Origin of the sequence: Ornithinimicrobium jinqii (assembly GCF_045032595.1) — a bacterium.
GTDB lineage: Bacteria > Actinomycetota > Actinomycetes > Actinomycetales > Dermatophilaceae > Ornithinicoccus.
Map to the genome: position 1 here is coordinate 111961 of NZ_JBJFZS010000021.1, position 81837 is coordinate 193797.

General features: G+C 72.2%; 76 protein-coding genes and 1 pseudogene (1 of these 77 only partly in view). 51 read left to right on the forward strand and 26 right to left on the reverse strand.

Annotated elements, in window-relative coordinates:
* Positions 1–42: the 5' end (the start) of a hypothetical protein gene (locus tag ACI3ET_RS10310; protein WP_405032952.1), read on the reverse strand. It extends 2145 nt beyond the left edge of the window; the window shows 42 of its 2187 coding nt (coding positions 1–42); its start codon is at positions 40–42; the stop codon falls past the left edge of the window.
* A gap of 15 nt (positions 43–57) precedes the next feature.
* Between ACI3ET_RS10310 and ACI3ET_RS10315 the strand changes: the two genes are divergently transcribed.
* From ACI3ET_RS10315 to pstB, 8 genes are all read left to right on the forward strand, one after another.
* Positions 58–261, forward strand: a complete 204-nt coding sequence (locus ACI3ET_RS10315; RefSeq protein ID WP_405032953.1) for a hypothetical protein — start codon at positions 58–60, stop codon at positions 259–261.
* A 26-nt stretch (positions 262–287) separates the two neighbouring features.
* Positions 288–473 carry a hypothetical protein gene (locus ACI3ET_RS10320; protein WP_405032954.1) on the forward strand — a complete coding sequence of 62 codons (186 nt, stop codon included), beginning with the start codon at positions 288–290 and terminating at the stop codon, positions 471–473.
* Positions 474–535: 62 nt separating this feature from the next.
* Entirely contained in the window at positions 536–859 is a 324-nt protein-coding gene (locus tag ACI3ET_RS10325) for a ribonuclease E inhibitor RraB (protein WP_405032955.1), read from the forward strand.
* A gap of 31 nt (positions 860–890) precedes the next feature.
* The gene (locus ACI3ET_RS10330; RefSeq protein WP_405032956.1) at positions 891–2396 is read left to right on the forward strand and encodes a CYTH and CHAD domain-containing protein; all 1506 of its coding nucleotides are present in this window, start codon (positions 891–893) and stop codon (positions 2394–2396) included.
* 156 nt (positions 2397–2552) lie between these two features.
* Positions 2553–3563, forward strand: coding sequence for a PstS family phosphate ABC transporter substrate-binding protein (locus tag ACI3ET_RS10335; protein ID WP_405032957.1), 1011 nt, complete (start codon positions 2553–2555; stop codon positions 3561–3563).
* Positions 3564–3606: 43 nt separating this feature from the next.
* Positions 3607–4587 (forward strand): phosphate ABC transporter permease subunit PstC, encoded by a 981-nt coding sequence (gene pstC / locus ACI3ET_RS10340; RefSeq protein WP_405032958.1) that lies wholly within the window; start codon positions 3607–3609, stop codon positions 4585–4587.
* Complete coding sequence (gene pstA, locus ACI3ET_RS10345) at positions 4584–5507, forward strand: phosphate ABC transporter permease PstA (protein ID WP_405032959.1); 924 nt, start codon at positions 4584–4586, stop codon at positions 5505–5507. The genes pstC and pstA overlap by 4 nt, the downstream gene beginning before the upstream one ends.
* Before the next feature lie 127 nt (positions 5508–5634).
* Complete coding sequence (gene pstB, locus ACI3ET_RS10350; RefSeq protein WP_405033029.1) at positions 5635–6405, forward strand: phosphate ABC transporter ATP-binding protein PstB; 771 nt, start codon at positions 5635–5637, stop codon at positions 6403–6405.
* Positions 6406–6415: 10 nt separating this feature from the next.
* Here the strand turns inward: pstB and ACI3ET_RS10355 are convergent, their stop codons facing one another.
* Positions 6416–6937 carry an O-acetyl-ADP-ribose deacetylase gene (locus ACI3ET_RS10355; RefSeq protein ID WP_405032960.1) on the reverse strand — a complete coding sequence of 174 codons (522 nt, stop codon included), beginning with the start codon at positions 6935–6937 and terminating at the stop codon, positions 6416–6418.
* A 122-nt stretch (positions 6938–7059) separates the two neighbouring features.
* Between ACI3ET_RS10355 and zupT the strand changes: the two genes are divergently transcribed.
* The 6 genes from zupT to ACI3ET_RS10385 all read left to right on the forward strand — a co-directional run bounded on the left by zupT (position 7060) and on the right by ACI3ET_RS10385 (position 14893).
* Positions 7060–7872 carry a zinc transporter ZupT gene (zupT, locus tag ACI3ET_RS10360; RefSeq protein WP_405032961.1) on the forward strand — a complete coding sequence of 271 codons (813 nt, stop codon included), beginning with the start codon at positions 7060–7062 and terminating at the stop codon, positions 7870–7872.
* Positions 7873–7969: 97 nt separating this feature from the next.
* Complete coding sequence (locus tag ACI3ET_RS10365; protein ID WP_405032962.1) at positions 7970–10549, forward strand: ATP-dependent Clp protease ATP-binding subunit; 2580 nt, start codon at positions 7970–7972, stop codon at positions 10547–10549.
* A gap of 74 nt (positions 10550–10623) precedes the next feature.
* On the forward strand, positions 10624–11346 hold the full coding sequence (locus ACI3ET_RS10370; protein WP_405032963.1) for an LppX_LprAFG lipoprotein: 723 nt from the start codon (positions 10624–10626) through the stop codon (positions 11344–11346).
* 1 nt (position 11347) lies between these two features.
* Positions 11348–13114 carry an MFS transporter gene (locus ACI3ET_RS10375; RefSeq protein ID WP_405032964.1) on the forward strand — a complete coding sequence of 589 codons (1767 nt, stop codon included), beginning with the start codon at positions 11348–11350 and terminating at the stop codon, positions 13112–13114.
* A complete protein-coding gene (locus ACI3ET_RS10380) occupies positions 13086–13667 on the forward strand; it encodes an HhH-GPD-type base excision DNA repair protein (protein WP_405032965.1) in 582 nt (193 codons plus the stop codon). Before ACI3ET_RS10375 ends, ACI3ET_RS10380 begins: the two co-directional genes overlap by 29 nt.
* Entirely contained in the window at positions 13664–14893 is a 1230-nt protein-coding gene (locus ACI3ET_RS10385) for an MFS transporter (protein WP_405032966.1), read from the forward strand. The genes ACI3ET_RS10380 and ACI3ET_RS10385 overlap by 4 nt, the downstream gene beginning before the upstream one ends.
* Before the next feature lie 77 nt (positions 14894–14970).
* Here the strand turns inward: ACI3ET_RS10385 and ACI3ET_RS10390 are convergent, their stop codons facing one another.
* From ACI3ET_RS10390 to ACI3ET_RS10400, 3 genes are all read right to left on the reverse strand, one after another.
* A complete protein-coding gene (locus ACI3ET_RS10390; protein WP_405032967.1) occupies positions 14971–15174 on the reverse strand; it encodes a cold-shock protein in 204 nt (67 codons plus the stop codon).
* A 200-nt stretch (positions 15175–15374) separates the two neighbouring features.
* The gene (locus ACI3ET_RS10395; RefSeq protein WP_405032968.1) at positions 15375–16172 is read right to left on the reverse strand and encodes an exodeoxyribonuclease III; all 798 of its coding nucleotides are present in this window, start codon (positions 16170–16172) and stop codon (positions 15375–15377) included.
* A 9-nt stretch (positions 16173–16181) separates the two neighbouring features.
* Positions 16182–16598, reverse strand: a complete 417-nt coding sequence (locus ACI3ET_RS10400) for an SRPBCC family protein (RefSeq protein WP_405032969.1) — start codon at positions 16596–16598, stop codon at positions 16182–16184.
* Positions 16599–16661: 63 nt separating this feature from the next.
* On the opposite strand from ACI3ET_RS10400, the gene ACI3ET_RS10405 reads away from it, so the two are divergent.
* Both ACI3ET_RS10405 and pyrE read left to right on the forward strand, forming a co-directional pair.
* Positions 16662–17462: an SDR family NAD(P)-dependent oxidoreductase gene (locus ACI3ET_RS10405; protein WP_405032970.1), complete on the forward strand. Its 801-nt coding sequence runs from the start codon at positions 16662–16664 to the stop codon at positions 17460–17462.
* Between the two features lie 10 nt (positions 17463–17472).
* A complete protein-coding gene (gene pyrE, locus ACI3ET_RS10410; protein WP_405032971.1) occupies positions 17473–18018 on the forward strand; it encodes an orotate phosphoribosyltransferase in 546 nt (181 codons plus the stop codon).
* Between the two features lie 33 nt (positions 18019–18051).
* Here pyrE and ACI3ET_RS10415 read toward each other — a convergent pair whose 3' ends face one another.
* Both ACI3ET_RS10415 and ACI3ET_RS10420 read right to left on the reverse strand, forming a co-directional pair.
* Positions 18052–19443, reverse strand: coding sequence for a C40 family peptidase (locus ACI3ET_RS10415; RefSeq protein ID WP_405032972.1), 1392 nt, complete (start codon positions 19441–19443; stop codon positions 18052–18054).
* Between the two features lie 352 nt (positions 19444–19795).
* The gene (locus ACI3ET_RS10420; protein ID WP_405032973.1) at positions 19796–21205 is read right to left on the reverse strand and encodes a sunset domain-containing protein; all 1410 of its coding nucleotides are present in this window, start codon (positions 21203–21205) and stop codon (positions 19796–19798) included.
* Positions 21206–21398: 193 nt separating this feature from the next.
* Here ACI3ET_RS10420 and ACI3ET_RS10425 point away from each other — a divergent pair, with 193 nt between their 5' ends.
* From ACI3ET_RS10425 to ACI3ET_RS10435, 3 genes are read left to right on the forward strand one after another with little or no spacing between them, the layout of a single operon-like run.
* Complete coding sequence (locus ACI3ET_RS10425) at positions 21399–21995, forward strand: DedA family protein (RefSeq protein ID WP_405033031.1); 597 nt, start codon at positions 21399–21401, stop codon at positions 21993–21995.
* A complete protein-coding gene (locus ACI3ET_RS10430; RefSeq protein WP_405032974.1) occupies positions 21992–22621 on the forward strand; it encodes a TrmH family RNA methyltransferase in 630 nt (209 codons plus the stop codon). The genes ACI3ET_RS10425 and ACI3ET_RS10430 overlap by 4 nt, the downstream gene beginning before the upstream one ends.
* A gap of 13 nt (positions 22622–22634) precedes the next feature.
* Positions 22635–23441 carry a transglutaminase-like domain-containing protein gene (locus ACI3ET_RS10435; RefSeq protein ID WP_405032975.1) on the forward strand — a complete coding sequence of 269 codons (807 nt, stop codon included), beginning with the start codon at positions 22635–22637 and terminating at the stop codon, positions 23439–23441.
* Positions 23442–23458: 17 nt separating this feature from the next.
* Here ACI3ET_RS10435 and ACI3ET_RS10440 read toward each other — a convergent pair whose 3' ends face one another.
* The 3 genes from ACI3ET_RS10440 to ACI3ET_RS10450 are packed head-to-tail and all read right to left on the reverse strand — an operon-like array spanning position 23459 to position 26861.
* Positions 23459–24298, reverse strand: a complete 840-nt coding sequence (locus ACI3ET_RS10440; protein WP_405032977.1) for a transglutaminase family protein — start codon at positions 24296–24298, stop codon at positions 23459–23461.
* Positions 24298–25224, reverse strand: coding sequence for an alpha-E domain-containing protein (locus tag ACI3ET_RS10445; protein WP_405032978.1), 927 nt, complete (start codon positions 25222–25224; stop codon positions 24298–24300). The genes ACI3ET_RS10440 and ACI3ET_RS10445 overlap by 1 nt, the downstream gene beginning before the upstream one ends.
* Positions 25218–26861 (reverse strand): circularly permuted type 2 ATP-grasp protein, encoded by a 1644-nt coding sequence (locus ACI3ET_RS10450; protein ID WP_405032979.1) that lies wholly within the window; start codon positions 26859–26861, stop codon positions 25218–25220. Before ACI3ET_RS10450 ends, ACI3ET_RS10445 begins: the two co-directional genes overlap by 7 nt.
* 101 nt (positions 26862–26962) lie before the next feature.
* On the opposite strand from ACI3ET_RS10450, the gene fbaA reads away from it, so the two are divergent.
* From fbaA to ACI3ET_RS10470, 4 genes are all read left to right on the forward strand, one after another.
* Entirely contained in the window at positions 26963–27991 is a 1029-nt protein-coding gene (fbaA, locus tag ACI3ET_RS10455; protein WP_405032980.1) for a class II fructose-bisphosphate aldolase, read from the forward strand.
* The gene (locus ACI3ET_RS10460; RefSeq protein ID WP_405032981.1) at positions 27988–28395 is read left to right on the forward strand and encodes a DUF3151 domain-containing protein; all 408 of its coding nucleotides are present in this window, start codon (positions 27988–27990) and stop codon (positions 28393–28395) included. The genes fbaA and ACI3ET_RS10460 overlap by 4 nt, the downstream gene beginning before the upstream one ends.
* 190 nt (positions 28396–28585) lie before the next feature.
* Entirely contained in the window at positions 28586–29584 is a 999-nt protein-coding gene (locus ACI3ET_RS10465) for a hypothetical protein (RefSeq protein WP_405032982.1), read from the forward strand.
* A gap of 41 nt (positions 29585–29625) precedes the next feature.
* Positions 29626–30918 carry an adenylosuccinate synthase gene (locus ACI3ET_RS10470; protein ID WP_405032983.1) on the forward strand — a complete coding sequence of 431 codons (1293 nt, stop codon included), beginning with the start codon at positions 29626–29628 and terminating at the stop codon, positions 30916–30918.
* Between the two features lie 27 nt (positions 30919–30945).
* On the opposite strand, the gene ACI3ET_RS10475 is transcribed toward ACI3ET_RS10470, so the two are convergent.
* Positions 30946–31566, reverse strand: coding sequence for a YdeI/OmpD-associated family protein (locus ACI3ET_RS10475; RefSeq protein ID WP_405032984.1), 621 nt, complete (start codon positions 31564–31566; stop codon positions 30946–30948).
* Positions 31567–31606: 40 nt separating this feature from the next.
* Positions 31607–32119 carry a pyridoxamine 5'-phosphate oxidase family protein gene (locus tag ACI3ET_RS10480; protein WP_405032985.1) on the reverse strand — a complete coding sequence of 171 codons (513 nt, stop codon included), beginning with the start codon at positions 32117–32119 and terminating at the stop codon, positions 31607–31609.
* Between the two features lie 97 nt (positions 32120–32216).
* Here ACI3ET_RS10480 and ACI3ET_RS10485 point away from each other — a divergent pair.
* The 3 genes and pseudogenes from ACI3ET_RS10485 to ACI3ET_RS10495 all read left to right on the forward strand — a co-directional run bounded on the left by ACI3ET_RS10485 (position 32217) and on the right by ACI3ET_RS10495 (position 33434).
* A pseudogene (locus ACI3ET_RS10485) lies at positions 32217–32565 on the forward strand (helix-turn-helix domain-containing protein).
* A gap of 10 nt (positions 32566–32575) precedes the next feature.
* Positions 32576–32983 (forward strand): VOC family protein, encoded by a 408-nt coding sequence (locus ACI3ET_RS10490; protein WP_405032986.1) that lies wholly within the window; start codon positions 32576–32578, stop codon positions 32981–32983.
* A 22-nt stretch (positions 32984–33005) separates the two neighbouring features.
* The gene (locus ACI3ET_RS10495) at positions 33006–33434 is read left to right on the forward strand and encodes an iron chaperone (protein ID WP_405032987.1); all 429 of its coding nucleotides are present in this window, start codon (positions 33006–33008) and stop codon (positions 33432–33434) included.
* Here ACI3ET_RS10495 and ACI3ET_RS10500 read toward each other — a convergent pair.
* On the reverse strand, positions 33409–34767 hold the full coding sequence (locus ACI3ET_RS10500; RefSeq protein WP_405032988.1) for a wax ester/triacylglycerol synthase domain-containing protein: 1359 nt from the start codon (positions 34765–34767) through the stop codon (positions 33409–33411). The genes ACI3ET_RS10495 and ACI3ET_RS10500 overlap by 26 nt on opposite strands.
* Positions 34768–34838: 71 nt before the next feature.
* Between ACI3ET_RS10500 and ACI3ET_RS10505 the strand changes: the two genes are divergently transcribed.
* Together ACI3ET_RS10505 and ACI3ET_RS10510 are read left to right on the forward strand one after the other, a co-directional pair.
* Entirely contained in the window at positions 34839–35972 is a 1134-nt protein-coding gene (locus tag ACI3ET_RS10505; protein ID WP_405032989.1) for a phage tail sheath family protein, read from the forward strand.
* Entirely contained in the window at positions 35969–37072 is a 1104-nt protein-coding gene (locus ACI3ET_RS10510) for a DNA glycosylase AlkZ-like family protein (RefSeq protein WP_405032990.1), read from the forward strand. Before ACI3ET_RS10505 ends, ACI3ET_RS10510 begins: the two co-directional genes overlap by 4 nt.
* Before the next feature lie 168 nt (positions 37073–37240).
* On the opposite strand, the gene purL is transcribed toward ACI3ET_RS10510, so the two are convergent.
* Together purL and purD are read right to left on the reverse strand one after the other, a co-directional pair.
* The gene (purL, locus tag ACI3ET_RS10515; protein ID WP_405032991.1) at positions 37241–41170 is read right to left on the reverse strand and encodes a phosphoribosylformylglycinamidine synthase; all 3930 of its coding nucleotides are present in this window, start codon (positions 41168–41170) and stop codon (positions 37241–37243) included.
* 65 nt (positions 41171–41235) lie between these two features.
* Complete coding sequence (gene purD / locus ACI3ET_RS10520) at positions 41236–43467, reverse strand: phosphoribosylamine--glycine ligase (RefSeq protein WP_405032992.1); 2232 nt, start codon at positions 43465–43467, stop codon at positions 41236–41238.
* A 264-nt stretch (positions 43468–43731) separates the two neighbouring features.
* On the opposite strand from purD, the gene ACI3ET_RS10525 reads away from it, so the two are divergent.
* The 6 genes from ACI3ET_RS10525 to ACI3ET_RS10550 all read left to right on the forward strand — a co-directional run bounded on the left by ACI3ET_RS10525 (position 43732) and on the right by ACI3ET_RS10550 (position 51627).
* Complete coding sequence (locus tag ACI3ET_RS10525; protein ID WP_405032993.1) at positions 43732–44760, forward strand: helix-turn-helix transcriptional regulator; 1029 nt, start codon at positions 43732–43734, stop codon at positions 44758–44760.
* Positions 44761–44863: 103 nt separating this feature from the next.
* On the forward strand, positions 44864–47098 hold the full coding sequence (locus ACI3ET_RS10530) for a HelD family protein (protein ID WP_405032994.1): 2235 nt from the start codon (positions 44864–44866) through the stop codon (positions 47096–47098).
* A gap of 40 nt (positions 47099–47138) precedes the next feature.
* Positions 47139–49541, forward strand: coding sequence for a DNA polymerase III subunit gamma and tau (locus ACI3ET_RS10535; protein WP_405032995.1), 2403 nt, complete (start codon positions 47139–47141; stop codon positions 49539–49541).
* A gap of 10 nt (positions 49542–49551) precedes the next feature.
* Complete coding sequence (locus ACI3ET_RS10540) at positions 49552–50226, forward strand: lysophospholipid acyltransferase family protein (protein ID WP_405032996.1); 675 nt, start codon at positions 49552–49554, stop codon at positions 50224–50226.
* Between the two features lie 113 nt (positions 50227–50339).
* Entirely contained in the window at positions 50340–50993 is a 654-nt protein-coding gene (recR, locus tag ACI3ET_RS10545; RefSeq protein ID WP_405032997.1) for a recombination mediator RecR, read from the forward strand.
* Between the two features lie 37 nt (positions 50994–51030).
* Positions 51031–51627: a DUF5063 domain-containing protein gene (locus ACI3ET_RS10550; RefSeq protein ID WP_405032998.1), complete on the forward strand. Its 597-nt coding sequence runs from the start codon at positions 51031–51033 to the stop codon at positions 51625–51627.
* A 277-nt stretch (positions 51628–51904) separates the two neighbouring features.
* Here ACI3ET_RS10550 and ACI3ET_RS10555 read toward each other — a convergent pair whose 3' ends face one another.
* The 7 genes from ACI3ET_RS10555 to ACI3ET_RS10585 form a co-directional block, all read right to left on the reverse strand.
* A complete protein-coding gene (locus tag ACI3ET_RS10555; RefSeq protein WP_405032999.1) occupies positions 51905–52255 on the reverse strand; it encodes a cation:proton antiporter in 351 nt (116 codons plus the stop codon).
* Positions 52255–52515 carry a monovalent cation/H+ antiporter complex subunit F gene (locus ACI3ET_RS10560; RefSeq protein ID WP_405033000.1) on the reverse strand — a complete coding sequence of 87 codons (261 nt, stop codon included), beginning with the start codon at positions 52513–52515 and terminating at the stop codon, positions 52255–52257. The genes ACI3ET_RS10555 and ACI3ET_RS10560 overlap by 1 nt, the downstream gene beginning before the upstream one ends.
* Positions 52512–52874, reverse strand: coding sequence for a Na+/H+ antiporter subunit E (locus tag ACI3ET_RS10565; RefSeq protein ID WP_405033001.1), 363 nt, complete (start codon positions 52872–52874; stop codon positions 52512–52514). Before ACI3ET_RS10565 ends, ACI3ET_RS10560 begins: the two co-directional genes overlap by 4 nt.
* On the reverse strand, positions 52871–54385 hold the full coding sequence (locus ACI3ET_RS10570; RefSeq protein WP_405033002.1) for a proton-conducting transporter transmembrane domain-containing protein: 1515 nt from the start codon (positions 54383–54385) through the stop codon (positions 52871–52873). Before ACI3ET_RS10570 ends, ACI3ET_RS10565 begins: the two co-directional genes overlap by 4 nt.
* Positions 54382–54714, reverse strand: a complete 333-nt coding sequence (locus ACI3ET_RS10575) for a cation:proton antiporter subunit C (RefSeq protein ID WP_405033003.1) — start codon at positions 54712–54714, stop codon at positions 54382–54384. The genes ACI3ET_RS10570 and ACI3ET_RS10575 overlap by 4 nt, the downstream gene beginning before the upstream one ends.
* Complete coding sequence (locus ACI3ET_RS10580; protein ID WP_405033004.1) at positions 54711–57779, reverse strand: DUF4040 family protein; 3069 nt, start codon at positions 57777–57779, stop codon at positions 54711–54713. Before ACI3ET_RS10580 ends, ACI3ET_RS10575 begins: the two co-directional genes overlap by 4 nt.
* A gap of 155 nt (positions 57780–57934) precedes the next feature.
* Positions 57935–58561, reverse strand: coding sequence for a superoxide dismutase (locus ACI3ET_RS10585; RefSeq protein ID WP_405033005.1), 627 nt, complete (start codon positions 58559–58561; stop codon positions 57935–57937).
* Positions 58562–58695: 134 nt separating this feature from the next.
* On the opposite strand from ACI3ET_RS10585, the gene ACI3ET_RS10590 reads away from it, so the two are divergent.
* Genes ACI3ET_RS10590 through ACI3ET_RS10605 form a run of 4 tightly spaced genes read left to right on the forward strand, consistent with a single transcriptional unit; the run spans position 58696 to position 62046 of the window.
* Positions 58696–59877, forward strand: coding sequence for a zinc-dependent alcohol dehydrogenase (locus ACI3ET_RS10590; RefSeq protein WP_405033006.1), 1182 nt, complete (start codon positions 58696–58698; stop codon positions 59875–59877).
* Positions 59874–60542, forward strand: a complete 669-nt coding sequence (locus ACI3ET_RS10595; RefSeq protein ID WP_405033007.1) for a hypothetical protein — start codon at positions 59874–59876, stop codon at positions 60540–60542. Before ACI3ET_RS10590 ends, ACI3ET_RS10595 begins: the two co-directional genes overlap by 4 nt.
* Positions 60539–61075, forward strand: coding sequence for a pyridoxamine 5'-phosphate oxidase family protein (locus ACI3ET_RS10600; protein WP_405033008.1), 537 nt, complete (start codon positions 60539–60541; stop codon positions 61073–61075). Before ACI3ET_RS10595 ends, ACI3ET_RS10600 begins: the two co-directional genes overlap by 4 nt.
* Positions 61076–61134: 59 nt before the next feature.
* Positions 61135–62046, forward strand: coding sequence for an aminoglycoside phosphotransferase family protein (locus tag ACI3ET_RS10605; protein ID WP_405033009.1), 912 nt, complete (start codon positions 61135–61137; stop codon positions 62044–62046).
* Between the two features lie 47 nt (positions 62047–62093).
* Here ACI3ET_RS10605 and ACI3ET_RS10610 read toward each other — a convergent pair whose 3' ends face one another.
* Complete coding sequence (locus tag ACI3ET_RS10610) at positions 62094–63455, reverse strand: cryptochrome/photolyase family protein (protein WP_405033010.1); 1362 nt, start codon at positions 63453–63455, stop codon at positions 62094–62096.
* A gap of 157 nt (positions 63456–63612) precedes the next feature.
* Between ACI3ET_RS10610 and heR the strand changes: the two genes are divergently transcribed.
* The 3 genes from heR to glsA are packed head-to-tail and all read left to right on the forward strand — an operon-like array spanning position 63613 to position 66317.
* Entirely contained in the window at positions 63613–64386 is a 774-nt protein-coding gene (gene heR, locus ACI3ET_RS10615; protein ID WP_405033011.1) for a heliorhodopsin HeR, read from the forward strand.
* A gap of 30 nt (positions 64387–64416) precedes the next feature.
* Positions 64417–65262, forward strand: a complete 846-nt coding sequence (locus ACI3ET_RS10620) for a TspO/MBR family protein (protein ID WP_405033012.1) — start codon at positions 64417–64419, stop codon at positions 65260–65262.
* A 38-nt stretch (positions 65263–65300) separates the two neighbouring features.
* Entirely contained in the window at positions 65301–66317 is a 1017-nt protein-coding gene (gene glsA / locus ACI3ET_RS10625) for a glutaminase A (RefSeq protein WP_405033013.1), read from the forward strand.
* A 281-nt stretch (positions 66318–66598) separates the two neighbouring features.
* On the opposite strand, the gene ACI3ET_RS10630 is transcribed toward glsA, so the two are convergent.
* Entirely contained in the window at positions 66599–68041 is a 1443-nt protein-coding gene (locus tag ACI3ET_RS10630) for a threonine/serine exporter family protein (protein WP_405033014.1), read from the reverse strand.
* Between the two features lie 207 nt (positions 68042–68248).
* Here ACI3ET_RS10630 and ACI3ET_RS10635 point away from each other — a divergent pair, with 207 nt between their 5' ends.
* The gene (locus ACI3ET_RS10635; RefSeq protein ID WP_405033015.1) at positions 68249–69370 is read left to right on the forward strand and encodes a baeRF11 domain-containing protein; all 1122 of its coding nucleotides are present in this window, start codon (positions 68249–68251) and stop codon (positions 69368–69370) included.
* 618 nt (positions 69371–69988) lie between these two features.
* Here ACI3ET_RS10635 and ACI3ET_RS10640 read toward each other — a convergent pair.
* Together ACI3ET_RS10640 and ACI3ET_RS10645 are read right to left on the reverse strand one after the other, a co-directional pair.
* Positions 69989–70849: an ABC-2 transporter permease gene (locus ACI3ET_RS10640; RefSeq protein ID WP_405033016.1), complete on the reverse strand. Its 861-nt coding sequence runs from the start codon at positions 70847–70849 to the stop codon at positions 69989–69991.
* A complete protein-coding gene (locus ACI3ET_RS10645; RefSeq protein WP_405033017.1) occupies positions 70849–71772 on the reverse strand; it encodes an ABC transporter ATP-binding protein in 924 nt (307 codons plus the stop codon). The genes ACI3ET_RS10640 and ACI3ET_RS10645 overlap by 1 nt, the downstream gene beginning before the upstream one ends.
* 152 nt (positions 71773–71924) lie before the next feature.
* On the opposite strand from ACI3ET_RS10645, the gene ACI3ET_RS10650 reads away from it, so the two are divergent.
* From ACI3ET_RS10650 to ACI3ET_RS10690, 9 genes are all read left to right on the forward strand, one after another.
* Positions 71925–73100: a sensor histidine kinase gene (locus tag ACI3ET_RS10650; protein ID WP_405033018.1), complete on the forward strand. Its 1176-nt coding sequence runs from the start codon at positions 71925–71927 to the stop codon at positions 73098–73100.
* Positions 73101–73103: 3 nt separating this feature from the next.
* Entirely contained in the window at positions 73104–73781 is a 678-nt protein-coding gene (locus ACI3ET_RS10655; RefSeq protein ID WP_405033019.1) for a response regulator, read from the forward strand.
* Positions 73782–74079: 298 nt separating this feature from the next.
* Entirely contained in the window at positions 74080–76761 is a 2682-nt protein-coding gene (locus ACI3ET_RS10660; RefSeq protein WP_405033020.1) for an MMPL family transporter, read from the forward strand.
* On the forward strand, positions 76758–77354 hold the full coding sequence (locus tag ACI3ET_RS10665; protein WP_405033021.1) for a TetR/AcrR family transcriptional regulator: 597 nt from the start codon (positions 76758–76760) through the stop codon (positions 77352–77354). Before ACI3ET_RS10660 ends, ACI3ET_RS10665 begins: the two co-directional genes overlap by 4 nt.
* A 331-nt stretch (positions 77355–77685) precedes the next feature.
* Positions 77686–78285, forward strand: a complete 600-nt coding sequence (locus tag ACI3ET_RS10670; protein WP_405033022.1) for a DUF6448 family protein — start codon at positions 77686–77688, stop codon at positions 78283–78285.
* 11 nt (positions 78286–78296) lie between these two features.
* Positions 78297–78818, forward strand: a complete 522-nt coding sequence (gene lepB, locus ACI3ET_RS10675) for a signal peptidase I (RefSeq protein WP_405033023.1) — start codon at positions 78297–78299, stop codon at positions 78816–78818.
* A 328-nt stretch (positions 78819–79146) separates the two neighbouring features.
* Complete coding sequence (locus ACI3ET_RS10680; RefSeq protein WP_405033024.1) at positions 79147–79308, forward strand: SHOCT domain-containing protein; 162 nt, start codon at positions 79147–79149, stop codon at positions 79306–79308.
* Positions 79305–80771: a multicopper oxidase family protein gene (locus tag ACI3ET_RS10685; RefSeq protein ID WP_405033025.1), complete on the forward strand. Its 1467-nt coding sequence runs from the start codon at positions 79305–79307 to the stop codon at positions 80769–80771. The genes ACI3ET_RS10680 and ACI3ET_RS10685 overlap by 4 nt, the downstream gene beginning before the upstream one ends.
* 112 nt (positions 80772–80883) lie before the next feature.
* Entirely contained in the window at positions 80884–81492 is a 609-nt protein-coding gene (locus ACI3ET_RS10690; RefSeq protein ID WP_405033026.1) for a DUF1648 domain-containing protein, read from the forward strand.
* Positions 81493–81837: the final 345 nt, after the last annotated feature.

The following is an 81837-nucleotide window of genomic DNA, read 5'->3' on the forward strand; positions in this document are numbered from 1 at the left end:
CCGGCACTCCCGGAGCAGGCTGGCCTCCTCCTCGTCCGACACCAGACCGCCGCCCTCATGACCGCCCTGCTGACGGGCGCGCTCGTCCTGACCGCCTGCGGCGACAGGGATGCCTCCGCGCCGGCGGCCCCCTCGCCGCCCGCAGGCGTGACCGAGTCTGCGGTCCCGAAGGTCAACGAGCCGGCCGACCCCGACCCCGCGCAGGCCCCCCCGTCCCTTCCGGCGTCGCCGGTGGACCGGTTCACCCGGCACGTCGAGTGACCGAGACATGAGAGGAGGAACCACCCATGTACCAGCACCTGGACCTGCTGGCTGCGCAGAGCATGGCGCACGAGCGTGAGCGCGAGCTCCAGAAGGACCTGCGGCAGCGTCAGGCCGAGGCACTGCGCCCCCCGCCTGCCGCCGTTGCGTGGCACGACTGGCTGCACGACGCGCTCGCCCGCCTGCACGTCGGGCACGCACCTTCGCACTGAGCGGTCGCCGACGGGCCGTGAGCGTGAGCTCGCGGCCCGCCGCCGCGCCATATCCTGGCCGTGTGACCACCGCATCCCCCCACCCCGGCAGCGAGCACCTCCTCGTCCTTCCCGACCGTGACGCTGCCGAGCGGATCGCCGAGGACCTGCGCGACGAAGGGTTCGAGCAGGTCCGGGTGGTGCGCGAGGCGGCTGCGACCGAGGACGACGACGAGGCGCACGAGTGGGCGGTCCACGTCCTGGACACCCGCCTGCCGGACTCCTCCGGCGGAGGAGCGTACGAGGGGCTGCGGGAGCGGTTCACGGAGCTGGTGGCCGAGCACGACGGCTGGTACGACGAGCCGGGTGACCCGCGACCCCCCGCGCCCCGACCCCCCTCACCCTGACCGTCCGGCCGCCGAGGGCCACAATGGCGGTATGAGGCAGCTGGAGACCGAGCGCAAGTTCGAGATCGAGCAGGGGGCGCCCCTCCCCGGCCTCGCCGGGCTCGTGCAGGTGGGGGAGGCGCGCGAGCACCGGATGCGGGCGGCCTACGTCGACACCCCCGACCTGCTCCTCGTCCGGCACCGGATGACCCTGCGCCACCGGGAGGGTGGCGGCGACGAGGGCTGGCACCTCAAGCTCCCGCACGACGGCAGCACGCGCCTCGAGATCCACGCGCCGCTGGGCGAGGGCCCCGGCCGGCTCCGCGTCCCCGAGGGGCACCGTGCCGAGGTGGCCAGGGCGCTCGGCGACGCGTGGCCGACCGGGGCTGCGGCCGCGCTGCTCCCCGCAGCGGTGCTCTCGACGCACCGGGTCGAGGTCGACCTGCTCGACGACGGCGGCGTGGTCGTCGCCCAGCTGTGCGACGACACCGTGACAGCGCTCCCCGCGGGGCAGACCTGGCGGGAGCTCGAGGTCGAGCTGGTGGGCGGCGACGAGGACCTGCTCGACGCGATCACGGCGAGGCTCGAGGACCAGGGGATCCAGGTGTCGGACTCGCCCTCCAAGCTCTCCCGTGCGCTCGGGGACCGCCCGGACCGGGCCGCGCGCGGCGAGGGACCCACGCCCCAGGACCCGGCCGCCGACGTCCTCCACGCCTACCTGGCCGCCCAGCTCGCCACGATCCTGGGGCGGGAGGACGACGTGCGGAACGACGTCCCGGACGCCGTGCACAAGGTCCGGGTGGCGACCCGACGCCTGCGTAGCGCCCTCCGGACCTTCCGCAGGGTGCTCCGACGGGAGACGACCGACCCCCTGCGCGACGAGCTGCGCTGGCTGGGGGAGATGCTCGGTGGTCCCCGCGACGCCGAGGTGATGAGGGAGCGCATCCTCGCAGGCCTGGACGGACTTCCGGAGCGCGACGTCCGCGGCCCGGTCCGCGAGCGGGTCGCCACCGAGCTCGACCGACGTCACGACGAGGCCCACCGCGCCCTCGTGGCAGCCCTCGACTCGGACCGCCACCTCGAGCTGACCGACCGGCTGGTCGAGCTGCTGGCCGAGCCACCCTGGCGGGCGAGGGCGCGCAAGAAGGCGCGACGGGTCATGCCGGCGCTCGTCGCCGAGGCGAGCGCCCTCACCGACCGCGAGTGGGCCGCCGCCCAGACCGAGGAGGACGCCGAGCAGCGTCTGCACCTTCAGCACGAGACCCGCAAGAGGGCCAAGGCGGTGCGCTACGCCTGGGAGGCGCTGGCACCGGCCTTCGGCGACGACGCGGTGGCGGCGGCCGCCCGCTGGGAGCAGGTCACCGAGTCGCTCGGCGGGGTGCAGGACTCCGTGGTGGCGATCGGCTGGCTCCGCGAGCTGGCCGACCTCGCCCGGGCTGCCGGGGAGGAGACGTTCACCTACGGGGTGCTGGTCGGGCGGGCCGAGGAGCAGCGGGTCGGGCTGGTGTCGACGGCCGAGAGTGCCTTCTCCGAGGCCGGGGGGCTCACGACCAGGTGAACGGCAGATGACCGGAAGGGGAGTTCCGTACCCGCAACGGTCACCCGGCGGCCAGATCGCCGCCACCATCCGTTCATGACGGGGCCCTTTCATGGACGTGCTGGTACCGCCAGCGGCGGAGGTGACCCTCCGCGACCCGGTACGAAAGGAAACCCCGTGTCCCTTCGGCACAAGAACCTGGCCCACGCCTCCGCCGTGGCCGCCGCTGTCCTGGCGCTCACCGCGTGTGGCAACGGCGAGGACAGCGCGACCGACGAGACCACCCCCGCCGCCGGCACCGAGGAGGCCTCGGGCGACTCGGCGGGCGGTGCCCTGTCCGGCGACATCGCCATCGACGGCTCCTCCACCGTGACGCCCCTGACCGAGCCCGCGGCCGAGCTGTTCATGGCCGAGAACCCCGACGTGCGGATCGCGGTCGGCACCTCCGGCACCGGTGGCGGCTTCGAGAAGTTCTGCGCCGGCGAGACCGACATCTCGATGGCCTCCCGCGAGATCAAGGACGAGGAGATCGCCGCCTGCGAGGAGGCCGGCATCACCTACGAGGAGCTCGGCGTCGCCAACGACGGGCTCGCCGTCGTGGTGAACCCCGCGAACGACTGGGCGACCTGCCTGACCGTCGACGAGCTCAACGCGGCCTGGAAGGACGGCTCGACCGTCCAGTCCTGGTCCGACATCAACCCCGAGTTCCCGGACGAGGCCATCGAGCTCTACGGCCCCGGCACCGACTCCGGCACGTTCGACTACTTCACCGAGGCCATCAACGGTGAGGAGGGCAACATCCGCCAGGACTACAACGACATCGGCGAGGACGACAACGCCGCGATCACGGGTGTCTCCGGCGGCACGGGCGCGATAGCCTTCATCCCGCTGTCGTACGTCACCGAGGCGGGCGACCAGGTCAAGGCCATCGAGGTCGAGAACGAGGCCGGCGAGTGCGTCGCGCCCTCCGAGGAGACCGTGCAGTCGGGCGACTACAACCCGCTGGGCCGCGAGCTGTTCATCTACCCCAAGGGTGAGTCCATCTCGGGCAAGCCCGAGGTGAAGGCCTTCGCCGAGTTCTACGTGAACAACTCCGAGGCCATCGCCGAGGCCGCCGGCTTCATCCCCCTCACCGCGGAGCAGAAGCAGGAGGCGCTCGACCAGATCGCCTCGCTCGGCGGTCGCTGACGATCCAGATCCATCCCTGCACCAGGACCGAGGAGGTCGCGCGATGAGCATCGTCGCCCGAGCGCAGGATCCGCGCACCCAGGATCCCCGCGACGCCGTGTCGCTCAGCGCCAGCTCCAGCCGGCGCGGCGAGAAGGCCATCGTCGGGTGGCTCTTCCTCTGCGCAGCCTTCTCGGTCCTGGTCACGGTGGGGATCGTGCTGTCCCTGGTTCCCCCGACCATCGAGTTCTTCAACCGGGTCCTGCCCTCCGACTTCTTCTCCACCGACTTCTGGGCGCCCACCAACTCCGGCAACCCGGGCTTCGGCGTCCTGCGCCTGATCGTCGGCACGCTCAACGTGACCATCTGGGCGCTGCTCATCGCGATCCCTGCCGGTCTGGGCGCCGCGATCTACCTGAGCGAGTACTCCGGCACCCGGATGCGCAGGATCCTCAAGCCGGTGCTGGAGGTCCTGGAGGGCGTGCCCACCGTGGCCTACGGCTTCTTCGCCCTGACCTTCGTGACCCCGCTGCTGCGGGAGTGGTGGCCCACGTTCCTGCCCGGCAAGCTGGGGGAGCCCCCGGGCATCTTCTCGGCCGCCTCGGCCGGGGTCGTGATGGGTGTGATGATCATCCCGACGGTGGCCTCCATCTCCCAGGACGCGATGTCCGCGGTTCCCTCAGCCCTGCGCCAGGCTGCCTACGGCCTGGGCAGCACGAGGATGCAGACCGCCACCAGGGTCATCGTGCCGGCCGCCCTGTCGGGCATCGTCGCCAGCTTCGTGCTCGGCATCTCGCGCGCGATCGGCGAGACGATGATCGTGCTGCTGGCCGCCGGGGCTGCGGCCAACCTGACGCTGTGGCCCAACGACTCGGTGCTGACGATGACCACCTTCATCGCGCGCACCTCCACCGGAGACATCGGGACCGGCACGACGACCTACTACACCATCTTCGCGGTCGGCTCGGTCCTGTTCGCCATCACGTTCGTGATGAACATGATCAGCATCGCCCTGGTCCGCCGCTTCCGGGAGACGTACGAATGAACAGCGCAACCCGCACCGGCGTCGCCGCGGCGCGTCGTACGACCGAGCTCAACCTCGACGCGGCTGCGCGGGGAGGAAAGTGGAAGGAGGGCGTGTTCCACGCCCTGCTGATCCTCTGTCTCGTCATCGCGATCGTCACCCTGCTCGCCGTCATCATCCAGGCCGGCCTGCGCGGGCTGCCCCGCCTGGACACCAACCTCATCACGCAGATGCCCTCGACGCTGGACCGCCAGACCTCGGGCATGCAGTCCGCGATCTTCGGGACCATCTACGTCATGGTCGGCCTCATCGTCACCGTGGTGCCGATCGGCGTCTCGGCGGCGATCTTCATGGAGGAGTTCGCCGACCACACCAAGTGGTGGGTGCGCTTCATCGATCTCAACATCCAGAACCTCGCCGCCGTGCCCTCGATCGTCTTCGGCATCCTGGGCCTGGCGTTCATCGTGCGCGGACCACTGAACCTGGGCACCGTCGCCTACGCGGGCTCCCTGACCCTGGCGCTGCTGGTGCTGCCGACGGTCATCCTCGCCTCCCGCGAGGCCATCCGGGCCGTGCCGAGCACCCTGCGGCAGGGGTCGATGGGCCTGGGCGCCACCAAGTGGCAGACGATCTGGCACCAGGTGATGCCGTCCGCCGTGCCCGGCATCATCACCGGCACCATCCTCGCGCTGTCCCGGGCGATCGGCGAGACCGCACCCCTCCTGCTGGTCGGCGCGACCGTGTTCGTCACCTACAACCCGGACGGATTCTTCACCGGTGCCTACACCGTGCTGCCCGTCCAGATCTTCCAGTGGGCGGTCCGTCCCCAGGAGGAGTTCCGCATCCTGGCCGCCGCCGGTATCATCTTGCTGCTCGGCGTGCTGCTGGCGATGAACTCCGTCGCCATCTGGATCCGCAACAGGTACACCCGTGAGTCGTAGCGCCTCGGCCGCCCCGCCTGCTGCCCCGCCCCCCACCCAGGAGTTCATCGTGAGCGACCACCACGCCGAGATGCGGCGCACGACGGCCATCCCGCGGCACGAGATCCCGGACAGCCCGATCCCCGTGATGCAGACCGCCGGACTCAACGTCTTCTACGGCGACTTCCACGCCGTCCACGACGTCGACCTCGCCTTCGGCAAGCACGAGATCACCGCGCTCATCGGCCCCTCCGGCTGCGGCAAGTCGACCGTGCTCCGCTGCCTGAACCGGATGAACGACCTCGTGCCCAGCGCCCGCGTCGAGGGCAAGGTGCTCTACCACGACCAGGACGTCTACGGACCCAAGGTCGACCCCATCGAGGTCCGCCGCCACATCGGCATGGTGTTCCAGAAGGCCAACCCGTTCCCGAAGTCGATCTACGACAACATCGCCTACGGTCCCCGGGTCACCGGCATGAAGGTCGACAGCATGGACGACCACGTCGAGCAGTGCCTGCGCAAGGCAGCGCTGTGGGACGAGGTCAAGGACAAGCTCAAGGACTCCGGGTACAGCCTCTCCGGCGGCCAGCAGCAGCGGCTGTGCATCGCCAGGGCCATCGCCACCGAGCCCGACGTCATCCTCATGGACGAGCCGTGCTCGGCCCTGGACCCCATCGCGACCGCCGCTATCGAGGAGCTCATGCTCAACCTGCGGGAGGACTACACGATCATCATCGTGACGCACAACATGCAGCAGGCCGCCCGCGTCTCGGACCGCACCGCCTTCTTCACCGCCAGGCCGGACGAGACGACCGGCAACCGCACCGGTCTGCTCGTCGAGTACGGCAAGACCTCGCAGATCTTCGAGAACCCCTCCGACCAGCGCACCGAGGACTACATCACCGGTCGCTTCGGCTGAGGTCGCCCGGTCAGGACGCTTCGATGACCCGGTGGAACTCCGCCAGGACGTCGGCCCCGAACAGGACGAACCGTACCTCCTCGATGCCCGGGACCGCGGGGCCGTGCGCCCGGACGGTGGTCACCGCGACGTGGGCGACCTGCGCCGCGTCCCACCCGTAGACCCCTGCGCTGATCGCCGGGAAGGCGACCGTGCGCGCCCCCAGGGCGTGCGCCACGTCCAGGCTGCGCGAGAAGCACGAGGCCAGCAGGGCCGGGTCGGTCTGGCCCGCGTGCCGGTTGGGCCCGACGGTGTGGACGACCCAGCGCGCCGGGAGTGCGCCTGCGCCGGTCGCCACGGCCTCCCCGACCGGCAGCCCGCCGGGCCAGTCGTCGGCACGCACGCGCCGGCACTGCGCCAGGAGCTCCGGTCCGGCGGCCCGGTGGATCGCCCCGTCGACCCCGCCCCCGCCCAGCAGGCTGGGGTTCGCGGCGTTGACGATCGCGTCGACGCGCTCGGTCGTGATGTCGCCCAGGTGGCAGCTGATCTGCATACCCCCAGGGTGGCACCTCACCCGGCGCGGGGAGGCGGACCCACGACCCGGGCGAGGACCGACCTGCGGCACAATCGCCGCAGCGCCTGCGACGGGTCGGCGCAGCGACGAGGAGGTATGCCGTGACGCTCGCCTTCGTCGTCGCGCTGCTCGCCGGGCTGTCGACGGTCGTCGGGGGGTGGCTCGGCACCCGCTCCGGGCTGCTGCGGCGTGACGTGCTCGCCGCCTCGCTGGCCTTCGCCGCCGGTCTCATGATCGCGATCTCCGTGATCGAGATCGCGCCCGCCGCGCTGCGCGCCATGGGAGACGTCCTCGGTCAGGACGCCGCACGGGCGTGGGTGGGCGGCGCGCTCCTCCTCGGGGCGTTGACGGTGCTCGCCATCGACAAGGTCATCCCGCACGACCTGAACCCGGCCGAGATCGAGGGCGGCGAGCAGCTGGAGCGGATCAGCATGGGGGAGAAGGACGCCCAGCTGCTGCGCAGCGGGGTCCTGCTGGCCGCGGTGGTCGCCCTGCACAACCTTCCGGAGGGTCTGGCGACGTTCGTGGCCACCCTCGAGCAGCCGAAGGGCGGGATCACCCTGGCCGTCGCCATCGCCATCCACAACGTGCCCGAGGGAGTGGCGGTCGCGGCTCCCATCTACGCGGCGACGCGCAGCCGCACGCACGCCATGGTCTGGGCCACGGTGTCGGGTCTGGCCGAGCCGTTCGGGGCCGTCGTCGGCTACCTGGTGCTGCGGGCGCTGCTGCCGGAGGAGTGGCTGGTGCTCTCGCTGGCGCTGGTCGCGGGGATGATGCTCGCCGTCAGCTTCATGGAGCTCCTGCCTGCAGCCCGGCGCTACCAGACGCACTACTCCCAGTCCCTCGTCGGCTTCTTCCTGGGGGCGGTGGTCATGGTGCTGAGCCTGCAGCTGCTCTCCGCGCCGATCGTCTGACCCGCAGGGGCTGGGACAGAGTTGAGCGGAATACACTCAACTTTGCACCGGTTGTCACCCACAGACCCAGTCCCGCACGAGTGTGAGGTAGGAAGCCATGGACCTGTCCCTGACCACCAAGGCCCAGGAGGCCCTGTCCACCGCCGTGCGCGACGCCGCCGCGGCCGGGCACGCCCAGGTCGAGCCCGCCCACCTGCTCCGGGCCCTGGCCCAGCAGGGAGAGACCACCACCGCCCCGCTGCTGGAGTCCACCGGCTCGTCCGCCGCCCTGGCGGCCCAGGCCGCGGACGACGTCCTGCGCAGACTTCCTACCGCGTCCGGCACGACGATGGGCAACCCCGGTCTGTCCCGCGCGATGCACGGGGTGGTCAAGGACGCGCAGGAGGCGATGTCCGGGATGGGCGACGACTTCGTCTCCACCGACCACCTCCTGCTGGGGATCGCGCGCACGGGCCAGTTCGCGGTGCTGGACGCGGCTGCGGTGCAGGAACGCATCCCGACCCTTCGCGGTGGCAAGAAGGTCGACTCCGCCGACCCCGAGGCGACCTTCGACGCCCTCGCCAAGTACGGCACCGACCTGACCGCGATGGCCCGCGAGGGCAAGCTGGACCCCGTCATCGGCCGCGACGCGGAGATCCGCCGCGTGGTGCAGGTGCTCTCCCGTCGCACGAAGAACAACCCTGTCCTGATCGGGGAGCCGGGCGTCGGCAAGACGGCCGTCGTCGAGGGCCTGGCCCAGCGCATCGTCGCCGGCGACGTGCCCGAGTCGCTGCGCAACAAGATGCTCATCTCCCTCGACCTCAGCGCGATGGTCGCCGGGGCGAAGTACCGGGGCGAGTTCGAGGAGCGGCTCAAGGCCGTCCTCGGCGAGATCAGGGCCAGCGAGGGTCGCGTCGTCACCTTTCTCGACGAGCTGCACACGGTCGTCGGCGCCGGGGCCTCCGGCGACTCCTCCATGGACGCCGGCAACATGCTCAAGCCGCTCCTGGCCCGTGGTGAGCTGCGGATGGTCGGGGCCACGACGCTCGACGAGTACCGCGAGAACATCGAGAAGGACCCTGCCCTGGAGCGACGCTTCCAACAGGTGTTCGTCGGTGAGCCCAGCGTCGAGGACACGATCGCGATCCTGCGCGGGCTCAAGGAGCGGTACGAGGCGCACCACAAGGTCGCCATCTCCGACTCCGCCCTGGTCGCCGCCGCCTCGCTCAGCGACCGCTACATCTCCGGCCGGCAGCTGCCCGACAAGGCGATCGACCTCGTCGACGAGTCCGCGAGCCGGCTGCGGATGGAGATCGACTCCTCGCCCGTGGAGATCGACGAGCTCCAGCGCCAGGTGGACCGCCTCACGATGGAGGAGATGCACCTGCAGAAGGCGGCCGAGGAGAACGACGACGCCGGCTCGGTCGAGCGGCTGCACCGCCTGCGCGCCGACCTGGCCGACAAGAGGGAGCAGCTGGCTGCCCTGAACGGCCGGTGGGAGGCGGAGAAGTCGGGCCTCAACCGCGTCGGTGAGCTCAAGGCCCGGCTCGACGAGCTGCGCACCCAGAGCGACCGGCTGCAGCGCGAGGGCGACTACGCCGCCGCCTCCCGCCTGCTCTACGGCGACATCCCCGCCGCCGAGGCCGAGCTGGTCGCCGCGCAGGAGGAGGAGGCCCGGGGGTCCGCCTCCACCGAGCCCCCGATGGTCAAGGACGAGGTGGGGGCGGACGACATCGCCGACGTCATCTCGGCGTGGACCGGCATCCCCGCCGGTCGTCTGCTGGAGGGGGAGTCCGAGAAGCTGCTCCGGATGGAGGACGTGATCGGTCGCCGGCTCATCGGGCAGCGCGGTGCGGTCCGTGCCGTCTCCGACGCGGTCCGACGCGCCCGCGCCGGCATCTCCGACCCCGACCGGCCGACCGGGTCCTTCCTCTTCCTCGGTCCCACCGGAGTCGGCAAGACCGAGCTGGCCAAGGCGCTGGCCGACTTCCTCTTCGACGACGAGCGGGCGATGGTCCGGATCGACATGTCGGAGTACTCCGAGCGTCACGCGGTGGCACGGCTCGTCGGTTCCCCGCCCGGCTACATCGGCTACGAGGAGGGCGGCCAGCTGACCGAGGCGGTGCGCCGTCGGCCCTACTCGGTCGTGCTGCTGGACGAGGTGGAGAAGGCGCACCCCGAGACCTTCGACATCCTTCTCCAGGTTCTCGACGACGGCCGCCTGACCGACGGCCAGGGCCGCACGGTGGACTTCCGCAACGTGATCCTGGTGATGACCTCGAACCTGGGCAGCCACTTCCTCGTCGACCCGGCCACGGACGCCGGCACCAAGCGCGAGCAGGTCATGGCCGCCGTCCGGGCGTCGTTCAAGCCGGAGTTCCTCAACCGCCTCGACGAGGTGGTCGTCTTCGACGCGCTGAGCCGCGAGGAGCTGGCCACCATCGTGGGCCTGCAGGTGGAGCAGCTGTCCAAGCGTCTGGCGGACCGGCGGATCACTCTGGCCGTCACCGACGAGGCCGCGGCGTGGCTGGCCCAGCGCGGCTACGACCCGGCCTACGGGGCGCGCCCTCTGCGCCGTCTCGTGCAGACCGAGATCGGCGACCGGCTCGCCCGGCTGCTGCTCGCCGGCGAGCTCCGCGACGGGGAGCAGGTCACCGTGGACGTCGGGCCGGACGGAGAGTCGCTCGACCTTCGGTGAGCGCCGACGTCTCGTCCACCGTGCCCGGGTGGGTCGTCCCGTGCCGCCGCGCGCCCGCGCTGCATACTGGCCCCATGACCCGCACGCACCGGTCCCTGCTCGCGCTGGCGGGCCTCACCCTCGTGCTCGGCGCGTGCAGCGGCGACGAGCCGGAGGACGAGGCGCCCACCACCATCACCCCCCCGCCCCCGACGGCCGAGGACCGCCTGGAGCAGGCGCACGACGTCCTCGCCGAGGCCGGGTCGGTCCACCTCAGCCTGGTCGGCGCGGACCTGCCCGAGGACGAGAACAGCTACATCATCAGCGCCGAGGGCGACGGGACGATGGTGCCGCCCGCCTTCACCGGGACGATCACCGCGCGGCTTTCCGGCATCCAGGCCGACGTGCCCACGGTCGCCCTCGACGACGAGCTGTGGGTCAAGCTGCCCTACGTGCCGGCGCACGTGCGGACCGACCCGGCCGACCTGGGCGTCCCCGACCCGGCGGCGCTCCTCGACCCCGAGACCGGCCTGGTGGGGCTGCTGCAGGAGATCCAGACGCCGGAGTTCGGCGAGCGGGCACGGGTGGGTGCCGAGGCCGTGCAGGAGGTCGTCGGCACGCTGCCCGGGCAGGTCGTCACCGACCTGCTGTACGCCGGTGACGCCAGCTCCGACTTCGACGTCGTCTTCGGGCTCGTCGAGGACACCTGGCAGGTGCGCACCGTGGAGATCACCGGCCTCTTCTACCCGCCCGCGACCTCGACCTACACCGTCACCATGGACGCCTACGGCGAGCCGGTCACGGTGACGAAGCCCTGAGGTGACCGGCAGGCCCCGGTCGCTGCTGACCGTCGCCGCCCTGGCCGTCGCGCTGGCCGCGGCCGACACCTACGTCGTCGTGCTGGCGCTGACCGACATGATGGCCGGCGTCGGCGTCGGCATCGAGGCGCTGCAGCGGGGGACGCCGATCATCTCGGGGTTCCTGCTGGGGTACATCGCGGTCCTCCCGCTGATCGGCCGGCTGAGCGACCTCGTCGACCGGCGCCAGATCCTGCTGTGGTGCCTCGTGGTCTTCATCGTCGGGTCGGCGGTCACCGCCGCCGCGGTCGAGCTGCCGGTGATGGTCGGGGGGCGGTTCCTCCAGGGACTCGGGGGCGGGGGACTGGTCCCCGCGACCCTCGCGCTCGTCGCCGACCTCTGGCCCCCGGGACGGCGGGGTATGCCGCTCGGCGTCGTGGGCGCGGTCCAGGAGCTCGGCTCGGTACTGGGTCCCCTGCTCGGCGCCCTGGTCCTCGCCGTCGCGGGGTGGCGCGAGATCTTCTGGCTCAACGTCGCGCTCGGCGCGGTGTGCCTGCTGGGCATCGCCCTCCTGCGGCCGGTCCCGGAGCCGTCTCCCCCCGACCGGACGCAGGGGGAAGGGGCGTCCGTCTCCGACCGCCGGCGCGGCAGGACGCTCCTGGCGTCCCTCCTGGCGGCGCTCGCCGCCGTCGCCTGGACCCTCACCCTGTGGGCGCCCGAGGTGCTGACGACGTCCATCGAGCTGGGTGGGCCGTTCGTCCCCTTCGGCGTCGAGGAGGGCTCCACCTCGCGCGTGGCGACCCCGGTCGGGGCCGCCGCGGCGGCGACGACCCTGTTGCTCGCCGCCGTGACCGCCCGTCGCTGGCTCCCGCTCCTGCTGCGCGCCGACCTGCTCGGCGCGGTCTTCGTCGCGGTCGCCCTCGGCTCGTTGGTCCTCACCTTCTCCACCGCCGACCCCGAGGTCGAGGTGCTCGGTCCGTGGGGACTGTGGCTCCTGCCGCTCGGCGCCGCCAGCGTCGTCGCCTTCCTCGTGCGGCAGCGGACGGCCCGCCACCCGTTGGTCCCCCAGGGAGTCGTGCGGGGCCGCGTCTGGCCCGCCCTCCTCGTCAGCCTCCTCGTCGGCGCCGCCATCGTGGCCGTCGTCGTCGACGTCCCGCTGCTCTCCCGGCTCACCCAGGGGACCGACGAGACAGACGCCGCCCTCGTCCTCGTCCGCTTCCTGGTCGCGGTCCCGGTGGGGGCGGTGCTCGGCGGGTGGCTGCTGCGCCACGTCGGCCCCGCCGTCGTCGCCGCCCCCGGCCTGGCGCTGGCCGCCGTGGGCATCCTCGCGATGGCCCGCTGGGAGCGCTCCTCCCTCGACGACGTGACGACCACCACCCTCGCCCTGGCTGCTGCCGGGCTCGGCGTCGGCCTCGCCATCGCGCCCGTCAACGACGCCGCCCTCGCCGACGCCCGGGACGACGGCCACGGCACGGTCAGCTCCCTCGTCGTCGTCGCCCGGATGGTCGGGATGGTCGTGGGCCTGGCGCTCCTCACCTCCTGGGGGCTGCGACGCTTCCACCAGGAGGTCGGCGGCCTCGTCGACCCGACCGACACCGACGCCCTCCTCGCCGCGGCGGTCGTCCAGGTGCAGACCGTGCTGACCGGCGCCGGTGTGGCGGCGGCGCTCGCCGCGGTCGTGGCACTGGCCCTGGGTGTGCGCCGCGTGCACCACCCGGGCGCGCACGCCATACCCGCCGGGGTCGTGGCAGGATCGGCCCATGACCCAGACGCTGCACCTGGTCGGTGAGCCGGAGGCCGACCGCATCCTCAGCGAGGACCCGTTCGCGCTGCTCACCGGCATGCTGCTGGACCAGCAGATCCCGATGGAGGTCGCCTTCGACGGGCCCCGGAAGATCGTCGAGCGGCTCGGCAGCATCGACCCGGGCGTGATCGCCGCCACCGACCCCGAGGAGTTCGTCGCCCTCTGCGCGACCCCGCCCGCCGTCCACCGCTTCCCCCGCTCGATGGGTCAGCGGGTGCACGAGCTCGCAGCGGCGGTGGTGCGCGACCACGGCGGCGACACCGCGGCGATCTGGACGGCCGGCGAGCCCGACGGGCGCGAGATCCTGCGCCGGCTCAAGGCTCTGCCCGGCTACGGCGACCAGAAGGCACGGATCTTCCTGGCCCTGCTCGGCAAGCAGCGCGGGCTCGAGGCACCGGGGTGGCGAGAGGCCGCGGGCGACTACGGCAGGGACGGCGTCCACATGTCGATCGCCGACGTCACCGACGCCGACTCCCTCGGCGCGGTCCGTGCCTGGAAGAAGGAGAAGAAGGCCGCAGCCCGGGCCGCCAAGGAGTGACCGGACCACCCCCCGCCGCCGCCCCCACCGGCGGCGTCTGGTCCGTGCCCGGCATGGTGGCGCTGGCGGTCCTCGCGCTGACCGGCTTCTCCGGGTATGCCGTGCTCCTCCCCTCCGCGCCGCTGTGGGTGGTCGAGGGCGGGTCCGACCCCGGTGGGGCGGGGCTCGTCAACTTCGTCCTGCTCGGATCGACCGTCGCGACCCAGTTCGCCGTCCCGGCCCTGATCCGACGGGTCGGCTGGGCCGCGGCGCTCTCCCTCGGGCTGGTGCTGCTCGGCGCCCCCTCGCTGGCGTTCGGTCTGTCCTCCGACCTCGGCCCGGTCCTTGCCCTCTCCGCGGTGCGGGGGAGCGGCTTCGGGATCCTTACCGTGGCCGCCAGCGCGGCCGCCGTCCTGCTCGTGGAGCCGGGCCGGCGGGGTGCCGCCGTCGGTGCCTACTCCCTGGCCCTCTCGCTGCCCAACGTCGTGCTCATGCCGGTCGGGGGCTGGGTGGCGGCACAGTGGGGGTTCTGGCCCGTGTTCGTGATCGGCGCGCTTCCGCTGCTCGGGGTGCCCGCTGCACACGCCCTGGGACGCCACCTGCCGGACCGGGCGACCGCCGACCCGGTGCCCCACCCGGTCGCCGCCGCGACCACCGCCAGGACCGGCGTCGCGGGACAGGACCAGGCCGTTCCCGGCCTCCTCCGTGCCGTCCTGCCAGCGACCGTCGTCCTGCTCGCGGTCACGCTCGCCGGAGGGGCCGTCATCACCTTCGCCCCCCAGGTCGTGGACGCCGGCTGGCTCTCCGCTGCAGGCCTGCTGGCGCTCGGGCTGAGCTCGACGGTCGTGCGGTGGCGGGTCGGAGGCCTGGCCGACCGGGTCGGCCCCGCCCGGCTCGTCTGGCCGTTCGTGCTGGTCGCGACGGTCGGCGTGGGGTGGATCGCCTGGCTCGTGCGGGAGCCGCTCACCCCTGCTGCCGTCGTCCCGTGGGTGCTGGCCTGCGCCGTCACCGGCGTCGCCTACGGCGGGCTGCAGAACCTGACGATGCTGCGTGCCTTCGAGGCGGCGGGGCCGGGGCGGGTCGGCGCCGCCAGCGCGGTGTGGAACGCCGGCTTCGACGCGGGGACCGCCGTCGGGGCGCTGCTCGTCGGGTGGATCGCCACCGGCGCCGGCTTCGGCCCGGGGTTCGCGGTGGCCGCGGTGCTGTGCCTGCTCACGCTGCCCGTCGCCCTGCGCGACCGCCGCTGAACCGCCCCCGGACAGCAGGAAGCCCCTGCACCGTCCGGTGCAGGGGCCTCCTCCTCAGAGATCCTTGGGAGATCAGCTCAGAGAGGCTTGACCTTCTCCGCCTGCGGGCCCTTGGGACCCTGCGTGACGTCGAACTCAACCTTCTGGCCGTCGTGGAGCTCACGGTAGCCGGAGGTCTCGATCGCAGAGAAGTGAACGAAGACGTCAGCGCCCCCGCCGTCCTGCTCGATGAATCCGAAGCCCTTCTCGGAGTTGAACCACTTCACGGTGCCTGTTGCCACTGGTGTTGCCTTACTTCGTGATTGCTGACGGAGCACCACGGATGGGTGACTCCGGGCTACCGATCACCCCTACGAGGTGCAGGGACCATCCCGAACATGGGATCTGGGAGGTGCACTCAACGTGCGGTGATGTGTCGGCAGCCAAGAGAAACGCTAGCACGAGATGGCGATCTACTCACCATCGGCGCCCCCGGGGCCCCTCAGCCGGCGAGGTCCACGACCACCGGTGCGTGGTCCGAGGCGCCCTTGCCCTTGCGCTCCTCGCGGTCGATGAACGCTCCCTCGACGCGTGCCGCCAGGGCCGGGCTGCCAAGGCAGAAGTCGATCCGCATCCCGCGCCGCTTGGGGAAGGACAGCTGCGTGTAGTCCCAGTAGGTGTAGGTCCCCGGCCCCGGCGTGTGCGCCCTCGTCACGTCCGCGAAGCCCGCGTCGACGACCGCCTGGAAGGCGGCCCGCTCCGGCGGCGAGACGTGCGTGCGGCCGGCGAAGAAGGCGGTCGACCACACGTCCTCGTCCTGCGGTGCGATGTTCCAGTCGCCCATCAGCGCCACCTGCGCCTGCGGGTCCTCGGCCAGCCAGCCGGCGCCGGCCGCACGCAGCGCAGCGAGCCAGTCCAGCTTGTAGAGCAGGTGGGGGTCATCGAGCGTGCGTCCGTTGGGGACGTAGAGCGACCACACGCGCACGCCCCCGCACACGGCCGAGATCGCGCGCGCCTCGGCTATGGCGTCGTCGCCCGCGCCCCACGTCGGCATCCCCTCGAAGCCGACCTGCACGTCCTCGAGCCCGACGCGGGAGACGACCGCGACGCCGTTCCACTGGTCGTAGCCGACGTGTGCGACCTCGTACCCGGCCATCTCGAAGGGCAGCATCGGGAACTGCTCGTCCTTGCACTTGGTCTCCTGCAGGGCGAGCACGTCGACGTCGTGCCGCTCCAGGAAGGCCACGACGCGGTCGACGCGGGAACGGACGGAGTTGCAGTTCCAGGTGGCGATGCGCACGGGGCCACCCTAGGTGGCGGCACCGACGATGCGCGCCAGCGATCGGCGGTAGCCGCTGCGCACCAGCGGAGCGCCGAGCGCGGCGACACGGTCCGGGACCAGCGGTGCGCCGTACTCCTGCCGCCAGCGGACCACCGTCCCGGGGCCGTCGGGGACCACGTCGACCTCGATGCGCCCGGCGAGCACCCGGCCGACCTTGTCGACGACGGCGCGCCGCGGCGGCTCCCAGGAGCGCACGACCATGACGTCGTCGAACCCGAGAGGACCGACGGAGGTGCGGGCGACGAAGCGCTCGCCCGGTCCGACACGTCCGGCGACCCGGGTCAGCGGGACCGACGCCGTGTGCCGGTCGAGGTCCCACAGCCGGGCCCAGACGACGTCGGGCGGGTCGGGGACGTGCAGCTCGAGCTCGAAGCCGGCGGTCATGCGCGCCACCCTAGGTCGTGCGGCGGCCGGGCGCGTGTGGGCACGGGTGCCTACCCTGTCCTCATGGGTGTCGCCCTCGTCACAGGAGCCTCCGCCGGCCTCGGCCGCGAGTTCGCCGTGCAGCTCGCCGGCCGGGGGCACGACCTCGTGGTCGTCGCGCGGGACCGACCCAGGCTCGAGACCCTGGCGGACGAGCTGCGGGCGAGGTATGCCGTGCGCGTCGAGGTGCTCGTGGCGGACCTCGTCGACCGGGCCGACCTGGCCCGCGTCGCGGAGCGGCTGACCGACCGCGAACGGCCGGTCGACCTGCTGGTCAACAACGCCGGGTTCGGCTCACGCCGCGGCTTCGTCCGGAACGACCTGGCCGAGGAGGAGGCGGCGGTGGACCTCATGGTCCGGGCGCCGATGGTGCTCAGCCACGCGGCCGCGGGCGGCATGCGCGAGCGGGGGCGGGGGGCGGTCCTCAACGTGTCGTCGGTGGCCTCGTTCGCCGTGATGGGGCACTACTCCGCCGTGAAGTCCTACCTGACGGTCCTGTCCGAGGCGCTGGCGACCGAGCTGGCTCCCCACGGGGTGACGGTGACCGCCGTGTGCCCGGGCTTCACGCACACCGAGTTCCACCAGCGCGCGGAGATGGACATGACAGCGCTGCCCCGGGCGCTGTGGCTGGACGCGCCCCGCGTGGTCTCCGACGCGCTGGAGGCCGTGGCGCGGGGCCAGGTGGTCGTGGTGCCGTCCCTCGCCTACAAGGGCCTGGTGGCTCTCCTGCGGGTCGCCCCGCGGCGGGTCACCCGTCGTGTCGCCGGGTCGCTCGCCGGCCGTCGGCGCCCCGGCGACCGGGGACGGGCCCCGCGCGCTCACTAGGCTGGGCGCCATGGACCCCGCCCGCGACCGCCTGCTCGAGCTCGTCACCAGCCGTGCCGTCGTGCACGGCCCGGTGACCCTGTCCTCCGGCAAGGAGGCCGACTACTACGTCGACCTGCGCCGGATCACCCTCGACGGCGAGGCGGCCCCGCTCGTCGGCGAGGTCATGCTCGACCTGGTCGACGACCTGGACTTCGACGCGGTGGGCGGTCTGACGATGGGCGCCGACCCCGTCGCCACCGCCATGCTGCACGCAGCCCACCGTCGTGGTCGCCGGCTCGACGCGTTCGTGGTGCGCAAGGCCGAGAAGGCCCACGGGCTCCAGCAGCGCATCGAGGGTCCGACTGTGGCGGGGCGCCGCGTGCTGGTGGTGGAGGACACCTCGACCACCGGCGGCTCCCCGCTGACCGCCGTCGAGGCCTGCCGGGAGGCCGGGGCGGAGGTCGTCGCCGTGGCCGTCATCGCGGACCGCGGGAGCGGCGCGCAGGAGATGATCCAGGCCCAGGGCCTGGACTACCGCGCCGCCTACGGCATGCTCGACCTCGGTCTGGCCTGAGCCGGGGGTCGAGGTGCCCGACCCCCGGCCGGACTACATGCCCGGGACCCGCCCGTACCAGACGTCGTCGTCCCAGATCGGCCCGTAGACCACGTCCGTGTTGGGGTTCTGCGCCTCGTAGCTCATGCCCGGTCCTGCATAGAGGCCCACGTGGTAGTAGTTCTTGTAGAACACCAGGTCGCCGGGCTGGGGGTCCGTGACCGGGATGACGAAGGTCCGCTGGTCGCGCACCGTCCGGGGGATGTTGATCCCGTTCTGCTTGTAGGTCCACCAGGTGTAGGAGGAGCAGTCGAAGGCCTCCGGCGGCGTCCCGTAGAGCACGTAGGGGTAGCCGACGTACTGCGCGGCGGTCGCGATCAGGGCCTCGCGCAGCGGCGTGGGGGCCGGCGCCGGCGCCGGGGCGGGCGCGACCACGGGCGGGCTGGTGGTGAGCACGGTGGGCGACATGAACTCGCGGTCCGACATCTTCAGCCAACCGTTGGACGTCAGCGAGCCGCGGACCTCCGTGCCGCCGGTGCGCGTGCCCGAGATCGCGTACGACGTCGACGGTCCGCTCCGGACGTTGGCGACCGCAGCGCTGACGTAGCGCGTGACGCTCGCGGCCGGAGGTGCCGGGTCGGCGGGGGCCGGCGTCGAGGGGGCCGGGGCCTGCGAGGTCAGGATGGTGCCGCTGATGAAGCGACCGCTCCCCAGGTCGAGCCAGCCGTTGGTCCACGTGCCGCTCACCTCGGTGCCGCGGGTCATCGTGGCGACGACGCCGTAGCCCAGCCCCGGCCCGGAGCGGACGTTGCCGATCGCCACGTCGAGGTACTGGGTGACCGTCGAGCTTCCGCCGCCACCGGTGCTCGGCGCGGTGGAGGTCAGCACCGAGGGCGCCATGAACTGGCTGCTGGAGATCCTCAGCCATCCGTTGGACGTCAGGGTGCCGGCGACCTCCTGCCCCTGGGTGCGGGTGCCGGAGATGCTGTAGGAGGTCGACGGTCCGGAGCGGACGTTGGCCACGGGCACGCTGACCCAGCGGGTCACGGAGGTGGTGCCGGTCTCGCCGCCGCCCGGGTCGGTCGAGGTGAGGACCGAGGGGGCCATGAACTGCGTGTCGGAGATCTTGAGCCAGCCGTTCGAGGTCAGCACGCCGCTGACGCGGTCGCCGGTGGTCCTGCTCCCGACGACCCGGTAGGACGTGGACGGGCCGGAGCGGACGTTGGCGGGGACGCTGACCCAGCGCGTGACCGTCTGCTCGACCGTCGGGAGCGGGATCGTCGGGGCGGCCGGGGCAGGCGCGGTCGGTCGGAGCCCGAGCGGGGACCGAGGCAGCTGCGGAGTCGTCGGCGCGGCGTGCGCCGTGGGGGCAAGAACCATCACGGGCGCGGCGGCCGCGGTGACGGCGATGAGCGTGCGGGACAGACTACGAGCGCGAATCGGCATGGGGGACATCCATCAGAGGTCGGGGACAGGACCACTCACAGGGGCGAGCACCTGCAGTGAATCCGGCTTCCAGGGGGCGGTCAACCCCACCTGACCTGCGTGAGTGCGGTTTGTGCGGGAACCACAAGGATGTAGTTAGGTGATGTTGCTCACACGGCAGTTCTATTCCCGCAGGTCACCCTGATATCACACTGGTGTCATTCCCGGCTTCGCAAGATTCTCGCTGGTCACACCCGTTTCTCAGGTCCCGTCCGACTCTGGGCGGGTGGGGCGGGCACGGAGAGGAGTGACGCGTGGGACGTCAGAAGGGCCCCGCCGACGGTCTCGGCGGGGCCCTTCTGACGGGGTGCGCTCAGCGTCGGCGACGGTCCCAGTGCGCGAACCCGGCCGCGCGTGCCGACTCCTCGCTGTCGAACCACACCTCGGCACGCACGCCGTCGTAGCTGGGCGACTCGCTGGTGTGGAAGAGCATCGAGCCAGCGTTGCCCTTGATCTCCCACCCGGCGGGGCCGGTGCCGTCCTCGGCAGGCATGGCCGAGCCGGGGCCGTAGACAGACTCCGGGAACGGTTCCTGGGCACCGCCGTCGGCGGCCACCTCATCGTCGTGAGTGGTGTCGTCCACCACCGTCGCGTCGCCGTCGGCGGAGCGGTAGGTCGTCTCGCCCACGGGGTACTCGGTGGTGGGCTGGTCGTCGGTGCTCTCGAGGTAGTCGTCCGCCGTGAGCGGCTCCTGCTCGTCCAGCGCGTGCGGCTCCTGCTCCTCGACGGTGAGCGGCTCCTGCCGGGCACCCTCCCGCACCTGGTCGTCGCTCAGCGGGAGGACGTCTGCAGAGCTGGAGTCCGCAGCGACGTGCTCGGAGCCCGACTCGTCGTGCGGCGAGCTCGCGGCGGCCGCGACACCGGTGGCGCTGAGCGCACCGATCTGTGCGGCCTGGCGAGAGCGCTCGCGGTTGTCCTCGCTCTCCGTGACCGGCTCGCGACCGCCGTCGTCGAAGAGCTCCTCGTCGTCGGTGCCGGTCGTGGTGGCAGCCTCCTCCTCGCTGGTCGGCAGGTGGCTGTCGTCGGTGTCTGTGGCGGTGTGGTGGCTGTCGTCGGCGTAGGCGCCGGGCTCGCCACCCTCGTAGGCACCGGCGGCGGGCTGGTACGGCTCGGCGGACTCGTCGACGAACGGTTCGTCCGTCGTGCGGACCGGTTCGCCCGTCACCGGCGCGGTGGCCGACATCTCGGCGCCGGTGGGGTCGTAGGTCGTCCCGGCGTAGCCCGAGCCCTCAGTGGTGTCGTCGGCGTCCGTGCTCTCCGCGCCGACGTAGTCGTCCGTGGTCGGGCGGTAGCTCTCACCGGCGTAGGTGCCCGGCTCGCCACCCTCGTAGGCACTCGCATCGGGCTGGTAGGGGTCGGTCGGCTCCTCCACGACGGTCTCCTCGACGAGGGGCTCGTCCTCGGTGCGGGACGCGGCATGCCCGGCACCGGCGACACCTGCGGCTGCGCCGACCCCACCCGCCTGGGTGGCCCGGTCGTGCTCCTCGCCGCGACCGTCGTCGAAGGCCGTCTCTGCCTCCTGGTCGTAGACGCTGCGCTCGGTCTCGACGCGGGGGGCGTCGGCGGAGGTGTCCGAGGCGTCCCGGTCCAGCTGGCGACGGTCGACAGAGTCGACGCTCTCGTCCGTGCGGTCACCGCCGGGCTTGCGCAGGAGCATGAACACCGCCGCGCCGATCAGCAGCAGCAGCAGGATGATCATGATCCATCTCGTCGTGTCGTTCATGTGCCGTTCCTCCTCGTGACGGCCTTCCGGCCGCGTCCTTCAGGCACCCGCAGGGATTGCGGCGCAAGCCCACCGTAGTGCGATTCACCCGGTCGGGCTATGGGAGAATCGCCGCTCACCCGACGAGGAGACCCACGTGAGCAGCACCGCCCAGACCGACCTCACCGGCGTGGCCGGGTGGGCCGTCGACACGATGGAGCGGCTCGGAGGTCCGGGCGCAGGGCTGCTCATCGCGGCCGAGAACCTCTTCCCGCCGCTGCCCAGCGAGATCATCCTGCCGCTGGCAGGGTTCACGGCCAGCCAGGGCAGCTTCACCCTCGCCGGGGCGATCGGGTGGACGACGGCCGGCTCGGTGGTCGGCGCCCTCCTGCTCTACACCCTCGGCGCCGTCTTCGGACGGGCGCGCTTCCACGCCGTCTGGTCCCGCCTTCCCCTGGTCAACATGGAGGACCTGCACCGCACGGAGGCGTGGTTCGAGCGGCACGGTCGCAAGGCCATCTTCTTCGGCCGCATGATCCCCATCTTCCGCAGCCTCATCTCGATCCCGGCGGGCGTCGAGCGGATGCCGCTGCCGGTCTTCACCGGCCTCACCCTGGCCGGCAGCCTGATCTGGAACACGGTCTTCGTGGTCGCCGGCTACCAGCTCGGCGAGAACTGGCACGTCGTCGAGGAGTACGCCGGGGTCTTCCAGAAGATCGTTCTCGTCGTCGTGGCGGTCGCGGTCAGCTGGTGGGTGGTGAACCGTGTACGCACCCTGCGCCAGGGTCGGGCGCCGACCCCGGGACCGTGAGCGAGCGGCCCGCGGTCGGGGTGGGCCCCTGGCCCGGCCCCTGGCCGACCGGGGCGGACGGCCACCTGCCCGGCCACCTGGACCCCGAGCTGCTGCGCGAGGGCGACGCGCGCAACGTCGTCGACGCCTACCGCTACTGGCGTCACGAGGCGATCGTCGCCGACCTCGACACCCGTCGTCACGGCTTCCACGTCGCGGTCGAGAACTGGGGCCACGACTTCAACATCGGATCGGTCATCCGCACCGCCAACGCCTTCAACGCCGCCGCCTTCCACATCGTGGGCCGACGACGCTGGAACCGGCGCGGCGCGATGGTCACCGACCGCTACCAGCACGAGCACCACCACCCCGACGTGGCGCACCTGTCCGCGTGGGCGGCCGAGCGCGGTCTCCCCCTGATCGGGGTGGACAACGTGGCCGGTTCGGTCCCGCTCGAGGGGTATGCCGTGCCGCGCGAGTGCGTGCTCGTGCTCGGCCAGGAGGGCCCCGGGCTCTCGGACGCCGCGCTCGCCTCCTGCGAGGACGTGCTCGCGATCACCCAGCACGGCTCCACGCGCTCGGTCAACGCCGGGGCCGCGGCGGCCATCGTCATGTACCACTGGGCGTTGCAGCACACCGCAGGCTGAGACACTGGGGCCCATGCGTCGTCGTCTCACGTCCGTCCTGACCGCCACCGTCACCTCGCCCGTCGAGGCCACCCTGGGGGTCGCCGTCGCGGACCCGGTGACGCGCACCTCCGAGACCCTCACGGTCACCGTCGACGGCTCGCCCTTCGAGCCGCACGAGGTCCTGGACGAGGCCTCCGGCACCCGCTGGCACGTCCTGCGCGACGTGCCGGTCGGCGAGCTGCAGGTCGCCTACGACGCGCTCGTCGCGGACGGGGGGACCAGTTCCTCGGTGAGCGACCTCGACCGGATCCACTACGTCCGCCCCAGCAGGTACGTCGACCTGGACCGGCTCGAGTCGGTGGCCCGGGCCGAGGTCGGCGACGTGGTCGGCGAGGAGGACGTCCTGCGCGTGGCGTCGTGGGTGCACGGCCACCTGCGCTACGTCGTGGGCTCCTCGAGGGTCACCGACGGCGCCAGCGACACCTACCTCGCGCGGCGCGGCGTGTGCCGCGACTACGCCCACCTCACGATGGCCCTGCTGCGCGCCCGCGGCGTCCCCGCACGGCTCGTCGGCTGCTACGCCCCCGGGTTGACGCCGATGGACTTCCACGCCGTGGTGGAGGCCGCCGTCGACGACCGCTGGGTCGTCGTCGACGCCACCCGGCTGGCGCCCCGCCCCTCGCTCGTGCGGATCTCGACGGGGGCCGACGCCAGCGAGACCTCGTTCCTGACCACGCACACCGGTGGTCTGTCGTTCGGCTCGATCACGGTCACCGCCACGGTCGAGGGCCAGGAGCTGCCGGTCGACGACCACGAGCGGGCCGTGGTGATCGGCTGACCCCACCGGTCGGCGCCTCAGCGCAGGGGCGTGAGCTCGACCTCCACGAACATCGCGCTGCTCCTGGTGCCGGTGTAGATCCCGCGCAGCGGCGGCACGTCACCGTACTCGCGGCCCCGGCCCACCTCGATGTGCCGGGAGCCGGGCTGGATCGCGTTGGTCGGGTCCATCCCGACCCACTCGCCGTCCCACCAGCGGATCCAGGCGTGGGACTCGCCGGTGTAGGTCGTGCCGACCTCCGGCTCGCGGGCGGGCAGCAGGTAGCCGCTGACGTAGCAGGAGGGGATGCCCACCGAGCGCAGGCAGCCGATCGTGAGGTTGGACATGTCCTGGCAGACGCCGGAGCGGGTGGCCCAGGCCTCGGAGGCTCGCGTGTGCACCCCGGTGGCCCCGGAGACGTAGTTCATCTCCTCGTGGACGAGGTCCACCACGGCCCGGGCGCACTCGCTCGGGGTGGCGCTGCGGCCGGCGACCTCCGCCACCCGCTCGCGCAGGTCCTCGGGCGGCTCCACCGACGGTGACTGCAGCAGGTACTCGCTCAGGTCGTCGAAGATCTCCGCCGAGCGCAGCACGTCCCAGCCCAGCCCCTGGCCGGTGACGACCGGGCGCTGCACGTCCACGGTCGAGGACGCGGTCACCATCAGGCGCGGGTGCGGCTCGTGCACCTCGAACTGGGTCACGGTGGTGCCCCAGTAGTCGGTGTAGGTGTTGGTCCACGCGGCCGGCACGATGTCGACCTTGGTGTGCAGCACGTGCTGGTGCAGGGTGTGCCGCGGGGTCATCCGGGCCTCGTTGAAGGAGTGGCTCGCGGTCCCGGCGTACTCGTAGCCGGTGCGGTGCACGACGCGCAGCAGCATCAGCGCACCCCCGCCCGCCAGACGGACTGCCCGGACCCGTCGAAGTAGTGGGCGGACACGGCGTCGTTGACCGTGCTGCAGGTGGCCTGCAGCTGGCTCATCCGCTCCGGCAGGTTCTGCATCAGGTCCTCCAGGGCGCCGTACTCCAGCTGGGCCCGGGCCCGACCGAGCATCCGGTGCGCCTCGCCGGTGCGGGGCACCCGGCCGGAGGCCGTCTCCAGGGCGGTGAGCGCCTCCTCGGCCTGCTCCAGCGAGGAGAGCACCGAGCGTGGGAAGAGCCGGTTGAGGAGCAGGAACTCGGCGGCCTGCTGGTCGGTGGCCAGCCCGCGGTAGGTGCGCACGAAGGCGTGGTGAGCACCGCAGGCGCGCAGCGTCTGGGACCAGGCGGACGGAGAGTCGGCGTTGTAGGCCGCCGACTCGATGATCCGCGAGGTCATGTCGACGCGCTCCAGCGAGCGGCCCAGCATCAGGTAGTGCCAGCCCTCGTCGTGACTCATCGTCGAGTCGGCGATCCCGGCCACGACCTGGCAGCGCTCGCGGACGAGCTGGCACGAGCGGTGCGCGGGCAGGTGCTGCAACCGATTGCCGCGCATCATGTTCCAGGTCGTGTTGATGGCCTCCCACATCTCCTGGGAGACGGTCTCGCGCGAGCGCCGCGCACTCTCCCGGGCGCCCTGGAAGGCGGCGACCATCGAGGTCATCGAGCTCTCGTCCCAGCCGAGCAGCCGCAGCACCGTCTGGTGGTCGGGGCTGGCCTCGTGGTCGATGCCCATCACCCGCAGCAGCACCAGGCTGGTGGCCTCCTCGTCGAGGACGGGGTCCTCCAGCAGCAGGGTGAGGTGGACGTCGAGCAGGCGCGAGGTGCCCTCGGCCCGCTCCAGGTAGCGCCCGATCCAGAAGAGCGACTCAGCGATCCGGCTCAGCACGGCATACCTCCTCGGTCCTGGTCCTGGTCCTGGTCCTGCTCCTGCGGGTGTTCCCTGACCTGCTCCTGGGGGTGCTCCTTGACCTGCTGCTGCTGCTGCTCCTGCTCGGCGGGCTCGGCCTCCGAGCGCTTGAGCGCGACCTGGGGCGCGGTGCTCACCTGCACGCTGACCTGGCTGCGTGGCAGCACCCGTGTGCGGCGGCCGTCGCCGGAGAGCACCCAGGTGTCCTTCGAGCCGCCGCCCCGGCTGGAGTTGACGATCAGCTCCCCCTCCGCCAGCGCCACGCGCGTCAGGCCGCCGGGCAGGACCCACACCTTCTCGCCGTCGTTGATGGCGAACGGGCGCAGGTCCACGTGGCGGGGCCGCATACCGTCCTCGACCATCGTCGGCACCGTCGACAGCTGCACGACCGGCTGCGCCACCCAGCCGCGCGGTCCCGCCAGCACCCGCCGGCGCAGCTCGGCGAGCTCCTGCCGGGACGCCCGCGGCCCGATGACGATGCCCTTGCCACCGGAACCGTCGACGGGCTTGAGCACGAGCTCGTCCAGCCGGTCGAGGACCTCCTCGCGGTGCGCCGGGTCCTCCAGCCGCCAGGTGTCGACGTTGGGCAGGAGCGGCTCCTCGTCGAGGTAGTAGCGGATGAGGTCGGGGACGTAGCTGTACATCAGCTTGTCGTCGGCCACGCCGTTGCCGACCGCGTTGGCGATCGTCACGTTGCCGGCGCGGGCGGCGTTGAGGACGCCCGGGCAGCCGAGCACCGAGTCGTTGCGGAAGGCGACGGGGTCGAGGAAGTCGTCGTCCACGCGCCGGTAGATCACGTGCACCGGCTGCAGGCCGTGGGTGTCGCGCATCATCACCCGCCCACCCTGGGTGACGAGGTCGCGCCCCTCGACCAGCCGGCAGCCCATGAGCCGCGCGAGGAGGCTGTGCTCGAAGTACGCGGAGTTGTAGGGCCCGGGCGTGAGCACCACGACCTCGGGGTCCTGGACCCCGCTGGGCGCCGCGGCGCGGAGGGCGCGCAGCAACCGTGCCGGGTATGCCGCGACGGGGCGGATCCGGTGCGTCCCGACGACCTCGGGCAGGGTGGCGGTCATCGCACGGCGGTTGGTCAGCACGTAGGAGACACCGCTGGGGATGCGGACGTTGTCCTCGAGCACCCGGAAGGTGCCCTCCTCGTCGCGGATGAGGTCGATGCCCGAGACGTGCACCCGCACGCCGTTGACGGGCTGGATGCCGAAGGCGACGCGGTGGTAGTGCGCGCTGGTGGTCACGACGTGGCGGGGGAGGACCCGGTCGGTGACGATCTGCATGGCGCCGTAGACGTCGGCGAGGAACTCCTCCAGCGCGCGCACCCGCTGGGCGACCCCGGCCTCGACGTGCGACCAGGTGCCGGCGTCGATCACGCGCGGCACGATGTCCAGGGGGAAGGGCCGCTCCTCCCCGGCGTAGTCGAAGGTGACGCCCTGGTCGTGGTAGCTCTTGCTGACGTACTCGCCACGGTTCCGCACGTCGTCCAGCCCCAGCTCGTCGAACTGCTGGGCCACCTGCTCGTAGGCGGCCCGCACCTGCCCGTCGGTCCCGACCGTCTCGTCGAAGATCGCGGGCGACGTGGGGTAGTCCGTGAACGCGCCAGCCATGCGCACACCCTAGGGGGTGGGCCCACAGCGTCGGCCGACCCGCCTGTGGAAGAGTGGGAGCCACCGGTCCCGCCGACCTGGTTTCCTGCTAGGAGGACGTCATGCCCATCGCCACCCCCGAGGTCTACGCCGAGATGATCGACCGGGCCAAGGCAGGCAGCTTCGCCTACCCGGCCATCAACGTCAGCTCGAGCCAGACGCTCAACGCCGCCCTCAAGGGCTTCGCCGACGCCGGCAGCGACGGCATCATCCAGGTCTCCACCGGTGGGGCGGAGTACTTCTCCGGCCAGGGGGTCAAGGAGATGGTCACCGGCTCGCTGGCCTTCAGCGCCTTCGCCCACGAGGTCGCCAAGAAGTACGACGTCAACATCGCGCTGCACACCGACCACTGCCCCAAGGACAAGCTGGACGGCTTCGTGCGTCCGCTGCTGGCCGCCTCGATCGAGCGGGTGAGGCAGGGCGGGCTGCCCTACTTCCAGTCCCACATGTGGGACGGCTCCGCGGTGCCGCTGCAGGAGAACCTGCAGATCGCCGAGGAGCTCCTCGCCCTCTCCGCCCAGGCGCACACGATCCTCGAGGTCGAGATCGGCGTCGTCGGCGGCGAGGAGGACGGCGTCGCCAACGAGATCAACGACCAGCTCTACACCACGCCCGAGGACGCCGTCGCCACCGTCAGGGCGCTGGGCGCCGGCGAGCAGGGCCGCTACCTCGCGGCCCTGACCTTCGGCAACGTGCACGGCGTCTACAAGCCCGGCGGCGTCAAGCTGCGGCCCGAGATCCTGCGGACCGCGCAGGAGGCGGCGGCCACCGAGCTGGGGCTGGGCTCGGGCAGCCGCCCCTTCAACCTCGTCTTCCACGGCGGCTCCGGTTCCACCGAGCAGGAGATCTCCGACGCGGTGGACTACGGCGTCGTGAAGATGAACGTCGACACCGACACGCAGTACGCCTTCACCCGCCCGATCGCGGGGTACATGCTCGCCAACTACGACGGCGTGCTCAAGATCGACGGCGAGGTCGGCAACAAGAAGCTCTACGACCCCCGCGCGTGGGGCAAGGTGGGCGAGGCCGGCCTGAGCGCGCGCGTCGTCCGGGCCTGCGAGAACCTGCGCTCGGCCGGGACGCACGCGTGACCTCGGGTCCTGACCTGCTCGGGATCCCGCCCACGGAGCTGCCCGGGGACCCCGCCGCCGCGCAGCTCGCCGAGCAGGACCCGCGGACGGTCGCGGCGGTATACCCCGCCTCGAGCCTGGTCTGGGCGGTCCTGGCCGAGACGGCTCTGGAGGCCGGCGACGACGTCGCGGCCTACGCCTACGCGCGGACCGGCTACCACCGCGGGCTGGACGTGCTGCGACGCTCCGGCTGGCGAGGGCAGGGCCCGGTGCCGTGGGCGCACGAGCCGAACCGTGGGTTCCTGCGCGCCCTCGCGGCCCTGGCCAAGGCGGCGGGCCGGATCGGGGAGACCGAGGAGCAGGTGCGGTGCACCGAGTTCCTGCGGGCCTCCTCTGCGGAGGCTGCGCGCGAGCTGGGGTTGTGACCGGGCGCGAACCGGCGCAGGATGGTCGTGCAACGGTTGACGCCGGGGCGTCGTGACCGCCCCGGCGTCAACCGTGCCCCGCGGGTCGGACGGGGCGCGTCCCCTGACGTCCTCCGCCGACCACCTCATGAAACCAGAGGACTGGTCCAGCACTTGTCCTAAGACTGCCACTGGCCCTAACGTGCCATGAGTGATTTCTCCGCCGGGTGGTGGACCCGTTCTCCCGCCGGACGCCGAGCGCCTCTACCGGCACGCCCTCCGGGCGGCTCCCGCCGGGCTGACCGAGCACGCCGGCGAGCTGGGCTGGTCGGTTGTCGAGACCGAGCTCGCGCTGGCTGACCTCGAGCGGCTCCGCCTGGCCCGGCGTGGTCCGGACGGAACGGTGCGCGTCGACGACCCGCGGGCCAGTGTCGGTCGGCTGCTGGACGGCCAGGAGGCCGAGCTCGACGAGCGCCGGCGTCAGCTGCTCGCGCTGCGGGGGTCCCTGGAGAGCTTCGAGCTCGACTTCCGCCAGGGGCTGCAGCTGTCCGGGCCGCGGCTGCCGCCGTGGGAGGCTGTCGCCCCCAGCGAGGCCAGCGCAGCGGTCGACCACCTCCTGCGGACCTCGGACGGGCCGCTGCTGCAGGTGAGCCGACGGATCGAGACCGGTCCGGGGCACGAGGAGGGGGTGCGCCGCCAGTTCGAGGAGGTGACCGCCTCCGGGCGTGCCGTCCTCACCATCTTCCCCTCGTCGGTGCTGCCGGACCCGCTGTGGTTGCAGTTCGCCCAGCACCGGGCAGCGGCGGGAGAGCAGCAGCGGTATCTGCCCGACGGAGAGCTGCGGGTCGAGTTCGGGGTGTTCGGCAGCTCCGGGGTCCTGCTCGAGCACGACGACGACCGCGAACCGGGCTACCTGCTCATGCGACCGGCGTCGGTGATCAGGGCCTTCGTCACCCTCTTCGAGGAGCTGTGGAGGCGCGCCGAGCCCGTGCTCGCCCAGGGCCCCTCCGCACCCGCCCAGACCGTCAAGCTGCTGGAGCTGCTCGCACTGGGGTTCAAGGACGAGGCGATCGCCCGGCAGCTGGGGTTGAGCCTGCGCACCGTGCGCCGGCGGATCTCGGTCCTCATGGACGAGCACGGTGCCGACACCCGCTTCCAGCTCGGGCTCGCGGTCAGCAGGCGTGGCCTCCTGCGTGCGGACCGACGATAGAGTGGGCGCTCGTCCCACACCTGCAAGGAAAGGCCCTTGGCATGCCAGCGATCGTCCTGGTCGGAGCCCAGTGGGGTGACGAGGGCAAGGGCAAGGCCACCGACCTGCTCGGGAGCGGCGTCGACTACGTGGTGAAGTTCAACGGAGGCAACAACGCCGGCCACACGGTCGTCATCGGGTCCGAGAAGTACGCCCTCCACCTCCTGCCCAGCGGCATCCTCTCCCCGGGGTGCACCCCCGTCATCGCCAACGGCGTCGTCGTCGACCTGGGCGTGCTCATCGAGGAGATCGACGCGCTCGTCGCGCGCGGCGTGGACGTGAGCAAGCTCCTCGTCAGCGCCAACGCGCACGTCATACCCCCCTACAACCGGGTCCTCGACCGCGTGACCGAGCGCTTCCTGGGCAGCCGGAAGATCGGCACGACCGGCCGCGGCATCGGGCCCACCTACGCCGACAAGATGAACCGCGTCGGGATCCGCGTGCAGGACCTCTACGACGAGTCGATCCTGCGGCAGAAGGTGGAGGCCTCGCTGGCCACCAAGAACCAGCTGCTGGTCAAGATCTACAACCGTCGGGCCGTCGAGGTCGACGAGGTGATGGAGGAGCTCCTCCGGCATGCCGAGCGGATCCGCCCGATGGTCACCGACACGGCGCTGGAGCTCAACGAGGCGCTCGACCGCGGAGAGACGGTTCTCTTCGAGGCCGGCCAGGCCACGCTCCTGGACGTCGATCACGGCACCTATCCCTTCGTGACCTCCTCCAACGCCACCTCGGGCGGTGCCTGCACCGGCTCCGGGGTCGCGCCCACGCGTGTCGACCGGGTCATCGGCATCTTCAAGGCCTACACGACCCGGGTCGGCGAGGGCCCCTTCCCGACCGAGCTCCTCGACGAGCACGGCCAGTTCCTGCGCGACGCCGGCCACGAGTACGGCACCACCACCGGCCGTCCCCGCCGCTGCGGCTGGGCCGACGTGGTCATCGGCCGCTACGCCCAGCGGGTCAACGGGATCACCGACATGGTGATCACCAAGCTCGACGTGCTGACCGGCCTGGACGCCGTCCCGGTGTGCGTGGCCTACGACGTGCAGGGGACCCGGTTCGACGAGATGCCGGTCAACCAGTCGGACTTTCACCACGCCCGGCCGGTGTACGAGGAGCTGCCGGGCTGGACCGAGGACATCACCGGCTGCCGGAGCTTCGAGGAGCTGCCCGCCAACGCCCAGGCCTACGTCCGCCGGCTCGAGGAGCTCATGGGCACCCGCGTCTCGGTCATCGGGGTCGGCCCGGAGCGCGACCAGTCGATCATCCTGCACGACATGCTCGGCCGGGACTGACCGCGGTGCCGGAGGTGGACGCCCCGGTCAGCCCGCACCTCGACGTGCTCCGGCGGCTGCCGCGCGGGTGGCCCAGCGAGGCGTCGTCCCGTAGCGCTGCGGGGGGATGAGCCGGCCGGCGGCGCAGTCGTCGACCAGCTGCGCCAGTCGGGATGCGCGCGTCGCGTCCCGCTTGGCCGACGTCACCCAGCCCGCGGCCTGACGGCGGTAGGCGGGCGGCGCCGCCTGCCAGAAGGCGAGGGCGGCGGCGTTCTGCTCGAGACGGGAGAGCGCCTCCGGCGGGAGGGTGGGCTCCTGGCCCTCGTAGCTGTAGACCGCGGTCCTCTCCGGGGTCCGGGCCTCGAAGGCCGCGATGCCCGCGGGGTGCATCAGGCCTGCGGCGAGCAGGCGCTCGACGTGCGCGACGTTGACGGCGCTCCAGGTGCTGCCCCGCCTGCGGGGAGTCCAGCGCTGACGGCGGGAGTCCTCGTCGATGCGCTGGCTCACCGAGTCGATCCAGCCGAAGCGCAGGGCGACGGGCACCGCCTCCTCCCAGGTGAGTCCGCGGTCCACGACGTGCTTCCTGCGAAGACCCATCCACAGCTCGGTCTCGGACGCGTGGTGCTCCTCCAGCCAGGCCCGGAAGTCGTCGGGCCCGTCGAAGAACACCGCAGGACGATCGGCGCTGCCTCCCTCGGCCCAGCCCACGTCAGGGCCGCCCGAAGGTGAACCGGGTGCAGTCCGTCGGGAAGGCGAACCACGCCAGCACGAGCTGCGGGGTGACCACGCGGAGCCCGCCTCCGTCCTCTCCCGACCAGGAGTCCGGCCCAGGCAAGTATCCGGAGTCGGCGTACTTGCCGAACGCCTCTGCCAGCCGGGTCCCGAGGCGGTCGGGGTCGGCCCGGGTCGCCTGCGACTCACCCTCGACGATGACGACCTCGGTGCCGCTCTCGAGGGTGAGCGTGACGGCGGGGTTGCGCTCCACGTTGCGGGTGTGCCGGGTCGTCGGCGCGCCGTCGTAGAAGAACCGGCCCTCGAGCCACACTCCCCAGCGCGGCACGGAGTGCGGTCGACCATCGGGCCGGACGCTGCAGATCCAGAAGTGCAACGACTCCCGCAGTCGCGGCTCGACCTGCGCCCACTCCAGGAGTCCGTCGGTCGAGGCCGGCAGGCCGTAGCCCTCCGGGAAGGTGGGCCGGTCGGGGGCGGGTACGGCGTCCATGGACCGACGGTAGCCCGGGGCCCGTGACGGGGGAAGGGGACGAGAACTCCGCGGCGGGGGTGCTGGCAAGGACGCCGAGAGCGCGGGACGATGAGGTATGGAGAGTGCCAGGTCCGCGCAGCTGCGCGAGCTGACGCTGCTGCGGCGGGTGAGGGACCGGATCGACCGCGACTACGCCCAGCCGCTCGACGTCCCGGCGCTCGCGCGCTGCGCATCGAGCGCGCCATGATGCTGCTGCGCCACGGGGAGCTGAACGTCACCGAGGTCTGCTTCAGGGCCGGCTTCTCCTCCCTCGGCACGTTCAGCACCCGGTTCACCGAGCTGGTCGGCGTGCCGCCGCGCGTGTACCGGCGCGAGGCGGAGGCGCTCGGCATACCCCGTGCGTGACGCGGACCGTCACCCGACCGATCAGGAATCGAGAAGCGCCGCTGCCCACCGCGCCCTAGCGTGGGCGTCATGGACATCACCATCTCCTCGAGCTTCCTGCCGGCCGACGATCCCGAGGCGTCGTTGACCTTCTACCGCGACGCGCTCGGGTTCGAGGTCCGGGGCGACGTCGGGTCCGGGACCATGCGCTGGATCACGGTGGGTCCGCCCGGCCAGCCCGGCACCTCGATCGTGCTGCACCCCCCGGCGGTCGACCCGGGCATCACCGACGACGAGCGCGCCGTCATCGCCGAGATGATGGCGAAGGGCACCTACGCCGGCATCAACCTCGCCGCGGCAGACCTCGACGTGGCGTTCGAGCGCGTGCAGGCGAGCGGCGCCGACATCATGCAGGAGCCGATGGACCAGGACTGGGGTGCCCGGGACTTCGCGGTGCGCGACCCCGCCGGCAACTCGGTGCGCATCCAGCAGGCCTGAACACACGGGAGGACGAACAACCATGGGACAGAGCACGACGACGCTCTCCGCCGCGGAGAAGAAGGCGATCAAGGAGCGCGCGGCTGAGCTGAGGGCGAGCCAGAAGAAGGAGAAGCTGGAGCAGGCGGTCCTCGAGAAGATCGCCGAGATGCCCGAGGACGAGCAGAAGCTGGCCAGGCAGGTCCACGAGATCGTCACGGACGTCGCGCCCGACCTGACGGCCAAGACCTGGTACGGCATGCCCGCGTACGCCGACGCGAACGGCAAGATCGTCGTCTTCTTCCAGGCCGCCTCGAAGTTCGACGCACGCTACTCCACCATCGGGTTCGACGAGGCCGCGCACCTCGACGAGGGCTCGATGTGGCCGGTCTCGTGGGCGCTGACCACGCTCGGCGACACCGACGCGCAGATGGTCCGGGAGCTGGTCAGGAAGGCGGTCGGATCGGCCTGACGGTCTGGCCCCGATGGTCTGGCCCCGGCGGAGATGGAGACGCCACCCCTCCGAGCTCGTCCTGCAGGGTGCGTGCCGCGACGTCCGCGCGGAGCACGTCGGCGTCGACGTGGACCGTGCACGCCAGCCGTCCGGCGTAGGACAGGGCGCTGACCCCGAACCGGACGTTGCCCTGGAGGGGGACGACCGGCCAGGCCCGGCGCAGGGGCGCGCCGCCGAGGCTCAGCGGTTCGCGCGGCCCTCGCACGTTGGTCACGAACAGGGCGATGAAGCGCTGGCGTCTGGCCAGCCGTGCGAACAACCGGGAGCCCCACCGGGTGCGCGTGAGCTCGAGGGTGCCCTGGCTCCGCGCGCCCGCCTTGGCCGCGCTCGTGGTCGCGGCGACCGAGGCCAGACGTCGGCGGACGTCGGGCTCACCGGTCGGCAGACCGACCAGCATCACCCCGACCGCGTTGCCCGACCCCCGGCGGTCCGGGAGCGCGACCGGGACGCTGGCGGGCAGGACGGCGGGGACCGGGTGGCCGTCCACCCTCAGGGCGGCCTCCGCTGCTGCGGTCACTGCCGCGAGCAGCGCGTCGTTGACCGTCCCCCCGGCGGTGCGCGCGGCCCTCGCGAGGGGAGCGAGGTCCACCTCGACGAAGGCGACGCCCCGGTGTGCTCCGAGCGGACCGAGGAGCACCGTCGGGGGGACGGTGGCGCGGAACACGGCCACCACCCGCGTCAGCGAGGTGAGCAGTGAGGACAGGCGCCCGGGCCGGGTCGTCGGCGGGGTGGTCTCAGCGACCGCCGGGGTAGAGCGCTCGGACGGACCGGGGCCCCCGTCGCCGAAGAACGCCCGGAGGAGAGCAACGCCGGCCACGCCGTCAGCCACCGCGTGGTGGATCCGTAGCACCAGGCCCGGTCCCTCGGGCGAGGCGCCGGGCACCACCAGCAGCTCCCAGAGGGGTCGGTCCAGAGACAGGGGGACGGTCATGAGCAGGGAGCAGAGGTCCGCAAGACCAGCACCGCCGTCGACCGGCTCGACCGATCGCACGTGCCACCCCAGGTCGGGCCGGCACGGCTCCCAGACGAGGTGCCTGCCCGAGGTCCCCACGCGCTGGGAGAAGCGACGCAGCTCGCCGGAAGTCACCTGCGCCAGACGCTCCCCGACCACTCGTCGGAGGAGGTCGAGGTCCGGGCAGCCGTCCGTCGCCACCCAGCCCCCCGGACCCAGGAGCCCCGCCATCAAGAAGACGTTGACCTGGTCGCCGGCATCGATCTCGACGTTCGAGGCGTCGGCGGCGCTCAGCCGTTCGCCACCTTCCCGTCTCCACGGGAGGAGCGACGGACGCACCGACCGGCCACCTCGCACCCCCCCATTGTCCCCGTCCTGCACTAGGTTCGGCAGCAGGAGGGAGGCAGGCCGTGCCACTGATCGTCACTCCGGGGACCTACGTCCACGAGCTCGCGCAGCCGCCGTCGATCGCGGCGCAGCCCACCAGCACCGTGGCCTTCGTCGGCACAGCAGGGAAGGGGCTGCTGGACGAGCCGGTCGAGGTCGTCTCGTGGGCGGAGTTCGAGGGGATGTTCGGCGGACCCGTGGCCGGGTGCGGCCTGCCCTGCGCGGTTCGCGACTTCTTCGCCAACGGTGGGAGCCGCGCTGTGGTGGTCAGGGTCGACGGGATCGGCGTGCCGGACGTCCGGGCGCTGACCGGCACCCCCGGTGAGGGACTGCTGGCCCTCGAGCGCGGCCCCGTCGTCGGGTTCTTGGCGATCCCGCCCCCCGAGGGCGACGACCTGCCGCCCCCCGCCGCTGCCGAGGCCTACGCGTGGTGCGTGGAGCACCGGGTCGTGCTCCTGCTCGACGGTCCGACACGCTGGACGTCGGCAGCGACGGCTGCGAAGGCGGATCTGAGGGTGGACCTCGGGGTCACCGGGCCCAACGCGGCGCTGTACTGGCCGCGGCTGGTCCAGCCGGACCCGCTCGTGCACGGTCGCGCGCGGACGGGCTCGGTCGTGGGTGCCGTCGCGGGCGTCCTGGCCCGCACGGACGAGGCACGAGGTGTCTGGACGGTGGCGGCCGGTCCGGAAGCGACCCTCAGGGGCGTCGACGGGCTGGCGGTCACCCTGACGGACGCCGACCAGTCGCTGCTGACCCCGCGAGGCGTCAACTGCCTGCGCCACTTCCGTGGTGGGAGTCCCGTGGTGTGGGGAGGGCGCACCACGGCCGCAGATCCCGGGTGGCGCTACCTCCCGGTGCGCCGCCTCGTGCTGCACATCGAGGAGAGCCTGCTGCAGGGCACCCGGTGGGCGGTCTTCGAGCCGAACGTGGAGGCCACGTGGTCCCGGCTCCGGACGCTGTGCGAAGCCTTCCTGGGGGACCTGTGGCGGCGTGGCGCCTTCATCGGCGGGCGACCGTCCGAGGCCTTCTACGTCCGCTGCGGCCGCGACACGATGACCCGGGCCGACCTCGCTGCAGGTCGACTGGTCGTCATCGTGGGGGTGGCGCCCCTGCGGCCGGCCGAGTTCGTCGTGCTGCGTCTGGTGCTTCGCCCATGACGCTGAGGTGGCCGCAGGCTCTGGCGTGGCGGATGCGGCAGCAGCTGCTGGACCCCGTCGGCACGGAACCTGTGGCAGGCGTGGTGCGTCGGCTCGGCGCGGTGGTCGCGCAGAACGAGGTGCGGGCGGACCTTGCGGTCGGCATGAGGTCGCAGCTCGTCGCGCCAGGCTCGGTGGCTCGGGCGCTCGCCGCGGGAGACCTCGTCAAGGTCTACGCCTTCCGCGGTGCCACCCACCTGATGGTGCCCGAGGACGCCGGTGTCTACCTGGCCCTGCGAGCCGCGAGCCGCATGTGGGAGCTGCCGAGCTGGAGGAGCTACTACGAGCTGGAGCCCTCCGACTGGCCGGCCCTGCGGGAGGTGGTCAGGGAGGCGCTCGCGGACGGACCGCTGACGCGGCAGACGCTGGCGACCTCCGTCACCGCCCGGCCCAGGTTCGCGCACCTGGGTCCCGCGTTCGCGGGGGCCGCGGACACCCTGCTCAAGCCCCTGATGTGGCAGGGCGACATGAGCTTCGGCCCCCCGAAGGACGGGCACGCCACCTTCCAGCGTCTCGATCTCAACCCGCGCTGGGCCGGGATCCCCGAGCTGGAGGACGCCGGTCCCCGTGCCGTCACCGCCTACTTCTCCACCTACGGCCCGGCGACGCCCGAGCACGTGCACTACTGGCTCGGCGAAGGGCTGGGCGCGGGTCGCCGACGGATCGCGTCCTGGATCTCAGGGCTCGGGGACGCGCTGGCGCCCGTGGGCGTCGACGGCCACCCCTTGCACGTCCTGCGGGCGGATCTCCCTGACCTCCTGACGACGCCGGCCTCCCCGGTCGTCCGGCTCCTTCCCGGGCACGACCCGTGGGTGCTCGGCCCCGGCACGGCCGACCCGCACGTCGTTCCGGTGGGGCGGCGCGCGGTGGTCAGCCGCGGCGCCAACGTCCTGATCGCGTCGGGAGTGGTCTCCGGGACCTGGACCCTGAAGCCCGATCGTGTCGAGACGACCTGGTTCGCCGAGGCAGGACCACCTCCGGACGACGCACTGGATGCCGAGGTCGGGCGGCTGTCCACCATGCTCGGCCGGGACCTGCGCCCTGACGTCCGGACGGCCTAGACCCTCGCCTGCGCCCGGACGCGCGGACGGTCCGGCCCTGGCGCCCTCACTGCTGTCACGCGGTGGCCACGGGTGTGGCTTCCAGGAGCCCGCCCGGGTGGCCGCGTCGTGATAGCAGTGGTGGGTCCCGGAAGGCTGACCACCGACGCGCCTGCCTGCCTGACCGCTCTACCCGACCCACGCCCGCGCGTTGCGGAACATCCGCAGCCACGGGCTGACGTCCTCGACGGCCCCCGGTGTCCACGACATCTGGGCGTTGCGCTGCACGCGCTCCGGGTGCGGCATCATCGCGGTGAACCGTCCGTCAGGCGTGGTCACCGCGGTGAGCCCGCCCGGGGAGCCGTTCGGGTTGGTCGGGTATGCCGCGGCCGGGCGGCCCGCGTGGTCGACGTAGCGCATCGCGCTGAGCACCGCCGCCTCGTCCCCGCGGCCCGAGAAGTCGGCACGACCCTCGCCGTGGGCGACGGCGATGGGGATCCGTGAGCCGGCCATGCCGGTGAAGAAGATCGACGGGGAGTCGAGCACCTCGACCAGGCTGAGCCGGGCCTCGTACTGCTCGCTGCGGTTGCGGGCGAACCGCGGCCATGCCTCCGCGCCCGGGACGAGGTCGGCGAGGGCCGCGAACATCTGCGCGCCGTTGCAGATGCCGAGGGCGAAGGTGTCCTCCCGCTCGAAGAAGGACCGGAACGACCCGGTGAGCCGCCCGTCGTGGAGCACCGAGCGGGCCCAGCCCTCGCCGGCGCCGAGGGTGTCTCCGTAGGAGAACCCGCCGGCGGCCACGACGCCGACGACCCCGTCGAGGTCGAAGCGGCCCGACTGCAGGTCGGTCATGTGCACGTCGTAGGTCTCGAAGCCGGCCCGGCCGAAGGCGAAGGCCGTCTCGACGTGGGAGTTGACGCCCTGCTCGCGCAGGACGGCCACCACGGGACGGGCACCACGGGAGAGGTAGGGGGCGGTGACGTCCTCGGCGGGGTCGAACGTCGTGGTCAGGTGCAGCCCCGGGTCGTCGTCGGAGCCGACGAGCGCGTGCTCCTCGTCGGCGCACTCCGGGTTGTCGCGCAGCGCGGCGATCCGCCAGGACACCTCGTCCCAGGCCTGCGCCAGGTCGCGCACCGTCTCGTCGAGCGTCGCCCCGCCGGACCGCACCCGCACCCGGCGCTCGCTGGTCGACCGGCCGAGCCGGTGGGTGAGCCCGCCCAGACCGTGCCGGGCGAGGATCTCCTGGGCCCGCTCGACGCCGTCGTCGACGACCTCGAGCACGACGCCGAGCTCCTCGGCGAACAGGGCCGCCAGGTCGGCGTGCTGACGCTCGCCGCCGCCGCTCCCCGGCAGCTCTACGTCGAGCCCCACCCCACCGGCGAACGCCATCTCGCACAGGGTCGCCCACAGGCCCCCGTCCGAGCGGTCGTGGTAGGCCGTCACCAGGTCCGCCGACCGCAGCTCGGCCAGCGCCGCCGCCAGGGCGACCAGCCGTCCCGGCTCGTCGACGTCGGGGACCACCCCGCCGAACTCGCCGAGCACCTGCGCGACCATCGACCCGCCGAGACGGTCCCTGCCCGCCCCGAGGTCGACGAGAAGGAGCGGCGCGCCAGCCGTGAGCTGCGGGGTGAGCGTGCCGCGGACGTCGGCCAGCGACGCGAACGCCGACACGACCAGCGACACCGGGGAAGTGACCTGGTGGGCCTCCCCGCCCGCCCCGGTCCAGCGCGTGCGCATCGACAGCGAGTCCTTGCCCACGGGCACCGAGATGCCCAGAGCCGGGCACAGCCCCATCGCCACGGCCTGCACGGTGTCGTAGAGGGCCGCGTCCTCACCCGGCTCGCCGGCCGCCGCCATCCAGTTGCACGAGAGCTTGACCCCGGACAGCGTCACGGGCGCGGCCAGCAGGTTGGTGAGGGCCTCGCCGACCGCCATCCGGCCGGAGGCGGGGGGGTCCACGGCAGCGATCGGCATCCGCTCACCGGTGGCCATCGCCTCGCCGGCCAGCCCGACGTGATCCGACAGGGTCACCGCGACGTCCGCGACCGGCACCTGCCACGGGCCGACCATCTGGTCGCGGTGGCTGAGGCCACCCACGGTGCGGTCCCCGATGGTCACGAGGAACCGCTTGGACGCCACGGTGGGGTGGCGCAGGACCGCGTATGCGGTGTCGCGCACCGCGGTCGCGCCCAGGTCGGCGAGCGACAGCTCGGGCGCGGACCGCTCGAGCCGCTGCACGTCCCTGGTCATCTTCGGCGGCTTGCCGAGCAGCACGTCCATCGGCATGTCGATCGGGCGGTCCTCGCCACCCTCCCCGGCGGTGAGCACCAGCTGGCCGTCGTCGACGGCCACCCCCACGACGGCGTACGGACAGCGTTCCCGCCCGCAGAGCGCGGCGAAGTCCTCGAGGGACCCGGGAGCGATCGCCAGGACGTAGCGCTCCTGGCTCTCGTTGGACCAGATCTCCCTGGGCGAGAGGCCCGACTCCTCCAGCGGCACGGCCGACAGGTCGAACCGAGCGCCCAGGCCCGCGTCGTCCACGAGCTCGGGGAAGGCGTTGCTCAGCCCGCCCGCCCCCACGTCGTGGATCGCCAGCACCGGGTTGTCCTCCCCGAGGGCCCAGCAGTGGTTGATGACCTCCTGCGCGCGGCGCTGCATCTCGGGGTTGCCCCGCTGCACCGAGTCGAAGTCGAGCTCGGCCGCGTTGGCCCCGGAGGCCATGGAGCTGGCGGCGCCCCCACCCAGGCCGATCCGCATGCCCGGCCCGCCGATCTGCACGAGCAGCGTGCCCGGCCCGAACCGCACCTTCTCCGTCTGGGAGGCGCTGATCGACCCCAGGCCTCCGGCGCTCATGATCGGCTTGTGGTAGCCGCGGTGCACCCCGTCGACCGTCTGCTCGTAGACGCGGAAGAACCCGCCGAGCCCGGGGCGGCCGAACTCGTTGTTGAACGCGGCCGCCCCGATCGGGCCCTCGATCATGATCTCCAGGGGGCTCGCGAGGTGGGACGGCGCGTCACGCCCCTGCTCCTCCCACGGCTCGTCGGTGCCGGGCAGGTGCAGGTGCGAGACGGCGAAACCGGTGAGTCCGGCCTTCGGGGCGCTCCCGCGGCCGGTGGCGCCCTCGTCCCGGATCTCGCCGCCGGCACCGGTCGCAGCGCCCGGGAAGGGTGAGATCGCGGTCGGGTGGTTGTGGGTCTCGACCTTCATGAGGACGTGGACCTCGTCCTCCCGGGCGACGTAGCGGCTGGGACCGCCGTCCTCGGGCAGCCAGCGGGTGATCCGCCCACCCCGCATCACCGAGGCGTTGTCCTTGTAGGCGACGACCGTGCCCTTCCCGGCGACCGCCTCGGTGTGCCGGATCATCGCGAAGAGGCTGCGCTCCTGCGGCCGCCCGTCCAGGACGAACGCGGAGTTGAAGATCTTGTGCCGGCAGTGCTCGGAGTTGGCCTGGGCGAACATCGTCAGCTCGACGTCGGTCGGGTTGCGCCGCAGCGCGGTGAACGACTCGACGAGGTAGTCGATCTCGTCGGGCGCGAGCGCCAGCCCGAAGGCCCGGTCCGCCTCGACCAGCGCCTCACGGCCCCGCCCCAGGACGTCGACGTGCTCCATCGGTGGGGCCTCGCGCCCGGCGAACATCGCGGCGGCCTCCTCGCGCGCGCGAAGGACGGTCTCCGTCATCCGGTCGTGCAGCACCGCGGCGCAGGCGTCCCACTCCTCACCGGTCAGACCCCCGCCGGCCTCGAGCTCCAGGTGGTGCTCGACGACGCGCTCCACCCGGTGCACGGGCACCCCGCAGCTGTGCACGATGTCGGTGGCCTTGCTGGCCCAGGGCGAGACGGTGCCCAGGCGCGGCGCGACGACGACCACCGCCTCCTCGGTGTGCGAGCCCTGCTGGTCCGGGCCCGTCCACGGCTCGCCGTAGGTGAGGATCGCCCGCAGGGACTGCGTCGTCGCCTCGTCGAGGGCGACGTCCGAAGCCACCCAGTGGACGTATCGGGCGGACACGCCCGTGACGTGCTGCGACACCGCACGCAGCCGGCGCAGCAGCGCCGCCGCCCGGAAGTCGGAGAGGGCGGACCCGCCGAGGAAGGTGGACAGCACGTGCTGGGGCGAAGCCATGGGCGGGGTCTCCTCCAGGGAGCTGCGGGACGTGGCTCCCACGATACAAGCCGGGGTATGCCGTCTCAGCCGGCCCGGAAGGGCTGCCCCGTGAGCGACTCGTAGGCCTCGACGTAGCGCGAGCGGGTGAGGGCGACGACGTCGTCCGGGAGCGCGGGAGGCGGGGTGTCGGACCCCCTGTCCCAGCCGCTCGCCGGGGAGGTCAGCCAGTCCCGCAGCACCTGCTTGTCGTAGGAGACCTGCGGGCGGCCGGGCGCCCAGGCGTCCGCACGCCAGAAGCGCGAGGAGTCGGGGGTGAGCACCTCGTCGGCGAGCACCACGTCGACGCGGTCCGGATCAACTGCGGCCCAGTCGATGTCGTCGTCCGGCCCTAGCCCCAGCTGGGCCGGGTCAATGCCGAACTCGACCTTGGTGTCCGCGATGAGGATCCCCCGTTCTGCGGCGATCGCGTTGCCCCGCAGCAGGATCCGCACCGTCAGGTCGCGCAGGCGGTCAGCGAGGCGCGGTCCGACCAGCGCAACGACGCCCTCGAAGGGGAGGGGCTGGTCGTGCTCGCCGACGGGTGCCTTGGTGCTCGGGGTGAAGACCGGCTCGGCCAGCCGGGACCCGTCCACCAGGCCAGGAGGCAGGGTGAGGCCGGAGACGGTGCCGTCCGCGTGGTACTCGGCCAGACCCCCGCCGGTCAGGTAGGCCCGGGCCACGCACTCCACGGGCAGCATCCGCAGGCGTCGGACGTAGACCGCCCGCCCGGCCACCTCGGGGGGCACGGCGGTCGACACGACGTGGTGCGGCGCCAGGTCGGCGAGCTGGTCGAACCACCAGAGCGAGAGCTGGGTCAGGACCGCACCCTTGTCGGGGATCGGCGTGGACAGGATGTGGTCGTAGGCGCTCACCCGGTCCGAGGCCACGAGCAGCAGACGGCCCTCGTCCCGCGCCCCCGTCGTGGGGTCGAGGGGCGCGTAGAGCTCGCGGACCTTGCCGGAGTAGAGGAGCTCGTGGCCGGGGAGGGCGGGACCGGGGATGGCGACCTCGCCCTGCTCCGCCGCCTGCGCGATGTCGCCCCGGACGTGCGAGCCTGCGAGGTGTATGCGGTGCACGGCACCGTACGCGCGGGCCCGGGCCTGCGACAGGCCCTCGCCGAGGCTCACGACGGACAGGACCCGGCCACCTGCCGAGACCACAGCGCCGTCCCGCAGTGCGGTGCCCGCGTGCAGGACGTGCACGCCCTCGACCGTCGCGGCCTCGTCCAGCCCGGTAATCTCGTCGCCGGTGCGGGGGGCGGCGGGGTATCCCTGGGCGGCCACGACCACGGCGACGCTGCTCTCCGGTGACCAGTCCAGGGGTGGGAGCTCTGCCAGCCGTCCCTCCGCGGCGGCGAGCAGGATGCCGGCAAGGGGGGTGCGCAGCCGGGCGAGGACGGACTGCGTCTCGGGGTCGCCGAAGCGGGCGTTGAACTCGACCACGCGCGGGCCGGCCGACGTCAGGGCCAGCCCGACGTAGAGGACGCCCGTGAACGGTGTGCCCCGCCGGGCCATCTCCTCGACGGTCGGCAGGGCCACGGTGCCGACCACCTCCTGGACAAGGCCGGGGTGCTGCTCGTCGAGCCAGAGCAGGGGGGTGTAGGCACCCATCCCCCCGGTGTTGGGGCCGGAGTCGCCGTCGCCGACGCGCTTGAAGTCCTGGGCCGGTGCCAGCGGCACGACGGTCGCCCCGTCGGCCAGGCAGAACAGGGACACCTCCGGCCCGTCGAGGAAGTCCTCGACGACGACGCGACCGCCCGACCGGGCCAGGCAGGCGGCGGCGTGCTCCAGCGCGGCGTCCAGGTCGTCGGTGACGACGACCCCCTTGCCGGCCGCGAGCCCGTCCTCCTTGACGACGTAGGGGGCGCCGGTGGCCGCGAGGGCGGCCCGGACCTGCTCCTGCGTCGTGCAGACGTGGGCCGCGGCGGTCGGCACCCCGGCGGCGGCCATGACCTCCTTGGCGAAGGACTTGCTGCCCTCCAGCCGGGCGGCCGCGGCGGTCGGGCCGAAGCACGGGATCCCTGCAGCCGTCAGGGCGTCGACCACCCCCGCTACCAGCGGGCCCTCGGGGCCGACGACGACGAGGTCCACACCCTCCGTCCTGGCGACCCCGACCACGGCCGGGACGTCGGCCGGATCGCCCGCGACGCACCGGGCCACCTCGGCGATCCCCGGGTTGCCCGGCAGGGCCAGCAGCTCGCCGACCTCCGGGTCGAGGGACAGGGAACGGGCCAGGGCGTGCTCGCGCGCGCCGGAGCCGAGGAGGAGGACCTTCACGCCCGCCGAGCCTACCGGTGGCGCGGGCCGGAGAAAGGTGGGGACATGGGTGTGGCCCTCCTGGAAGGCAGGGGGGGTATCTCCCAGGAGGACCACACTGCAGGGCAGGGTCGATCAGGGCTGATGGGGGGCATGCCCTGACGACTCGCACAATCCCTGCGCCGACCGAAGCCGGTGATGTCAGGTTGACACATCTCAACCACCTTTGTCACGTCGAGACCTGACGGGATGGTGCCAGTGACGGAGATCCGTCATGATGGGCGGGTGACGACGCGACCGGCGACCCCCTTGCCCGCCACGCACCGTCGTGTGAGGGGCGAGGCCTACGAGGAGTTCATCAGGAGCGTCTATCTCCTGGCGATCGGACTCGGGGCGCCCACCCGGGCCGGCCTGCGTGTGGACCTCGACGACGAGGACGTCACCGACGCCATGTCCGAGCTGGTCGCGAGGGGGATGCTCCTGCCGACGGGAGACCCGGACGCCTGGGTCGTCGTGCCGCCGCGGGAGGCCATGACCCGGCACGCCGACCGTCTGGAGCAGCGCGTCTCGATGGAGCGTGCGACGGCGGTGGAGCTCGATGCGTCCTGGCGACGGGCTGCCGGACTGTCGGGATCACAGCTCAGCCCCGACCTCGACGTCCTCGGCGGGGTCGGCGAGATCGTGGACCGCATCCGCAGCCTGCACCGCACCGCGACCGCCCGGCTGTGGTGGGCCATGGACACCTCCGCCGCCACGGTAGAGATGCTGGGCCGGCTCGAGTGGGACGTCGACGAGCTCGCGGTGCGCCCCGGCGTGGACGTCCGGCTCGTCTTCGACACCTCGCTCCTGGAGCAGCCCGGGGCCCTGCGGCACCTCGAGCGCAGCGCCGCCCTCGGCCACGGGGTCCGGGTCGGCAGGGGGGTGCCGCTGGGGGTGCTCGTCAGCGACGACCGCGCCGTGCTGCTGGACCTCAGCGCCTTCGACCGGCAGGGCGACGGTTCCGTGGAGTCTCGTCGACTGAGCCAGGTCAGGGCCGGCGCCCGGCTCCTGGAGGAGATCTGGCAGCTGTCGACACCGTTCGCCCCGACGATGGAGGCGGCCCACCGGGCGCCCGGCGACCAGGCGCCGCTCGAGGCGCGCGACCACCGCATACTCGCTCTGCTCACCACCGGCCTGAGCGACCAGATCATCGCCCGCCAGACGGGGGTCTCGGTGCGCACCGTGGAGCGGCGGGTGCGCTATCTCATGGAGCACCTCGGCGCGGCCACCCGTTTCCAGGCGGGGGTGCAGGCGGCCCGGCGCGGATGGGTGTGAGGCCCGGGGCGGACGGGGGCGCGCGTCCGCGCAGGTAGAGTTGGTGCTTCGCCAGGGGAGAACGACCGGCACACGACCGTGCGGTTGCGTCAGGAGGGAACGAGTGAGCGCCACGACGAACGACGTCGTCGCCGCGGAGATCGCGGCCGAGCAGGCGCACGTCGACCGTGTCTACGCCGAGCTGGCCAAGGCCGCCGAGCGGGTCGAGCTGATCCACGCGGAGGGGATGCAGCGCGGACAGACCGACCGCAAGGGCACCGGCGACCCCCGCGAGGAGGAGATGGTCGGGCTCTACGAGCGGGACGCGCTGGTCTTCTCCGCCGGCCGCCGACGGGCCTCGCTGCAGAACCAGCACGAGGGGCTGGTCTTCGGACGCCTCGACCTCGACCACGGTGGGGGTGACCACACCGGCCGCGAGGTCCGCTACGTCGGTCGCCTCGGGGTGCGCGACGACGACTACGAGCCGCTGGTCATCGACTGGCGCGCGCCGGCGGCCGCCCCGTTCTACCGAGCGACCCCCGTCGACCCCCAGGGCGTGCTGCGCCGTCGCGTGCTGCGCTGCCGGGGCGAGGAGGTCGTGGGCGTCGAGGACGACCTCATGGTCGCCGAGGCGCCTGACGACGTGGTCGTGGTCGGCGACGGTGCGCTCATGGCCGCGCTGACCCGCAGCCGGGGCGAGCGGATGCGCGACATCGTCGCCACCATCCAGCAGCACCAGGACGAGGCGATCCGCGCCCCCGCCCGCGGCGTCACCGAGATCACCGGTGGGCCGGGCACCGGCAAGACCGTCGTCGCCCTGCACCGGGCCGCGTACCTGCTCTACTCCGACCGCCGCCGCTACGAGGGCGGAGGGGTGCTCGTGGTGGGACCCTCCGCCGCCTACACGGCATACATCGAGCGGGTCCTGCCCTCCCTCGGGGAGGACACGGTCATGCTGCGCTCCCTGGGCGACGTGGTCGCCGGGATGACGGCCACCCGCCTCGACCCGCCGGCGACCGCCGCGGTGAAGGGCTCGCTGCGGATCCGTCGCCTGCTGGCGCGGCTCTCGCGCGAGCCCGTCCCGGGCGCTCCCACACAGCTGCGCACCTTCGTCGCCGGCCACGCGCTGCGTCTGACCGAGCAGGACCTCGACCGTGCCCGTCATCAGGTGCTGCGGCACCACCACCGCAACACCTCCTACGACGCCGCGGTGCGCGCGCTCGCCGACGTGGCCTGGCAGCAGGTGCACGGCGGGGAGCGGCAGGACTTCCTGGAGCGGTTCACCGACTCCGGCGACGTCGAGGCGTTCGTGCGCCAGTGGTGGCGCCCGGTCGACCCGCGCGAGGTGCTGCTCTGGCTCGCCGACGAGGAGCTGGTCCGCCGGCTGGGGGCGTCCGAGCAGGACGCGCGCCTGCTGGCGGCGTCCTACCAGCTGGCGATCGAGACCGGCACCTGGACCGTCTCGGACGTGGCCATGATCGACGACCTGCACTCCCGGCTCGGAGCCGTCGTCGACCTGCCCGACGAGGAGCGCGGGTTCTACGAGATCGAGGAGCTCGACGACGCGACGCAGTACGGCGTCGCGGCGATCCGTCTCGGCCACGAGCCGGGGGCGTCCTCCTCCGCCACGGTCGACGAGGACGGCATGGTCCCGGCGATCGCGCCGTCGACCTCCCAGCGCATCTCGCAGGACCCCCGGACGCGCCTGCTCGCAGGGCGGCTGGGCACGGCGGAGGAGTACGCCCACGTGCTCGTCGACGAGGCCCAGGACCTCTCGCCGATGCAGTGGCGGATGCTCGGCCGGCGTGGACGGTGGGGTTCCTGGACCGTCGTCGGCGACCTCGCGCAGGCGTCGTGGTCGGACCTCGAGGAGGCCGCCCAGGCGCGCGAGGAGGCCTTCGGCAGCGCGGTGCGCCGCGGCTTCCACATGGACACCAACTACCGCAACGCCCGGGAGATCTTCGACCTGGCGGCGCGGATGATCCGCGAGCACGTGCCGGACGCCGACATCCCGGACGCCGTGCGCGAGACCGGGCACGAGCCGCTCGAGCTGACCGCGCCGGCCAGCTCCGTCGTGACGGCGGCGTCGGCGGCGGTGCAGGAGATGCTGGGCCAGGTGGACGGGCAGGTCGCGGTGATCACCCCGCAGGTATGGCGTGCTGCCGTGGAGCCGCTCGAGGCCCAGGACGAGCGGGTCGTGGTCGTGGACCCGCTCTCGGCCAAGGGGCTGGAGTGGGACGCGACGCTGGTCCTGGACCCGGACGCGATCGTCGCCGAGTCGCCGGGCGGGGTCCGGGTGCTCTACGTCGCCCTGACGCGGGCGGCCCACCGGATGGCCGTCCTGCGCCCTGTGGACTGACCGGGAAGGAGCGGGGGTCCGGGCGGCTAGGGTTCGGAAGGTGAGCACCGCCCTCTACCGTCGCTACCGGCCCGAGTCCTTCGCCGACGTCATCGGCCAGGAGCACGTCACCGAGCCGTTGATGCAGGCGCTCCGCTCGGGGCGGGTCAACCACGCCTATCTCTTCTCCGGCCCGCGCGGCTGCGGCAAGACCACCAGCGCACGGATCCTCGCCCGCTGCCTCAACTGCGAGGAGGGACCGACGCCGGAGCCGTGCGGAGTGTGCGAGTCCTGCGTGGCACTGGCCCGCGACGGGGCGGGGTCGATCGACGTCATCGAGATCGACGCCGCCAGCCACGGTGGCGTCGACGACGCCCGCGACCTGCGCGAGCGGGCCGCCTTCGGACCGGCGCAGTCCCGGTACAAGGTCTACATCATCGACGAGGCGCACATGGTGACGCCCAACGGCTTCAACGCCCTGCTGAAGGTCGTCGAGGAGCCGCCGCCGCACGTGAAGTTCATCTTCGCCACGACCGAGCCGGAGAAGGTGCTGGCCACCATCCGCTCGCGGACGCACCACTACCCCTTCCACCTCGTCCCCCCGCAGCGGCTCACGTCATACCTGGAGCAGTTGTGCGGGCAGGAGGGGGCGGCGCTGGAGCCAGGGGTGCTGTCGTTCGTCACCCGCGCCGGCGGAGGGTCCGTGCGTGACTCCCTGTCGGTGCTGGACCAGCTCATCTCCGGGGCGGGGGAGGAGGGGCTCACCTACGAGCGGACGGCGGCGCTGCTCGGCTTCACGGACGTGGAGCTCATCGACGCGGTCGTCGACGCCGTCGCCGCGGGTGACGCCGCGACGGTCTTCCAGCAGGTCGACAAGGTGATGGAGTCGGGGCACGACCCGCGCCGGTTCGTCGAGGACCTGCTCGAGCGCTACCGCGACCTCATCGTGCTGGCCGCGGTCGGCGAGCAGGCGGCGGCCGGTGGTCTCCTGCCCGGACTGCCCGAGGACCAGATCGACCGGATGCGCCACCAGGCCAAGGTGCAGGGCCCCGAGGCGCTCTCGCACGCGGCCGACGTCATCAACCGCGGCCTGTCGGAGATGAGCGGGGCGGTGTCCTTCCGGCTCATGCTCGAGCTGCTCGTCGCGCGGCTGCTGCTTCCCACCGCCACCGGCGAGGAGGGCTATGGCGCACGCCTGGACCGCATCGAGCGTCGCCTCGCCGCGGCGGACGTGGGTGGGGCCGCCGCTCCCGCTGCCCGGCGGGCAGAGGGGCAGCGGCCCGAGGTGCATCGTCCCGAGGTGCAGCGGCCTGCGTCGCCGCGCCCCGGCCCGGTGGAGCAGCGCGGGCCCGAGCAGAACGAGCCTGAGCAGAACGAGCCTGACGACGTAGAGGCGGACGTGTCCGAGGCGACGCAGCCCCGGCCTCCAGGCGCGCTGGACACGGCGGCGCTGCGGCGCCAGTGGCCGGACGTGCTCGAGCGCGTGCGCCTCATCAGCCGGCGCACGTGGAGCGGCCTGCAGATGGCCGTGCTGCTGGAGTACGACGGCCAGCGTGTCCTGCTCGGGATGCCCGACGAGGCGTGGGTGAAGCACTTCGTCGGGACCCAGCACCAGGAGGCGCTGAGGCAGGCGCTGATCGAGGCCATCGCCCTGGACACGCGCATCGAGGCGGTCGTGACCGGCCCACGGGGGCAGCGGGACGCCGAGCAGACGGCGGCGGTGCAGCGTGCTGCTCCGGAGCACGCGACGCCGCCCGATGCGGCCCAGGCACAGGCCCCGCCGCTCCAGCGAGAGCCGCAGCCGCAGCCGCAGCCAGAGCAGGAGCAGGCGCCGGAGCCTCCGGAGCACGAGCAGCCCCGGGAGGCGCAGCGCCGGCCCGCCCAGTCGCAGGTGCCTCAGCAGATCGGCGCAGACGTGGTTCCGCCCAGCGCCCCCCGGGTTCGGACGCGGGCCGGGCAGCAGGGTGGCGGGTCGCCGGCCTGGACGCCGGCTCCCTCCCCACCGGCAGCCGCACCCCCTACCCCTGCGTCGGCTCCCGGGCCACTCGCCGACGCGCCGGACTCGTCCGCCGGCGAGCCGTCCATGGCAGAGCAGCTGGGAGCCGCCCGCCCCACGGCGCCCGAGGACGGCCAGGACTGGGCCCGGCAGGCAGCGTCCAGCGCGGCCCCCGCCTGGGTCACCTCCGAGGCGCCGGCCGTGGCGCGACCGGTGCGCACGCGCGCGGGCGGCAGGCCCGGCGCGAGCGCACCGACCCCGGCTGCCGGCGGCCGGTCGTCCGGGTCGTCCGGGTCGTCCGGGTCGTCCGCGGCCGAGCCGTCCACGGAGGCCGCCCCGGTCAACTCGCCGGACGCGCCGAGGCCCGACGACGAGGACCTGGCGAGCTCGGGCTCGGTGGGGCAACCGGTCATCGAGAACGTGCTGGGTGGCCGGGTGATCGCGATCAACGACGACCCGGTGGGGTGAGAGGACAGCCATGATCTACGAGATGCTCCACCCGGTCGTGACCCCCGTCGCCACCGCCATCTTCCGGCCGGAGGTGGTCAGCCCTGGCAACGTCCCGCCCGACGGCCCGGTGATCCTGGCCAGCAACCACCTCTCACTCTCCGACAGCTTCGTCATCCCGCTGACCTCTCCGCGCCAGGTGGCCTTCCTGGCCAAGTCCGAGTACTTCACCGGCACCGGCGTGAAGGGCTGGCTGAGCCGGGAGTGGTTCACCGGCGTCGGCTCCATCCCGGTCAATCGGGACGACGTGCGCGCTGCCCAGCAGTCCCTCGACCTGGCCCTGGCGCACCTGCGGGGCGGCGGTGCCTTCGGCATCTATCCCGAGGGCACGCGCTCGCGTGACGGTCGCCTCTACCGCGGCCGCACCGGCGTCGCCTGGCTCGCCCTGCAGGCAGGGTGCCCGGTCGTGCCGGTCGCCCTCACCGGCACGGACAAACTCATGCCGGTCGGCGCCAGGCTGCCCAGGAGGGTCCCGGTCCGGGTGGAGTTCGGGACCCCCATCGAGGTGGCCGGACGCTTCGACGGCATCCCCCAGGGTCGGGCCCGTCGAGAGCTCACCGACGAGGTGATGGCCGCGATCCTGTCCATGTCGGGGCAGGAGTGGGCGGGGGAGTACAACCAGCGCACGCCCGAGCTCCCCGCCTGACCGAGGGCGCGCACCGCTTACCTGGCCACCGCCACCACGCCGGTCCGGGCGGGGACCGCCGCACCGCGCGTCCGGTCGGGGGTGGTCAGGGTGAGCGCCTAGAGTCGACCCTTGTGTACGAAGGCGTGGTCCAGGACCTGATCGACGAGCTGGGGCGGTTGCCCGGCGTCGGTCCCAAGGGCGCGCAGCGCATCGCCTTCCACCTGCTGACCGCCGACCCGGAGGAGATCACCCGGCTGGCCGACGTGCTGGTCCAGATCCGCGAGAGGGTCAGCTTCTGCGAGATCTGCGGCAACGTCGCCGAGGGTGAGCAGTGCCGGATCTGCCTCGACCCACGGCGCGACCCGGCACTGATCTGCGTCGTCGAGCAGTCCCAGGACGTCGCGGCGGTCGAGCGCACCCGAGAGTTCCGGGGGCGCTACCACGTGCTCGGCGGGGCCATCAACCCGATCGGGGGGGTCGGGCCTGAGGACCTCCGGGTGCGCGAGCTGCTCACCCGCCTCGCGGACGGCCAGGTCAGCGAGGTGATCCTGGCCACCGACCCCAACCTCGAGGGGGAGGCCACGGCGACCTACCTGGCACGGATGCTGATCACCTACGAGGGGGTCCGCGTGAGCCGGCTGGCGTCGGGCCTGCCGGTGGGTGGCGACCTGGAGTATGCCGACGAAGTGACCCTCGGGCGCGCCTTCGAGGGGCGGCGTGTGCTGTCGACGGGCATCCTGTCGGAGATGTCGCCGGGGAGGCCGCCGGGTGGCCCCCGGACGTGATCCTGCACCGCCGGGCCGGGCGCTCTAGGGTGGAGGCATGACCGAGGTCCAGGAGGACGGTTGGGGTCAGCTGGCCCACGAGATGCACGCCGAGGTGGTCGCCTACCTCGCGTCGCTGGAGGAGGTCGCCTCGGGGGAAGCCCCGGAGGCAGCGCTGCCGGTGCTGCTGCTCGCGGTCGGTCAGCTGTGCGCCGCCGGAGCCCGGCTGGGTGCCCTCGTCGACGTCGTGCCGGAGGAGCGCTTCGAGCCCGACAGCGGACCGGACACCGACCTGGAGCGCATCCGCGCCTCGCTGCACGCCCAGCTCGGGGGCCTGGACACCTATTGCGACCTCGAGGACCCCGTCCTCTCCGGAGAGGTCACCAGCGGCTCTCTGTCCGCCGACCTCGTCTCGGTCGCGGCCGACCTCTGCCACGCGCTCGACCACTACCGTGCAGACAACCTGACCGAGGCGATGTGGTGGTGGCAGTTCAGCTACCTGTCGTCGTGGGGGGAGCGGGCGGCCTCGGCGCTGCGGGTGCTGCAGGCGTTGCTCGCGCACGTGCGGCTCGATGCCGACGACGAGCAGGTCATGGAGGCCGAGATGGCGGCTCTGCACCAGGTGGACGAGGAGCCCGCACCCGTCCAGGCGTAGCACCCGCACACCCGGACACCCGGCGTCCGGACACCCGGCGTCCGTCTGGCGCCCACCGGGGTGGGGCGCCGAGAATGCCGGACACAGGTGTCGGGCCGCGGTCGCGACGTCTGGCGCGCCCTCCCACCGGCGACAGCTCGTGCATCCCGCACGCTGCGCGACGTGCGCCATAGCGCGACTCTTGCTGCAGCGTGCGACCGGCACGAGGGGGGTGCTGGTCCTGCTGGGTGGCGCCGCCGGCGCCGCACGTCGCCGACGTCCTGGTGTCCGCCTGGCCTCAGGACGCCGGCGGGTCCTCGGCCAGCTCGTTGGGGATGGTCGCGGGGTCGACGGGGGCGCCCGAGCGGTAGGCCGCCCGGCCGAGGTTGTTCGAGGCGACCGAGGACATGATGACGAACCCGAGCACCGCGATGACGACCTTGACCAGGTCCAGCCAGTCGAAGCCGTTGCTGCGCACGTCGTGGACGAAGGCGCCCATCACGATGAGCGGCAGTCCCAGGCCCGTGGCGGCCGACAGCACGTTGATCCTCGAGAGGCCGTCGCGCGCCTTGAGCATGGCTACGGCGCTGACGAGCACGAAGGCGGCGCCGGTCAGGCACAGCAGCCCGACGATCACGGTGACGACCATCAGCGCCTCCCCCGGGTCAGGATGCGCGACAGGGCCACGGTGGCCAGGATCCCGATCATGGAGGCGATCGCCGCGATGTCGAAGACGATCGAGGAGCTGACCGCCAGCGCGCCCATGACGATGATCCCGACCGCGCAGAAGTAGAGCAGGTCGCTGACGGCGGCGACCGAGGCGTCGTCGGTGGCGGTGTAGAGGCGGATGAGCCCCAGCACTGCGGAGACGACGAGGACGCCGACCGTGCCGACCACGACGACCGTCATGACGTGCTCCCCTTCCAGGCCCGGCCCCGGGTCATCCGCAGCACCCGGTCCTCCATGCCCCGCAGCGCGCCCCGGACCTCCTCGGGCTCGGAGGCGTAGATGGCGTGGACGTAGAGGGTCGGCGGCGTGCCCCCGGCGGCGCCGGCGATGCCGACGGTGATGGTCCCCGGCGTGATCGTGATCGAGGACGCCATCACGCTGATCTCCAGGTCGGTGCTGCAGCGCAACGGTAGCTCCAGGATCGCCGGGTCCATGTCGACCCCGGGCACGACGGCGTCGCGCGCCACGGCGAGGGCGCCCTTGACGATCTCGCCCGTGAGCCACAACCCGTAGTGCGCCATGCGCAGGGGATTCATCATCCGAGCACAGCCTCGACGTAGGGAGCGGTGTCGACGAGGCCCTGGGCCGCGCGCGTGGTGAGCTGCATCAGCTGGCCGGCTCCGAAGAACATCGCCAGCTGGACGGCGATGAGCGTGGCCCCGGGCGCCCACAGACGCAGGGGCACCACGACGTCGTCGGTGAGCGTGGCGAGCCGGGCACGACCGGCCTCCGGGCTGTCGGGGCGGTAGTCGTCCATCGGCTGCCCCCAGAACACACCGGTCCACAGCCGCTGCATGGCGACCAGGCTGAGGACCGCGGCGAGCAGGATGGTGGTCAGCAGCACCCACCCCTGCCAGCTCGCGGACCCGGCGGCCGCGCTCACGAGCGCCACCTTGCCGAAGAAGCCCGAGGAGATGGGGATGCCGACGAGGGACAGCAGCCCCAGGGCGGTCAGCACGGCCACGGCGGGGTCACGGTGGATGAGGCCGGAGAGCCGCTCGTAGCGGCCGCTGCCGTAGACCTGCTCGATCGCGCCCGCCAGCAGCAGCAGGGCTCCCATCGTGACGATGTGGTGGACCATGTAGAACAGGCCGGCGGCCAGCGAGGCGGTCGTGAGCAGGACCACGCCCACGAGGATGTGCCCCACCCCGGCCACCATCTGCCAGGCCAGCGCCCGCCGGACGATGTGCTCGCCGAACGTGCTCCAGGCGCCGACGGCGAGGGTCAGCGTGACCAGGACCACGAGCACCACCGCCCACGGGGCGGGTCCGTCGAAGAGGGTGGCGTAGACCCGGTACATCGCGTAGAGAGCGACCTTGGTGTGCAGGGCGGAGAAGAGGGCCATCATCCCGGCGGACGTCGCCGGGTAGGTCTGCGGGAGCCAGCCGTGCACGGGCACGATCGCCCCCTTGACCCCGAGCGCGATCATCACGACCGCCGCGGCCAGCGCGAGGCCGGGCTCGGAGGAGGCCCGGTCGGCCAGCACGGCGAGGTTGACCGAACCGGACACGGCATACACCAGCCCGACCCCGGTGAGCAGGATGGCGCTGGTGAGCAGGTTGACGACCACGAAGGTGCGACCGATCCCCAGCCGTCGCCAGGTGCCCGTCACCGCGATGAGCGCGTAGGAGGGCAGCAGCATGACCTCGACCATGACGAAGAGGTTGAACAGGTCGCCGGTGAGGAAGGCCCCGTTGACGCCGCCGTGCAGCATCAGCGCGAGGGCGGGGACGAAGCGGTAGTGGTCCTCCCTGGTGACGCAGAGGAACCACAGCGTCACCAGGGTCGCGAGCGAGGTGACGGCGAGCATGAGCGCCGAGAGGGTGTCGGACACGAACGGGATGGCCACCCCCGGCGCGAACGCCCCGACCTGGTGGGCCAGCACGGGCTCGGTCCGGTGGTGGAGCAGCAGGAGGACGGCCGTGACCAGCGTCGCGGCCGGCACCCCCAGCATGACCGTGCGCTGCACGAGGCGGTGCCGGACGATGACCAGCAGGCCCGCGGCGAGGAGCGGGACCGCGAGCAGCAACGGCAGGACGGCGGCGTTCACGTGGCCCGCTCCTCGCCGGTCGCCGGCATCCGCTTGGTGTCGTCGCTGTGCCCGATGACCGCCATCGCGAGCATGAGCACCGTCACCGCGAAGGCGATGACGATCGCGGTGAGCACGAAGGCGTGCGGCAGCGGGTCGGTCGCGAGCGACGGGTCGACGCGGTCGGGCAGCGGCTCCCCGCGCCAGGCGCTGACCCCGCCGAGCAGGAGCAGGAGGTTGGCCGCGTGGCTGAGCAGCGCAAGCCCGAAGATGATGCGCACCATGCCGCGCTGCAGCAGCAGGTAGACCCCGCCGGTGACGAGGACGGCGATGGAGAGGGGGATGATCACGGGTCGCTCCGATCACCGATGCTGCCCGGGGGGACCCCGTGGGTGAGGTATGTCGTGCGCCTCCCGACGCGTCCGCGGCCGCGCGGGTCGGGACCCTCCGGGACCCCGGCGGCCTCGGTCGAGGCCAGGGCCCGCTCCCGGGCCACCCGTTCGCGCTCCTCGAGCTCGCTGGGGGTCTCCCCGCGCGTGCTGTCCATCGGTCCGGTGAGCTCCCCCTCGACAGACTCGTCGGCCCGCTCGCGGGTCCGTTCCCGCCCACCGGTGGCGCCGAGCAGGTTGAACGCCTCCATGACCAGACCCAGGACGGCGGCGTAGACGCCGAGGTCGAAGAGGAGGGCCGAGGTGAGGTAGAGGCTGCCGACGTCACCGCTGATCGGGGCCAGGAACGAGCCCTCGGCGGCGACGCCCCACAGGCCCGTGAGCACCGCCAGGGAGATGCCGGCCCCGATGAGGATCATCGGCAGCCGCGCCGGGCCGACCGCCTGGTCGCGGGCCGAGGCCAGGTAGATGAGCGCGACCACCGTCGAGCCCACGAGGGCGGCGATGAACCCGCCGCCGGGAGAGTTGTGGCCGCGCCAGAAGAGGATCAACGAGATGATGACGAGCAGCGGGGCGGTGAGGCGGACGAGCAGCTGCATGGGCACGGCGTTGCCCCAGGCCGCGTTGATCGCCCGGTGCGCCGGGCTGCCGGGCGGGCGCAGGGCGATCTCGGGGTCGGGCACGAAGCTGCGGTCCTGCTCCGGTGGCGGGTCGAGGTAGCGGTCCCGCACCGTCGAGATGATCGCCACCATCGCAGCCCCCGCCATCCCCAGCACGGTGAGCTCGCCGAGGGTGTCCAGTGCCCGGAACTCGACGAGGATCGTGTTGACGACGTTGTAGCCGTGGGTGATCCCGGGTCCCTGCGTGAGGTAGTAGTCGGCGATCTCCGAGCGTTCCCGGCGCCCCGTCAGGGCGAAGGCGCCCAGGCCGGTGGCCGCGCCGGTCGTCACCGCGAGCGCGATGGCGGCCTTCTGGCCCCAGCGCGGCGAGCGGCCGAAGCGCAGCGGCAGCTTCTGCAGCACGAGCATGATCATGAGGATGGTGAGCGCCTCGACGAGCAGCTGGGTCAGCCCGACGTCGGGGCCGCCCAGAGCGAAGATCTGCACGGTGATGCCGATGCCCACCGCCGACAGGCTGACCGTGGCCGCCAGCCGGGACTGCGAGATGCACACGCCGAGCACGCCGAGGAGGATGACCACGAGCGCGACGGCGTCGGTCCACCGGTCCAGGTCGGGGTGCTGCTCAGCCAGCCGGCCGGTGAGGAGCAGCCCGGCCGAGCCCCCACCCAGGACCGATGCCAGGACGACGAGCACCGGTGCGACGTGCCGGGTGGGGCTGTCCGCGCGCACGAGGAGGGCGAGCTGCATACCGGCTCGGGCCACCGGGGCAATGAGCGCGGCGATGACCCCGGCTCCGTCGGTGCCGAAGGTCTCCCGCTCCAGCGCCGGCAGGAGCGTGCGGCGGCCCAGGACAACGAGGACTCCGAGCGTGAGGATGACCAGCGTCGCGACGAGCTCGGCGTTGACCCCGTGCCAGAGCGACAGGTGGGTCTCGGGCTCCACGTGCGGCAGCGCCGCGGCGACGGCCCGGTCGACCGGGGTGTCGAGGACGCCGATGGCGAACGCCAGGGGCACCCCGGCGAGGATCGGCAGCGCGGCGAAGATGCCGAGGGCCGGCGGAGTGGGGTGGAGCGGCTCGTCCTCGGCCCAGCGGTCGCCCCCGCGACCGTCGACGAAGCCGTGGTAGACGATCTTGGCGCAGTAGGCGAAGGTCAGGACGGAGGCCAGCGTCCCGCCGACCAGGGCCGCCCAGCCGGTCCAGGCGGGGCCCGGGGACTCGAGCAGACCGGTGAAGATGGCCTCCTTGGAGGCGAAGCCGAGCATCGGCGGGATCCCGGCCATCGAGGCGCACCCCAGCACCGTCGTCCAGAACGCCAGCGGCATGGCCCGGCGCAGCTCGGGCAGGCGGCGCACGTCCCGCGTGCCGGTGGCGTGGTCGATGACGCCGACCATCATGAACAGGCCGGACTTGAAGAGCGCGTGCGCGATGACGTGCAGGACGGCAGCGGCGAGGGCGTACTCCGTGCCGACACCGATGGCGGCCACGATGAGGCCCAGCTGGCTGACCGTGGAGTAGGCCATCAGCTTCTTGAGGTCGGTCTTCTGCAGCGCGAAGAAGCCGCCGAGGGCGCAGGTGAACAGCCCGACGACGATGAGCGTCGCGTTCCACACCGCCACGTCGTGGAAGAGCGGCGAGAAGCGCATCAGCAGGAAGATCCCGGCCTTGACGACCGCCGCCGCGTGCAGGTAGGCGCTGACCGGCGTGGCGGCCGCCATCGCGTCCGGCAGCCAGACGTGGAACGGGAACTGCGCCGACTTGGTGAAGGCCGACAGCAGCACGAGGACGGCCACGCCCGTCGTCAGGCCCGGGCGCTCGTCCCACACCGGGTGGGCGAGGGCCTCCTGCAGACCGGTGGTCCCGGTCGCCGCCACCATGATCCCGACGGCGGCGAGCAGCGTCAGCCCGCCGAGAAAGGTGATGAGCAGGGTGCGCATCGAGGCGGCCTCACCGGAGAATCCGGAGCGGGCGATCAGCAGGAAGCTGGCCAACGAGGTCAGCTCCCAGCACAGGAAGAGCAGGATGAGGTCGTCGGCCAGCACCAGGCCGACCATCGCCAGGGTGAAGACGGCCAGGTAGAGGTAGAACGTCAGGTGGCGCCCGGGCTTGAGGTACGCGGTGGAGTACGCGAGCACCACCGCGCCGATGACCAGCGCGATCATCGTGAAGACGACGCCGATCCCGTCGGCGCGCAGGGACAGCTCCACCCCCAGGTCCGGGACCCAGGGCCGGCTCCAGGTGACGACCTCGCCGGCCATGACGCTCCTGGCGGCCGGCCAGAACGCCGCCGCGCCCGCGAGGTAGAGGGCGGCCAACCCCCAGCCGGCGTGCCGGCCCAGCAGACGGGTGAGGGGGAAGCTCGCGAGCACGGACAGGGCGCACACCGCGAGGGTCAGGACCAGGGTCATGGCCGCCGCTCGCGGACGCTGCCCACCGTCGCTGAGGTTCGACGGCGACGGCGCATGGCGGGGAGTCTAGCAACCGGGACGGACCCACCCCGGGACGCCTCAGGGGCGCCGGACCGGGTGGTCCGACGCCCCTGAGCCCCGAGGGTGGCGGTGCCTCAGGCGGGCACGACGAGCCCGGAGGTCGCGGTGCGCGCGTTGGCGAGACGCTGCTGGACGTCGGCCCAGTTCACGACGTTCCACCACGCGGACACGTAGTCGGCCTTGACGTTCTTGTACTGCAGGTAGAAAGCGTGCTCCCACATGTCGAGCATCAGCAGCGGGGTCTGGCCGATCGGCACGTTGCCCTGCTGGTCCCACAGCTGGAAGACCAGCGGGGACTGGCTGATGGAGTCCCAGGACAGGACGGCCCAGCCGGAGCCCTGGATGGTGGTGCCGGCGGCCTCGAACTGGCCCTTGAAGCCGTCGAAGGAGCCGAAGTGCTGGTCGATCGCGGCCGCGAGCTCGCCGTCGGGGCGGTCCCCGCCGTCGGGGGACATGTTCTGCCAGAACACGGAGTGGTTGGTGTGGCCACCGAGGTTGAAGGCGAGGTTCTTCTCCAGCATCGGCACGGTGCCGAAGTCGCCGGACTCGCGGGCCGCGGCCAGCTTCTCCAGCGCCGTGTTGGCGCCGTCGACGTAGGCCTTGTGGTGCTTGGAGTGGTGCAGCTCCATGATCTCGGCGCTGATGTGGGGCTCGAGCGCGGCGTAGTCGTAGGCAAGGTCGGGCAGGCTGTACGTGCTCACGAATCTCTCCTGATCTGTGGGCGGACGGGTCCTGCTCGACTATAGACCGGGGGTCCTGGCCCCGCCCGGCGGGCGTGATGGGCCCGGGGACGCCTCGAGGTGCCGGAACGGCATACCCGCTCTAGCGTGGGCGCATGCGCGCACTCACCTGGCAGGGACTTCAGCAGGTCGAGGTCAAGGAGGTCCCGGACCCCCTGATCGAGAAGCCCACCGACGCGGTGGTCCGGGTCACGTCGACCGCGATCTGCGGCTCCGACCTGCACCTCTACAACGTGCTGGCGGCCTACCTCACGCCGGGGGACATCCTCGGCCACGAGTTCATGGGGATCGTCGAGCAGGTCGGCAGTGCGGTGGAGAACCTCCAGGTCGGCGACCGTGTCGTCGTCCCGTTCAACATCAGCTGCGGGCGGTGCTGGATGTGCGACCGCGGTCTCTTCGCCCAGTGCGAGACGACGCAGAACGTCGACCAGGGCAAGGGCGCCAGCCTGTTCGGCTACACGAGCCTCTACGGCTCCGTCCCGGGCGGCCAGGCCGAGCTGGTGCGCGTGCCGCACGCCGACTTCGGCCCGGTGAAGGTCGACGCGGGACTGTCGGACGAGCGGGTCCTCTACCTCTCCGACATCCTCCCCACGGCCTGGCAGGCCCTGGAGTATGCCGACGTGCCGGAGGGCGGGACCCTCGCCGTGCTCGGGCTGGGCCCGGTGGGGCAGCTCGCGGTGCGCTCCGCGCGGCACAGGGGCATCCGCGTGATCGGTGTCGACCGCGTCCCGGAGCGCAACGCGCTGGCCGGTCGGTTCGGCGCGGAGGTGGTGGACCTCTCCTCCGTCGAGGACGTCGGCGACGAGCTGCGCGAGATGACGGACGGGCGCGGGCCGGACAGCGTCATCGACGCGGTCGGGATGGAGGCGCACGGCAGCCCCGTGCTCGGTGCTGCGGTGGCCGCCGCCACGCGGCTGCCCAAGCCGATCGCCCGCAAGGCGATGGAGACCGCGGGGGTCGACCGGCTGGCCGCGTTGCACACGGCGATCGACGCGGTGCGGAGGGGCGGGACGATCTCGATCAGCGGCGTCTACGGCGGGATGGCAGACCCCATGCCGATGATGCAGCTCTTCGACAAGGGGGTCCAGGTGCGGATGGGGCAGTGCCACGTCAAGCGCTGGACCGAGGAGCTCTACGAGCTGGTCAGCGGCGCCGAGGACGTGCTCGACCTGGAGAACCTCGCGACCCACCGCGTGCCGCTGGAGCAGGCGCCCGAGATGTACCGGACCTTCAACGACAAGGAGGACGGCTGCGTCAAGGTCGTCCTCACGCCGTGAGCCTGGCTGCCGAGACGCTCGGACGGGCCGGCGGCGCGCTCATGGCGGCCGCCTTCCGGCTCGTGGCCCGCGTGCGTGGCACCCGCGCCCTGCACCCCGTCGGGGTGTGCGGTGCCGGCTCGTTCATGGTGACCCCCGGGCCGCCCAGTGGTGTCGTCCTGCTCGACGACCCCGGGCCGCACCCGTGCATGGTCCGGTGGTCGCGTGCCACGGGGAAGCGGGACGGGCGCGACATCGAGGGGCTGGCGGTGCGGATCGACGGCCCGGCCGCGGGGGACGTGCTCCTCGCGTCCACCGGGACCGGCGTCGTGGGACGGCACGTCCTGACGGTCCGCGACCTCCACCACCACGGGCCGATGACCACCCTGCTCCCGCTGAGCACCCAGCGGGGGCCCATCCTGCTGCGCCTGGACCCGGTGACGGTCGAGGCCGACCCGCCCACGGCATACCGGCTGCTCGTGGCCGCGCCCGGCCGGCGCTGGCACGAGCGCGGCCGGCTGGAGATCACCTGGACCGAAAGAGACTGCACGCGGCGGCACGACCCCGTCGGGCACCCGCCGGCCGGCACCTGGACGCACCCGCTCTGGGCGCGTCTGCGTGACCCCTCCTACACCGCGAGCCAGCAGGTCGCGGCCCACCCCATCGAACCCGAGGAGCAGGCGTGACCGAGCACCACGACAGCAGCCCCACCGACCCGGTGACCGTGAGCAACGACCCGAGGGAGGTGGCCAAGGTCCACGAGCTCATCTCGGGGATGGACATCGCCATGCTGACCACGGTCGACTCCAGCTCGGCGCACGGACGGCTGACCAGCCGACCGTTGTCGACGCAGCTGGCCGAGGAGGACGGCGACGTGCTCTTCCTCGTGCGTGGCTCGAGCGCCGTGGTGCGCGACGTGGAGGCGCACCCCCAGGTCAACGTCGCCTACGCGTCGATGAAGGCGTGGGTGTCGCTGGCCGGGACCGCGTCCGTCGTCCGGGACCGCGCGCTCGTGGAGCAGCTGTGGTCCGCCGGGGCGTCGGCGTTCATGGACGGTGGCCCGGAGAACCCCGACAACGTGGTGCTCAAGGTGAGCGGTGACACCGCGGAGTACTGGGGCGGGGGCTCCCTGGTCGGCACGGTGGTGGGCACCGTCAAGGCGATGACCGGGAAGGGTGAGGACGACGAGGGCGGTCCGACGGTGGTCGAGCTGCCGTAGGCGTCGGCGGATGGCCCCCGGGCGACAGACGAGCGCGTCCACGTCCTGGCGACCCTGAGGTGATCCCCGACGCCTTCCGCGCGACCCTCGCTGGTCGACCGCCGGACGCGGCTGGCGACACCGACGGCGACACCTGGCTGGGCCGGCTCCCGCACCTCCTCGACGAGCACCTCCGACGATGGGAGCTGCAACGGGACGGGCCTCCCTGGCACGGCGAGTGCGCGCTCGTCCTCCCGGTCCGCCGCGGACGCGAACCGGCTGCGCTCAAGCTCACCTGGCCCCACCCGGAGGCCCGCCACGAGCACCTGGCCCTGCGGCTCTGGGACGGGAAGGGCGCGGTGCGGCTCCTCGCCGCCGACCCCACGGCATACGCCCTGCTGCTGGAGCGGCTCGACGGCGACCGCGACCTGACCACCGTGCCGGTCCTCGAGGCGTGCGAGGTCATCGGCACCCTGTCCACCCGGCTCGACCGGCCGGCCACGCCGCAGCTGGACACGGTCGAGGGGAAGGCGGTCCGCTGGCGCGAGCAGCTTGCCCGGGCGACCCCGCTCGTCCCGCGCCGGCTCACCGAGCAGGCGCTCGCCACCCTGCCAGACCTGCTCGCGGAGGCTCCTCCTCTGCGGCTCGTCCACGAGGACCTGCACGACCTGAACGTCCTGGCGCCCCTCGACCCCGACCGCGGCGACTGGCTGGCGATCGACCCCAAGCCGGTCGCGGGGGAGTGGGCCTACGCCGTGGCTCCGATCGTGTGGAACCGCCCCGAGGCCCTGGCCCGGGCGCACAACCTGCGCGGCCACGCGCGCCTCCGGGCCGACGTCGTCACCGATGCCGCGGGCCTGGACCCCGACAGGGTGCGGGCGTGGACGTTCGTGCGGCTGGTGCTCAACGCCGTGCAGGCGGCAGCCCGTGCGCCGGTGTCCGACGACGTCCGCGCCAGGATGATCGCCCTGGCCAAGGCGTTCGCCGACTGACCGGCGAGGGTTCCGTCAGCCCCCGCAGCGTCGGCACCCTCAGCCCCTCAGCCCCTCGCCGCCCTGTACCTCGCCAAGGCGTCGCGCCGCTCCTCGGCGTGGTCGACGATCCTCCGCACGTAGCCCTTGTCGTACCCCTCCGGGTGGTCCCAGGGCTGGTGCGTGGCCTTGCCCGGCACGTGCGCCAGCTCCGGCACCCACCGGCGGACGTACTCGCCGCGCGGGTCGAACCGCTCGCCCTGCAGCACCGGGTTGAACACGCGGAAGTAGGGCGCGGCGTCCGTCCCGGTCCCGGCGACCCACTGCCACCCGTGGTTGTTCGAGGCCACGTCGCCGTCGACGAGACGCTCCAGGAACCACCGCGCGCCCACCGGCCACCACACGTGGAGGTCCTTGGTGAGAAAGCTGGCGGTGATCATCCGCACCCGGTTGTGCATCCACCCCGTCGACAGCAGCTGCCGCATGCCCGCGTCGACGATCGGGTAGCCCGTCTGCCCCTGCTTCCACGCCTCGATCGCGTCGTCGGGCTCGTCGTAGCGCAGTCCCGACAGCTCCTGGCGCAGGTCCGCCCAGGCGCTGCGCGGGTGGTGGTGCAGCACGTCGGCGTAGAACTCCCGCCATGCCAGCTCGCTGACGAACCGCTCCACGCTCCTCCCACCCTGCCCCGCCAGGTCGTCGAGCAGCGTGCGCGGGTGCACCGCACCGATCTTGAGGTAGGCGGACATGCGGCTGGTCGTGTCCTCCGCCGGTCGGTCACGTCCCCGGTCGTAGTCGGCCAGATCCTCCTCGAGGAACTCCTTCCACCTGGCCAGCGCCGCCCTCTCGCCCGCAGGGGGGAGGTCGGGGAGGTCGTCGGACCCGAGGGCCTCGTCGACGAGCCGGTCCGCGCCGGGTTCGCGGCCGAGAGCTGTCGCCCTCAACCCCACGGGGTATGCCGCAGGCTGGTGCCACCCGTGCGCACGCCAGGCCTTGGCGAAGGGGGTGAACACCTTGTACGGGTCCCCGGAGCCGTTGCGGACCACCCCGGGACCCACGGCATACGGGGTCCCGGTCTCCACCCAGTCGACCTCGCCGGGCAGAGCCCCCTGGACCTGCCCGTCACGGCGGGCCCCGAACGGCGTGGTCTCGCGGGTGACGTGGACGCCGGTGGCGGCGGTCTCACGGACGACGGCCGGCACCACCTCTGCCGGGTCCCCGACCCGCAGGGTCAGTCCTCCGTCGAGGTCCTCGTCGAGCGCGCGGAGGCTGCCCGCCAGCCAGGCCCGCCGGACGGGTCCCGCACCGGCCCACAGCGTCTGGTCGACGACGAACAGGACCGTCAGCTCGCCGGCGGCGGCGGCGCGCGCCGCGAGCAGGGCAGGGTGATCGCCCAGGCGCAGGTCGCGCCGGAGCCAGAGCAGACTGGACATCCTCGGAGTCTAGGTGGACGCTCACGTCGGCTGAGCGTGACGAGTCGTGGCCCCTCCCACGGCTCAGAGTCGTCGCCTACGCCACGGTTCCCCACGTCGTACCCCCCGCGGTTTCCCCTAGGCTAGGAGGACCACCCGGCTCGACGGACGGAGCACCGTGAGCGACACCCAGACCGACCAGAAGCGTTACGCGCGTCTGCGCACCCTCAACTGGGTCGCCGCCGCGATCCATGCCGCGCAGGCGGTGGCCGTCGTCCTCCTCGCGACCGACTTCACCCTGCCGGTCACCGCCACCTACATGGCCGGCCCGCCCGGCACCCCGCCTACCGACCAGGTCACCGTGTGGGACGTCCCGACCGCGCTGGCGATCGCCACGTTCCTGGCGCTGTCGGCGATCTTCCACGTGATCGTGGCGTCGCCCGGCGTCTTCGACCGCTACCGCACGGGGCTGTCCCAGGGTCACAACTACTTCCGCTGGGTCGAGTACTCCCTGTCCAGCTCTCTGATGATCGTCATCATCGCCCAGCTGGTGGGCATCTCCGACGTGGTCGCGCTGCTCGCGCTGTTCGGCGTGAACGCCTCGATGATCCTCTTCGGCTGGCTGCAGGAGAAGTACCACCAGCCCGGGGACGGCGGGTGGCTACCGTTCGTCTTCGGCTGCTTCGCCGGCGCCGTCCCGTGGATCGGGATCGTCCTCTACACGGCCGCGCCGGGGTCGACGAGCGGCGCCGAGCCGCCCGGGTTCGTCTACGCGATCATCGTCTCGCTGTTCCTCTTCTTCAACGTCTTCGCCCTCGTGCAGTGGCTGCAGTACCGTCCGGTCGGCCGCTTCCGGAACTACCTCACCGGTGAGACGGCATACATCGTGCTCAGCCTGACCGCCAAGTCCGCCCTGGCCTGGCAGATCTTCGGCGGGACGCTCGCCACCTGAGCCGGGCACGGCTCGCACTAGCGTGGGCTCATGCTCACCGACCGCGACCAGGACCAGGACCGCGCCGGCCCTTCGGCCACCCTCACCCGCGACCGGTGGTGGGTGACGGTTGCCGCGGTGGTCTGGCTCGGCGGGACCGTCCTCGGCTCCGGGCTGGTCGGCGGCGGGGTCGAGCAGCAGGGGGACGGGCTGTTCTCCGACAGCGCCACCCTCATCGCACCCATGGGTCCGGCCTTCTCGATCTGGTCGGTCATCTACCTGGGCCTCGCCGCCTACGTGGTCTGGCAGTGGCTGCCCTCCACCTCCCGGTCGGTCTGGGCCGACCGCACCCGCGTCCCCGCCGGCGTCGCGATCGCGCTGAACGGGCTGTGGCTGCTCGTCGTCCAGGCGGACCTCATCTGGCTGTCGGTCGTCGTCATGGCCGGCATCGTCGTCAGCCTGGGCCTCGTGCTCAGGCGCACCGCCGGCCTGCCGAGGGAGGGCCGGGCCGCCGACCTGATGGTGTCCGCGACGTACGGCCTCTACCTCGGCTGGATCTGCGTCGCCACCTGCGCCAACGTCGCCCTCTTCCTCGTCGACCTCGGCGTGCCCCGGGCCAGCACCGCGTCGGAGGGTGTCACCGTCGCCGTCCTCGTCGTGGTCGTCGGCATCGCCGGCTGGCTGCTGGGACGGACCGGGCACCGGCTCTTCGCCGTCGGGCTGGCCGCCGCGGTCGTGTGGGGGCTGGCCTGGGTCGCGGCCGGCCGGTTCACCGGTGAGCTGGAGTCCACCACCGTCGGGTATGCCGCATCCGTCGCCTCCGCTGCTGTCGCGGCCCTGGCCGTGCTGGTGCTGGTCGGGAAGGGGTGGGGCCGCCGCCCGTCGCTGGCGGTCTGACCACCCGGTTCGACGACCGTCATCTGCGATGATGCGGTGTGGGTACTGCCGAAGAGGTCGGGTCAGCTCCGTTCGTCTCCACAGGGTCGCTGCCCGACCCTGAGCGGGTCCAGCACCTCCTCCACGACGCCCATGGGCGCTACCTTCCTGACACCGGCGGCACCGTCTCGCAGGTGTACCCGGCCTTGGCGGCCGTGGACCCTGCCTTGTTCGGCCTTGCTGTCGTGAGCTCTGCCGGTCGGGTCTACAGCGCCGGAGACGCGCTCACCCCGTTCGCGATCATGAGCGTCGTCAAGCCGTTCACGTTCGCGATGCTGTGCGAGGACGTCGGTGTCGCCCAGGCGAGGCGGCTCGTCGGCGTCAACGCGACCGGTCTGCCCTTCAACTCCCTGGCGGCCGTCGAGCGGGCCGGCGGCGGCCGAACCAACCCCATGGTCAACGCCGGAGCGATCGCCACTGTCGCGGCCCTGTCCGGTGGACCGGTCGAGCAGCGGTGGACCAGGATCGAGCAAGCCATGGCCCGCTTCGCGGGCCGGACGCTCACCGTCGACTCAGAGATCTACGCCTCGGCAAGCGCCACCAGCCAGCGCAACCGTGCTCTGGCACAGCTGCTGTCGAGCCTCGGCTCGTTCAGTACCGACCCCGCCGAGGCCGTGGACCTCTACACCCGGGCGTGCTGCCTGTCCGTCACCGCCCAGGACCTCGCGGCCATGGGAGCCGTCCTGGCCGACGGGGGGGTCCACCCCCTCACCCGGGAACGCGTGGTCGGTGTGGAGAGCTGCCGGGCAGTGCTCGCGGTGATGACCACGTCGGGGCTGTACGAGACGTCGGGCGACTGGCTCTACGAGATCGGGCTGCCCGGCAAGAGCGGCATCGGGGGCGGCATCGTCACCGTCTCCCCCGGCAAGGGGGCGCTGGCCACGTACTCCCCTCCTCTGGACGACGCCGGCAACAGCGTGCGGGGTCAGCGAGCCTCGGCGCACCTGTCCCGGTCGCTGGGGCTCGACCTGTTCATCTCCGCACCCATGAACGAACCTGGTCAGGGTTCGTCCTGATGCGCCCACGTGCGGGCCATGGCCACCTGGTGCTCGAGGTTTCGGCGGGTCCAGGGAGGCCACGAAGGCTCCGACCATGGCCGCGGCGATCCCGTACACGATGATGACGAACAGGACCGCGAAGTCGAGCACGGCGCCGGTTTCGCCGACAGCGGTCGGGAAGATGCCGCGAAACGGCTCCAGCACACGGTCTGCACTGCGGTAGATCCACTGGGTGAACGGTGCTGGCGTTCAAGAGAGGCGACGACCGACGCCACGACCCGAGGGCCGGGCGCTCGTCCTCAGGACGTGGGCTGCGAGCTCGGGCGTGCCACGAGCTGTGCACCCAACGCCAGCCCGGCCAGGACGCCCAGCGCGATGCCGACCATCGAGGTGCCCATGGCCGTCAACGTCGACACCCCCTCCATCTGGTCCTGGTCCAGCAGCCTCGTCACGCCCTCCAACCCCACCGCTCCCGGCACCAGCAGCCAGAACCCGGGCAGGAAGGTCACCTGCGTCGGCGGGCCTGAGGGGTGGCGAGCCACCACCATGGCGACCGGTGTCATCACCAGAGCCCCCAAGAACGCCGACAGGACGGAGCCGAAGAAGACACCACCCAGGATCTGACCTGCGTAGCCGACGTACAGCACCAGCACGATCCAGCCCAGCGAACCCAGCCGGGCACCCTTGAACAGGACGACCCCCACGCCGAAGACGAGCACCCCCAGCCAGGGAGCGACCGCCCAGCCCGCTCCACCCGGCTGCGAGATGTCCGCCGCCGGCACCCCCACGAGCTGGGCGCCCCCGATGATCCCCAGGGCGAGCAGCACCAGGCGCAGGCCTCCCGAGGCCAGGCGGGCGGACCCGGCCACGATCTGCCCCGTCGAGAGCTCGAAGACCGCCGTGGTGAGCAGGGCGCCGGGCAAGAAGGCGACCAGGGGGGCCACCAGCGGTGGGAAGACCTGCAGAGAGCTCACGCTGCCCGCAAGAGTGAACACGACCGAGGAGACCAGGAACGCGCTCACCAGGGGGAGGAACGCCCGGTAGTCCTGGTTGACCCGTGACCCGGTCACGTGCAGCGCCCCGATCACCACCCCCAACACTGCGGCCACGCCCATCTCTGTCCAACCGCCACGCAGGATGAGTACCAGGCCGACCACGAACAGCCCGTGGCCCAGGATCCGGACCCACGACGGGAACGGGGACGGCGAAACGCGGATGGCGTGCAGCGCCGCTATTCCAGGGACAGGACTCATCTTCTGTCGTCGACTGAGGTCGACCACGCGGTAGAGACGCTCGATCTGATCCAGGCGCAGGCTCTGACGTCCCGCCGAGACCACCTCGGTCTGCACTCCCTGCCCCTGGGGCAGGGACAGGAAGAGGGCCGTGGGCAGGACGACGACGCCGATGTAGTCCAGCCCGTTCACCCTGGCCACCGTGCGCAGGATCTCGCGGACGCTGTTCATCGGTTCCCCGGCATCGATGAGGGCCTCGCCCAGCTCGAGCAGATAGTTCAGGGTCGGGGCACTTGCGTCCACGTGCGTTCCCGCGGCCGTCTCGGCGACCGCGGGGCTGGGGGACTCCAGCGCCTCAGGCAGCCCTCGGTGACGGACAAGGGTCCGCATCAGGACACCTGCGACGACGAGCATCGCGACGGCAGCCACCACGGAGGCGACCGGGATCGTGGTCGACATCACCGAAGGGCTCACGGTGTCCACCAGGACGAGCTCGCCACCGACTTCCACGTCGCGACCCTCGCTGGGCTCTCACGGCACACCGATGACACGACCGAATCCTTCACCCTGGGAGGTGCTCAGTGGCCTGAGCGTAGCCCAGGCGACGACGGTCGTCCGCGGCCTGATCTCGGAGGCTGCTGGTGGACTTGGTTGTTGACACCCCCCCTGCTGGACGGGAGGCTGGAGGCCCCGCCGCCTCGCAGAAGGACCTCCACCGTGTGGCACACCGACATCCCCTCCCCGGCAGAACTGCGCACGCTGGCCACCCTACGCGCGCCCGGTGTCGTCTCGATCTACCTCCCGACGACCCCGGTCTCGACCGACGACCGCGACCCGCTGACCCTGCGCAACCTCGTCGACGAGGCGATCACCCGGCTGCGGGAGAGCGAGACGCTGGACAACGCGGGGGTGCTGGAGGTCGAGGAGGAGCTCTACGACCTCGTCGACGACGGGATGTTCTGGACCTACCAGGGCCACGGCCTCGCGATCTTCGTCACCCCGGAGCGTCGGACCGTCTACCGGCTGCCGCTGGAGGTCCAGGAGCGGGTCTACGTCTCCGACCGGGCTTTTCTCAAACCGTTGGTGTCGGTGCTGAGCCACTCCAGCACCTGCTACGTGCTCGCACTGTCGGAGAACGGCGTCCGGTTGGTCGAGGTGAGCAGCGACCTCGCCCCCACCACCACCGCGGTGCCCGAACTGCCCAAGGACGCTGCGTCCGCGGTGGGCAAGTCCAGCATCAAGGACCGTTCCCACCGCGGCCGGCTGGTGGGCTCGGAGGGCAAGCGGGTCCACCTGCGCGCCTACGCCCGGCAGGTCGACGCGGCCCTGCGACCGGTACTGTCCGGCAGCGACGTGCCCCTCGTGCTCGCTGCCGTCGAGCCGATCCGCTCGATCTTCCGCTCGGTCAGCTCCTACCCGCACCTGGCCGACGCCGTCATCGAGACCAGCCCCGACCGGCTCACCGACCAGCAGCTGGCCGAAGACGCACGCGGGGTCCTGGACGGCATCTTCACGACGCGGATGCAGGATCTCGCCGAGCTCTTCGACGCGCGACGGTCGGAGGGCAGGGCCGTGACCGACATCGCCGACGCAGCCCGAGCCGCGACAGCCGGTGCGGTCGAGACGCTCGTGGTCGACCGGTCGGCGACGTTCCTGGGCAGCGTCGCCGACGACGGCACCGTGGCCTTCGACGACGGCACGGACGACGGCACGGCCTTCGGCGTGGTGGACGAGATCGTGCGTCGCGTCCTGCTCACAGGCGGCGACGTCCTCAGTGTCGACGCAGCCCTGGTGCCCGGCGGTCAGCCGCTCGCGGCGATCCTGCGCTGGGCACCCTGACACCGGCAGGAGTGCGTCCGACCGGTGCTTGACCACCGACGACGACGCAGACCCCCCGGGCGTGGAGGCCTGCCCGGCTGGGCGCGGGCCAGCGGGTGGCCATGCTGGTGCTCTGCCTGCTCGGCCTGCTCGGGCTCGGAGTGCTGCTGCTCTCCAACCTGGGCGCGAGCGTCACCATGCTGGCTCGTGGTCGTCTTCCTCGTTCTGGCTGCGGTGGATGCGTTCGGCACCGCCGCGCTCCGCTGGGTGGACAGGCTGGCAGGCTGGCGTATGTCGCGGGAGCTGCGGTCGTCGTCGTCGTCTGGCAACCATCCTGGTGCCAGCCGTTGTGCGCCCTGAGCGCCCGGCCACCTCGGCTCACCAACAAGCCGCCGACCGGTGATGACAGGGCTCCTATACCCTCGCCCCGCCTCTCCCTGGCGCGCCCGAACCCGGAGACCGGCTCGTCGTCATCGCCCGTGGCGCAGCAGGCCATGCGTATCCGGGGTATGCCGGTGATCTGACCCTCAGATTTCGTCCACCAGATCCGCGAACTGATTCGTTCAGTGGTCGGACCGTTCAGGTTGACTTCCCGAGCCGGATGGCGAGGGGAGACGCCGGATCGGTCTCAAGAAGGGTTCAGGCGTCGCGGGAGCGCAGTGACACGGCCGCACCGACGATTGCGGCGAGTACCCAGGCCGTGAAGACCACCGCACCGGTGGTGGTGTCGAGCACGGCACCTGATGCGTCGGGAGCGACCGTGGTGAAGGAGGTCGCGGCGTTGGAAGGCAGGTACTTCAGGATCCCGTCCCAGCTCTCCGGCAGCACCATCGTGGCGAGGGTGGGCAGGAAGACCACCCCTCCGATGAGCGCGGCGATGGAGCCGCCGATGCTGCGCAGGAGCACGCCGAGGGCGACGCCCGTGATCCCCAGGCCCGTGAGGTAGGCGACCGTGCCGAGGACGGCACGCGCGACGCCTTCGTCGGACCACGTGACGGTGGTGGCCCCGGCGTCGCCGAGGACGGCCATACCCGCGAAGAACGCGACCAGCGTGGAGCCGAGCACGACGACGCCGGTCAGCGTGCTGAACACGAGCGTCTTGGCGGCGAGGACGGGCAGCCGCGCGGGCACCGCCGCGAGGGTCGAGCGGATGAGACCGGACGCGTATTCCCGCGCCCCGACGAGAGCCCCGGCCACGCCGACGAGGAGGAGCGCTGGGTGTGTCCCCGTGAGCACGGTGGTGACGGGGTCGCGGCCAGGTCCGCCGAAGTCCGGCCCGGAGCCGTCAGTCGCACCGGACGCCGTGAGCGCTGCGATGAGGCCGAAGGCCGCTATCAGGACGGCGATCGAGGCCAGGCTGATCCAGGTCGAGCGGAGGGTGACAGCCTTGATCCACTCGGACCGCAGGACCCGGGTGAAGGTCAGGCGGACGGGCGACCTTCGAGGGACCGGAACGGTGACGTCTGGTGTGGTGGGTGGGGTTACGACGGTGGTGGTCATCAGGCTGCCTTGCTGGTGTCGGAGGAGCCGTGGAAGTCCACGGCATCAGCGGTGAGGGTCATGAACGCCTCCTCCAGGGAGGGGGCGACAGGGACGAGCTCGTGCAGTTCGACGCCGTGCTCGGCGGCGATCCGGCCGATCTCGGCCGCGGGCAGACCCTCGATCGCCAACTGGTTCGTGGCGTCGGAGGAGACGGTGACCCCGGAGGCCGCGACGAGGCCACCTAGGCGCATGGCGTCCGGGGAGATGACCCGCACGTGGTTCTTGGAGGCCTTGGCGATGAAGTCCTCCATCGGCAGGTCGGCGATCAGCTGTCCGCGGCCGATGACGATGAGGTGCTCGGCGGTGATCTCGAGCTCGGACATCAGGTGGGAGGACAGGAACACCGTGCGGCCTTCGCGCGCGAAGGTGCGCAGCAGCTCGCGGATCCACAGGATGCCGTCCGGGTCGAGGCCGTTGACCGGCTCGTCGAGCATGAGGATCTGTGGGTCCGCGAGCAGGGCGGTGGCGATCCCCAGCCGCTGGCCCATGCCGAGGGAGAAGCCCTTGGCCGGCTTGTCCGCGACGTCGGTCAGGCCGACGACCTCGAGCAGCTCGTCCACCCTGCCCCGCCCGATGCCGACCGTCGCCCCTATCGCGCGCAGGTGATTGCGGGCCGAGCGGCCTCCGTCCACCGCGCGGGCCTCGAGGAGGGCGCCGATCTCGGCGATGGGTGCGGGCGAGTGGGCGTAGGAGATGCCGTTGACGGTGGCCTGCCCGGCGGTGGGCTTGTCGAGGCCGAGGATCATGCGCATGGTCGTGGACTTGCCGGCCCCGTTGGGGCCGAGGAAGCCGGTGACGACGCCCGGCCGGACGGTGAAGCTGAGGCCGTCAACGGCAGTGACGTCGCCGAACCTCTTGGTGAGGTCGTGTACCTCGATCATGTGGTGCTCCTTCAGTTCGTGGCGGAGGGCGCGCTGGCCCTCCGCGAGAACTCGAGTCTGGCAAGCGGCGGTCGTGATCGTCGTCGTCCAGGCGTGGACGATCCCGCGTACCGCGACCGTGGTACTCGGGGTGGCGGCGCTACAGTCGGGAGATGACCGTGCTCCGCTCGTGGTGGGCCGCCGCGGGGCGCCACACCGGGGCCTGGGATGTGGCACTCGCCGCGTTTCTCGTCATCGTCAGCCTGGTGGAACCCGGGATGGGACGGGCCGCGGGAGCCGCGCTCTCCCCGCTTTCCACGCTCCAGATCGCCCTTCTCGTGGCCGGTTCTGCTGCGCTGGCCCTGCGCCGCACCCACCCCGTGGCGGTCCTGACACTCACGGTGCTCGCCGTCGGCGCGGTCGTCGCCCTGGGGGGCCTCAGCAGGTCAGGGGTGGCCGCCATCGGTATCGCCGGCTTCTCGGTGGGGGCGTGGACGAACCGGCGCACGACGTGGATCGCCGCCCCGGGGGCCGCTGCGGTCCTCGTGGGGGCCGCGTTGGTGGGATCGCGGGAGGTGCCCTTCGCGGCGGAGTCGTTCGCGACCGTCTTCTGGGTGGGCCTGACCTTCGCTCTGGGTGATGCCACCCGCAGCCGCCGCGCCTACGTCTCGGCCGTGGAGGAGCGGGCGCGCCGGGCGGAGGAGTCCCGGGAGGAGGAGGCCCGCCGCCGCGTCGCCGAGGATCGCCTGTCCATCGCCCGTGACCTGCATGACGTCATCGCCCACAACATCGCCGTGATCAACGTCCAGGCGAACGTGGCCAACCATCTGCTTCGCACCGACCAGGACGCGGCCGCCGATGCCCTGTCCCACGTCCGGCGCTCCGCGCAGACCGTTCTCTCCGAACTTGGCACCGTCCTGTCCGTCCTGCGCCAGCCGGCCGACGCTGCGCCCACCGATCCCACCCCGAACCTCCAGCGCCTTCCCGAACTTGTGGACTCTTTCCGTGCCATCGGTCTGCCGGTGACCGTCACCGAGACGGGTCCAAGGACGCCGTACGACCCGTCGGTGGAACTGGTTGCCTATCGCGTGGTCCAGGAGTTGTTGACGAACGTCCACAAGCACAATCCTGGAGCCGCCACGACCGTGCTGCTGGGGCGCGATTCTGACGCCCTGCGCGTCGACGTCGTGAACGCCCCCGGGCGCCCCGTCGCGCCGCTGCCGGGAAACGGCTACGGCTTGGTGGGCATGCGCGAGAGGGTCACGGCAATCGGGGGCACAGTCGAGGCCGGTCCCACCCCAGCGGGTGGCTTCCGCGTCCGCGCCGTCCTCCCCACCGCTGAGAGCTGAACCGTGATCCGCGTCCTCCTGGCCGACGACCAGTCCCTCATCCGCGCGGGCTTCCGTGTGCTGCTGGGCAGCGAGCCCGACCTCGAGGTCGTGGGCGAGGCGGCCACCGGGAGCGCCGCCGTCGCACTCGCGCGCACGCTCAGGCCTGACGTCGTCCTCATGGACATCCGCATGCCCGAGCTCGACGGGCTCGCGGCCACCCGGCAGATCTGCGACGACCCGGACCTCGCCCGCACGAAGGTGCTGGTGCTGACCACCTTCGAGATCGACGAGTACGTCTTCGAAGCGTTGCGGGCGGGGGCGAGCGGGTTCCTCGGCAAGGGGGTGGAGCCGGCCGACCTCATCGCCGGGATCCGGGTGGTCGCGGCGGGTGAGGCACTGCTCTCCCCTGCGGCCACCCGCAGCCTGGTCGCCCGGTTCCGCGACGACCCGGTCGCCGGGGCCACAGGCTCGGACACCCTCGCGGCACTCACCGAACGCGAGCGCGAAGTCCTCGGCCTCGTCGGGCAGGGCCTGTCGAACGAGGACATCGCCGGCCTCCTCTACCTCTCTCCACTCACGGTCAAGACGCACGTCAACCGGTCCATGACAAAGCTCGGTGTCCGCGACCGCGCCCACCTCGTCGTCATCGCCTACCGGACGGGGCTGGTACGCCCGGGCCCGGGCTCGGGCGAGGCGTGAGTGCCCGAGGCGGGCACTGACCGGTTCCCGGGCCCGACCGGTCGCGGGACGCTCCTCACGCCCACCTCTTGAGGCGCCGCAAGAGGCGAGGACGACGTCAGCCTCAGTGGCGGGGACGAGACGGTACGCCGTGGGGGGTCGATCTGCCGGCTGCGCCCTCCTCTTGGTGCCCGTGCGCACCAGACGGAGCTGCCACACCCTCCTCCTCCCAGCCTGTTGCCCATCAGGCAAGTTTGCCCAATGAGCAAAAAGTGTCTACGGTGGGCCCACACCCATCGACCGACCCGAAGGCGCTCCCATGTCAGCACTCCTCTACCGCCTGGGCAGGCGAGCCGCACTCCGGCCGCTGATACCGCTGTTGTCCTGGCTGCTCGTCATCGGCGCGGTGGTCGCCCTGCTCGCCACGCAGACCCCCTCGATCTCTACCAGCCTCACCCTTGATGACGCCCCCGCCCAGCAGGTGCTGGACGACGTCTCCGAGGCGCTTCCCGAGGCGGGTGGCACCCAGGGCACCCTCGTCTTCCAGGCGACCGACGGTGGCCGTGTCGACACGCCCGGACGTGCCGACGCCATCGGTCGCGCCCTCGACGCCGCAGCCGGGAGCGGCCTCGTCCTCGACCGTGACGCACGCCTGCTCGACCAGCGGGCCGACGTCGAAAGCACCGTCCGCGACAGCGTGGAGGCACGCGTCGCTGACGATGTCAGGTTGCGGATCGAGGAGCTGATCGATGCCGTCGACGGAGGCCTACCGGTCGATGGGCCAGGCGCACAGGGCGACCAGGCCGCCCAGCTCGCGCCGAGGATCGCGGCGATCAGCACCACCGGGCGCGACCTCCTGGCCGCACCGGACGAGGAACTCATCAGCGGTGCGTCGGATCTCTTCGCCGACGCGGAACAGCTCCAGGCCGACCTGAGCCGCGCAGGCATGGACCTCGGCGCGCTCCCGGTTCCTGAAGACGGGATGTCGGATCCCGCAGCCGCCGTCGAGTCCGCGGCAGCGACCGGGACGGCCGACGCGCTGGGGCGGCTGGACTCCCTGCTGCGCGGACCGTCGCCCCGCGGCACCGAGCTCGCCACCTCTGACGGCACTCGTCCGTCCGTCCTGGTCTCCGACGACGGGACGTCCGCGATCGCCTCGGTCCAGCTCGGCAAGCAGGTCTCCGACCTCCCTGCAGGGAGTTTGGACGACATGCTGGCCTCGCTCGACACCGTTGTGGCCGACGAGGGACTCACTGTTGCTGCGAGCAGTTCCCTGCAGCCCCTCGAGCCACCGATCGGCGGGCACGAGGCCATCGGTCTCGCCATCGCCGCGGTGGTCCTGGTCCTCACTCTCGGCTCGCTCGTGCTGGCCGGACTGCCCATACTGCTGGCTCTGGCCGGTGTGTTCATCGGCGTCGGCGGCGCCTACGCCCTCTCGGCGAACTTCGAGATGACCACGTCCACACCCGCCCTCGGGCTGATGCTGGGCCTTGCCGTCGGGATCGACTACGCCCTGTTCATCGTTCACAAGCAGCGCTCACTGCAGGTCCGGTTCGGACTCGACACCATCGAGTCCACCGCCCACGCGGTCGCCACAGCGGGAGGCGCCGTCCTCTTCGCGGGCGCCACCGTCGTCATCGCACTGCTGGGCCTGCTGACCCTGGGGATGGGGTTCGTCTCGACCATGGCGGTGACTGCCGCGATCACCGTCGTGCTCGCCGTCGCGTTGGCCCTGACCGCGCTGCCCGCGCTGCTTGGGCTGCTCGGACGCAGCCGAGGACGGGCGGCGGCCCAGCACCAGGCCCCGCCCGAGCCGCGGCACGGACGCTCGCACTTCGGGCGGGCCGCCCAGCGGTGGATCACGGCCACCACGGCCCGGCCGACCCTGACCATCGTGCTGGTCGTACTCGCGCTCGGCGCCCTGGCGGTTCCCGCCTCCCAGATGCAGCTCGGCATGCCCTCTGGGGCGGTCTCCGCTCCCGGGTCGGAGCAACGGACGACGTACGACGCGGTGAGCGATGCCCTCGGCGAGGGGGCCAACGCACCGCTGATCGTCGCGCTGACGCCGACAGATCCCGACGCAGTGGACCAGGACCGCCTCGAGGCGTGGCAGGCCGAGCTCGCCGACCACGAGGGTGCTGCCAACGTCACTCTCATGGGAAGCTCGGAGGACGGGTCCCTGGTCCTCTACACCGTTGTTCCCGGAGCCGGACCGACCGACGCCGACACGGCCGACCTGGTCCATGCCGTTCGTTCCAGCGAGATCGCCGACGTCGAGGAGGTCGGCGTGACCGGGCTGACCGCCATCAACATCGATCTGTCCGAGTCGCTGAGGAGAGCCGTCCCGGTCTACCTGTCGCTGGTGGCGCTCCTGTCGCTCGTCGTCCTCCTCCTGGTGTTCCGCTCCCTGGTCGTCCCCCTGGCGGCGACGGGCGGCTTCCTCCTGTCCATCGGCGCCACCCTGGGGCTCGTGGTGACCGCCTTCGGCAATCCTGACTTCACCTGGCTCGTGGGCGTGGACCGGGCAGGTCCCGTGCTGAGCTTCCTGCCGATCATGGCAACCGGCATCCTCTACGGGCTGGCCATGGACTACCAGGTGTTCCTCGGCACCTCGATCCGCGAGGTCTACATCCACGGCGGGTCAGCCCGGGAGGCGGTGGTCGAGGGGTTCCACCACGCCAGCCGGGTCGTGGTGGCGGCCGCGGTGATCATGGTGTCGGTCTTCGCCGGTTTCGTGCTCAGCGACGACGCCATGATCCGCCAGTTCGGCTTTGCCCTGTCCATCGGGATACTCATCGACGCGTTCCTGATCCGCATGACGCTCATCCCTGCCGTCCTCCATCTCGCGGGCGACCACGCGTGGTGGCTGCCCCGGTGGTTGGACCGCATCCTGCCCGAACTGGATCTGGAGGGCACCCGGCTCGAGGTGGGGCCAGCTCCTGCTGAGGCTCGGACGGCGTCGCCGACTCCTCCGCCGCCTCGTGAAAGACTGATCGGGTGACTGCGGGGCTCCGAGACGCGAAGCGGGCCGCGGTCTCACGACGGCTGGCTCGGACAGCGTTCGAGCAGGTTCGCGAGCGTGGGCTCGGTGAGGTCACCGTGGACGACATCGTCACCGAAGCCGTGGTCTCGCGACGCACGTTCTCGAACTACTACGTGTGCAAGGAAGCTGCCGTCGCGGCAGTCGTCGTGCACAGCGTTGAGTCGGCCCTCGCGGAGTGGGACCCGCCGGAGTACGTGGACGTGCTCGACCTCACCCGCGACCTCGTGGAGCACCAGCTCAGAAGCGGGTCGCTGAGGCTGCTCACCGAGGTGGCCACCCTGGCCTCGGAGAACCCGCAGCTCGTGCCATTCGTGCGCGAAGCCCAGTGGCAGGTGTGGTCCGCCGTCGGGGACAAGATCCTCGAGGCGGTCCCCGCGCCCGACAGCGCCGACGTCGAGACCGTGCGCCTGGTCGTCGGCGCCCTCTTCGGGCTCGTCAGTGCCGGCCTGAGCTCGACGGGTGTCCGCGACGGCAACGCGGCCCGGCTGCTGCACGCCTCCGTTCAGAGGGGCCTCGCCCGCCTCGAGCGAGGCCTCGGCCGGCCGGGCTGACCACAACGGGCAACCGCCGACGGACCCAGCCAGGTGGCCGCCTGTCCTCAGGGTCTTCGTCTTCGGGGCCTTCGGAGTCCGGGACACACCCACGTCAGGCTCGTGGGGCACGGCACGGCCTCCGCGGCCCGCCTTTGTCGACGTGCGGTGGTGACGAGAGTCACGTCTTGACCCGCGTCAAGGTCAGATGCGTCTCCGACGGCTTGGATGGACTCATCAGGAAGCACCGCGGACGGTGCCGTTGCGGCGAAGGCACCACCTACGCCCATCGGGCAGCTTCACGGCACGCGGACGTGGACCCAGCTCAGCCAACGTCCCAGGAGATGTCGACATGACACCCGCACTCATCAGCATCGTGTTCGCGGTCACGCTCGCCGCCGTACTGCTCAAGCCGCTGCGGGCAAGCGCCCACTGCGACACCATGGAGGGACCCACAGCGCAGGACGGGCTGCGGGCCCTGGAGACCGGCAACATCGCGCTGGCTCTGAAATGGGTTGCCGCCCCGGGCGAGGAGGAGCTGCGAGGGGTGTTCGACCAGGCGCGCGCCGCTCGCGACCTCGGCACGGCCGCCCGCGAGGTCGCCGACCGCTGGTTCGTCGAGAACCTGGTGCGCATCCACCGGGCCGGCGAGGGTGCCGCCTTCTCCGGGGTGGAGCCCTACGGGGCCCCCGTCGACGAGCGCGTTGCCGCCGCAGACTCGGCCGTCGCGGCGGGCGAGCTGACGCCGCTACGCGGGCTGGTGCCCACCGAGCGCTGGGCAGAGCTGGAACGCAGGTTCGTGACCGTGCTCGAACACAAGGACTACGATGCCGCTGACGTAGATGCCGGCCGCGCCTACATAGCGGCCTACGTGTCGTTCTTCAAGTACGCCGAGGGCGAGGACCACGACCACGGTGACCACGCCCCCGCCCACCCCGGTCACAAGCACTGACGGTGGGCGCGATGGAGTCCCTGCTGGTGCTCGCCGTCCCGACGGTCCTGGCGCTGCTGGTGGGACGTGCGATCCACCGCCGGTTGGGCTTCGTCACCGAGGTCGAGTCCGTCTCGATGGCCCCCACCCTCGCGTCGGGTCAGCGACTGCTGGCCCGGCGCCAGCGCGCAGCACGCCCGCTGAGCCGTGGCGACATCGTGGTCGTCGACTCTGCAGAGCTCGACCGGCCCATCATCAAGCGCGTCGTGGGGCTCCCCGGCGAGCACATCGACGTCGGAGCGGACGGTCTCGTCCAGGTGGCGGGGCACGGCCTCGCCGAGCCCTACGTCGTCCACGGGGGCGGACGGCCCGGGGCCTTCGACGTGCCGTCCGGCCACCTGCTGCTGCTCGGCGACAACCGGGCACGGTCCAGCGACGCCCGCGGGTGGCGCATGCCGTACGTGCCGGTCAGTGCGGTCCTTGGCCGAGTGGTCCCGCATGCACCTTCGGCGCCATCCACGCCAAGGGTTCGGTCTCGGGTGCCGAGTGGCTGACGCGGCTCTCGTCTGTCGTGCCGCTCAGCGTGCTGGGTGGCGCGGTCTTCGTGACGGCGCTGCGGCTGGTCCGTGCCGCCAGCCCGGGGGCACCCGGGGCAGGACAACCGGGTCGAGAGGGAGGCGTCCGAGGCCTCCTGAACCCCCGCGGGGCACGTGCCACTCCCGGCCGAACTAGAGTCGGTTCACGAACAGGAGGCGGAGCGTATGGAGCAGCTGCTGGAGGACCTGTGACCCGGCCACACCCGGCTCGCAGGCGCGCGTGGTCGCTGAGGGCGCGACAGTGATCTGGTTCTGGACTTCGCTGCTGGTCGCTGGTTTGGCCCTGGTGGTGATCACCCTCGTGCGGGTGCTGGCCGGCGGTCTGGACGACGGGTCCGCGCGTTCCGCCCGCGAGATCCTCGACGTGCGGTACGCGGCCGGTGAGCTCACGACCGAAGAGTACGAGCACCGCCGAAGAGTGCTGTCGCAGCGGGAGGAGGGGTCGTGAGGCCGATCAGCCGTCGCACGGCGCTGGCGATGGGTGGCCTGGGCCTGGCCGGGACCGTCGTAGGAGGGACCGGTTTGTGGCGCGAGCTGTCCGAGCGGGGCACCGACCAGGGCGGTGGAACTGAGCTGTCCGAGCCGGAGGTGCTGACGAGCCGGGCCGGACAGCTCGAGGTCCGGCTCGAGGCCAGGCTCGCCACCCACACCGTCGCCGGGCGGCAGGCCAGGACGATGGGCTACAACGGCGGCGTCCCCGGCCCGACCCTGCGGGTGCGGCCGGGGGACACCCTGCGGGTCGAGCTGGTCAACCAGCTCGACCACGTTACCAACCTGCACGTCCACGGGCTGCACGTCTCCCCCGAGGGCACCGGCGACGACGTCTTCCTCGCGGTGGAGCCCGGGCAGTCCCACCAGTACGAGTACCGGCTGCCCGACGACCACGAGCCGGGTGTCTACTGGTACCACCCCCACCACCACGGCACGGTCGCCGATCAGCTGTTTGCCGGCCTCTACGGAGCCATCATCGTCGAGGAGGACGACCCGCCACCGGTCGATCGGGACCGGGTGATCATCGTCGCCGACACCACCCTGGACGACGCCGGGGCCGTCGTGCTGCCGTCGACGATGGAGCGGATGATGGGCCGCGAGGGTGAGCTGGTCCTGGTCAACGGTCAGGACCAGCCGCTCCTGAAGGGACGGTCCGGCGACCGCGAGCGCTGGCGGATCGTCAACGCGTGCAGCTCCCGCTTCCTGTCCCTGCGGCTCGCGGGGCAGGGCAGCCGCGTCGTCGGCCGCGACGGGGGCAGGCTGGTCCGGCACGCCGCCCTGGACGAGGTCGTCCTGGCCCCTGGCAACCGGCTCGACCTGGTGGTCGACCTGCGCGAGGGCAGCACCGCGCTGATCGCACTGCCCGTGGACCGCGGCGCGATGATGGGCGGCATGATGCGGGGCACCCCTGGTCCGGAGGACTCCGAGCGCACCCTGGCCTCGCTCGAGGTGAGCGGCGGGCCGTCCACGTCCACGGAGGACTTCCCTGGTGGTACTGGCCGGCTCGACCTGCGAGAGGTCGAGGTGGACGGGCACCGGTCCCTCACCCTCCAGATGGGCATGGGCGGGATGAGGGGGGGCGGGGGTGGTGGCCCGATGGATTTCACCTTCGACGGCCAGTCCTTTGACCCCGACCGCCTCGACCAGCGCGCGCGGCTGGGCACCGTGGAGGAGTGGACCATCGCCAACGACGGCCCGCTGGACCACCCGTTCCACCTGCACGTGTGGCCGATGCAGCTCGTCGACGCCGCCGGGGAACGGCTGGACGACCCGGTGTGGCTCGACGTCGTCAACGTCCCCGCCGCGGGCTCGGTCACCGTACGGATCAGGTTCGCCGACTTCGGCGGCAAGACCGTCTACCACTGCCACATCCTCGACCACGAGGACCTGGGCATGATGGGCACGATCCTGGTCGAGTGACAGCACCACCCTGGGTGGTGGACCCTCACCACCGGGAGAACAGCCGTCAGCTGGTCAGCGTAGGGACGTTTGGTTTGTCGTGCAGGCGGATACCGGGACGACGGGAGCAGGGATGGTCGGGGGTGCGGGGGAGTCGTGGCAGCAGCGGGAGGAGCGGCGACGGCAGGTGGCCCGGGAGGCGCGCCTCATGGCCCGTGAACCCGCTGGCTGGCTGCCACGCCTGGTGCTCGTCGTGGCTACGGCCGCCTGGCTGGCGACGCTGGCCTGGATGGCTGCGACCCTCCCCGAGCGGGTGCCGACGCACTGGTCGGGAGGAGGCACGCCGGACGGCTGGTCCAGCCGGGCCTTCGCCGTGGGGTTCGCGCTGGTGACGCCGCTGGTGCTCTTCTACCCGATGCTGTGGATCTCCCGGCTGGTGATGGTCTGGCCGGACGGGGTCAACGCCCCGCACAAGGAGTGGTGGCTGGACCGGCCCCGGCGGTTGCTGCGCTTCGAGCGGCTCCTGCGCGAGGACCTCATGGTGATCGTCGGGTTGTCGGTTCTGCTCATGGCGGGGATTGGTCTGATCATGGGGTATGCCGCGCACCGGCCGGGCGGGACGGTGCCCGGCTGGTGGTTCGCTGCGCTGGTCGGGGGCTTCGTCGGGGCCCTCGCGCTGGTCATCGTCCGGGTGATGACCGGCCCGCGCTACCGGCCGGACGACGACCCGGAGCTGGCATGAGTCCCGGGTGCGCACGGCACGGCGATCGGACCCGCCGCTGCCTGGCAGGTCAGGAAGATCGCCTGTCCCGTTGCCTGTCGGGCTGGTCAACCGTGGGCAGGAAGATGATCCCGCGCGCGGTCGGGTGAGCCGCAAGACCTCTGGGCACGTTCAAGGCAAGAACGGAAAACGCGAAGGACCGTTGAGCCTGCATAACTGCAGGTCAACGGCCCTTTGTGGGCTCTTCACAAAGCAGGGTGTAGTCGGGGTCTGAATCCGCCGGCCTCGAGGAGTGCTCGGGCGATGTAGTTGCTGAGGGTGCGGAACCCCAGGGCAAGGCCGCGGAGGTGCTCGAGTCGACCGTTC

What these genes read in the sequence shown, in the direction of transcription:
- ACI3ET_RS10315 (WP_405032953.1), top strand. Translation starts at nt 58, where the DNA reads ATGACCGCCCTGCTGACGGGCGCGCTCGTCCTGACCGCCTGCGGCGAC.
- ACI3ET_RS10320 (WP_405032954.1), top strand. Translation starts at nt 288, where the DNA reads ATGTACCAGCACCTGGACCTGCTGGCTGCGCAGAGCATGGCGCACGAG.
- ACI3ET_RS10330 (WP_405032956.1), top strand. Translation starts at nt 891, where the DNA reads ATGAGGCAGCTGGAGACCGAGCGCAAGTTCGAGATCGAGCAGGGGGCG.
- pstC (WP_405032958.1), top strand. Translation starts at nt 3,607, where the DNA reads ATGAGCATCGTCGCCCGAGCGCAGGATCCGCGCACCCAGGATCCCCGC.
- pstA (WP_405032959.1), top strand. Translation starts at nt 4,584, where the DNA reads ATGAACAGCGCAACCCGCACCGGCGTCGCCGCGGCGCGTCGTACGACC.
- pstB (WP_405033029.1), top strand. Translation starts at nt 5,635, where the DNA reads ATGCAGACCGCCGGACTCAACGTCTTCTACGGCGACTTCCACGCCGTC.
- ACI3ET_RS10355 (WP_405032960.1), bottom strand. Translation starts at nt 6,937, where the DNA reads ATGCAGATCAGCTGCCACCTGGGCGACATCACGACCGAGCGCGTCGAC.
- ACI3ET_RS10365 (WP_405032962.1), top strand. Translation starts at nt 7,970, where the DNA reads ATGGACCTGTCCCTGACCACCAAGGCCCAGGAGGCCCTGTCCACCGCC.
- ACI3ET_RS10370 (WP_405032963.1), top strand. Translation starts at nt 10,624, where the DNA reads ATGACCCGCACGCACCGGTCCCTGCTCGCGCTGGCGGGCCTCACCCTC.
- ACI3ET_RS10380 (WP_405032965.1), top strand. Translation starts at nt 13,086, where the DNA reads ATGACCCAGACGCTGCACCTGGTCGGTGAGCCGGAGGCCGACCGCATC.
- ACI3ET_RS10400 (WP_405032969.1), bottom strand. Translation starts at nt 16,598, where the DNA reads ATGACCGCCGGCTTCGAGCTCGAGCTGCACGTCCCCGACCCGCCCGAC.
- ACI3ET_RS10405 (WP_405032970.1), top strand. Translation starts at nt 16,662, where the DNA reads ATGGGTGTCGCCCTCGTCACAGGAGCCTCCGCCGGCCTCGGCCGCGAG.
- pyrE (WP_405032971.1), top strand. Translation starts at nt 17,473, where the DNA reads ATGGACCCCGCCCGCGACCGCCTGCTCGAGCTCGTCACCAGCCGTGCC.
- ACI3ET_RS10415 (WP_405032972.1), bottom strand. Translation starts at nt 19,443, where the DNA reads ATGCCGATTCGCGCTCGTAGTCTGTCCCGCACGCTCATCGCCGTCACC.
- ACI3ET_RS10420 (WP_405032973.1), bottom strand. Translation starts at nt 21,205, where the DNA reads ATGAACGACACGACGAGATGGATCATGATCATCCTGCTGCTGCTGCTG.
- ACI3ET_RS10425 (WP_405033031.1), top strand. Translation starts at nt 21,399, where the DNA reads ATGGAGCGGCTCGGAGGTCCGGGCGCAGGGCTGCTCATCGCGGCCGAG.
- ACI3ET_RS10435 (WP_405032975.1), top strand. Translation starts at nt 22,635, where the DNA reads ATGCGTCGTCGTCTCACGTCCGTCCTGACCGCCACCGTCACCTCGCCC.
- ACI3ET_RS10440 (WP_405032977.1), bottom strand. Translation starts at nt 24,298, where the DNA reads ATGCTGCTGCGCGTCGTGCACCGCACCGGCTACGAGTACGCCGGGACC.
- ACI3ET_RS10450 (WP_405032979.1), bottom strand. Translation starts at nt 26,861, where the DNA reads ATGGCTGGCGCGTTCACGGACTACCCCACGTCGCCCGCGATCTTCGAC.
- fbaA (WP_405032980.1), top strand. Translation starts at nt 26,963, where the DNA reads ATGCCCATCGCCACCCCCGAGGTCTACGCCGAGATGATCGACCGGGCC.
- ACI3ET_RS10470 (WP_405032983.1), top strand. Translation starts at nt 29,626, where the DNA reads ATGCCAGCGATCGTCCTGGTCGGAGCCCAGTGGGGTGACGAGGGCAAG.
- ACI3ET_RS10480 (WP_405032985.1), bottom strand. Translation starts at nt 32,119, where the DNA reads ATGGACGCCGTACCCGCCCCCGACCGGCCCACCTTCCCGGAGGGCTAC.
- ACI3ET_RS10490 (WP_405032986.1), top strand. Translation starts at nt 32,576, where the DNA reads ATGGACATCACCATCTCCTCGAGCTTCCTGCCGGCCGACGATCCCGAG.
- ACI3ET_RS10495 (WP_405032987.1), top strand. Translation starts at nt 33,006, where the DNA reads ATGGGACAGAGCACGACGACGCTCTCCGCCGCGGAGAAGAAGGCGATC.
- ACI3ET_RS10510 (WP_405032990.1), top strand. Translation starts at nt 35,969, where the DNA reads ATGACGCTGAGGTGGCCGCAGGCTCTGGCGTGGCGGATGCGGCAGCAG.
- purL (WP_405032991.1), bottom strand. Translation starts at nt 41,170, where the DNA reads ATGGCTTCGCCCCAGCACGTGCTGTCCACCTTCCTCGGCGGGTCCGCC.
- ACI3ET_RS10540 (WP_405032996.1), top strand. Translation starts at nt 49,552, where the DNA reads ATGATCTACGAGATGCTCCACCCGGTCGTGACCCCCGTCGCCACCGCC.
- ACI3ET_RS10550 (WP_405032998.1), top strand. Translation starts at nt 51,031, where the DNA reads ATGACCGAGGTCCAGGAGGACGGTTGGGGTCAGCTGGCCCACGAGATG.
- ACI3ET_RS10555 (WP_405032999.1), bottom strand. Translation starts at nt 52,255, where the DNA reads ATGGTCGTCACCGTGATCGTCGGGCTGCTGTGCCTGACCGGCGCCGCC.
- ACI3ET_RS10560 (WP_405033000.1), bottom strand. Translation starts at nt 52,515, where the DNA reads ATGACGGTCGTCGTGGTCGGCACGGTCGGCGTCCTCGTCGTCTCCGCA.
- ACI3ET_RS10565 (WP_405033001.1), bottom strand. Translation starts at nt 52,874, where the DNA reads ATGATGAATCCCCTGCGCATGGCGCACTACGGGTTGTGGCTCACGGGC.
- ACI3ET_RS10580 (WP_405033004.1), bottom strand. Translation starts at nt 57,779, where the DNA reads ATGACCCTGGTCCTGACCCTCGCGGTGTGCGCCCTGTCCGTGCTCGCG.
- ACI3ET_RS10590 (WP_405033006.1), top strand. Translation starts at nt 58,696, where the DNA reads ATGCGCGCACTCACCTGGCAGGGACTTCAGCAGGTCGAGGTCAAGGAG.
- ACI3ET_RS10610 (WP_405033010.1), bottom strand. Translation starts at nt 63,455, where the DNA reads ATGTCCAGTCTGCTCTGGCTCCGGCGCGACCTGCGCCTGGGCGATCAC.
- ACI3ET_RS10620 (WP_405033012.1), top strand. Translation starts at nt 64,417, where the DNA reads ATGCTCACCGACCGCGACCAGGACCAGGACCGCGCCGGCCCTTCGGCC.
- ACI3ET_RS10640 (WP_405033016.1), bottom strand. Translation starts at nt 70,849, where the DNA reads ATGACCACCACCGTCGTAACCCCACCCACCACACCAGACGTCACCGTT.
- ACI3ET_RS10645 (WP_405033017.1), bottom strand. Translation starts at nt 71,772, where the DNA reads ATGATCGAGGTACACGACCTCACCAAGAGGTTCGGCGACGTCACTGCC.
- ACI3ET_RS10650 (WP_405033018.1), top strand. Translation starts at nt 71,925, where the DNA reads ATGACCGTGCTCCGCTCGTGGTGGGCCGCCGCGGGGCGCCACACCGGG.
- ACI3ET_RS10660 (WP_405033020.1), top strand. Translation starts at nt 74,080, where the DNA reads ATGTCAGCACTCCTCTACCGCCTGGGCAGGCGAGCCGCACTCCGGCCG.
- ACI3ET_RS10670 (WP_405033022.1), top strand. Translation starts at nt 77,686, where the DNA reads ATGACACCCGCACTCATCAGCATCGTGTTCGCGGTCACGCTCGCCGCC.
- lepB (WP_405033023.1), top strand. Translation starts at nt 78,297, where the DNA reads ATGGAGTCCCTGCTGGTGCTCGCCGTCCCGACGGTCCTGGCGCTGCTG.
- ACI3ET_RS10690 (WP_405033026.1), top strand. Translation starts at nt 80,884, where the DNA reads ATGGTCGGGGGTGCGGGGGAGTCGTGGCAGCAGCGGGAGGAGCGGCGA.